Here is a 115,343-nt window from a genome sequence, read left to right on the forward strand (position 1 = left end):
TCACCAAGCGGCGTAGAAATCGCAGCAATCGTATCAAATTCATTTGTAATCATTATGTTTCCTCATATTTATCGGTTTTAGCCTATTGAAATTAGAGCATCAACGATAATTAATTAGATAGTAAAAGTAGTATTGTGGCTTAAGAATGCCACTTATAAGCTTCTAGTAAAGTATAGCAGTTTTAATTTAGAAAAGCTAGCGAGGGATAAGTATTAAGAATAATCCTCTTTTTGGATTAAAAAGTCTAAGGAGTTTTCAAAATGTTAATAAAGTTACTAAAGAAGTGTCTGTTTCGTTAGATGATTAGAAAGCAATAGTAAGATAGATTCGTTACTGCTATTAGTTGACATATCTAAAATAGATATGATAACCTAAAGTGAAATGTTTTCAATATAAAGCACACTATTTTATAATCGATGATGAAGAAGTATTATTGAGATATTTTTTTAATCAGAAAACTGTAAGGAGGATATATGTTTTCTATAGTACAAAAGGTAATCAAAGGGATGGTTATTTCTCTTGGTTTTTTACTACCGGGGGTGTCTGGTGGAGCGCTTGCTGCTATTTTAGGTGTCTATGAGCGCCTTATTAGTTTCTTAGCTAATATCAAACTTAATTTTAAGTCAAATGTACTTTTCTTTTTGCCGATAGGAGTTGGGGGACTTTTAGGAATAGCTCTATTTTCTTATCCTATTGAATTCCTTTTGGAACATTACGAAATTCCAACACTATGGGGATTTTCAGGAGGAGTTCTTGGTACAATACCTAGTTTATTGAACGATACTAAACAAAGTGCTCCTAGGAATCGATTAAAGTGGGGATGGATTATTGGCGCTTTTATCATTTCTTTTCTTTTAGTTTATTCTATGAGCCACTTTACAGGTAATATGTCGGTCGGATTTATTAGTTATTTATTAGCAGGAGCTCTCATAGCGCTAGGGGTTCTTCTTCCAGGTCTCAGTCCTTCAAGTATCCTCTTATGTTTAGGAGTATATACTCCTATGTTAAATGGTTTTAAAGCGTTTGATTTGCTAGGAACTTTTTTCCCAATTATGATCGGAGGAGGGGTGACTATGATTTTATTATCCAAAGGAATGAATTATCTTCTCTTGCACTATAGATCATATATTTATTATTGTATTATTGGTAGTGTCCTTTCAAGTACATTATTAATACTTTTACCAAGCGGAAATGCCTATGAGGGAATCTCTTATGCAAATGTTACAGGCATGGAGATAGTAATAACAGCTCTTGTTTTTGTTCTCGGGATTTTATTCGGATTATGGATGGTAAAATTAGAGAAAGACTATAAGGAATAAACGCGAGATTATCTATTTCACTATGACACAAAACACTTAAATCATGATATAATAATCAGTTGGAAATAGGAATTATTGACAATAATACATAAAATGGTGAGGTAGCTATGGAAAAACTCAAAAAATTGGCTGGTGTCACAGCCGCTCAGTACGTCAAAGATGGTATGGTTGTCGGACTTGGAACAGGCTCAACAGCATACTTTTTTGTTGAAGAAATTGGTCGCCGCATGAAAGAAGAAGGACTCAAAGTTGTCGGCGTAACAACTTCAAGCCAAACAACTGCACAGGCAGAAGGTCTTGGGATTCCTTTGAAAGCTGTTGATGACATTGATGTTATCGATGTTACCGTTGATGGTGCAGATGAAGTTGACACTAACTTCAACGGTATCAAAGGCGGTGGCGGCGCCCTTCTTATGGAAAAAATCGTTGCCACACCCACCAAAGAATATATCTGGGTTGTTGACGAATCAAAAATGGTCGATAAACTCGGTGCCTTCAAATTGCCAGTCGAAGTGGTCCAATATGGTGCAGACCGTATTTTCCGTGAGTTCGAGAAAAAAGGTTACAAACCATCATATCGCATGGCAAACGGCGAACGCTTTGTGACTGATATGAAAAATTATATCATCGACCTTGACCTTGGTGTTATTGAAAATCCTGTCGAACTTGGCAAAGAATTGAAAGCCATGGTCGGCGTTGTTGAACACGGTCTCTTCAACGGTATGGTTAATAAAGTTATCGTTGCAAGTAAAGACGGTGTCAACATTTTAGAAGCTAAATAATGATTTCAGCAGGAGGAAATTAACAGTTACCATAACTGAATCTTCTCCTGTTTACTATGTTATATTGATTAATTATTATTTCTAATCACTTGACTTATTAGGATATTAAGAGATTAGGAGGTTTTGGGTGCCAACCGTAACCACCCTAGATTAGGAAAAAATTATGTCAACATTTAATCGTATTCACCTTGTAGTTTTAGATTCTGTCGGAATTGGTGCGGCACCAGATGCTAACAATTTTGTCAATGCTGGTGTGCCAGACGGTGCTTCAGATACCCTTGGTCATATTTCAAAAACAGTCGGATTAACTGTTCCAAATATGGCGAAAATTGGTCTTGGAAATATTCCTCGTGAAACACCTCTAAAAACAGTACCAGCAGAAGTGCAACCAAGTGGCTATGCGACAAAATTAGAAGAAGTATCACGTGGAAAAGATACCATGACAGGTCACTGGGAAATCATGGGGCTTAACATTACAGAGCCTTTTGATACTTTCTTTGAAGGATTCCCAGAAGAAATTTTAACAAAAATCGAAGAATTTTCAGGACGTAAAATCATTCGTGAAGCCAACAAACCTTACTCAGGAACACAAGTTATCGCTGACTTTGGTGAACGTCAAATGAAGACAGGTGAATTGATTGTTTACACTTCAGCCGATCCAGTGCTTCAAATTGCAGCACACGAAGATATTATTCCACTTGACGAACTTTATAAAATCTGTGAATTTGCTCGTTCCATTACATTAGAACGTCCAAGTTTGCTTGGTCGAATCATTGCTCGTCCATATGTTGGTGAACCTGGTAATTTCACACGTACAGCTAACCGTCGTGACTATGCTTTATCACCATTTGCACCAACAGTGCTTAATAAATTAGCTGACGCAGGTATTCCGACGTACGGTGTCGGAAAAATCAATGATATTTTCAATGGTTCAGGTATCACAAACGACATGGGGCACAATAAATCAAATATGCACGGTGTTGATACCTTGATTAAGACCGTGCAATTGCCAGAATTTACAAAAGGATTATCATTTACAAACCTTGTTGATTTTGATGCCATGTATGGTCACCGTCGTAATGCCGCAGGTTACCGTGATTGTCTAGAAGAATTTGACAATCGTTTGCCTGAAATCATGGAAAATATGAAATTAGATGACCTTCTTTTAATCACAGCAGACCACGGTAATGACCCAACTTACACAGGAACAGACCACACACGTGAATACATTCCATTATTGGCTTACAGCCCATCATTTAAAGGAAATGGTGTCTTACCAGTCGGACATTTTGCTGATATTTCAGCAACAATCGCTGAAAACTTTGGTGTTGAGACAGCCATGATTGGTCAATCTTTCCTAGAAAAATTAGTATAAGAGGTGCATATGACAACAATTATCGAAAAAATTGAAGAAGCTCGTCAGTTCTTGGTATCACAAAGTTGTGACGCCCCTGAATTTGGCTTGATTTTAGGGTCAGGTCTTGGCGAACTTGCCGAAGAAATTGAAAATGCTGTTGTAATTCCCTATGAAAAAATTCCTAATTGGGGAAAATCAACAGTAGCAGGACACGCTGGACAATTGGTTTATGGTGACCTTGGTGGACACAAAGTCATTGCTCTTCAAGGACGTTTTCATTTTTACGAAGGAAATCCAATGGAATTAGTGACTTTCCCAGTTCGTGTCATGAAAGCTCTTGGTTGTAAAGGGCTTATCGTGACAAATGCAGCTGGCGGAATTGGCTTTGGTCCAGGAACATTAATGGCAATTTCAGACCATATTAATATGACAGGGCAAAACCCATTGATTGGTGCGAATCTTGATGACTTTGGACCACGTTTCCCAGATATGTCAGATGCTTATACGGCTGAGTATCGTGATACTGCTCACAAAGTCGCTGAAAAAATTGGTATCAAACTTGATGAAGGTGTTTATCTTGGGGTTTCTGGACCATGTTACGAAACACCTGCCGAAATTCGTGCCTTCCAAACTCTTGGAGCTGATGCGGTTGGTATGTCAACGGTTCCAGAAGTCATCGTTGCCGCTCATTCAGGTTTGAAAGTTTTAGGAATTTCAGCCATCACAAACCATGCCGCAGGTTTCCAAAGTTCACTTAATCATGAAGAAGTTGTTGCTGTTACACAACAAATCAAAGAGGATTTTAAAACTCTAGTTAAGGCTGTCTTGGCAGAATTGTAAGTCAATACTAAGAGAGTGAGACAGAAATCGGTAATTTCTTGTTCCTGACCTAAAACGGTCTATTCCCAGACCGTTTTTGATACTTACTTCGTAAGTTTTATTTCCCGATTATAAAGGTTCCCCGAACCTTTATAACTCACCCCCGCATGGCTCAAAAGTTTTGGGGAACCTTTTGAGGTTGGAAATGAAGTCAAGCGCAGCTTGATGTCAAAAAGGGTTGTAAAAGCTGATTTATCGGTGTATTGGAACCCACTCAACTACTGCATCTTGTAAATAATAACTATATAAACAGAGAAATTGGGATACTTTTGTCTCAGCCTCAGAAAGAGATGTATTATGCGAATTCATTTTATTGTTCACGAAGCTTTTGAAGCACCGGGTGCTTACTATGATTGGGCTATTAAACGTGGTCATGATGTGACAATGACAAAACTTTACCAAGGCGAAAAATTGCCAAAAAATAGTTCTGGTATCGACCTACTAATTGTTATGGGTGGACCACAAAGCCCACGAACAACAGTAGCAGAATGTCCTCATTTTGATGCACAGGCTGAAATCTCGCTTATCAAAGAAGCTATTTCACAAGATGAACGAGTTCTTGGTATTTGTTTAGGAGCTCAATTGCTAGGTGAAGCTTACGGAGCATCTGTTGAAAGAAGCCCAGAAAAAGAAATTGGAAATTATCCAATCACATTAACAGAAGCTGGTTTAGCAAATTGTAATCTTTCGCATATTGGAACATCTGCAATTGTTGGGCACTGGCATGGCGATATGCCTGGTTTGATACCACAAGCCAAAATTCTTGCAACTAGTCAAGGTTGCCCACGACAAATTGTCAAATACAGTGATAAACACTATGCTTTCCAATGCCATTTAGAGTTTTCAAAACCATTGATTGAAGGACTTTTGGCAGAAGAAGTTGATTATGATGAACAAGTTAAGATACACTCATACTTTCAAGCAGCAAATGAAATGCTATCTTATGATTATTCAGAAATGAATCATATTTTAGAGCAATTTTTAGATGCTTTCACAAAATAAAAGATTTAACTCTAAAGCTTATTGCTTACGCTTTAGTGCTACCCTGCTTTTGACTAGTCTAGTAGCAGGAGTAGGCGGCATTTTACTTCATGACTTATTAGAATTGGTTGAATGGATGATTTTTGGTCATGGGGAAAGTACAGGCGCGCTACCTGTCACAAACCTACAATTTATTATCATCTTATTAGCTGGTATTATTTCAGCGTTTATTTGGTTTGTTTTGCAAGATAAAAATCGTCAAATCATTTCAATCAAATCCCCTTAACTTTTTTGCTTCTCGCAAGCTGTTCTCTTTATTTTCCAGAGATTTTGGGAAATGGCGGAGCTTTGGCACAAGCTGTTTTTGATGGGCTGGGTGTGTGGTATGCCTTAGCTTCTGTGGTTATTAAAGCCGTACTTGTTTTGCTGACGCTGAAAAATGGTGCCTACGGAGGCACTCTGACACCGTCGTTTTCAATAGGAGCTGTCCTAGGATTCTTGGTAGCAGTGCTGTGTCAATTGGTAGTCCCAGAATTATCACTAACTTCGGCTATGTTAATTGGCTCAAGTATCTTTTTAGCCATTACGATGAATGCTCCGTTAACGGCTGTTGGTTTAGTTGTGTCGTTTACGGGACAATCTTTCACAGCTCTTCCAATTTTGCTTCTTGCGGTCATCGTAGCCTTTGCTACAAAAACTATTATTGAACACATTGAAAGGAAATATTATGTCAATCCATATCGAAGCCAAACAAGGCGAAATCGCAGATAAAATTTTACTTCCAGGAGACCCACTCCGTGCTAAATTTATCGCAGAAAACTTTTTAGAAGATGCCGTATGTTTTAACAATGTTCGTGGCATGCTTGGTTTTACAGGAACTTATAAAGGCGAACGTGTCAGCGTTATGGGAACTGGTATGGGAATGCCATCAATCTCTATCTACGCGACTGAATTAATCCAATCTTACGGCGTTAAAAAATTAATCCGTGTCGGAACAGCTGGCTCACTTAATAAAAATGTTCACGTTCGCGAACTTGTTTTGGCACAAGCAGCAGCAACAACATCAAGCATGATTAAAAATGAATGGCCACAATATGATTTTCCACAAATTGCTGATTTCACCTTGCTTGACAAAGCCTACCATATTGCGCAAGACCTTGGAATGACAACTCACGTTGGCAGCGTGTTATCTGTTGACGCTTTTTATTCAGATTTTGCTGAAAATAATGTTAAACTCGGGCAACTTGGTGTGAAAGCTGTTGAGATGGAAGCCGCTGCACTTTACTATCTTGCAGCAAAACACGGCGTTCAAGCACTCGGTATCATGACGATTTCTGATAGCCTTGTTGCTGACGAAGACACAACCGCTCAAGAACGCCAAACGACATTCACAGACATGATGAAAGTCGGTCTTGAAACTCTTATTGCAGATTAATGCAAGAAATATATGAAACAATAGACATCCTTTTAGATGTCTATGCTTATAATCACGCTTGGAAAATAGCAAAGCAGCACAGTGATTTTCCAGCGCAAAGCCGTTATCTTTTAGAAATGTTAAAAGAGCGTAGGGAACTTAACGTTGACTTTGCTTTTTCACATCCAGCAGAAAATCAAGCAATTTTAGCCAATTATGGCGTTTCACTCATTACCAATGCGTATGAAGAAGAACAATTAGCAAATTATATTATGGATTTGGAAGCTAAGGTGAAAAATGGCAATATCATTGATTTTGTCCGCTCTGTTAGTCCAATTATATATAGGCTCTTTCAACGTCTTGCCAAACGCGAAATTTCAAATTTGGAAAACTATATCCACGATGCTAAAAACGACCAGTATGATACTTGGCTGTTTACAAAAATGAAGCAGAGCGACCATGCTATTTTTCATAGATACCTTGAGATTCGTCGTGATGGCAAAGTGACTTCAAAAGCTTTGGCAGAACTCTTACAATACGGACAACTTCCTCAGGAAATTAAACAGTTAATCAGCAAACTTCGTAATTTTGAAAAATCCGTTCGGAATCCCCTAGCCCACCTCATCAAGCCTTTTGACGAAGAAGAACTACACCGAACAACAAATTTCTCATCCCAAGCCTTTCTAGATAAAATCATTGCCCTTGCTACCTATGCAGGTGTCAAATATAACAAAGAAAAATTCTATTTCGACCAAGTTAATGACATTATCAAAAGTGAGTTGAATACAAACGATCACTTAACTTTATAAGCTGCAATATATGTAAAACTATGGCATAATTAGTTAGGTAGTATATTTATAAGGGAGGTAGTATAATGGCAACAAAAAGCTTTACGACAGATTTGAAATTTGATAGAAAATCTGCGGATAATCTCATTCAAGCCTTAGCAGGTCATAGTAAAGTAAAACGTCATGCTCCTGCCAAAGTTGAGATAGTAAAAGACTCGGATTTGATAAAGAAGATGTTTATGAAGGGATAAGTTTAGGTATCTGTTAGAGTTGTTTTATTGGATGATACGTTAGATAGTCTTGATATTGGTTTGGTTAAGGAAGTTTTAAAAAGTTTTCGTAGTATCTAGACTTCTGGTGAGCCACATGATGTTGAACAATTTTTTCATAGAAAAGCAATTGATTTTCAGAAAACAGCTTTAACCTCGACTTATTTAGTCTTTGATACAGAAACCAGTATTTTACTTGGTTTCTTTTCTCTTGCTAATAAACCACTTACTATGAGTAAGAAAATTTTGATTCTTTAAGTAATACTCAAAAAAGAAAGTTAAAGCAATCTGGTCGTACAATTGGAAGTAAGTTTCAAGTTAATAGTTATTTAATAGGGCAACTTGGGAAAAATTATCCCAAAGAAGCTCAGGAAAGTGCAACTACTCATATTTCGGGCACAGAACTATTAACATTAGCCTATGATCAAGTAGTCGCTGCTTCACGACTTATTAAAGGTAAGTATGTTTGGATTGAATGTGAAGATATAGATTATTTAAAGACTTTCTACCAAGATTTTGGATTCCGATTAATACCTGATTATGAATTAGAAAATGGCTTGAAAGTCATACTTATGAAATTACAGAAAAAATAGGTTATTTTAAAACAGCTAAAAGAAAATTCAGCTGTTTTTTTTAATTATCAAATTTAACTTCTTCAAGGAGATACTCAATAAATCGTTCGCCCATTTTTGAAAGGTTAGCCTTTTCGTGACGAATATAGACAATGTCAATTATATCTTCAACATCAAGTGGAATAGAAACAATATTATCACCATTTAGATTACTATTTAAAATACCTGTAGCGATTGTATAACCGTCGAGCCCAATCAAGAGATTGAAAAGTGTCGCGCGGTCACTAACGACAATCGATTTCTTATGGCGAATTTGTGAAAAAATTTCTTCAGAGAAGTAGAAGGAATTATGAATCCCTTGATCGTAGCTAAGGTAAGGAAATTCTTCCAAATCTTCCATCGTTACCAGTTTTTTGCTTGCAAGAGGATTGGTTTTGCTGACAAAGATATGCGGACGTGTTCTAAAAAGATTCGTATAGGTCAGATGATTGTCATCGAACATTTTGGTCAAAACATCGTGGTTATAACTATTCAAAAATAAAACGCCAATTTCTGAACGGAAATTCTTAACATCATCAATAATTTCATATGTTCGTGTTTCGCGAAGGAAAAGCTCATAACGTGACATATCTGTTCCTTCTAAAAGCGAAACAAAAGCATTGACAACGAAAGCATAGTGCTGTGAAGATACGCTAAACAGTTCTCGGTTTGTATTTTTGCTCTTATAACGTTCCTCTAAAAGAGCTGTTTGTTCTAAAATTTGGCGAGCATAAGAAAGAAACTCAACGCCATCCTTAGTCAAGGTAATGCCTTTTGGGTTACGAATAAAAATTTCAATTCCCATTTCACGCTCCAAATCTCGTACAGCATTTGAAAGGCTTGGTTGAGTGATAAAAAGCTGCTTAGCAGCCTCGTTCATGCTCCCTGTTTCTACTATTTTAACGATATAGTGTAATTGTTGTATTCTCATAGGCTTAGTTTAGCCTAAAAATGAAATTCCCGCAAGTAGACAATATCTTCTTATGACGGGAGTGCTTTAAAAACGAATGTTTACATTACAACAACAAAATTACAAAAAGATAACTAAAACGTAACAATTTAGCGATTGATTTACTTTTCTTAAAATAAAACGCTTATTTTTTTAAATAATACTTTAGGAAGCGCATACAGTCGTAAAAATTCAGAAAATTACAAAATTGCAAAAAACTTACAAAAGTGCTAAAATAGGAACGTTAATATCCTTATAGGAATCGGAGATTTAAAATGTCTAAACATTCACGTCATAGAAGACATCATAAGAGTTCACGTTCATACTCTCGTTTTGATACGAAGACGATAGTGAATAGTGTTTTATTAGTGTTGTTTGCTTTGTTAGCGGGGATTGCAACTTATCTCATGTATGCCAATAATATTCTAGCTTTTCGTCATCTGAATATTATCTACACCGTTTTACTAGTTGCTGTCTTCCTCATATCTTTGGTTTTGATAATTCGGAAAAAAGGGAAAATCGTTGTGACGGTTCTCTTGGTTATTTTCTCGATTGTTGCAGCTATTTCGCTATTTGCCTTTAAATCATTGGTTGATGTGGCTAATGATATGAATAAATCAGCCTCATATTCAGAAATTGAGATGAGTGTTGTGGTGCCAGCGGATAGCTCAATCTCAGATGTGACAGAATTATCAAGCGTTCAAGCACCAACAAATGCTGATGGTAGCAATATCGATACTTTGCTTTCTCAAATTAAGTCAGATAAAGGTATTGATTTAGCGACAGAAACAGTAGATTCTTATGAAGCCGCTTATGAAAATTTGATTAATGGGTCAAGTCAAGCAATGGTTTTGAACAGTGCTTATTCAAGCTTGCTTGAATTATCATATAATGATTACGAATCAAATTTAAAGACCATTTATACCTATAAAATTAAGAAGAGTGTTTCAAGCGAAGCAAAATCATCTGATGCTAATGTCTTTAACATTTATATTAGTGGTATTGATACCTACGGATCTATTTCAACCGTTTCACGTTCAGATGTTAATATCATCTTGACAGTTAATATGAATACACATAAGATTTTGATGACAACAACACCACGTGACTCATATGTTCAAATTCCAGACGGAGGTGCAGATCAATACGATAAACTGACACACGCTGGTATCTATGGTGTTGAAACATCTGAAAAGACACTAGAAAATCTTTATGGTATTGATATTGATTATTACGCTCGTATCAACTTCACATCATTTATGAATCTGATTGATGCTATTGGTGGTGTGACAGTTTATAATGATCAGGCATTTACAAGTCTCCATGGTAATTATAATTTTGAAGTTGGAAATGTTAACTTAAGCTCAGGTGAAGAAGCACTTGCTTTTGTTCGTGAACGCTATAGTCTTAATAATGGCGACTACGATCGTGGTAATAATCAAATCAAAGTTATTCAAGCTATTGTTAATAAATTAACATCGTTAAGTTCAATTTCAAATTACTCAACAATTATTTCTACCTTGCAGGATTCTATTCAAACCGATATGTCATTAGATACAATGATGAGCCTTGCTAATGCTCAGCTTGATTCAGGTAAGAAATTTACCATTACATCACAAGAAGTAACTGGTACAGGTTCAACAGGAGAATTGACTTCTTATGCCATGCCAACTGCAAGTCTTTATATGATTCAGTTGGATGATGCTAGTGTAGCAAGTGCATCACAAGCCATTAAAGATGTTATGGAAGGTAAGTAGATGATTGATATTCATTCTCATATTGTTTTTGATGTAGATGACGGACCAACTACTATTGAAGAAAGTTTAGCTTTGGTTGGGGAAAGTTATCGTCAGGGCGTGCGTACGATTGTCTCAACGTCACATCGCCGCAAAGGAATGTTTGAAACACCAGAAGATAAGATTTTTGCTAATTTTAGTCAAGTCAAAGAAGCTGCTGAAGCCAAATATGAAGGCTTAGAAATCTTATATGGTGGCGAACTCTACTATAGTAGCGATATTCTGGAAAGACTGGAACAACGCCAAGTTCCAAGAATGAACGACACACGTTTTGCATTGATTGAGTTTAGTATGACAACACCATGGAAAGAGATTCATACAGCACTTAGCAATGTGATTATGCTTGGAATTACACCAGTTGTTGCTCATATCGAACGTTATAATGCGCTTGAATTTAATGAAGAACGTGTTAAAGAATTGATTAACATGGGGGGTTACACACAAATTAATAGCTCACATGTTCTCAAACCAAAATTATTTGGTGATAAATACCATCAATTCAAAAAACGAGCACGTTATTTCTTGGAAAAAAATCTTGTTCATTGTGTCGCAAGCGATATGCATAACCTTGGACCAAGACCGCCATTTATGGATAAAGCTAGGGAAATCGTTACAAAAGATTTTGGACCAAATAGGGCATATGCTCTTTTCGAGGAAAATCCTCAAACCTTATTAGAAAATAAAGATTTATAGGAGTTAATATGAATTCAAATGATAATGCAAGTATCGAGATTGATGTACTCTACTTGCTAAGAAAACTTTGGAGTAGAAAATTTTTCATTATTTTCATTGCTCTAGTTGTTGGGACAGTAGCTTTGCTTGGTAGTGTTTTCTTCCTCAAACCTAAGTACACATCAACAACTCGTATTTATGTTGTGAGCCGAAGTAGTGATGGCAGCTTAACTAATCAAGATTTGCAAGCAGGTTCTTATCTTGTTAATGACTATAAAGAAGTCATTACGTCAAATGAAGTTTTGTCATCTGTCATTAGTCAAGAAAATCTCTCACTTTCAACAAGTGAATTGTCAAATATGATTTCTGTAAATATTCCAACAGATACACGTGTTATTTCAATCTCTGTTGAAGATACAGATGCGAAAGAAGCTTCTGATATTGCTAACACTATCCGTGAAGTTGCTGCAGAAAAAATCAAATCTGTAACCAAGGTAGATGATGTGACAACTTTGGAAGCTGCCGAAGTCGCTAGCAAACCATCATCACCAAATATTAAACGCAATGCTGCTTTAGGTGTACTTGTTGGTGGTTTCTTGGCTATTGTTGGTATTCTTGTGCTTGAAGTACTTGATGACCGTGTTCGTCGTCCAGAAGACGTCGAAGAAGTGCTTGGTATGACACTTTTAGGAGTTGTACCAGATATTGATAAATTATAAGGAGAAAAATTGTAATGCCACAGTTAGAATTAGTGAGAGCTAAAGCTCAAATGGTTAAATCTATGGAGGAATATTACAATTCTATCCGTACCAATATTCAATTTAGTGGACGTGATTTAAAAGTCATTACGTTGACTTCGGCTCAATCTGGCGAAGGAAAATCAACAACGTCTGTTAATCTTGCAATTTCTTTTGCGCGTGCAGGTTTCCGTACACTTTTGATTGATGCGGATACACGTAACTCAGTCATGTCAGGAACGTTTAAATCTAAGGAACGTTATCAGGGGTTGACAAGTTTCTTGTCTGGAAATGCAGAGTTGTCAGATGTTATTTGTGACACAAATATTGATAATTTGATGATTATTCCTGCTGGGCAAGTCCCACCAAACCCCACATCATTGATTCAAAACGATAACTTCAAAGCGATGATTGAAATTGTTCGTGGACTTTACGACTATGTTATCATTGATACACCACCGCTTGGCTTGGTTATTGATGCAGCTATCTTAGCGCATTACTCAGACGCTAGCTTGCTTGTAGTAAAAGCGGGGGCTGATAAACGTCGTACAGTTACAAAACTAAAGGAACAATTGGAACAAAGTGGTTCAGCTTTCCTTGGCGTTATTCTGAATAAATATGATATTCACTTAGATAAGTATGGTTCATATGGTAGTTACGGTGGGTATGGTAGTTATGGCAATTACGGAAAAAGTGAAGAAAAAACAAAAATTGGTAGAGGTAAACGAAAAAAATAGCTGATACTTTTACCTTAGAATAGGGAACAGGGAGTTACATGTATAGCGAAGATTCGAAAAAGAAAGTTTATTACCTTTTGTCGGATATTATAGCCTTAGTGATAAGTTACCTCATCTTAGCACAATTTTATCCTTATCATTTTTTTGATAGTAAATTCTTTGCAGTTGTTTTTGGGATTCTGATTGTGATTGTTAGTGTTTTGAGTGATGAATACTCTTCAATTAAAAATCGTGGTTATTTAAAAGAATTAAAAGCATCTGTGATTTATGGTATGAAAGTTTTAGTTTTATTTACTTTTGTACTGATACTTGGAAAAATTCGTTTTATCCATGACATTTCACAGATGTCTTATTTCTTATTGGGGCAAATTTTTATTTTAGTAAGCCTTTTTGTCTTCATTGGACGTATTTTAGTTAAGAATCTTTTCAGAAGTCATGCAACGGATATTAAACAGGTAGTGTTTGTCACGGATTTTACGAATGGTAAGGAAGTCATTAAAGAGCTTAGCAATTCCAATTACCATATCGCTGCTTATATCAGTCGTCGTGATAATCCTGATATTTCACAGCCTATCTTAAAAAGTACTAAAGAAATTAGGGATTTTGTGGCAAATCACCAAGTTGACGAGATATTTGTTGCCAAAAATCACCAAGATGATTTTATTGAATTTGCTCATTGCTTAAAATTGTTAGGAATTCCAACGACAGTAGCTGTTGGGAATTATTCGGACTTCTATGTTGGAAATAGTGTTCTAAAAAAAGTAGGTGATACGACCTTCATAACGACAGCGTTCAATATTGTAAAATTCCGTCAGATTGCTTTAAAACGTCTTATGGATATTGCAATAGCTTTAGTTGGCTTAGTGATTACTGGTATTGTAGCCATTATTATCACACCGATAATCAAGAAACAATCACCAGGACCTCTAATCTTCAAACAAAAACGTGTTGGTAAAAACGGTAAAGTTTTTGAAATTTACAAATTTAGAAGCATGTACACCGATGCCGAAGAACGCAAAAAAGAATTACTAACACAAAATGATTTGGATACTGACTTAATGTTTAAGATGGATGATGACCCTCGTATCTTCCCATTTGGACATAAGTTACGTGATTGGTCACTTGATGAATTACCACAATTTATTAATGTCCTAAAAGGTGAAATGTCTGTTGTGGGCACACGTCCACCAACGCTTGACGAATATCATCACTATGAGTTACATCATTTCAAACGATTGACAACCAAACCAGGAATTACTGGTTTATGGCAAGTTAGCGGTCGTAGTGACATTACCGACTTTGAAGAAGTCGTAGCACTTGATATGAAGTATATCCAAAACTGGAGCATCAGTGAAGATATTAAAATTATTGCCAAAACATTTGGAGTCGTACTAAAAAGAGAGGGAAGTAGGTAGAGTTGATAGTAGAAAAAAATAGGAAAAGAAGCTCCGTAAAATTAAACATAGTTATGAATTTTATTCTGACTATGTCAAATTTTATTTTCCCATTGATAACTTTTCCATATGTATCACGTGTTCTTTTGCCTGTCGGAACAGGCAAAGTTGCTTTTGCAACGTCAATAGTTTCATATTTTTCAATGGTTGGTATGTTAGGAATTCCAACCTATGGTATTAGAGCATGCGCAAAAGTTAGAAATGACAGAGACAAATTATCAAAAACTGTTCAAGAAATTATGGTGATAAATTCTGTTGCGATGGGATTATCACTGCTTGTCTATATTATTGCCATAATCTTAGTACCTCGTATGGCACAAGATAGGGTTCTGTTTATGATTAATATTGCTACTCTATTCTTTAATTTGATTGGCTGTGAGTGGCTGTATAAAGCATTGGAACAGTATTCTTATATCACTATCAGATCAATTCTTTTGAAATTAGTATCACTTGTTTTAATGTTCTTGATGGTACATCAAAAAAGTGACTATGTCATTTATGGTGCAATTACTATTTTAGCAAGTGTCGGATCTAACTTCTTTAACTTTATTAACTTACGACGTTTTCTTAATCTAAAATGGTATCCTAATATGAATCTTAGTCAACACATAAAACCTATTTTTAGTTTTTTTATGATGACTATTGCAACTACTGTATATACTAATCTTGATTCAGTAATGCTTGGATTTATGAAAGGTGATGAAGCAGTAGGATATTATAATGCTGCTGTAAAAATAAAAACAATACTTGTTAGTTTAGTAACGTCTATGGGGGCGGTTCTTCTTCCTAGATTATCTTTTTATATTAAGGAAGGAAAGACTAAAGAATTTAAAGAATTAACTGTTCGTTCTTTACAATTTGTATGTTTTGTATCAATTCCTCTATGGATCTATTTTACAGTTTTTGCTAAAGAAGGTATTTATTTCTTGTCAGGGGATGCTTATACAGGTTCAATACTTCCTATGCAAATTATCATGCCTACGCTTTTCTTAGTAGGAATTTCAAATTTATTAGGCATTCAGATATTAGTTCCAATGGATAGAGAAAATGATGTTTTAAAGTCGGTTTCTCTTGGTGCAATTGTCAATCTAATAATAAATGCTATTTTTATCCCTAGATTTGGAGCTTCAGGTGCGGCATTTGGTACCTTAGTTGCTGAATTTTTTGTCACAAGTTATCAAATCTATGTATTACGTGATTTTTTGAAAGAAATTGTGGCTAATGTTAAATTGTATAAAAATATCATATCTACTTTGTTAGCTACTATTCTTGTTTTAATAGCAAATACATTATTTATTAGTAATATTTCTTCACTCTTTATAGTATTAGTTATTTCGGCTATTATTTTTGGGCTGATTTACGGCTTAGTAGGGTTGTTATTAAAAGAAGAATTTACTATGTACTTACTACGTTATATGAAAAAATAGGAGATTTTATGTCAAATTATGATTATTTAGTTGTCGGTTCAGGGTTATTCGGTGCAATTTTTGCGCACGAAGCTGCTAAAAAAGGAAAAAAAGTTAAAGTTATTGAAAAACGCAATCATATTGCAGGGAATATCTATACTAAAGAAGTAGAAGGTATTCAAGTGCATGAATATGGTGCACATATTTTCCATACTTCGAATAAAGAAATTTGGAACTACATTAATCAATTTGCAGAATTTAATCGTTATACAAATTCTCCGATTGCTAATTACAAAGGTGAAATTTATAACCTTCCTTTCAATATGAATACGTTCAATAAACTTTGGGGAGTTGTAACACCAGCAGAAGCACAAGCTAAAATTGATGAACAACGTGCCATTCTTAATGGAAAAGAACCTGAAAATCTAGAAGAACAAGCTATTTCACTCGTGGGAACAGATATTTACGAAAAGCTTGTCAAAGATTATACTGAGAAACAATGGGGTAAAGCTTGTACAGAATTGCCAGCCTTTATCATTCGCCGTTTGCCAGTTCGTTTGACTTATGATAATAACTACTTCAACGATACTTACCAAGGTATTCCAATCGGTGGTTATACACAAATCATTGAAAAAATGCTAGCGCATGACAATATTGATGTTGAGACTGGTGTAGATTTCTTTGATAACAAAGATGAATATTTGAAAGAATACCCTAAAATTGTCTTTACAGGAATGATTGATCAATTCTTTGATTACCAACTTGGTGAATTAGAGTATCGTAGCCTTCGTTTTGAAACAGAAACTCTTGATGTGGAAAACTATCAAGGAAATGCTGTTGTCAACTATACGGACTCTGAAACACCTTACACACGTATCATCGAGCATAAACACTTCGAATTTGGGACACAACCAAAAACCATCATTACCAAAGAGCACTCTAAAACATGGGCTAAAGGTGATGAGCCCTATTACCCAGTTAACAACGACCGTAATAACCACCTCTACAAAGAGTATAAGAAATTGGCTGAAGAACAAGGAAATGTTATCTTTGGTGGTCGTCTCGGCCAATACCGTTATTATGACATGCACCAAGTCATTGCAGCAGCTTTGCAATGTGTGCGTGAAGAAGTGAATGAAGGATAATTGAGTGAAAATGAAAAGTGTCTATATTATAGGTTCAAAAGGAATACCAGCAAATTATGGTGGGTTTGAAACCTTTGTAGAAAAACTAACTGAAAATCAAAAAGATAAAAATATCAAATATTATGTGGCATGTATGCGAGAAAACTCAGCTAAATCAAATATCACAGATGATATTTTTGAACATAATGGAGCAACTTGTTTTAATATTGATGTGCCAAATATTGGTCCTGCACGAGCAATTGCCTATGACATCGCTGCTCTAAACAGGTCGATTGAAATCGCAAAAGAAAATGGTGATGTTAATCCAATTTTTTATGTTTTAGCTTGTCGCATCGGACCATTCATTAATCATTTTAAAAAGCAAATCTACGCTCTTGGTGGTCAATTATTTGTTAATCCAGACGGACATGAATGGATGCGTCAAAAATGGAGTGCCCCTGTTCGTCGTTATTGGAAAGTTTCTGAGTCATTGATGGTAAAACATGCTGATTTATTGGTATGTGATAGTAAGAATATTGAAAAATATATCCAAGATGACTATAAAAAATATTCACCAAAGACAACTTACATCGCTTATGGAACAGAGCTTGAAAAATCTAGCCTTTCTTCAAAAGACCGTGTCGTACGTGAATGGTTTTCAGAAAAGGGAGTTTCAGAAAATAATTATTACCTTGTTGTTGGACGCTTCGTTCCAGAAAATAACTATGAGGCAATGCTTCGTGAGTTTATGAAGTCAAATACAAAAAAAGATTTTGTGTTGGTTACTAATGTTGAACAAAATGCCTTTTACGAAAAATTGAAGAAAGAAACAGGTTTTGACAAAGACTCTCGCATCAAATTTGTAGGAACTGTTTATGACCAAGAATTGCTCAAGTACATTCGTGAGAATGCCTTTGCTTATTTCCATGGTCATGAGGTTGGCGGAACCAATCCTTCACTTCTTGAGGCACTTGAGTCAACTAAGCTCAATCTCTTGTTGGATGTTGGCTTTAACCGTGAAGTCGGTGAAGATGGTGCTCTCTATTGGAAAAAAGAGCAATTGGCAAGTGTCATTAATCAAGCTGAGCAATTGGATGAACAAGCTATAGAAGATCTCAATCAAAAATCAAGTAAACGTATCGAAGAAGCCTTTACTTGGGGAAAAATTGTTACAGACTACGAGAAAGTATTTAAAGGATAGAAATGCAGAAAATTTTATATCTTCACGCTGGTGCCGAAATGTATGGTGCTGATAAGGTTTTGTTGGCGCTTATTAAAGGACTGGATAAAGAAGCCTTTGAGGCTCATGTCATCTTGCCCAACGATGGCGTCTTAGTGGGTGCATTGGAAAAGGTTGGTGCTAAGGTAAAAGTTATCGATTATCCAATCTTGCGCCGGAAGTATTTTAATCCTAAGGGGATTCTTGAGTATTTTGGCTCTTATAATCGTTTTTCAAAGCAAATTGCTAAATATGCTAAGGAAAATGGCATTACTCTTATTCACAATAATACGACTGCGGTACTTGAGGGAATTTATCTCAAACGTAAGTTGAAACTTCCTTTGATTTGGCATGTTCACGAGATTATCGTCAAACCAAAAGCAATCTCTGATTTCATCAACTTTTTGATGGGACGTTATGCTGATACGATTGTGACAGTTTCAAATGCTGTGGCCAACCACGTCAAGCAGTCTCGCTTTGTAAAAAATGACCAAGTTCAAGTCATCTATAATGGTGTTGATAATGCCGTCTATCATGAAATGGATGCTAGTACAGTCCGTGATCAGTTTGGTATCGCACAGGATGCTTTGGTTATCGGAATGGTTGGTCGAGTGAATGCATGGAAAGGTCAAGGCGACTTCTTAGAAGCCGTGACTCCAATCTTAAAAGCTAATCCAAAAGCAGTAGCCTTTCTGGCAGGTAGTGCTTTTGAAGGTGAAGAATGGCGAGTTGATGAGTTGGAAAAGGCAATATCAGACTCACCAGTAGCTGGACAAATCAAGCGTATCGATTATTATAGTAAGACAACAGAGCTCTATAATATGTTTGATATCTTTGTTTTGCCAAGTACCAATCCAGATCCTCTACCAACTGTAGTTCTCGAATCAATGGCTTGTGGCAAACCTGTAGTCGGCTACCGTCATGGTGGTGTCTGTGAAATGGTTAAAGAAGGCGAAAACGGCCTTCTTGCCACACCAAATCACCCTGCAGAATTGTCTAAAGTTATTCAAGAATTGGCTGATAACACCGAGAAGAGAGAGCAATTTGGCAAGGCATCAGTCAAACGTCAAAAGGAACTCTTCTCATTACAAAGTTATATTCGGAATTTTTCGGAGTTGTATAGGAAATAATAAAGTTATTTATTATTTTATGAATAAAAAATAAAGAGGAAGTGATATGAATTTTCCAATAGATTTTGTTGTAACCTGGGTTGATGGTAGTGATCCTAATTGGAGAGCCAGAAAGAGAAAATATGACTCTACTTTTGCAACATCAGAAAATAATATGAACTCCGATAAAGCGTACCGTGAATGGGGGACGTTTAAGTATTGGTTTAGAGGTGTTGAGAAGTTTGCACCATGGGTGAATAAGGTTTATTTAGTAACTGATAATCAGATACCAGATTGGTTAGATGTAGATAATAGTAAATTAGACGTTATTGATCATAAAGAAATCATCAACAATGACTATCTACCAGTGTTTTCATCTAATGCCATTGAATGTAATATTCATAAAATACCAAATTTGTCTGAACATTTTGTTTGTTTTAACGACGATATGTATTTAACGGCACCAGTTTCACCAAGTGATTTTTTCTCTGAGGATGGCTTACCTAAGTATAATACTGCCTTATCTCCTATTATTCCTGAGCGATTTGGTACAGGAAACTTTCAAATTAATAATATGGAGATAATAACAAGTTATTTCAGCAAAGCAGAAATCTTGAAAAATGGGAAGTTCTTTTCTCCAAATCAGGGCTTAAAGCAGGTAATAAAATCTTTACTTTATAAAAATAGTAAATTTATTTGTGGCTTCTGGGAAAGTCATCTTCCATATCCTCTTTTAAAATCAACATTTAATGTTTTATGGGAGAAGGAGAAGGAAATCTTAGAAAAAACATCAGCTAGTCGATTTAGAAATCCGGCAGATATAAATATTTGGCTTTTTAAATATTGGCAAATTGCGAGTGGACAATATGTTATTGGTGATTCAAAAATTGGTGGACTATTTTCTTTGGATGACGTCAATTCAGATTTCTGGAAACTTTTAGTTTCGAAGAAATATAAAATTATGTGTATTAATGATGGCTTTAACATTCAGAATGAAAATAAGGTAATGAAGGAATTCATTGCAACATTTGATGGGTTTCTACCTGAAAAGAGTACTTTTGAATTATAAAATATAGGTAATTAGAGAGATTATGGAAAAAAATCACTAAAAGATAGAATAAAACCTATGACATTTGTTAAGGAATCAAAATATCTCAAAGACTTTGATAATGCCTATCCCCTGGCTCTTTTAGATGATATCGAATTGTATTTCTTACATTATGCAGATGAGGAAGAAGCAACTCAAAAATGGAACCGTCGTTTAGAAAGAATTCATTGGGATAATTTGTATTTTAAGTTCAATGATATTGATGTCTGTACTTATGAATTGATGAAAGAGTTTGAAGAGCTTCCTAAATTATTATTAAAAAAATGAACAAAATTACTTTGTGTTAATAATGATTTGGGGATGACTGAAGATGATTTAAAGAAATTTTCTAAGATATTGTCTGAACGTTATCCAGAAAAGTCTCAATTTGAATTATAACTTTACTGAGTAGTTATTGGAGTAAATAGATGAAACCTAAAATTTTACAAATAGGAGCAGAAAATTTTGGAGCAGGTGGTAGATCTGTAATAGCATATAATATGACTCGCCCCTTGACGAATGACTTTCAAGTTGATTTTTTAGCAATTGGAAAATTGAAGAATCCTGGTTTTCATCAAATAATTGAAGAAAACGGGGGACATGTTTATCATGTCAAGGGAGTATCAAGTAAAATAAAAAGACTAAGAAGTATCTACTCGATTTTAAAAAAAGAAAAGTACGATATTGTTCATATTAATGCAGATGATGCAATCGAGGGATTGTTTAATATCATTCTGTCAAAGTTATCGGGTGCTAAGATAGTGGTTCATGCTCATAATACTTCATCATTTTGTGGTGACGGATTTGTCGGAAGAGTTAAGTTATTATTGGCGAGAAATATTGTCAATCGTTTGGCAGATTGTAAGTTGTCCTGCTCTATCGAAGCAGCAAGATATCTGTATGGTAAGATTAATTTCACTAATGTAGAAGTTTTGAACAATGGAATTATAATCAATGATTTTTTATATAATGAAAAGTTAAGACATATTGTACGAGGTAAATTGAACCTTCCAAAAGAGGCTATTGTTTTAGGCACTATTGGAAGGTTGTCATATCAAAAAAATCCTGAGTTTATAGTTAACCTAATACAAACTCTTTTTCCAAAGACACCTAATTTTTATTTTATTTGGATTGGTGATGGTGAGGAACGAACTAATATAGAAACGATGTTAGGCGAAGAAATAAAATCAGGAAGGGTTCTATTACTTGGAAAACAGGAGCAACCGGCACAATATTTACAAGCAATGGATGTTTTTTTGTTACCTTCTCTTTATGAAGGATTTGGAATTGTGAATATTGAAGCACAAGCATCTGGATTGCCTTGTGTGGTGAGCTCTGCAGTTCCAGAGTCAGCTTCGGTTAATTCGAATTTTTATAGATTATCATTATCTGATGGTGTTGAAAAGTGGACGGATTTTATCATCTCTATGAGTTATAAACGTCTTCCATATGGCTCTGCAGAGAAAATAAAAGAAGCTGGATTTGATATAGAGGATAGCGCTAGAAAGTTACGAACAATCTATCAGAAATTGGCGAAGTAATACAAAGGAGATTCTATGTACTCATTAATTATTACTGATTACAAATCAATGAGTGATACAGTAGATTATATAAAAAAGTTTATTGATATATATGTAGGGAATGATGTCCATTATATTATCGTAGACAACAGTGCGGAAGAATTAGGAAAACAATTCTTACAAGATTCTAAAGTTGAATTCATTTCCTCTACTTTTAATGGAAAAAAAGTCTATTCTTTTGAAATATCACAAAGGAATATTTATATAATTGATTCCGATGAAAATGGCGGATATTCTAAAGGTAATAATTTAGGTGCTAAATTTGCAATTCAGAATTTTGATACACCTTATCTAATTTTTTCAAACAATGATTTAGAGTTTCCTAATGGTTTGCAGTTGAAAGAATGTAAAACTATCATTGAAACGAGTGATAATCCAGTAGGTATAGTTGGTCCCAAGATTCTCACACCTCAAGGAGATATTCAAAGTCCTCGTAAGCGAATGAATTTCTTAGAAGAGATGATACTTCAGGATTATAATAGACAGTGGTTTGATAGTAAGATACAAAAATGGATTGATATTGACTATACTGCTCCTGAGGGTGAGACAGGATGGGTTAGTGGTAGCTTTATGTTTGTTTCTAGAAAAGCTTTTGAAGCCGTATCAGGATTTGATGAAAATGTTTTTCTTTATTGTGAAGAGATGATATTAAGTGAAAGAATGAGAAATAAGGGATATATGACGTATTACTATCCTGAATGGACGATTTATCATTATCATAGAGGAGCGCATAATCCTGAGTCAGAGAAGATTGGCCGCGTATCAAAAAAATACTATTATAGAGAATATAGAGGAACCTCTGAACTTTCTTTAAAAATATCTGATATGTCTTACTTTTTATGTAAAAAGATATATCGATTGAAAAAAATATTGGATGGTACGTATTTCAGGGAGAAAAAGCATTGAAATTTAATAAATATCTTTTTCTATTTTTACTATTCTTTTTAGTTGAATTTAGAGGCTTTTATCTAGTAAGTTGGCCGAGTTTACTAGGAGGAGCTGCTAGTAACAAATTGGGTATTGCATTTTATGCCATACTATTATTTTTGGTATATTTTATCAAAAATAAAGGAAAACTTAAAGTAGGTATTTTTGGAAATTATATCCTGGTTTTTTATCTAATTCTGATTTTAAGTTCACTTGTGTCCATGTATTTATTTGGCTATTCAATTACGCAAGTATTGTGGGATATCCTGCCTTTTTCAATCTTACTTCTCTATTTTCCTCTTTGTGAGGTATTTCAAAAAGATAGTAACTATGCACTTTTTGTTAAAATAGGTCAAATAACAATTTCAATAGTATCAATACTGTTTATTATACAAGTATATAAATATCAAGGTTTACCAACAGTATTTTTGAAAATTGAAGATATCATACCTTTAAGCTATATTTATAATTTGACTGTACCGTTACGTATTTATAGTGTTTTTGAGGGGCTTGTTCGGATTTTTGTCATTTTAGTTGCATGGAAAATTATTGCAAAACAATTTAGAAGATCTTTTTGGGACATCATTAGTTTATTATTGATGTTAGGTGCTATTTTTTATGTCGATCAGTCTAGATATTATTTAGTAACAGTGCTAGTAGCCATCCTATCAATGTACTTGATTTATAATAGGAAGAATTTAACAGTATCATCATTGTTAGGTACTCTGATTTTTAGTACGGCGGGTCTCCTCATTATTTTTAATAGATTTGGTTCAATTTCTGATAGTATTTCAGATAATACTGGTTCCTCGTTTGCTCGGACAGGTGCCATTGAATATTATTTAGATAAGATTTTCACTTATCCATTTGGGTTGGGGTTACATACTCCTGATAAAGGAACTTCTTTGTATTATTTGATTAAAGGACCCGACGGATATTTTAATTATGATGATATCGGGTTATTTGGAACACTAGGTTCCTTGGGACTCCCTGGATTTATTTGGTATATCTTTTTGACTATAAAATTAGTTATGACATGGATAAAGAGAATCAGTTCTAACGCATTAATATCAGGACTATTGATTAGTTTTTTGATGAGTCTTACTATCATGTCTTATCTTGATAGGCAACGGATTATTGCGCTAATGTTGACATTGGTTATTGTCAATAAAGAATCTTTAAAATTAAATAGAGATGGAGATTTAATAAATGACTAAAAAGATGGGAGTAAATGCTGCTTTAAATTTATTTAAAACTGCACTTTCAATTATATTCCCTTTAATCACCTATCCCTATATCAGTAGGATATTAGGAGTAGAGAACCTTGGGAAAATTAATTATACAGCTTCTATTGTAGGTTACTTTTCTTTAATTGCTGCCCTTGGAATTTCTACTTATGCTATTAGGGAAGGAGGTCGTATTAGATCTAATTCTGAGAAGCTAAGTCATTTAGGTAATCAAATTTTTACTATAAATATTTTATCGACGGTAGTCTCCTATCTGTTGTTATTATTAGTTGTCTGGTTATTTATTCCAAATAGAGAATATCAAATTCTGATTTGTATTCAAAGTCTAACAATTGTTTTTGCAACATTGGGAGTGGATTGGATAAACGTTCTTTTTGAGGATTTCCTTTATATTACGATTAGAAGTATTATTATACAAATCTTATCGTTGATATTGATGTTTGTCCTTGTTAAAACAGCTAACGATTTATACCTATATACATTTATCTCGGTAATTGGTTCAGGGATATCTTGTATTTTAAATTTAATCTATTGTAGAAAGTATTTGAAACTCTCTCTAGTTTGGAAACTTGATTTAGCAAAGCATTTTAAGCCAATTATGGTCTTGTTTTCTGGTGGTCTAGTGATTAGTATCTATGCTAATTCTGATATGCTAATGTTAGAGTGGTTCAAAGGCGCATATTACGTTGGATTATATGCTGTTGCGGCTAGAGTGTACACAATCTTAAAAAATTTATTGGCTTCCATCTATTCCGTTACAATACCTAGATTGTCACATTTGTTTGGTGAACAAAAAATTGACGAATTTAAAAAAAGTTATACCCAAATACTTTCAGTTGTAACTCTAATCTTAATTCCAATGAGTGCAGGACTTATTGTTTTGTCTCGGGAGATTATCTTATTTTTAGGTGGAATTAAATTTATTGATGCTACTTTAACATTACAATTATTAGCTATTAGCTTAATCGGAGCTATATTTGGTGGAATATTAACCTATGGTCTTAATATTCCTATTGGACGTGAGTCTGTAAACCTAACAGGAGCGCTATATGGAATTATTGTGAATATCGGAATTAGTCTTCTTTTAATTCCCGTATTTAAACAGAATGGTGCAGCAGTAGCAACAATCGCTTCAGAGTTTTTTATTGTTTTATATAACTTTCTGGTTGTAAGAGAAAGTGGAAAATACATTGATTTTGTAATATGGAGAAAGAACTTAATTCAAGCTTTGCTAGGTTTCTTTTCTATAATAATCATTGGTTTTGGGGTTAAGTTATTCGTAACTAATTCACTTCTTTTAATTTTTAGCATTACTTTAGTTGGCATAATCGTCTATTTATTAGAGCTCAAACTTTTAAAAAATCCATTGTTAGATCATATTTTAGATATGGTTAAACATAAATTTAGGAGGGGTTAGTTTGAAGATTGTAATTCCAAGAATTATTCATAACAAAGAACAACTGACCTGGGATTGGTCGGGGACAATAACTAATATAAAAAAATATTTAGGAAAATACGAGATTGTTGAGGAACAGAATATTTTCTATACTTTTAGAATGAATGTGCACAAAATGCTTGTTCGTTTAGGTATTAGAAAATCCGATATGAACATGATGTATATAAAATATGCTGAAAATCAAGTTCATCTCTCTCCAAAGGATGTTTGTCTTACATTTGATGAGTTCCCTTTATCTTTTCCTGATAATCCAGTTTATATCTATCAAGACTTGAATCTTCATTATTTGATAGAGAGTTCTCAAAACAACAGTCAATCGTTCAAATATAGTGGTTTTCAAAATGTCTCGGCAGAAATTCTAGATAGTCGAATGAGAAAACAGGAAAGATTTTATAATCAAGCCACTGGAATATTTACTATGAGTAAATGGTTTTCAGATTACTTAATAGCTCAACAAGGGCTTCCAGCTGAGAAAGTTCATTATGTGGGAGCGGGAACAAATATGGATAATCTATTATTTGAGGGCTCACATAAGGGACGTAATAAATTTTTATTTATTGGCAAAGATTTTTTGCGTAAGGGTGGAGATCTTGTTTATAATGCTTTTGTTTATTTGCAAAGTAATCTCATGCCAGAGGCAGAGTTGTACATTATAGGCCCTTCAGATGCTCCAATGGAATTTAACAATCCGAATGTTTATTTTTTAGGGAATCTACCAGCAGATAATGTTCAATATTATTATAATCTTTGTGATGTATTTGTTTTACCTTCTCGATTTGAAGCATTTGGAATTGTATTTGTTGAAGCTCTTAGCTATGGTTTACCATGTATAGGACGTAATTTAATGGAAATGCCAAATTTAATTCAAAATAATGAAACAGGATTATTAATACCTGCTGAAGAGGAAAATCCACAGGTTCTAGCTGATAAAATGTATAATCTAATAAAAGATGAAAGTTTCTTTAGAAATGTTCAGATGAAACAAGATTATTATAAAGCAGAATTTTCGTGGGACACAGTTGCAAAAAGAATGATTTCAGTGATGAAACAAGATTTAGATAAGATGTAGTTATCTCGTATACATAGTTACTGATTCGAATTAAATTTAATCTGTATTTTTATGGCTCTTTGTCAACTGTAGTGGGTGACGAAAAGCTAACATCTATAGAGGATGAACTTCGTCCTCTCTTTCTTTATCTCTTTCTTGTTTTTAGGAGATAAGCTGAAAAGGGCTCTCCCCAGCCCTTTTCACTGTTCTATGCAATCAGAATCCGTTTTTTAAAGTTTTCAAAGTTCCTGAAACCAAAGGCATTTCTCTTAATGACTTCGATGATCTTATTGGTAGCTTCCAGTTTAGCGTTGGAATAAGGCAATTCCATGGCGTTTAAAACCTTGTCTTTATCCTTTAAAAATGTCTTCAATACCGTCTGGAAAATAGGATTAACAGTGGCTATTTACTGTTCGATGAGACTGAAGAAATGATCTGAGTTCTTCTCTTGGAAATGAAATAAGAGAAGCTGATAGAGTTCACAATGTTGTCGTAGTTCCTCGGAGTAGGATAGGAGTTTTTCGAGTATTTCCTTGTTAGTCAAATGCATTCGAAACATAGGGCGATAAAATCGTTTATCGCTGAGTTTACGGCTATCTTGTTGTATCAATTTCCAGTAACGTTTCAAGGCTCGGTATTCCTGCGATTTTCTGTCGAATTGATTCATAATTTGAATACGGACACGGTTCATATCACGACTAAGGTGTTGCACGATATGAAAGCGATTGAGTACAATTTTTGCATTCGGAAAAAGCTGTTTAGCAAGTTGATAATAGGGACTAAACATATCCATGGTAATCACTTTGACCCGATTTCTAACCTTTCTAGGATAGCGTAGAAAGTGGTTTCGGATGGTTGCTTGAGTTCTTCCGTCGAGAATGGCGATGACATTTAGGGAGTCGAAATCTTGAGCGATGAAGCTCATTTTCCCCTTCTTGAAGGCATACTCGTCCCAACTCATCACCTCAGGTAGGGTATTCCAATCCGTTTCAAACTTGAACTCATTGAGCTTTCTCATAACTGACGATGTTGAGATAGATAGCCTGTGTGCAATATGTTGCATTGCTTGATTTTCGATGAGTAATTGAGCGATTTTCTGGTTAACAGCGACAGAGATTTGGTGGTTTTTCTTGACAAGAGGGGTTTCAGCGACCGCCATTTTTCCGCAATCTTTACACTTGAACCGACGCTTTCGAAGACGGATAAGTAAGGGATAACCAGCTGTTTCTAGGTAGGGGATCTTAGAGGCTTTCTGGAAATCATAATTAGCCATTAGTCCCTTACAAGAAGGACATTTAGGGGCTGTGTAATCCAAGTGACCGTGGAGTTCTAAGTGAGTCCCCATATCATATTCATCAGTGATAGTGATATTTTTGTCTTTAATTCTGAGAAAATTTGTGATAAGATTTAGTTGTTCCATATGAACCCTTTCTAATGTGAGTTTCGTCGCTTTTCATTATAGGTCATATGGGACTTTTTTTCTACACTAAAAAAGGCTCCATAATCTCTACAGTGGATTTACCCACTACAGAAATTATAGAGCCTGTTGTTCTCGCTTTTTTGATGTTCAAAGCGAGGTAAATGCGTTTTTTAAAGTTGTCAAAGTTCCTATAACCAAAAGCGTTGCGTTTAATATCTTTGATGAGTTTAGTAGTTGCTTCAAGTTTAGCGTTAGAATAGGGAAGTTCAATGGCATTGGTAATGTATTTCTTATACCAAACGAAAGTTGTTAGAGTTGTTTTTAATGAGTGATTGAGTTGATGTAAAACTTCCTGAATTAATCCAAAAAATTATTCGGTATGCTGTTCTTGTAAGTGAAAAAGAAGTAATTGATAAAGGTTGTAGTATTTTTAAGTTGGGGAACGTGTTTAAAAATCTTGTCTAAACACTCTTTAGGTGTTAGCGTTTCCCTGAAAGTCCTCGAATAAAAGGCATTAGGCGATAGTTTTCGACGATACTTTTGATGAGTTAGAACGCTGTAATGGATATTTGGATGTTTTAGAACATGTGCTTGATGTAGCTTCTTTTTGATATAAGGTCGAAAAAAGAATTGTTAAAGCTTGGAATAGTAAGCATCTTTGTTAAATTTTTAGAATTATTTCTAGGAATTTCTGCTCCTTACTGCTTTTTCTGAAAAAATAGTGTAAAATAGTAGGGAATGATTTAAAAGGTTTACAGGCCTTTAGATATTAAAAAAACGAGGAGTGCTAAAATGATTTTAGTTACAGGTGCCAATGGGCAATTAGGAACAGAATTACGTTATCTTTTGGATGAACGTGGTGAGGAGTACGTAGCGGTTGACGTTGCAGAAATGGACATCACTAATGCTGAAAAAGTTGATGAAGTATTTGCACAAGTAAAACCAACACTTGTTTACCACTGTGCGGCTTACACTGCGGTTGATGCGGCTGAAGATGAAGGTAAAGAACTTGATTATGCGATCAACGTGACAGGTACTGAAATCGTAGCTAAAGCTGCAGCAAAATATGGTGCAACTCTTGTTTACATTTCAACTGACTACGTTTTTGATGGTAAAAAACCAGTTGGTCAAGAATGGGAAGTTGATGATACTCCAGATCCTCAAACTGAATACGGTCGTACAAAACGTTTGGGTGAAGAAGCGGTTGAAAAATACGCTAAAAACTTCTACATCATCCGTACTGCTTGGGTATTTGGTAACTACGGTAAAAACTTTGTCTTCACAATGCAAAATCTTGCCAAAACTCATGACACATTGACTGTTGTTAATGACCAACACGGTCGTCCAACTTGGACTCGTACTTTGGCAGAATTCATGACTTACTTGACAGAAAACCAAAAAGAATTTGGTTACTACCACTTGTCAAATGATGCTGACGAAGATACAACTTGGTATGACTTCGCGGTTGAAATCTTGAAAGATACTGATGTTGTCGTTAAACCAGTTGATTCAAGTCAATTCCCAGCAAAAGCAAAACGCCCATTCAACTCAACAATGAGTCTTAAAAAAGCAAAAGCTACAGGCTTTGTCATTCCAACATGGCAAGAAGCTTTGAAAGAATTTTACAAACAAGACGTTAAAAAATAATCTTGATAAATAGAAGAAACTGAGTTACGACTCGGTTTCTTTTTCTTTTTTTGTCTAAATATATCGTTCGGTTTTTCTTTTTATTTTCAGGCTTCTTATCTTTTTTCATTGTCCTTTTACCTATTATGTGATATATTAGTAGTAACGTACTGTAATAGAAATGTAATATAAGTTATAAGGTGAGTGTGGTGGTAGCGATGAAAGATACAAATTCAAATGGGCATCGTTTATTAATTCAAAAATTACTTGTCAGCATTCATTACCTAACACTTTTCAGAGATGAAATTGTTTTGGTTGAGAAGACCCCATCTTTATTGGGGGCTTCTTTTTCGCCAAATATTGTGCAATCAGAGTTAGGTGAAATTTTGGCAGCAGTGGATGCGCTTTCTAAGCAAAAAAAGTTGATTAAGTCAACTTTCTGGTATGATGAAGCGTCATTCAGATTGATGAATCACTCTTTGGATATTGTCGGTACTTGGATTCGTGGGATTGATAACGTCTTGGAAATTTGTGAGTCTAAGTCTGTTTTCCATGCGATTTTGGGTGATAATCGTCAACGCGTTTTTGGTGTTTTGATTGATGTCTTTACCTCTCTTCGTGTAACAAATTTATCAATCAAAGAAGAATCTGAATACCCTCTTTTGGTTGATCCGCTAAAAGTTGTGGAATACAAGAAAAGAGAAGTCAAAAAAGCAGAGCTAATGGCTAAGATTGATGCCTTGACGCCAAGAAAATCTGAAGAAGTTTATGATGACAGTAAAGACGAAAAAGTTGAGTCTATCCCAGAATTAGTAGAAAAAGAATTAGCTAAAGAAAAAGCAGCTAAGTCCGAAAAAGTTCTTGGACCAGATGAATTAAAAGAAGTTCTTAAAGGAAATGACGAAGTAGCCGACAACAAAGAAGACGCTGAGGAAGTCCTTGAACCTGTCGTTGCTGACGAAGCAGAAACTGTTGAAACTACTGATGCTGAAGAAGATGCTCCTCAAACTGAAGTAAGCCCAGAAGAAGTAAGTAAGTCAGTTGATGAAGAACCAGCTGTTGAGGTAGAGGTGGAAAATTCTGACGAGGAGAATGAAGAGCAAGTTCAAGAAGAAACTAGTCAATCTTTTGAAGAAGATGTTGAACAAGAAGCTATAGAAGAATCTGAGCTTGAGGAAGTTTCTGATGAAAATGAAGAAATTGAAGAAACTGCAGAACTAGAAGTTGAAGACGACCTTGTCGAGGCAGAAGAGCCTGAGACAGTTGAGTTGGAAGAACCAGCTGATGAAGTTGCCACGAGCGATGAAAAACAAGTTAGCGATAACGAAGTGGTTGAGGAAGTCCTTCTTGACGAAGAATCTGAGAAAGAAGAAGTCAAAGAGTCTGATTTTCCAGTAATCAGTCGTGATGAGGCTGTTAAGCAGTTCCGTCACTTCCTTTTCGACCATAAAGGCTTGGTATGTGTCTTGGATGCTGGAGATGATTTGAAGCGCGAGATTAACTTCTACAATGCGTTTGATCGTTTTTATGGTGCAGTAGATAATATCTTAGATTGCTTGGTTATCCTTGAAAATGTTTTAGATGAATTACGTCGCCGCAAGAAAGAAGTCTTTGATGCAGAAGGAAACTTGATTAGCGAACCGACTGAACCAATCAATCTATTGATTTATGGTCAAAATATCTTGCTAAAAGATAGTCGCTTTGAAACCTTGATGTCAGAAATCGCCCCATTTACCGGACGCTCTGATTTAAACATCTATTCTTATGCAGCATATCTAGATTAAAAAAACAGTCCAGTGGACTGTTTTTTCATGAGCCTGAAAACAGAAAAGTGAATAAGTCCAGTGGACAGGTTTTTCATGAGCCTGAAAATAAGAAAGCGAGTTAAGTCCAGTGGACTGTTTTTTCATGAGCCTGAAAACAGAAAAGCAAATAAGTCCAGTGGACAGGTTTTTCACAAGCCTAGAAATAGAAGAGCGAGCTGAGTCCATCAGAAACTTACAAAAATAATTGACAAGCAAATGAAAACGCGTTATAATAATAAAAATTTGAAAACCTTTAATTAAGTCCAGAGAGACTTTCAAGGTTACTGTAAAAAAGAGTTTTAACTCTAATAAAAGGTATGAGTTTGCTTTGGTGTACTCTGCTTATTTTGCTGTAACCTTGCCTTCTGGCGAGGTTTTTTTTGTGTGAAAGGAATATTATGAATCCAAGTTGTAAAAACAAAGCTTTGGTGTTGAAAGAAGATTTACTTATTGTTAGTCAAAGAGAGATTGCTCCACGTATTTTTGAGATGACATTATCAGGAGAGATGGTCTTGGATATGGCTCCTGGTCAATTTTTACATCTGCGTGTGCCTGACCCAAGTAAATTATTACGTCGTCCAATTTCGATTTGTCAGATTGATAAAGTTAATAAAGTGGCAACGATTGTGTATCGTGTGGAGCGTGCAGGAACAGCGATTTTATCGCAAATGAAGGCTGGTGACCGTGTTGACACAATGGGGCCTCAAGGGAATGGATTCGATTTGTCGGTGGTGACATCAGGTCAAAAAGCGTTGCTAATTGGTGGTGGAATTGGTGTACCTCCTTTGGTTGAGACAGCTAAACAACTCGCTGTTAAGGGTGTTGACGTCACTTCTATTCTTGGTTTTGCCAATAAAGAGGCTGTGATTTTGGAAGAAGAATTGTCAGCTTATGGCAAAGTTTATGTCACAACAGATGACGGCTCTTATGGTATCAAAGGCTATGTCTCAACAGTCGTTGATGACTTGGTGCAAAACGAAACGTATGATGCGATTTATTCATGTGGTGCGCCAGGCATGTTAAAATACGTTGACCAAAAGTTTGAAAATCATCCGCATGCCTACCTGTCAATGGAATCGCGTATGGCGTGTGGTATGGGAGCTTGCTATGCTTGTGTTGTTCATTTAAAAAATGCACAAGAAGCGGCTAATAAACGTGTGTGCGAAGACGGACCGGTTTTTGAAACTGGTAAAATTATCCTATAAGGAGGTCTTATGTCAGAAAATCGTTTAGCGGTCAGTCTCCCAGGGCTTGACTTGAAAAATCCAATTATCCCAGCGTCAGGTTGTTTTGGCTTCGGTCAAGAATATGCTAAATATTACGATTTAGATAAGCTTGGTTCAATCATGATTAAAGCGACAACCAAAGATGCTCGTTTTGGAAATCCAACACCGCGTGTGGCTGAAACGCCGTCAGGAATGTTAAATGCTATTGGTTTACAAAATCCAGGTGTAGATGTTATCTTGGCTAAAAAGCTACCGTGGTTAGCGCAGCATTATCCAGAATTGCCGATTATTGCCAATGTTGCGGGCTTTTCAAATGATGAGTATGCTTATGTGTCTGAAAAGATTTCAAAAGCTCCAAATGTTAAAGCTATCGAGCTTAATATTTCTTGTCCTAACGTTGACCATGGTAATCATGGCTTGTTGATTGGACAAGTGCCAGAATTGGCTTATGCAGCAGTAAAAGCGAGTGTTGAGCATTCTGATGTGCCAGTTTATGTTAAATTAACACCGAGCGTGGCTGATATCACAACAGTTGCTAAGGCTGTTGAAGAAGCTGGTGCAACAGGATTTACTATGATTAATACTTTGGTTGGTATGCGATTTGATTTGAAAACTCGTAAGCCAATCATTGCTAACGGTACTGGTGGCATGAGCGGTCCAGCGATTTTTCCAGTAGCTCTAAAACTCATCCGTCAAGTGGCGCAAAGTACGGATTTGCCAATCATCGGTATGGGTGGTGTGGATTCGGCAGAAGCTGCTATTGAAATGATGATTGCTGGTGCGTCAGCGATTGGCGTTGGAACAGCTAATTTTGCAGATCCATATGCTTGTCCAAATATTATTGACCGTTTACCAGAAGTTATGGATAAATACGGCATTGAAAATCTTGAAACCTTACGACGTGAGGTTAGGCAAGAATTACGTGGAAAATAAGCTCTGCTATTTTTCCGAAAAGTCAAGTAAGTTTTTGACTTTACCAGTAAAAAAAGATATAATATTAACAACTGAATAACCTTTAATTGAGTCCAGAGAGGCGAGAAAGGTTCGTGAAAAAAAGAAGATAAAAAGTCTTTGAATAATGGGTGTTTGCTACCCTGCTTTTCGTGTAACCTCGCCCTTTGGCGAGGTTTTCTTTGTAGAAAAAGGAGAAAAAATGCACGAAAGTCGTCCGATTATTGCTCTTGATTTTCCGTCATTTGATGATGTGAAATCATTTCTTGCTTTGTTCCCTGCTGATGAAAAACTTTATGTTAAGATTGGTATGGAGCTATACTATGCAGCAGGACCAGAAATTGTCCGTTATGTTAAATCGCTTGGACATTCTGTTTTTCTAGATTTAAAATTACATGACATTCCAAATACAGTCAAATCAGCTATGCGTGTGTTATCAAATCTTGGTGTCGATATGACTAATGTTCATGCTGCTGGTGGCGTTGAAATGATGAAAGCAGCGCGTGAAGGTCTTGGACAAGGTCCGAAACTAATCGCGGTAACACAGTTAACGTCAACGTCAGACGAACAGATGAAAGCTGATCAAAATATCCAGACAAGCTTAGTGGAATCTGTTTTGCATTATGCTAAGAAAGCAAACGAAGCTGGTCTTGACGGTGTGGTTTGTTCAGCACGTGAGGTTGCAGTTATTAAAGACGAAACTTCTGAAGATTTCGTTTGCTTGACACCAGGTATTCGTCCTGCGGGAGTTGCTGTCGGCGATCAAAAACGTGTAATGACCCCAAGTCAAGCTAGTGCCATTGGCTCAACCTTCATTGTTGTTGGACGCCCAATTACAAAAGCGGATGATCCTGTTGCGGCTTACAAAGCCATTTACGATGAATGGAATACTTAGTATTGGAATACTAAAATTGTTTTAGAGTTGGTATGGAGTTAACAATGAGGCAATCTTACACAGCGGTTATTGATAGACCAATCGGTTATCAAGATAGATACGAGAATAACTATCCAATCAATTATGGTTACATTCCAAATCTGATTGGAGGTGACGGTGAGTGGCAAGATGTCTATATTATTTCAGAGAATGTCTCAGCTCCCCTAGAAGTATTCGAAGGGGAATTAGTAGCCATTATTCATCGTGCTGATGATGTGGAGACTAAATGGATTTTAACAACCGCTGGTGAAATAGTTACTTATGACCAAATAAAACAAGCAACCCATTTTTTAGAACAATATTTTACATCAACCATTGAGTTATTATAGAAAAGAGGAATATTATGACTTTAGCATCACAAATTGCATCAGATTTGCTTGATATTCGAGCTGTTTACTTGAAACCAAACGATCCATTCACTTGGGCATCTGGTATTAAATCACCAATTTACACAGATAATCGTGTGACGCTTTCATATCCTGAAACGCGTACATTGATTGAAAATGGTTTTGTTGAAAAAATCAAAGAAGAATTTCCTGAAGTAGAAGTGATTGCGGGGACAGCAACAGCAGGAATCCCTCACGGTGCGATTATTGCTGACAAGATGAATCTTCCATTTGCTTACATTCGTAGCAAACCAAAAGATCACGGAGCTGGTAATCAAATCGAAGGTCGTGTGACAAAAGGTCAAAAAATGGTCGTCGTTGAAGACCTTATTTCAACTGGTGGCTCTGTACTAGAAGCTGTTGCAGCAGCAGAACGTGAAGGTGCTGATGTCATCGGAGTTGTGGCTATCTTTACTTATGAATTGCCTAAAGCAACTGAAAACTTTGAAAAAGCAGGTGTTAAATTGGTGACACTTTCTAACTATACTGAATTAATCAAAGTTGCTAAGGTGCAAGGTTATATCACAGCTGACGACCTTCAATTACTACATAAATTTAAAGAAAATCAAGAAACTTGGCGTGATTAATCAAGTTTAGTATTTGGCTACTAAAGTAAAATTGCTTTAGTGGCTTTCTTGGTTTAAAGGATGAAAGGAGTAAAAAGATGAAACTTTCTTGTACATTTGAAGATAATATTTTGCCAGACGCTTATGCTAAGAAAGCAAAGGTACAAGTAAAGGGAAATGCAGTGATTTCTTTTCCATTTACGATTGAAGATGTTCCTGAAAAGACGAAAAGTTTTGCATGGATATTTGTTGATTATGATTCTATTCCTGTCTGCGGTTTTGCTTATATTCATTGGGTTGTTGCCAATGTTTCAGCTGATGTAACAGTGATTTCAGAAGATTTTTCACGTCTAGACAACAAGCATGCACATGGCAAGAATAGCTTAGTTAGTAAATTACTAAATGAGGATTACTCAGACATTGACGAAGGGTATATGGGACCATATCCACCTGATAAAGACCATATCTATACCCTTACAGTTTATGCACTAGATTGTGAATTACCATTGGCAAATGGTTTCTACATGAATGAGCTATTGCATGCTATGGAAGGACATGTGTTAGCAAAAGAAAAACTAGATTTAGTAGGGAAATACTAAGACAAAAAGGAGTAAACATGCAACATTCAACTTGGCATGAGTTAATCAAAAAAGAATTGCCAGAGCATTATTTTGGCAAGGTAAATCAATTTATGGATTATGTTTATCAGCAGGAGTTGATTTACCCACCACGTGAGAAAGTTTTTAATGCCATTCAGACCACTCCGCTAGAGGACGTTAAGGTGGTGATTATTGGTCAAGATCCTTATCATGGACCTAATCAGGCACAGGGATTGTCATTTTCTGTCCCAGAGAATATTCCTGCACCACCGTCTCTTCAAAATATTCTTAAAGAATTATCAGATGATTTAGGACAACGTGACCATCATGATTTGACACCATGGGCACAGCAAGGGGTGTTGCTTCTAAATGCGTGTTTGACGGTTCCTGCAGGACGTGCTAATGGTCATGCAGGACAGATTTGGGAGCCTTTTACAGATGCTATCATTAAAGTAGTCAATCAAAAGGAAACGCCAGTTGTCTTTATTCTTTGGGGTGGATATGCTCGTAAGAAAAAGATGTTGATTACTAATCCAATTCATCATGTCATTGAAAGTGCACACCCAAGTCCACTTTCGGCATATCGTGGTTTCTTTGGTAGCCACCCTTTTTCGCGAGCAAATGCTTATTTAACTCAAGACGGGCTTGAAGCAATCGATTGGTTAAAATAATAGGAAAAACAGATGATTTATTTTTTAGCAAGTAATCCCATCATTTATGAAAAAAGACGTCTTAATCCCGCAAATGCTTTTGTTAATCTTTTGAAAGAACACCTGCCTAGCAAGTTTAGCGCTCTTTTTGTATGTTCGGATCCGAACGATAACACGTTTACAGATCAATATGCTGCTGATGTAAAAACGGCTTTTGAAGCCGAAGGCATGACATTTGAAAAATATGCGGTGCTGGATAATCGAACGGTAAATCAAGCTTCCAGCTTGGTAGCTGAGGCGGACTTGATTTTTTTATCGGGTGGGCATGTGCCTACACAGAATGCTTTTCTGAATTCAGTTGGTATGCGTGAACTGTTGCAAAGCAGCGATAAACTTGTCATCGGCTCAAGTGCAGGTTCTATGAATGCGGCGGAGCTTGTTTATGCACAACCAGAAGAAGCAGGCGAAGCGATTTCAAAAGATTATCAGCGTTTTTTAGATGGTCTTGGAATTACCCAAGTCCAGTTAATTCCACACTATCAAGAAACAAAGCATCACATGCTTGATGGGCTTCGTGTTTTCGAAGATATTACTTATCCAGATAGTAATGGTCGCTGTTTTTATGCCATTTGTGACGGTAGTTTTCTGTATGGGAATGGAACTGTTGAAATGATTTACGGTGAAGCTTACCGTATCAAAAATGGCGCATTGTCGCAGATAAATGCTGAAAATGAAACTTATCAATTTAGAAAGTGAGTTTAGTATGTTATTAATTAAAAATGGTCGTGTTGTTGATCCAAAATCTGGCTTTGATCAGGTTGCAGATGTTCTTGTTGACGGCAAAAAAATTATTAAAATTGCTGATTCGATTGAAGAAGCTAGCACTGAAATCATTGATGCGACAGGGCTTGTTGTCGCACCTGGTTTGGTTGATATTCATGTGCATTTTCGTGAACCAGGGCAAACACACAAAGAGGATATTCACACAGGTGCTCTTGCAGCTGCAGCTGGTGGTTTCACTTCTGTTGTTATGATGGCAAATACCAATCCAACGATTTCAGATGTAAAAACGCTAAAAGAGGTTTTAGCGAGTGCTGCTAAGGAAGATGTGCATGTTTACACAAATGCAACTGTAACGAAAAACTTTGACGGTCAACACTTGACTGATTTTAAAGCCCTTCTTGAAAATGGTGCACTCAGTTTTTCAGATGACGGTATTCCGCTTCAAAGCACGAAAGTATTGAAAGAAGCGCTAGATTTGGCGAAAGCGAACAATACTTTTGTTGCCGTTCACGAAGAAGACCCTGAATTGAATGGTATTCTTGGATTTAATGAGCATATTGCACGTGATAAATTCCATTTTTGTGGGGCAACAGGTGTGGCAGAATACAGCATGATTGCGCGTGATGTCATGATTGCTTACGACCGTGGCGCGCATTTGCATATCCAACATTTATCAAAAGCAGAATCTGTTAAGGTGGTCGAATTCGCTCAACAACTTGGTGCCAATGTTACTGCTGAAGCAGCGCCACAGCATTTCTCAAAAACAGAAGATTTGCTGTTAATTAAGGGCTCTGCAGCTAAGATGAATCCACCACTTCGTACCGAAAAAGACCGTTTAGCTGTTATCGAAGGTTTGAAATCTGGTGTCATTTCAGTGATTGCTACTGACCATGCACCACATCACGCAGATGAGAAAAATGATGATGACATCACAAAAGCCCCATCAGGTATGACAGGACTTGAAACATCATTGTCACTTGGTTTGACGAATTTAGTAGCGACAGGTGATTTAACTTTGTCTGAATTATTGGCTAAAATGACGATTAATCCATCATCAATGTACGATTTCGATGCAGGGTATTTGGCGGAAAATGGTCCTGCGGATATCGTTATTTTCGCAGATAAGGAAGAACGTATTGTATCAGACCATTTTGCTTCGAAAGCATCAAATTCACCATTTATCGGTGAAAAATTACAAGGTGTTGTTAAATATACCATCTGTGACGGTAAAATTGTTTACCAAGCGTCATAAAAAAAGCGGACTAGTTTTTCTAGTCCACTTTTTGTTTGCTTAAATTTAATCCCCAAGGAACAAGGTTTTCTTCATGTTTTCGAATGCGTGTGATATTGTCTTTGTGTCTAATAATGATAATACTTGCGATTAACACGATAATTAGCGTAAAGAGCAAATCGTAGTGTGGTAACAAAAAACCAAATGCTGGAAAGATAAGGACACTAACAACAGCCACAGCAGCAGCGACAACACTTGATAAGGAAATCATGCTAAAGAGATACAATGTTCCAACAAATATAATCAATAAATAAAGTAGGAACATTGGTGCAAATCCCAAAAGCACACCAGCACTAGTCGCCACAGCTTTACCACCTTTAAATTTGGCAAAAATCGGAAACGTATGTCCGATAATAGCAAAAAGTCCGATCAATATCGGAGATACTGCCGTAACACCGAGAATATGTGGAAGTAATGTGGCTACCGTTCCTTTTAACATATCAATGATAAACGTCACCGTACCAGCTTTTGGCCCTAGGACACGAAAAGTATTAGTTGTTCCTGTATTACCACTGCCGTGTTCTCTTAAATTGACGTGGTAAAAGAATTTTCCAATCCATAATCCTGTTGGAATAGATCCTAATAAATATGCAATCACAATCAAAACTAAAATTTTCATGTTTTCATTATATCATATTCAAGTTGGGATAGAAGAAAAATTTGAAAAATAAATAACTTGATTATTCAAAGTAAAACAATGGTAGCGTTTTAAAAATTTACAGTAAAATGAGTGAGAAAAGGCAAAATGACGTGCAAAATCGTCAGAATTTTTGATTTTTTTTTGCAAAAATCAGAAAAAACTTGTAATATAAAAAAGATGAACTATTTGGAGGTCACTTTTGGCTAAAAAAGAAATTAATGTAAATAATTATAATGACGATGCGATTCAGGTCTTGGAAGGATTGGATGCTGTTCGTAAACGTCCAGGGATGTATATCGGTTCAACAGATGCGACTGGTCTTCATCACTTAGTTTGGGAAATTGTCGATAATGCTGTCGATGAGGCACTTTCTGGTTTTGGTAATCAGATTGACGTGATTATCAATTCTGACGGTAGTGCGACAGTTAGTGACCAAGGACGTGGAATGCCTACTGGTAAGCACGCTATAGGGATTCCAACAGTTGAGGTTATCTTTACCGTTCTCCACGCAGGTGGTAAATTCGGCCAAGGTGGCTATAAGACATCTGGAGGTCTGCATGGAGTGGGTTCTTCGGTTGTTAATGCGCTTTCTCGCTGGCTTGAAGTTGAAATCACACGTGACGGTGCCGTTTACAAGCAACGTTTTGAAAATGGTGGGAAACCAGTTACTACGCTAAAAAAAATCGGTACAGCACCAAAATCAAAATCAGGGACAAAAGTCACTTTTATGCCTGATGACACAATTTTCTCGACAATTGATTTTAAGTTCAACACGATTGCTGAGCGCTTGAAAGAATCTGCTTTCTTGCTTAAAGATGTGACATTGACTTTAACAGATAATCGTCCAGAAGAAGCAGAATATTTGGAATTTCATTATGAAAATGGGGTGCAAGATTTTGTTGAATACCTCAATGAAGATAAGGAAACGTTGACACCAGTTATTTCAGTTACAGGTGAAGACCAAAATTTCCAAGTTGAAGTCGCTCTCCAATATAACGACGGTTTTTCTGATAATATCCTTTCTTTTGTTAACAATGTTCGTACAAAAGACGGTGGTACGCATGAAACTGGTCTAAAATCAGCTATTACTAAGGCAATGAATGATTATGCTCGTAAGTCTGGTTTGCTGAAAGAAAAAGATAAGAATTTAGAAGGTTCTGATTACCGTGAAGGCTTGTCAGCGGTGCTTTCAATTCTTGTGCCAGAAGAACATTTACAATTTGAAGGGCAAACCAAAGACAAACTTGGAAGCCCATTAGCACGTCCAATTGTTGACGGAATCGTTTCTGAAAAATTAACGTATTTCCTTTTAGAAAACGGCGAAATTGCTTCAAACCTTGTTCGCAAAGCAATTAAAGCGCGTGATGCCAGAGAAGCAGCTCGCAAGGCGCGTGACGAATCACGTAACGGTAAGAAAAATAAAAAGGATAAGGGCTTGCTTTCTGGTAAATTAACGCCAGCACAGTCTAAGAATCCTAAGAAAAACGAATTATATCTGGTCGAAGGGGATTCTGCCGGTGGTTCAGCTAAACAAGGTCGTGACCGCAAATTCCAAGCGATTCTACCATTGCGTGGTAAGGTGTTGAATACGGCAAAAGCCAAGATGTCTGACATTGTAAAAAACGAAGAAATCAATACCATGATTTACACAATTGGTGCGGGGGTTGGTGCAGAATTTAACGTTGAAAATTCTAACTACGATAAGATTATTATCATGACCGATGCCGATACCGACGGTGCTCACATTCAAACGCTTTTATTAACGTTCTTTTATCGTTATATGCGTCCGCTAATTGAGACTGGACACGTCTATATTGCCCTTCCACCTCTTTATAAAATGTCAAAAGGGAAAGGCAAGAAAGAGCAAGTGGAATATGCATGGACAGATGGCGAGTTAGAAGAATTACGTCAAAAATTTGGTAAAGGTGCTCAGCTACAACGTTACAAAGGTCTTGGGGAAATGAATGCTGACCAACTTTGGGAAACAACCATGAATCCAGAAACACGCACCTTAATTCGTGTAACAATTGAAGACTTAGCACGTGCCGAACGCCGTGTCAATGTCCTCATGGGCGACAAAGTTGAACCACGCCGTAAATGGATTGAGGACAACGTCAAATTCACTCTAGAAGAAAATACGGTGTTTTAATCAGTCGTTGAAAGTGACCAGTAACGCTCTATTATCTGTTTAAAATGATGGGCTTAAATTATAATTTTTGATGTAAGATAAAAAGGATAATAAACATGTCAAATGTACAAAATATGTCTCTTGAAGACATTATGGGAGATCGTTTTGGGCGATATTCCAAATATATTATTCAAGAGCGGGCTTTGCCAGACATTCGTGATGGCTTGAAACCTGTTCAACGCCGTATCCTTTATTCAATGAATAAAGACGGCAATACCTTTGATAAAGGTTTCCGTAAATCGGCGAAATCCGTCGGTAACGTTATGGGTAATTTCCACCCACACGGTGACTCTTCAATTTACGACGCCATGGTGCGTATGAGTCAAGATTGGAAGAATCGTGCAACTTTAATTGAAATGCACGGTAACAACGGTTCTATGGATGGTGACCCACCAGCTGCCATGCGTTATACCGAAGCACGCTTGTCAGAAATTGCGGGTTATTTACTCCATGATATTGACAAAGATACGGTTCCTTTTGCTTGGAACTTTGATGATACTGAGAAAGAGCCAACGGTTTTACCTGCGGCCTTTCCAAACCTTTTGGTAAATGGTGCGACAGGGATTTCAGCAGGTTATGCAACGGATATTCCGCCACATAATTTAGCAGAAGTGATTGATGCGGTTGTTTACCTCATTGATCATCCTAATGCTAAATTGGATAAATTAATGGAATTCTTGCCTGGACCAGATTTTCCTACTGGTGCGATTATTCAAGGTAAAGATGGCATTCGTAAAGCTTATGAGACTGGTAAAGGTCGTGTTGTGGTTCGCTCACGCACAGACATTGAAAGCCTCAAAGGTGGTAAAAAACAGATTGTCGTTACAGAAATTCCTTATGAAGTTAATAAAGCGGTACTTGTTAAGAAAATCGATGATGTTCGTGTGAATAATAAAGTGCCTGGTATCGCGGAAGTTCGTGATGAATCCGACCGTGATGGTCTGCGTATTGCTATTGAGCTTAAAAAAGACGCTGACGAACAAACTGTTCTCAACTATCTTTTGAAATACACAGATTTGCAGGTGAATTACAATTTCAACATGGTTGCCATTGATAACTACACACCACGTCAGGTTGGTATCGTTCCAATGTTGACAAGTTACATTGCGCACCGTAAAGAAATTATCGTTGCTCGTTCGAAATTTGATAAAGAAAAAGCTGAAAAGCGCCTTCATATCGTGGAAGGTTTGATTCGTGTGATTTCGATTCTTGACGACGTTATTGCTCTTATTCGTGCGTCTGAAAATAAAGCTGACGCTAAAGCAAATTTGAAAGCTAGCTATGAATTCTCGGAAGAACAAGCCGAAGCAATCGTCACATTGCAATTGTACCGTTTGACAAATACTGATATTGTAACGCTTGAAAAGGAAGAAGCAGAGCTTCGTGAACGTATTACAATGCTTAAAGCCATTATCGGTGATGAACGTACCATGTACAATGTCATGAAACGTGAATTGCGCGAAGTTAAGAAAAAATTTGCTACACCACGTTTGACAGAATTGCAAGCTGAAGCTGAAACGATTGAAATTGATGTGGCAAGCTTGATTGTTGAGGAAGATACCTTTGTTAGCGTAACGAAAGGCGGTTATATCAAACGTACCAGTCCACGTTCTTACAACGCTTCGACAGTTGAAGAAATTGGAAAACGTGATGATGATGAGTTGATTTTCGTAGCACATGCTAAGACAACACAGCACTTGCTGATTTTCACAAATCTTGGTAATGTCATTTACCGTCCAATCAATGAATTGACTGATATTCGTTGGAAAGATATCGGTGAACACTTGTCACAAACCATTACCAACTTTGCGACTGATGAATACGTTTTGTATGCTGAAATTGTTGATGATTTCGGTTCACAAACCTACTTTGCTGCAACAAAACTTGGACAAATCAAACGCTTTGAACGCAAGGAATTCACACCTTGGCGCACTTACAAATCAAAATCAGTTAAATACGCTAAGTTAAAAAATATTGATGATAGTGTTGTTACCATCTCACCAATTGCGTTAGACGACGTAATGATTATGACACACAACGGTTATGCACTGCATTTTAATATCGAAGAAGTGCCAGTCGTTAGCGCAAAAGCAGCAGGGGTCAAGGCAATCAACCTTAAAGACGATGATTTCGTAGCCTCAGCCTTTGTTGCCAATACAGATAGTTTCTTTATCTTAACACAACGTGGTAGCCTTAAACGTATGGCGACAGAGGTTATTCCAGCTACAAGCCGTGCTAATCGTGGTTTGCAAGTCTTACGCGAACTCAAATCAAAACCACATCGTGTCTTTATGGCTGGACCAGTTCATGCTTCTGATGATGTTGAAACATTAGAAGTCCGTTCAAATAAAGGAGCTGTTTACCAAGCTATTTTAGAAGATTTAAACCTTTCTGAACGTACAAGTAACGGTTCATTTATCTCGGATAAAATTTCTGATGAAGGTGTATTTAGCGCACGAATCAAATAAATTCATAAGTCGGGGAAAAGTCCCCGATTTATTTTCAAAATAAATTTTCAGAATTTTATGAAAAACCACTTGAAAAAAGATTTAAAAAGCGTACAATAAGATAAAAATAAAGAAAGAGGATTTAACATGACAGTAGATTTAGACTGGGAAAACCTAGGATTTTCCTATCATAGATTACCATTTCGCTATATTTCATATTACAAAGACGGTAAATGGGATGACGGACAATTAACAGAAGATGCAACACTTCATATTTCAGAATCGTCTCCAGCTTTGCATTATGGTCAACAAGCGTTTGAAGGCTTGAAAGCTTATCGCACAAAAGATGGCTCTGTTCAATTATTCCGTCCAAATATGAATGCAGAACGTTTACAACGCACAGCAGACCGCCTTCTTATGCCACAAGTGCCAACCGAAAAATTCATTGATGCCGCTAAGCAAGTTGTGCGCGCCAATGAAGAATTCGTCCCACCATATGGTACAGGTGCAACTCTTTATCTACGTCCTCTTTTGATTGGTGTTGGTGATATTATTGGTGTTCACCCAGCTGATGAATATATTTTCACTATTTTTGCCATGCCAGTTGGAAATTACTTCAAAGGTGGCTTGGCGCCAACAAACTTCTTGATTCAAGATAAATATGACCGTGCTGCACCGAATGGAACAGGTGCTGCAAAAGTTGGTGGTAACTACGCAGCAAGCCTTCTTCCAGGGAAAGTAGCACACGACCGCAAATTCTCTGACGTTATTTATCTTGACCCAACTACTCATACCAAAATTGAAGAAGTCGGTTCAGCAAACTTCTTCGGTATTACAGCGGATAATGAATTTATCACACCGCTTAGCCCATCTATTTTGCCATCCATCACAAAATATTCGCTTCTTTACTTGGCAGAGCACCGCTTTGGTATGAAAGCTATCCAAGGTGAGGTAAAACTTGATGAATTGGACAAATTCGTTGAAGCTGGTGCTTGTGGTACAGCAGCCGTTATTTCACCAATCGGTGGTGTTCAACACGGAGATGACTTCCATGTCTTTTATAGCGAAACAGAAGTAGGTCCTGTAACCCGTAAACTTTATGACGAGCTTGTTGGTATCCAGTTTGGTGATATTGAAGCTCCAGAAGGTTGGATTTACAAAGTTAACTAAAAAACGAAAGCTTGCTCTTGCAAGCTTTTTCGTTTTCATGTAAAATGGGTAAAGTGAGGTGAAAGAATGAGCAAAAAAGATAAGAAAATCGAAATTCAACTAGCTGATGCTAAGGTTGAAATCAATAATGCAAAAGTCGAAGGCTATACTTTAACAGCTGGTAAAAAAATCATTGGTGAAATTGCTGAACTAGACGGTAAATTTGCAATTGTCAAGAATGGAGAAGTCGAAGCATTCTTCAAGACATTAGAACAAACGATTGAAAGTATTATTGAAAATTACAATCTTAATCGCTAAAAAAAGCCGAAAAGTACTTGCAAGAGAACAAAAACTATGCTAGAATAGTTTTTGTTGTAACGGAAGGGTAGCGAAGAGGCTAAACGCGGCGGACTGTAAATCCGCTCCTTCGGGTTCGGGGGTTCGAATCCCTCCCCTTCCATTCTAAGAGAAGTCTTAGAATGTACATTTTTTTTGGGGTATAGCCAAGCGGTAAGGCAAGGGACTTTGACTCCCTCATGCGTTGGTTCGAATCCAGCTACCCCAGTCAAAGGTATCAAGTTTTGGCTTGACACCGTCAAAGATAAAAGTTGTTGTCGTTGCGGGTTACCTTGAGAAATATTATTGTTGTCAAAAGTTAGCATTACCTAGCTTTTGTTGGAGGATTTTTTAGAATGAATGAATTTGAAGATTTGCTAAACAGTGTTAGCGAAGTAAAACCTGGTGATGTAGTCACTGCGGAAGTTTTAACTCTTGATAATGATCAAGCAAACGTTGTCATCGAAGGAACAGGTGTTGAAGGTGTCCTTACACTTCGTGAATTGACTAACGAACGTGATGCTGACATCAATGACTTTGTTAAAACTGGCGACACAGTTGAAGTTCTTGTTCTTCGTCAAGTTGTAGGTAAAGATACTGATACAGTTACTTTCCTTGTCTCTAAAAAACGCTTGGAAGCTCGCAAAGCTTGGGAAAAACTTGTTGGTCGTAAAGATGAAGTTGTTACTGTTAAAGGTACACGTGCTGTTAAAGGTGGTCTTTCAGTTGAATTTGAAGGAGTTCGCGGATTCATCCCAGCCTCAATGATCGACACTCGTTTTGTACGTAACACTGAAAAATTTGTTGGTCAAGAGTTTGAAGGTAAAATTAAAGAAGTTGTTCCAGCTGAAAACCGCTTCATTCTTTCACGTCGTGAAGTTATTGAAGAAAAAGCTGCTGCAGCTCGTAAAGAAGTCTTCTCTAAGCTTGAAGAAGGTGCAATTGTTAAAGGTAAAGTTGCTCGTTTGACAAGCTTTGGTGCTTTCATCGACCTTGGTGGTGTTGACGGACTTGTTCACGTGACTGAATTGTCTCACGAACATAACGTATCACCTAAATCAGTTGTTTCTGTTGGTGAAGAAGTTGAAGTTAAAGTTCTTTCAATTGACGAAGAAGCAGGTCGTGTATCACTTTCGCTTAAAGCTACAACACCTGGGCCTTGGGATGGCGTAGAACAAAAACTTGCTACTGGTGATGTTGTTGAAGGTAAAGTTAAACGTTTAACTGACTTTGGTGCTTTCGTTGAAGTATTACCTGGTATCGATGGACTTGTTCACATCTCACAAATTTCACACAAACGTGTTGAAAATCCAAAAGATGTCCTTTCAGTAGGTCAAGAAGTTAACGTTAAAGTTCTTGATGTTAACGCTGCTGCAGAACGTGTATCACTTTCTATCAAAGCTCTTGAAGAACGTCCCGCACAAGCTGAAAATGAAGAAAAACGTCAATCTCGTCCACGTCGTCCAAAACGTGAAGCTAAACGTGATTACGAACTTCCAGAAACTCAAACTGGATTCTCAATGGCTGACTTGTTTGGCGATATTGAATTATAATAAAAAGAAAAGACCTGTTAAACAGGTCTTTTCTTTTTACTTTGATATGGTATAATATAATAAGTTGCCACTCTTAGTGTAATGGATATCACGCAAGATTCCGGTTCTTGAAATAGGGGTTCGATTCCCTTAGGGTGGAGAGTTATAATCTACCTAAAAAGCCTTGAAATCAAGGCTTTTTGAAGTATAAGAATGTATTCATTTTGAAGAGCTTTAGAGTCACTTAAGGACATTTCCAAATAAAAAAACAAGGTATTTGCAGATCTTTTTTACCTAAATATCTAAGATAATGTTTGTATTTGGTACAGTACCTTAAAAAACTATTAGAGTACGGATGATATAACTTAAAAAGTTTGTTATGTTTTGAATTAACTTGACTCATAATTTTTGGGAAAGAAAATTAGGGGAATCTTCCTTAGAAAGATTGAATTGTTGCTGCAGTTTTTATGCATGAATTGGCTAGGATTTTTGAGTAGCTATTGTTTTCTTGCTAAGATTTATAGCTTGAATTTCTACATAGTAAAAAAGTCTGAGATGATTTCTCAGACTTGGTTCTTATACTAGTGTTATTTCAGAATAATTTGAGCAACAATTGGGCTAATAATAACATATACGATTCCTGTTACGCCAATGGCGAGACCAGCCATTGCGCCTTCGACATAACCATATTTTAAGGCTGTACCTGTTCCGATAGCGTGTCCTGTACCACCAAGACTTAATCCAATCGCTACTGGATCATCAATTATTAAAAGTTTTAGAAAAACTGGACCAAGAACGCTAGTTAAAATTCCAGTGATGACAACAACGACAAGGGTAACTGTTGTAATTCCGCCCATTTTGTCGGTGATTCCAACTGCCATAGCAGTTGTTACAGATTTGGGAAATAAAGAAATAGCTAAGAGGTATTTAATTCCAAAAATTTTAGCGATAAGTGCTGTGAATGTAGTGTTAACGATACAAGCGATAAAAATACCTGACAGAATGCTTCTGATGTGATGTTTCATTAGGTGAAATGAGCGATAAAGCGGTATTCCAAGTGCGACAGTCGAAGGAACGATAAGCATGTTTAGGTAGCTTCCTCCAACGTAATAGTCGGAATACGAAATGTTACTTATTTTTAGAAAGGCGATAATAAAACAAGTTGCTAGAAGTAATGGTGTTGTAATGGGATGCGGAAAACGTCTAAAAATTAACATTCCCATTAAATAAGCAAGAATTGACACCATTATACCAAAGATTGGATTTGTGATAACCTCATTCATGACGGACTCCTTTATCGACGTAATCTCCTTCAAAACGTTTTTTGATAAATTGCACAACAAAACCGATAACGGCAATATTTAGGAAGATCGCGCCTAAAATAATGATAGTAATAGGAAGCAAGTAGTCCTTAATATCGTTAAATTTTTCCATAATCCCAACAGCTGCAGGCAAAAAAAGAATGGTCATATTATTCAATAAAAAATTTCCGACAACGTCAATGTGTCTAAGGCGGATAATTTTAAATTCGAGCGCAAGAAAAAGTAGCACTAGCCCAATAATGCTACCAGGAATAGGTAAATGCAACAAATTCGAAATTGCCTCTCCAATAAATGAAAAGACCAGAATAATCATAAATTGAACGTATAACTTCATTAGTAAACTCCTTCGTTATAAGTCTACTACTATGTAGGGATTTTTCAAGGTTATTGAAACGTTTACATGAAAATTTCATGTAAATATGGTGAGTTTCATCATGTCAGTAGAAGTAATACGAAGATGATTTAGAAATAAAAATAGGGTAAATCAAATTACCCTAACCTTTAATTTAATGCAAAATCATTTTGATAAGGTCGCCACCAAAAATCCAAATATAGCTATATGAAATAATGGAAATCGGTTTTGCGAGCATGATAATTAGAATAAAACGTCTTAGAGAAATACGTGTCAGTCCAGTAATCATCACCAATACATCAGCAGGAGATATCGGTGACAACATACAAAGGATAAAAAATATCTCAAATCCCTTTGTTTCAAGTCTTGCTTCGTATTTATAAAAATTTTTTTCATTTGCAAATAGCAAAATAAATTTTCTTCCATAGATACGGACGAGCAAGAAGAGGATAATACTTCCAATGATAATTCCAAGATAATTGTACAAAAAACCAAGCCAAGGACCGAAAATAAGGAAGCCAGCTATGGTTGTTACACCACCAGGGATAACTGGGAAAACAATTTGAAAAATTTGAACCAAAACAAAAATTAATGGTCCCCAGAATTGGTGACGTTGGACAAAATCTTTCAAGGCGTTGCTATCATTCAAGATTCCTAATCGGTAAAACCAAACCACTAAAGTTAAAGTACCAATCAAGGCTAAAATTCCTAAAAACTGGATTAGTCGCTGAAAAAAAACATAGCGCTTAGATATTTTCGTTTTCATAATGTTATCATATCATAAGTGATTTTTTTTTGCTATTTTTAACTTTATCTGTTATAATACTCATAGTGGTTTTCCATTTTTATAATATCTGGGGTCGTTACGGATTCGACAGGCATTATGCGGTACATTTTGCAACTCATCGGCAGATGTAAAATTGCCAGTTAAATATAACTGCAAAAAATACAAATTCTTACGCTGTAGCTGCCTAAAAAACAGCTCGCGTGATCTCTACAGAATTGCTTGTGTTTTGCTAGAGGTTTCATTGATTAACAAGCTACGTTTGGTTATTGTCTAGCTGACCAAAAAGAGATTAATAGACTCGCTTCATCTAGGTTTGAGTTATGTATCGAGATTAAGTTAAACTAAAAACATAACCTATGGTTGTAGACAAATGTATTGGCAGGTGTCTGGACGTGGGTTCGACTCCCACCGGCTCCATCAAAGCTTTTCATAGTTTAGTAAAGTTTTTCAAAACGTTGATATATCAGCGTTTTTTATTTTTATGTTTTGTCTAGTTTGTGTTTCTGAGAGTCTTGTTTTAGGTTTCTTGATTGAAAGAACTATGTGATTTGAAACGGATTGTTGTACAATAGAAAAAGCATCAGCTTGGCTGATGTCTCTATTGAATATTTAGCTTGTTTTTTAATAGATAGTTAGTTGCAAAGTAAAATACAATCCCCTCAATAAGACATTCAATCCCAAAATAAGTAAAAAGATTAATATTAATATCAAATGTGTCTCTTGTGAGTTGACTACTAATCGTTTCAGATAAAATAATGACGATGGTAGCAATAGCGAAGCAAGCAACAAAGCCCATGAGCGCGCGTCTATCCGTAAACAATTGTCCAACAGCAATAGCAAGATAAATCATTAAAATACCTGAAAGACTTGATAGAATGAAACAAATGAAAAGAATTAACCATTCAGTTGGTGTAAAGAGGGATGCAAAGTAAGGAAGAGCCATTAAAAATCTTCCGACACCAGAAATTGGTAAGACAAGAAGAGTAATTCCGATTACTAGGACAATAGCATTGAAAACAGTCCATATAAATGAAGCAATAAGTTTAGAGAGAATTAGTTGGTGAGAGGAGACAGGCAGTGTTAATGTTAAATAACCTTCGCACCCAAAGACATTTTTATAAAATCGACGAATAATAATCACCAAAGTTGCAATCCAAGCACCAGCAACTAACACACCAAAAATTAAAGCTAAGATAATTGGAATAAACTGAGCGAAGTGTGCAGAGTTGATTCCAGACTGATTTTGGGCATATGCTTCAAGAGATCTTATACTAAAGCCAAGGAAAAATGAAATGGCAATAACAGAAGCATTGAGAGCAAAATACCACTTGCCAACGGATTTTAGTTCGTATTTTAAAAGTTTTGAAAACATAATTCCTCCTAAGCTTTATATTTTTCACGAAAGAGTAAGTCAATTGATTTACCATACTCTTCACGAATATCATCGGTATTTCCTTGTAAGATCACTTTTCCTTCTTTAAGAAAGACGATTTCATCAAGAATGGGTTCAATTTCAGCGATTAAATGTGTTGAAATAACAACTGAAGCATCTTCACAGTAATTATTAATAATTGTGCGTAGAATGTATTCTCGTGCTGCTGGATCAACACCGCCAATCGGTTCGTCAAGAATGTATAGCTTAGCTTGGCGGCTCATGACTAGAATGAGTTGGACTTTTTCTTTATTTCCTTTAGATAAATTTTTGAGTTGCTCATCAGGATTGAGATCTAAGTCTTCTAAAAGATGCTCAGCTTTTTCACGTGAGAAATCATTATAGAAGTCCTCGAATAATGTCAAAGCATCCTTGATTTTCATATTTTCTCGCAAGTAAGACGTGTCAGGTAGATATGAAACGATTTTCTTTGTTTCCACAGAAGGGCGATAACCGTCAATGACAATATCGCCAGTGGTTGGGTGAAGAAGTCCATTCATTAATTTTATGAGTGTTGTTTTACCACTGCCGTTTGGACCGAGTAAACCAATAATTTTACCAGCAGGAAGGCTGAGTGTAACATCATCGATAGCCACATGCTTTTTGTATTTTTTGGTAACGTGATGCAGTTGGAGCAGTTGTGTCATCCTAATTTTTCTCCTTGATATAAGATTCTAATACAGAAACGATGTTATCGATTTGGAACCCCATCTTTTGCATATTGTTAACAAATGATTGGAGTTCAGCTTCGGCAACTTCGCGACGTTTTTGCATGATAAGATCGGTATCTTCTGTTACAAAACGCCCAGATGTTCGTTGAGAGTAAACCATACCTTCACGTTCTAATTCTGAAAAGGCACGTTGCACGGTGTTGGGATTAACACCAGCTTCTTCGGCAAGTTCACGGACAGTTGGGAGTTGGTCACCGATTTTAATTTCTTGACTGATAATCTGCATTTTGATATGCTGTACGATTTGAACGTAAATGGGTGATTTTTCATCAAATTTCCAGGACATACGATACCCCTTTCTATTTAATTTTCAAAGAAGTCTTGTACTACATAAATGGTACAGAAATAAGTTTGAAAAGTCAAGGAAACTGTCGTCTTTATTTCCTATTTATATTAAAAACTAAATTTAATACTATTTTAGTGTATAATAGAACTAAGTATTTTAACGAAAGGAGCATTTTTTATGTTTGCCCAGTTAGACACGAAAACTGTCTATTCTTTTATGGATAGCTTGATTGACTTAGAAGGGTATGTTAAAGCAGCTAAATCTTTAGGTTATCAAACAATTGGAATTATGGACAAGGATAATCTTTACGCAGCCTTTCATTTTATTGAAGAGGCTAAAAAACAATCCTTGCAGCCTGTTGTTGGGTTAGAGTTATCTTTTGCCGTTGAGGAGACACTATCGTTAAAACTCTACCTACTTGCGCAAGATACAACCGGTTATAAAAATTTGATGAAGATTTCGAGTAAACAGATGTCTTCAGACATTCAGTTAGACGAACTCTCTGATTATTTGACTGGTGTAGCCATAGTAGTGCCTTATTTCGAGGAATTAGAGACATTGTCGCTTCCTTTTGATTACTACATTGGGGTTGATGTTAATTCTCCTCAAAAAGCATATGAAAAGCCGATTTTTCCGCTTTATACGGTTCGTTATTTTGAAACTAATGAGGTGGAAACTCTTCACATGCTACACGCTATTCGTGATAATATTAGCTTAAAAGATGCTCCGCCTGCATCTCAAGGACAAAATCTGTTAGCTTGTGATATTTTGACACAAGCGTTTAGAGAGACATTTCCGCAAGCGTTAGAAAATCAGGAAAAGCTCATATCAAACATTCATTATGAGTTTGACACAGATTTAAAATTGCCAAGATTTAATCGTCAAAAGCCAGCACAGGAAGAATTGATTGAACGAATAGAAGCGGGATTGCGAGCTAAAAATTTGTGGCTGCCAGCTTATCAAGAGCGTTTAAAAAAAGAACTATCAGTTATCCATAAAATGGGCTTTGATGATTATTTCTTAATTGTCTGGGACTTGTTACGTTTTGGTCGAAGTCGCGGTTATTATATGGGAATGGGACGTGGTTCAGCTGCGGGAAGCTTGGTTTCTTATGCCCTTGATATTACAGGAATTGACCCAGTTAAAAATAACCTACTTTTTGAACGTTTCTTGAATGAAGAACGTTACAGCATGCCAGATATTGATATTGACCTGCCAGATGTGTATCGTAGCGAGTTTCTTCATTATGTGCGTAATCGTTACGGGAGTTTGCATTCAGCGCAGATTGTAACGTTTTCAACCTTTGGAGCAAAACAAGCCATTCGTGATGTTTTTAAACGATTTGGGGCTCCTGAGCATGAATTGACAAATATCACGAAAAAAATCAGTTTCAGAGATACTTTAACGTCGGTTTATGAGAAAAATCTTTCTTTCCGTCAGATTATTAATTCTAAAATTGAATATCAAAAAGCATTTGCGATTGCAAAACGTATTGAAGGCAATCCACGTCAGACCTCTATCCACGCGGCAGGGGTTGTTATGAGCGATGATAATTTAACAGAATATATTCCGTTAAAAGCTGGCGAAGACATGATGATTACGCAGTATGATGCTCAAGCAGTTGAGGCAAATGGTCTTTTGAAAATGGACTTTCTTGGCTTACGTAATTTGACATTTGTCCAACGTATGCAAGAAAAAGTTGCTAAAGATTATGGGGTCACTATTGATATTAAATCAATAGATTTAGAGGATAAAAAGACATTAGAATTATTTGCGGCTGGCAAGACCAAGGGAATCTTCCAGTTTGAACAAGCTGGAGCAATTAATCTTTTGAAACGTATTCAACCACGTCAATTTGAAGATATTGTTGCAACGACTAGCTTAAACCGACCAGGTGCTAGTGATTACACTGAAAACTTCATCAAACGTCGTTTTGGGCAAGAAGAAGTGGATTTAATTGACCCATTGGTAGCACCGATTTTAGAGCCAACTTATGGCATCATGCTTTACCAAGAACAGGTTATGCAAATCGCTCAAATTTATGCTGGCTTCACTCTTGGAAAAGCGGATTTGTTACGTCGTGCCATGTCTAAGAAAAAGGCTGATGATATGCAAAAAATGGAAAGTGATTTCTTAGAAGGAGCGCAACGATTAGGACGTCCACTTGAAACGGCAAAGGATTTATTTAGTCGTATGGCAAAATTTGCTGGGTATGGTTTTAATAGAAGCCACGCTTTTGCTTATTCAGCTTTGGCTTTCCAACTGGCTTATTTTAAAGCGCATTATCCTGCTGTTTTTTACGACGTTATGTTGAATTATTCTAGCGCTGATTATATTACAGACGCTCTAGATTCACAATTTAAAGTTAAGAAAATCGATATCAATACCGTTCCATACAGCGATAAAATTTCAGATGGACAGATTTACCTTGGCTTAAAAAATCTAAGAGGTGTTCCACGCGATTTATGCTACTGGATTATTGAAAATCGTCCATTTAGCTGTGTTGAGGATTTCTTAACACGATTGCCAGAGAATTATCAAAAGAGAGAGATGATTACACCTCTTGTAGAAGTTGGTGCTTTTGATCAATTTGATAAAAATCGTCGAAAAATCATTGAAAACCTTGACCCCCTCTTTATCTTTGTCAATGAGCTCGGGAGTCTATTTGCGGATACGTCTTATAGTTGGATTGAGACAGAAGATTATCCAAATGCTGAAAAATACCGCTTAGAGCAGAGTTTGTTAGGCGTAGGAATTAGCCCACATCCGCTTTTAGAAATCGCAAGGCAATCCACAAAAGATTTTACAGCGCTAGCAGATTTGCAAGAAAATACCGAAGCAACTATTTTGGTAGAACTTAATCAGATTCGTGTCATCAGGACAAAAACGAAAGGTGAGCAAATGGCATTTTTGAGTGTTACAGATACTCAGAAAAAATTCGATGTTACCTTGTTCCCAGAAACCTTTGCGCGTTTCAAAGATGAGCTTCAAGAAGGAAGATTTTATTACCTTACTGGAAAAATTCAGAATCGAAACAACCGCTTGCAGATGATTTTAAATCATATTCAAGAAGCAAGTAGTGAACGATTATGGCTCTTACTTCCAAATCATCTCCACGATAATGAAATTTCTAAGATATTATCACAATATCCAGGAAACATTCCAGTGATTTTACACTATCAAGATAGTAATCAAACATTGCAAAGCCAAAGACATTTGGTTCAAAGGACAACTGAGCTTATTGAAGCGCTATCAAGTTATACTCTGAAAACGATTTATCAATAAAAAATTAAGTAAAAATCAAATAAAGTGAAGCTTTTTACAAAGTAATGTGCTATAATAAGGACGTTAGATTAATAAAAGGAGTATTAGCAAAATGAAACGTATTGCTGTTTTGACTAGTGGCGGCGACGCTCCTGGTATGAATGCTGCTGTTCGTGCAGTTGTTCGTAAAGCAATTAAAGAAGGAATAGAAGTTTTCGGAATCAACCGTGGCTATGCTGGTATGGTTGAAGGCGATATCTTCCCATTGGATGCTCAAAGTGTGTCAAATATTTTGTCACATGGTGGTACATTCCTTCAATCTGCTCGTTATCCTGAGTTTGCAACTCTTGAAGGACAATTAGCAGGTATCGAACAACTTAAAAAACACGGTATTGAAGCTGTCGTTGTTATCGGTGGTGATGGTTCTTATCATGGTGCTATGCGCTTAACTGAACATGGTTTCCCAGCTGTCGGTATTCCAGGTACGATTGATAACGATATCGCTGGTACAGATTATACTATTGGGTTTGATACAGCTGTTAACACAGCTATGGAAGCTCTTGATAAAATCCGTGATACATCATTCAGTCACAAACGTACTTTCGTTGTCGAAGTAATGGGACGTAACGCTGGGGATATCGCTCTTTGGTCTGGTATTGCTGCAGGTGCTGACCAAATCATCATCCCTGAAGAAGAATACGACATCAAAGACGTTGTTGCAAAAGTTAAAGATGGTTATGAAAACAGAGGTAAAGAACGTCACCTAATCGTTCTTGCTGAAGGTGTTATGCATGCTGAAAAATTTGCTGAATTGATGAAAGAAGCTGGAGATACTAGCGACCTTCGTGCTACAAACCTTGGTCACATCCTTCGTGGTGGTGCTCCATCACCTCGTGATCGTGTTCTTGCTTCTTGGATGGGTGCACACGCCGTTGAACTTCTTCTTGAAGGACGTGGTGGACTTGCTGTTGGTATCCACAACGAAGAATTGGTAGAAAGCCCAATCCTTGGAACAAAAGAAGAAGGTGCATTGTTCTCATTGGCAGAAGAGGGAAACATTATTGTTAACATGCCTCACAAAGCACGCCTTGACTTTGCTAAATTAAACCGTGACCTTGCTCACTTATAGTATTGTATTTATAGATTAAAAATTATTATTGTTATTAAAAGTCGTTAAATCGACGAAAAATAAAGGGAGTTTCATATTATCATGAATAAACGCGTAAAAATCGTTGCAACACTTGGTCCTGCGGTAGAAATCCGCGGTGGTAAAAAATTCGGTGAAGATGGATATTGGGGTGAAAACCTTGATGTTGAAGCATCAGCTCAAAAAATCGCTGAATTGATTAAAGAAGGTGCGAACGTCTTCCGTTTCAACTTCTCACACGGTGACCACGCAGAACAAGGTGAACGTATGGCAACTGTACGTCGTGCAGAAGAAATTGCTGGTCAAAAAGTTGGTTTCCTTCTTGACACTAAAGGTCCAGAAATCCGTACTGAACTTTTTGAAGGTGACGCTAAAGAATATTCATACAAAACTGGTGAAAAAATCCGTGTTGCCACTAAACAAGGTATCAAATCAACTCGTGAAGTTATCGCATTGAACGTTGCTGGCAATCTTGACATCTACGATGATGTTGAAGTTGGTAAACAAATTCTTGTTGATGATGGTAAACTTGGTCTTCGTGTTATTGCTAAGGATGATGCAACTCGTGAATTCGAAGTTGAAGTTGAAAACGATGGTATCATTGCTAAACAAAAAGGTGTAAATATTCCTTACACTAAAATCCCATTCCCAGCTCTTGCTGATCGTGACAACGCTGATATCCGTTTCGGTCTTGAACAAGGTCTTAACTTTATCGCTATCTCATTCGTACGTACTGCAAAAGACGTTAACGAAGTTCGTGCTATCTGTGAAGAAACTGGCAACGGACACGTTCGTTTATTTGCTAAAATCGAAAACCAACAAGGTATTGACAACATTGATGAAATCATCGAAGCTGCTGACGGTATCATGATTGCTCGTGGTGACATGGGTATTGAAGTACCATTCGAAATGGTTCCAGTTTACCAAAAAATGATTATCACTAAAGTTAATGCAGCTGGTAAAGCAGTTATCACAGCAACTAACATGCTTGAATCAATGACTGAAAAACCACGTGCTACTCGTTCTGAAGTATCTGACGTATTCAACGCTGTTATCGATGGTACTGATGCAACTATGCTTTCAGGTGAATCTGCAAATGGTAAATACCCAGTTGAATCTGTTCGTGCAATGGCTACAATTGGTAAAAACGCTCAAACTCTTCTTAACGAATACGGACGTCTTAATCCATCATCATTCGCTCGTACTTCTAAAACAGAAGTTGTGGCTTCAGCAGTTAAAGATGCAACAAGCTCAATGGATATCAAACTTGTCGTAGCTCTTACCGAATCTGGTAACACTGCTCGTCTTATCTCTAAATACCGTCCAGATGCTGACATCTTGGCTATAACATTTGACGAAAAAACTCAAAAATCACTTATGATTAACTGGGGTGTTATTCCAGTTGTAACTGAACAACCTGCATCAACTGATGACATGTTTGAAGTTGCTGAAAAAACTGCCCTTGAATCAGGATTGGTTCAATCAGGTGATAACATCGTTATCGTCGCTGGTGTTCCAGTTGGTTCAGGTAATACAAACACAATGCGTATCCGCACTGTAAAATAGCCTAAATAATAAAAAGCCTATCATATCAAGCTTTACGGCCTGTGTGATAGGGCTTTTTTATATTGTGGGGCATTTTGGGGCAAACTAAAGTGGTAATTCATTAATCGTGTCCACAACTTTATCTTTCATTTTATTTGTAGAGAGCAAAATATTTCTTTGTATCGAAGTCTGCTTGATTTTTTGAAAGTAAGTATCCGTATCTTTCCAATCTAATCTAAAAATTTTTCTTTATTCTAAATTATTTCACTTACTCTATATAGGCTGTTATGTTTACGTGTTAGAGGCTTTTTCTTGATTTTGGGGTTAAATGATCTACTTTTTTTATACAATGAAAAATGATATAATAGAACAAAGAATAGGAGAAATTATGGTAAAGCGCGATTTTATTCGAAATATTATTATAGCTTTGATAGCTATTTTGGCGATATTCTTGTTGAGGATTTTTGTTTTTTCAACATTTAAAGTTCATGAAGATGCGGCTAATTCGTATTTGTCGAATGGGGATATTGTAGTTGTCAATCGTAATCGGACTCCTCAATATAAGGATTTTATTGTTTATGAAGTTGATGGTACTTTTTATATTAGTCGTGTTATTGCGACTGCTGGTGAAAGTGCGACAGTTATGGATGATATCCTATATATTGACAACGAAGTTCAAAAAGAACCATACATTAGCCAAATTAAGTCTGAATATCTATCGACATCGGATAATCAACAAGCCTTTACATCTGATTTTTCTGTTAATACTATCACGAATGATAAATATAGCGATGTGCCAAAGGGAAGTTATCTGGTATTAAACGATGACCGTCAGAATACAAATGATAGTCGTACATTTGGTCTGATTAAAGAAAGTCAGATACGTGGTGTCGTCACGTTTAAACTATTACCACTAAGTAAATTTGGCTTCATCACAACAGAGTAGCAGTAGCTGCTCTGTTTTTTTATTAGATATACCAATCGATAATTGGTATATCTAAAATTATACCAATTTAATTGTTGACAATATAAAAATAAAGTTATAAACTGATTTTGTTAGGTTTTAGGAAGTCTTTATTAGACTATACCAATTTAAAAAATGAGAAAGAATTAGCAAGTAAAGTCTTGCTAAAGGTGAAAATTATGTGTGGTATTGTTGGTGTTGTAGGAAATAAAAATGCAACAGACATTTTGATGCAAGGTCTTGAAAAGCTCGAATATCGTGGTTATGATTCTGCTGGAATTTACGTGACTAATGGTACAGATCAAGGACGTTTGATTAAATCTGTTGGACGTATTTCAGATCTTCGTGCTAAAATCGGTATTGATGTGGCAGGATACACAGGAATTGGTCACACACGTTGGGCAACTCATGGTCAAGCAACAGAGGCAAATGCTCACCCACATACATCAGAAACAGGACGTTTTGTCTTGGTTCACAATGGTGTCATTGAAAACTATTTGCAAATTAAAGAAACATATCTTTCAGAACATCATTTGAAGGGTGAAACAGATACAGAAATTGCTGTTCAATTAGTTGGACAATTCGTTTCAGAAGGTTTATCAGTTCTTGAAGCTTTCAAGAAAGCTTTGACTATCATCGAAGGTTCATACTCTTTTGCCCTTATTGATGCAGAAGATGCAGATACGATTTATGTTGCTAAAAATAAATCACCACTTTTGATTGGTTTAGGTGATGGTTACAACATGGTATGTTCAGATGCGATGGCAATGATTCGTGAAACAAGTGAATTTATGGAAATTCATGATAAAGAATTGGTTATCTTGACTAAAGATTCTGCGACAGTTACTGATTACGAAGGCAATGAAATTGAACGCGAATCATACACAGCTGAGCTTGATTTGTCAGATATTGGTAAAGGAACTTACCCTTACTATATGTTGAAAGAAATCGACGAACAACCAACTGTTATGCGTAAATTGATTAATACATACTCAGACAGCGAAGGAAATATGGTTGTTGATCCTGATATTGTTAAAACAGTACAAGAGGCTGACCGCATTTATATCTTGGCAGCAGGGACTTCTTATAATGCAGGTCTTGCATCAAAAGCAATGCTTGAAAAATTGACAGACACGCCAGTTGAGCTTGGAATTGCTTCAGAATGGGGCTACAATATGCCACTTTTGAGCAAGAAACCAATGTTTATCTTGCTTAGCCAATCAGGTGAAACGGCTGACAGTCGTCAAGTTTTGGTAAAAGCCAATCAAATGGGGATTCCAAGTTTGACAGTTACTAATGTTCCTGGCTCAACGTTATCACGTGAAGCAACTTATACAATGCTTTTACACGCTGGGCCTGAAATTGCCGTTGCATCAACTAAAGCTTACACAGCACAAATTGCTACTTTAGCCTTTTTGGCTAAGGCTGTCGGTGAAGCAAACGGCAAAAAAGAAGCGCTTGAGTTTGACTTGGTACATGAACTATCTATCGTTGCACAATCTATCGAAGCAACGTTGTCAGAAAAAGATGTGATTGCTGAAAAAGTGGAATCATTGCTTAAAACAACTCGCAATGCTTTCTATATTGGTCGTGGCAATGATTACTATGTTGCGATGGAAGCAAGTTTGAAATTAAAAGAAATTTCTTACATTCAATGTGAAGGATTTGCTGCAGGAGAATTGAAACACGGTACAATTTCATTGATTGAAGATGGTACACCAGTTCTTGGTTTGATTTCATCAAGCGAAGCAATTGCTAGTCACACACGTGGTAATATTCAAGAGGTTTCTGCGCGTGGTGCAAATGTGTTGACAGTCGTTGAAGAAGAATTAGCTAAACCAGGAGATGATATTGTTGTTAACCAAGTTCATCCATATTTAACAAGCATTTCAATGGTAATTCCAACACAACTCATTGCTTACTTTGCTTCTCTACAACGTGGTCTTGACGTTGATAGACCACGTAATTTGGCAAAAGCGGTTACTGTTGAATAATAAGATTTATAGAAAATATGACTACCAAACATATGTTTGGTAGTTTTTTTATTTGCAAAAATACTGATTGGTTTGAAAAAAGTTTAAAGTTGTTTTTAAATTACCATACAACTAAGAAAAATTTTGCTTAAAAGGTTGGGAGTCATGGTTGAGTTTTGTAACTCTGTGAGAAAGCGATTACAATATATTTAGATATAATTTCTAAAAGTTATTACCATTTTGTGATGAAAAATTTTTTAACAAGAATTCTGATAATTCATTCACTACAACAAAAACTTGCAAGTCGTTTTACCATCACGTAATTCTAAATAACATTCCTAAATGATTTCAGGAGTAGGTTTTAGTGCATCTATTTTACAGGTGAAACTTGGAAAATATCGTCACTCATTTATACGAGTGCTTTTTATTTTTGTACAGGATATCAAGTATCTAACCATTTGTCACAAATTTTGTGACAAAGCTTGAGTGTAAAACGCTTATATCAAAGATTATAATGGACTCAAGAATAAAGAGGAATCTCTGATGGAAAATAAAAGTTCATTGAAAGTGAGAGTTCAAAAGTTAGGGACTGCACTTTCCAACATGGTTATGCCCAATATCGGAGCATTTATAGCTTGGGGGATTATGGCGACTTTGTTCATTGATACAGGGTAGATTCCAAATTCTACGCTGAATGTCATGGTATCACCAATCTTAACGTATTTGTTACCTTAGCTGATTGGATACACGGCTGGTTATAACGTTTATGGTCAACGTGGTGCTGTCATTGCTGCAATAGCGACATTTGGTGTCATTGCGGTTCATCAGTAACAATATTTATTGGTGCCATGGTAATGAGACCATTAGGAGCTTGGTGCATTAAGAAATTTGATGAAAGATTCCAAGAAAAAATTCGTCCTGGTTTTGAAATGCTGGTTAATAATTTTTCAGCTGGAATTATCGGATTTATTCTTATCATCTTGGCATTCTTAGCTGTCGGACCAGTGGTTTCTAGTTTGACTGATGCTATTGGTGTTGGAGTTCAGGCTGTCATCAATGCTAAATCAATGCTAAATTACTGCCAATCGCTAATATCCTTATCGAACCTGCGAAAGTGCTTTTCCTTAACAATGCACTTAACCACGGTATTTTCACACCTTTGGGAACTGAACAAGTAGCCGAAACTGGAAAATCTATTTTGTTCTTGCTAGAAACAAACCCAGGTCCAGGGCTTGGTATCTTGCTTGCTTATTCTATCTTTGGTAAAGGTTCAGCAAAATCTTCAACACTTGGAGCAATTATCATTCATTTCTTGGGTGATATTCATGAAATTTACTTCCCATACGTCATGATGAAACCAATGTTGTTCTTTGCAGCAATTGCTGGTGGTGTGACAGGAACATTTACTTTCCAACTTCTTGGAGCAGGTTTATCGGCAGCAGCTTCTCCAGGGTCTATCATCGCTATTTTGGCAATGACACCTCGTGGTGGTTACCTTCCAGTTCTTGCAGGTGTCTTAATGGCAACGATTGGTCATTCCTTGTAGCTGCCATTATCCTTAGAACAGATAAATCAGAAGGTGATTCTCTTAAATCTGCTCAAGCTGCTACACAAGCTGCAAAAGCTGAATCAAAAGGTCAAGAAACTTCAACATCGGATGATGTTAAAGCTGTCACTTCAGAAGAAGTTCAACAAATTATCTTTGCTTGTGACGCTAGTATGGGAAGTTCGGCTATGGAAGCTTCAATCTTACGTGACAAAGTTAAAAAAGCTGGACTTGATATTCCAGTATCTAACAAAGCCATTTCAAATCTAACTGATACTCCAAATACTTTAATTGTCACTCAAGAAGAATTAGCTGAACGTGCAGCGTAAAAAACACCAAGTGCAGTTCATATGAGTGTTGATAATTTCTTAGCTACTCCAAAATATGATGAAATTGTTTCTGCGCTAAGTGGCGAATCTGCTGGTGTTCAACCTGTTAATCAAGAATCTGCTGACGCTGCCAATACTGAAAGTAATGAAATTGACCTTAATCAAATTGACGAAGTTATCTTTGCTTACGGCAAAGCAAGAGGCTCAGTAACAATGGGTGAAGCAACCTTAAAAGCAATCTTTAAAAATAAATCAATCAGTATTCCAGTTGCAAAAGAAGCAAATGACCAACTCGGAAAATTCAATGCGAAGAACATTCTTATCGTGTCAACGATTGCAAATCAAACAGAAGTACAAAAATATGCGCAAAATGCACAACTTTTGATAGTAGATAGTTTGGTAACAACTCCCGAATACGACAAAATGGTTGCTCAAATGTATAAATAATGATGAAAGTAGTCTTTAGTACATTATGCTATTAACAAAACAAGAAGAACAGTTGTTGAAAGCTTTCTTAGAATTTGGAAAGCTTTCAATTGATAATATTTCAGATATTTTAAAGGTGTCAAAACGTACGGTTTATCGTACAATTGTTGACTTAACAGATAGTCTAGCGACACTAGATGTTGACATTGTCAAAGAAGAGAACAAGTATCAATTATTGGGAAATTTGGAAAATCTTTCTGACTTTACAACGCAAGTTGTCTATACACGCAATGAACGTCTTAATTTGATTACTTATCGGCTTTTGATTAGTGATGAAGAAGTCACAAATGATGATTTACAAGAACAATTTGCGGTTAGCAATGTCACGATTATCCAAGATATTGCAGATATTGAAAAACGCCTAAAAGATTTTGATTTAATCTTAGAGAGAAAAAAAGGCTATTTTTTGAGTAGTCCAACTCACAATAAGTGGAGAGTTTTGGCAATATTGCTAACGAATAATATCAGTCTGCCAAATTTTTAGAAACATGACTACAATCACTTTACCATTGTTACTTCTGAACAATTGAAACAAGCGACTGAAGTTTTTCAACGTTATCAAAAAGAACTTCCTGAATTTGATGCGAAGTTGACTCAATTTTTTATTATTTTACTAGCTTTGACAAATTGGGGGCAAGTTGAGTTGAGGTCAACACCTGTTACGAAAGTATCACTTGAATTCTCGCAGAAAGTTTTTGCTGATTTTTCACACATGAGTGGGCAATTTTATAGCTTAAAAGAAATTCTTTACTATGCTGAGATGGTGGATGAGTTAGCAGTCAAACGTCAAGAAACACCTCTATTTAACGAAAATTTTGACAGTGAATTCTTCTATAATGTCTCAAATCTCATTGATAAAGTTGCTCGTTATACTAAAATCAATTTTGCTAAAGATCAGGTTTTATTTAAATTTCTATTTAACCATATTCGTTTAAATTTAGCTGTTCCGCTGATTTTTGAGGAATCAAATAGTACTTTAATTGCTCACCAGACGCTTCATAGCAACGAGTACCTTCATCGCGTAGTGAGCCTATTAGTTAAAGAAATTTTTCCAGCTTACCTACAAAGTGAGCGAGAGTACGAGTTAATCACTTTGCATTTTGTTTCTAGTTTACATCGTAGCCCAGATATTTGGCTCTTTGTCAACTGTAGTGGGTAGATGAAAAGCTAACACCTAGAGAGGACGAACTTCGCTCTCTCTTTCTTTATGCTCAAAGCAATCAAAATCCGTTTTTTAAAGTTTTCAAAGTTCCTGAAACCAAAGGCATTTCTCTTAATGACTTTGATGAGATTATTGGTAGCTTCCAGTTTGGCGTTGGAATAAGGCAATTCCATGGCGTTTAAAACCTTGTCCTTATCCTTTAAAAATGTCTTAAATACCGTCTGGAAAATAGGATTAACAGTGGCTATTTCCTGTTCGATGAGGTCAAAGAAATGATCTGAGTTTTTCTCTTGGAAATGAAATAAGAGAAGCTGATAGAGTTCATAGTGTTGTCGTAGTTCCTCGGAGAAAGACAGGAGTTTTTCTAGGATTTCCTTGTTAGTCAAATGCAATCGAAACATAGGACGATAAAATCGTTTATCGCTGAGTTTACGGCTATCTTGTTGTATCAATTTCCAGTAACGTTTCAAGGCTCGGTATTCCTGCGATTTTCTGTCGAATTGATTCATAATTTGAATACGGACACGGTTCATAGCACGACTAAGGTGTTGCACGATATGAAAGCGATCGAGTACAATTTTTGCATTGGGGAGTGAAACAGTCTGGGAATAGACTGTTTCAGCCTGAGCTCAGAAATAGAAGAGCGAAGGGGCTAGCCAATTTGTAGTATGGACTAAACATATCCATGGTAATCACTTTGACCCGATTTCTAACCTTTCTAGGATAGCGTAGAAAGTGGTTTCGGATGGTTGCTTGGGTTCTTCCGTCGAGAATGGCGATGACATTTAGGGAGTCGAAATCTTGAGCGATGAAGCTCATTTTCCCCTTCTTGAAGGCATACTCGTCCCAGCTCATCACCTCAGGTAGGATATTCCAATCCGTTTCAAACTTGAACTCATTGAGCTTTCTCATAACTGACGATGTTGAAATTGATAGCCTGTGTGCAATATGTTTCATTGCTTGATTCTCAATGAGTAATTGGGCGATTTTCTGGTTAACAGCGACAGAGATTTGATGATTCTTCTTGACTAGGGAAGTTTCTGTGACAGCTATTTTCCTGCAATTCTGACAGCGGAAACGACGTTTCCTTAACCGAATCAATGTCTTATATCCAGCACATTCTAGATAAGGGATTTTAGATTCTTTCTGGAGGTAATATTTAGCCATCTGACCATGACAGCTGTGGCATTTAGGAGCTGGATAATCCAGTTTAGCGAAGACTTCTTCATGTGTTCCAGCGTCTACATAATCCAAGATAGTGATATTAGGGTCTTTAATTCTGAGAAAATTTGTGATAAGATTTAGTTGTTCCATATGAGTCTTTCTAATGATGGTTTCGTCGCTTTTCATTATAGGTCATATGGGACTTTTTGTATATACTCAAAAAGGCTCCATAATTTCCACAGTGGAGTTACCCACTACAGAAATTATAGAGCCCTTTATTAGAAGGTTGTAGATTGGAACTGACGGTAGGCAGTATTCTTTGTGAATTTGAGAAAAATTGATAGAATTAGGTATTTGATATAAAGATAGACTATAACAGGTCTTTAAAAATATCTATTTGAACGGTTATGGGTTTTCTGTTATGATAGAACGGTAGTAATATAAGGAGGAAGAATGTCAAATAACTTACTTGTTTTACAATCAGATTTTGGATTAGTTGATGGTGCGGTATCAGCTATGATTGGTGTAGCACTTCAAGAATCAAGAGATCTTGTTGTTCACAATCTGACGCACTATATTACCCCCTACAATATTTTTGAGGGCTCATATCGTCTCTTCCAGACAGTGGAATACTGGCCGGAGGGAACAACTTTTGTTTCGGTTGTTGATCCAGGTGTGGGCTCCAAGAGAAAAAGCGTTGTTGCCCTAACTAATAAAAATCAGTATATTGTCACACCAGATAATGGAACCCTATCTTTTATTAAGAAACATGTTGGGATAAAAGCTGTTAGGGAAATCTCAGAAGTCGCTAATCGTCGTGCGAATACCGAGCATTCTTATACGTTCCATGGACGAGATGTTTATGCTTATACGGGTGCGAAATTAGCGTCAGGGCATATTAGTTTTGAAGAAGTTGGACCAGAACTTAGTGTGGAACATATTGTCGAGATCCCAACTGTAGAAACAGAAGTCGGCTCTGATTTTGTCAAAGGTGCTATTGATATTCTTGATGTTAGATTTGGATCTCTTTGGACATCAGTCACTCGTGAAGAGTTTTATACTCTTTTACCAGAATTTGGAGATCGCTTCGAGGTAACGATTTACAATAATGATATGCTTGTCTACCAGAATCAGGTAACATATGGAAAATCATTTGCGGATGTGCGCATAGGTCAACCCTTGCTCTATATCAACTCACTTTATCGTGTTGGACTTGCAATTAATCAAGGATCGTTCGCCAAAGCTTATAATGTAGGTGTCGGTCAGAACTGGCATATTGAAATTAGACGTCTTGTCAATTGATTACTTTATTTTACAAGGAGACTTATAATGAAAAATAATTCGATTAAAACTGTTGTTGCAACTGGTATTGGTGCTGCTCTTTTTGTTGTAATTGGCTTGGTAATCAATATTCCAACCTTTGTACCAAATACGAGCATCCAGCTTCAATATGCTGTTCAGGCTCTTCTATCCATTCTTTTTGGTCCTGTTGTTGGATTCTTTGTTGGATTTATTGGTCATGCTCTTAAAGACTCTATTCAGTACGGTCCATGGTGGTCTTGGATTTTAGCTTCAGGTATATTTGGGCTTGTTGTGGGTGTAGCAAAAAGTCGTCTTCGTATCCAAGAAGGAATTTTTGAAGGCAAAGACATCCTTGTGTTCAATGTCTTCCAGATTGTGGCAAACATTGTTTCTTGGGGTATCATTGCTCCAGTACTAGACATCGTTATTTATAGCGAACCTGCTAATAAAGTTTTTGTACAAGGTTTAGTTGCGGGCATTGCAAATAGTGTTACTGTTGCTATTGCAGGTACGATTTTATTGATTGTGTATGCGAGAACACAAGTAAAATCTGGTAGCCTATCAAAAGACTAATAAAATAGGATGAGCTGTTACAAAACAGTTCATTTTTTCGTTGTGAAATATCAATATAGTTTTTTGTTGTATCAAAACAGGTTTCAGTTCAGATTTTTGTAATATTGACTGGTACACGATATAATCTTAGAGAGTCATTTATTAGAAATGACAGAGTTTTATCATCTATTGCAAAGATTGAGAAGGAGAAATTATGTCAAAAGACATTCGTGTATTACTTTATTATAAATATGTCCCAATTGAAAATGCGGAAGCCTATGCTGCTGAGCATCTGGCTTTCTGTAAGTCTATCGGACTCAAAGGACGTATCTTGATTGCCGATGAGGGAATCAACGGTGCTGTTTCTGGTGATTATGAAACAACACAAAAATACATGGACTACGTTCATGCAAACCCATTGTTCAGCGATTTGTGGTTTAAGATTGACGAAGAAAATGAGCAAGCTTTCAAGAAAATGTTTGTTCGTTATAAAAAAGAAATTGTTCACCTTGGTTTGGAAGACAACGGCTTTGACAACGATATAGATCCACTTGTAACAACAGGTGCCTACTTGTCACCAAAAGAGTTCAAAGAAGCTCTCTTGGATGAAGATACAGTTGTTTTGGATACGCGTAATGACTACGAGTACGACCTTGGGCATTTCCGTGGTGCGATCCGCCCAGACATCCGCAACTTCCGTGAATTGCCACAATGGGTCCGTGATAACAAAGAGAAATTCATGGATAAGCGCGTAGTTGTATACTGTACTGGTGGTGTTCGCTGTGAGAAATTCTCGGGCTGGATGGTTCGTGAAGGGTACAAGAATGTCGGTCAGCTTCACGGTGGTATCGCAACTTATGGTAAAGACCCAGAAGTTCGTGGCGAATTGTGGGATGGTAAGATGTACGTCTTTGACGAGCGTATCGCGGTCGATGTTAACCATGTTAACCCAGTTGTCGCTGGTAAGGACTGGTTCGATGGCACACCATGTGAGCGCTATGTTAACTGTGGCAATCCATTCTGTAACCGTCGTATTTTGACATCGGAAGAGAATGAACACAAGTATGTTCGTGGCTGTTCAGCTGAATGTCGTGCTCATGAGCGTAACCGCTACATTGTTGAAAATGGTTTGACACGACAGGAATGGGCAGAACGATTGGAAGCAATCGGGGAGAGTTTGGCGCCTGTAAATGCTTAAAAAATAAATTGCATTGAGAAATCAGTGCAATTTTTATTATAAATGACATTTCTGATTGAGAAATATTGACAGAACATCTTCACAAAGGTGGAATCTAGTGATTCTTCCTTTTTTTTTAAAGCCAATTTACGTTATAATGGTTCTATGAAAAAAATCATTGAATTTAAAGATTTTACATTTAAATATCAGGAACAGCAGGAGCCAACTTTAAAGGATATTCGACTATCCATTTATCAAGGGGAGAAAGTCTTAATCATTGGACCTTCTGGCTCCGGAAAGTCAACGTTAGGGCAGTGTCTCAATGGCATTATTCCCAACATTTATAAGGGAGAACACAGTGGGAGCCTGATTTTGGATGGTCAGGAGGCTTTTGATTTATCAGTTTATGATAAATCTTTACTAGTATCAACAGTACTTCAAGATACAGATGGACAGTTTGTTGGTTTGTCGGTTGCAGAAGATCTTGCCTTTGCCCTAGAAAATGATATGGAAAGTCAACAGATCATGCATCAAAAAATAGGGGAGTGGGCAGAAAAATTGTCACTTACAGACTTATTGGCCCATCGGCCACAAGATTTATCTGGAGGTCAAAAGCAATGTGTCAGTTTAGCTGGAGTGTTAATAGATGAGAGCCCTATTTTATTGTTTGATGAACCACTTGCTAATTTGGATCCTAAATCAGGTCAGGATACGATTGATTTGATTGACCGACTGCATCGACAAGAAGGCACCACAACGATTATTATTGAACATCGTTTAGAAGATGTCTTGTACTGTCATGTGGATCGGGTGGTATTGATAAATGATGGTCAAATTTTATTTAACGGAAACCCAGATCAATTATTGAAGACTTCCTTGTTACAAGAAAATGGGATACGTGAACCTCTCTATATTTCTACTCTTCGAGCGTTGGGTTATCCAATTGAAGACGCAGAGCATCTTGCTTCAGTATGGGAGGTTGATGTAGCATCCTTGACTGTTGGTCAACTACCAGCTTTGCATTTTGAAAGTGAGTCAGAGGAAGTATTATTAGAAACAAACCATCTACATTTTTCCTATCCAGAGAAGCAGGTGTTAAAAGATATTAACCTTACCATTCATAAGGGTGAGCGGTTGGCAATTGTCGGAAAGAATGGTGCTGGCAAATCTACCTTAGCCAAGGCACTCTGTGGCTTTATTCGGCCAGAGGGAGAACTTCTTTGGAAAGGTCGATCTATTCAGGATGATTCTATTAAAGAGCGTGCGGAGCGTATTGGATATGTTCTTCAAAATCCTAACCAGATGATAAGTCAAAATATGATTTTTGATGAGGTGGCACTTGGCCTCCGTTTGCGAGGAGTAGATGAGGAAGTAGTTGAACAGCGCGTTCTCAATATATTAGAAGTTTGTGGCTTATACCCTTTCCGTAAATGGCCTATATCGGCACTTTCCTATGGTCAGAAAAAAAGGGTGACGATTGCTTCTATCTTGGTTCTCAATCCGGAAATCATTCTACTGGATGAGCCGACAGCCGGGCAGGATCAGCGACATTATCGAGAAATGATGGATTTTTTGGATCAATTAAATGCTAAAGGGCATACCATTGTCATGATTACCCATGATATGCAACTCATGCTGGATTATTCAGATAGAGCAGTTGTAGTGGTGGATGGGCAGATTATTGAAGATGCTAGTCCGGCAGAAATATTATCAGATGTTGCTGTGATAGAACAGGCCAGTTTGAAAGAAACCTCTATATTCCATTTGGCAGAACGTCTTAGAGTGAATCCTTTAGAGTTGACGATGTGTTATATGCAAGAAGAGAGGAGGAACTGATGAATCGCCAGTCATTAATTGGTTATCGTAATGGACAAGGTTTTATCTACAGTCTTTCAGCAGTCAGTAAATTATTGTTCTTTCTAGCTTTTTCCGTCGTTGCGATGGTTACCTACGATACTCGTCTTATTTTATGCATTGCCGTGTTTTCCGTCAGCCTGTTTAAATTATCGGGCATTCGTTATCGGGATGTTTCCTTTGTTCTCTTGTTTACAACAGTATTTGCCTTGCTGAACGCATTGATGGTGTATCTATTTGCCCCAACTTATGGTGTGACTTTATATGGAGCAGAGACCGTTTTGTGGTCGGGGATTGGGACTTATTCTATTACGAGCCAACAACTATTTTATCTGCTCAATTTGTTATTGAAATATTTTTGTACTGTTCCTGTTGCCTTGATTTTTTTAATGACCACTCATCCCAGTCAGTTTGCATCAAGTTTGAATAAAATTGGGGTTTCATATAAAGTCGCTTATGCAGTAAATCTGACTATGCGGTATATTCCAGATATCCAAGAAGAATTTTATACGATTCGGATGTCACAAGAGGCACGGGGTCTAGAGTTGTCTAAAAAAGGGAGATTAGTGGGTCGGATAAAAGGGAATTTATCACTTGTAATCCCATTGATTTTCAGTTCTTTGGAACGAATTGATACCATATCAACTGCGATGGAATTACGGCGCTTTGGAAAAAATAAAAAGAGAACCTGGTACACCTACCAGCCTCTGAAACAAATGGATTACATCGTCTTAATTATCATTTTCTTCCTCATAGGCATTACCATTACCCTCTTTATTGCAAATCAGGGGAGATTTTATAATCCGTGGAAGTGAAATGATGAAGTTTATCAAATAATCAACTTTTATTGTTGACAAATGATGATTATCCTGTTAAAATAGACAATGTAAATAAGTTTAGAGTTTAAGTATCAGTTTCATCTTTTGTTTTTCCTCTTGATTCGTTTTACAAATAAATAAAAAGAGGTAACAAAAATGGTACAAGGTACAGTCAAATGGTTTAATGCAGAAAAAGGATTTGGTTTTATTTCACAAGAAAGTGGACCAGATGTATTTGCACACTTTTCTGAAATTCAGTCTAATGGTTTCAAATCTTTGGAAGATGGTCAAAAAGTGAATTTTGAAGTGGAGCAAGGCCAACGTGGTCTTCAAGCAACCAATATTACAAAAGTTGGATAATAAAAGAGCGGGTTTCTTAGTAAAACTCGCTTTTCTTATGGGCTCTTTGTCAACTGTAGTGGGTTGATGAAAAGTCATAACCTGGAGAGGACTAAGTTGGTTCTCTCCATTTTTATATTCAAAGCGATGAGAATTCTTAATTTAAAGTTTTCAAAGTTGCGAAAACCAAAGGCATTGCGTTTAATGACTTTGATGAGGTTGTTGGTAGCTTCCAGTTTGGCGTTAGAATAAGGTAAATCCATGGCGTTTACAACCTTGTCTTTATCCTTTAGAAATGTCTTCAATACCGTCTGGAAAATAGGATTAACGATGGCTATTTCCTGTTCGATGAGGTCAAAGAAATGGTCTGAGTTCTTCTCTTGGAAATGAAATAAGAGAAGCTGATAGAGTTCATAGTGTTGTCGTAGCTCCTCGGAGAAAGACAGGAGTTTTTCGAGTATTTCCTTGTTAGTCAAATGCATTCGAAACATAGGGCGATAAAATCGTTTATCGCTGAGTTTACGGCTATCTTGTTGTATCAATTTCCAGTAACGTTTCAAGGCTCGGTATTCCTGCGATTTTCTGTCGAATTGATTCATAATTTGAATACGGACACGGTTCATAGCACGACTAAGGTGTTGGACGATATGAAAGCGATCGAGGACGATTTTAGCGTTTGGGAATAGCTTTTTAGCGATATCGTAGTAGGGGCTAAACATGTCCATAGTGATGACTTTGACGCGGTTTCTAACCTGTCTGGAATAGCGGAGGAAGTGATTACGAATGGTTGCTTGAGTCCGTCCATCTAGAATAGCTAAGATAGTAAGCGAGTCAAAATCCTGAGCGATGAAGCTCATTTTTCCCTTCTTGAAGCTATATTCATCCCAGCTCATATTGGTTGGAAGACAGTTCAGGTCTGTCTTGAACAGAAATTCTTTTAGTTTACGAATGACCGTAGAGGTGGATACTGCTAAGCTTTCCGCAATGGTTGTCATAGATAGCTTCTCAATCAGTTTTTGGGCAATTTTGTGGTTGACAATAGCTGGTATTTGATGATTCTTCTTGACAAGAGGAGTTTCAGCTACCGCCATTTTTCCGCAATCTTTACACTTGAAACGACGCTTTCGAAGACGGATAAGCAAAGGGTAGCCAGCAGTTTCTAGGTAGGGGATTTTAGAAGTTTTCTGGTAGTCGTACTTAGCCATTTGTCCCTTGCATTTTGGGCATTTAGGGGCTGTGTAGTCCAAGTGACCGTGGAGTTCTAAGTGAGTCCCCATATTATATTCATCAGTGATAGTGATATTTTTGTCTTTAATTCTGAGAAAATTTGTGATAAGATTTAGTTGTTCCATATGAACCCTTTCTAATATGAGTTTAGTCGCTTTTCATTATAGGTCATATGGGACTTTTTTTCTACACTAAAAAAGGCTCCATAATCTCTACAGTGGATTTACCCACTACAGAAATTATAGAGCCAGATATTTTCCCTATTTCGCTGTTGTTGTTAACTGATGAACGCCCATTAGCTACGGAATTGTTAGTGACAAGGATGAAGACCATTGCGCCTTTTGTTGAAACAATTCAAGTCAAAGCAAGTTCTCAGTATGATGCTAAGGACAAGGAATACTACGACAGCGTTTTATCAACCAAGGTTTTACACAATGATGACATCAAGATGATTTCAATTTATCCAGATGCAAAAGAATTATTACCGTTACAAGAATACCTTCAAAATGTGCAGGTACATCGAGAAGTGAGAGTTCGTGAACAAATCATTCGGACACCGCAGTATGATTTTCAAAAATATTTGCTTGCCAGTCAAATGCTTCTCAGTCGTTTTGCCTATCAGAATATCGATAATCCAAAATTATTTGTCGAAACTGTGCCGACATTGATTGATTATCATGAAATTATTATCAGTCGGTTTGAAAATCCTTTTATCGTTGATGATGTTAATAGAATAGACAGAACACCAATTCTCAAACTTGGTTATGATGAAGGCTTTATTCGTCCAATTCGTGAATTAAAAGAACGTCAGTTATCTTATCAAAATCTCCTTAAGACAATTGCTTTTGTTTTTAATTACAACGATTCAAACGATGAACAAAGTGTTCAATTGCAAGAATTTTTGGCGACAAAACCATTACCAGAAGTGGTTGCTGATGTGACAGGTTTAACAGACCAAGACTTGATTTCAGAGATTGTTGATAGCACCGAAAATCTATAACGACGATTTTAGAGGATAAATTTTTGTTTGGAGGCATTTTGCCTCCTTTTTATATCGATTTCTAACCTCGCAAAGTCGGTTACTGTTGAATAATCTCTTGTCCAATAGCGATTTCTAGGGTAAAATGGGTTATGTAACTTTTTGAAATCGAAAATAAAAGTTATAGCTATTTTTGATAAGGAGAAATGATGTCTTTACCAAATTGTCCACAATGTAACTCTGAGTATGTTTACGAAGATGGTTTATTACTAGTTTGCCCAGAGTGCGCTTATGAATGGAATCCAAGCGATTCAGTTGAAGAAGGTTTGGTTGTTCTTGATAGCAACGGTACACGTCTTGCTGACGGAGATAGTGTTACTATCGTGAAAAATCTAAAAGTAAAAGGTGCACCAAAAGACCTTAAACAAGGAACTCGTGTGAAAAACATTCGTCTTGTTGAAGGTGACCACAACATTGATTGTAAAATTGATGGTTTTGGCGCAATGAAATTAAAATCAGAGTTTGTTAAAAAATTGTAATGATTGAAAGCTAGGCGAGATGTCTAGTTTTTTAGTTTGATGACGATTTTTGGAAAAATTTTTAAGCAGAAACTAGTCAGCAAATGTCTGTTATTTTTATACTTTTTATGTAAAAATATTCTCAGATATATTCAAACCGTCTGAAATTTTGGTATAATAGAAGCAAATTCTATTTAGGAGATCACATGTCATATATTTTACAAGTTCTGCCAAGCTTGTTAGATGGCGCTAAGGTAACTTTGCAGGTTTTCTGTATTGTTATTGTTTTGTCAATACCGTTTGGTGCTGTCTTGGCTTTTTTGATGCAGATTAAATTCAAACCATTACAATGGTTGTTGACGTTATATGTTTGGATTATGCGTGGAACACCATTGCTATTACAATTAATTTTCTTCTACTACGTGTTGCCGAGTGTTGGTGTTGTAATGGATCGCTTGCCAGCAGCTATTTTAGCGTTCACGTTGAATTACGCAGCTTATTTTGCAGAAATTTTCCGCGGAGGTATTGCAGCCATTCCTAAAGGGCAATACGAAGCAGCTAAGGTTTTAAAACTAAATCAACTTCAAACGATTCATTATATTATCTTACCGCAAGTGTTCAAGATTGTTTTACCAAGTGTTTTCAATGAAATTATTAATCTTGTTAAAGATTCATCATTGGTTTACGTTCTTGGTGTGGGTGATTTGTTGCTTGCAAGTAAAACTGCAGCCAATCGTGACGCCACATTAGCACCGATGTTTGTTGCTGGAGCAATTTACCTATTAATGATTGGTGTGGTGACACTGATTTCAAAACAAACTGAGAAAAAATTTAATTACTATAAATAAGAGGTGACCAGATGTTAGAATTAAAAAATATTTCCAAACAATTTGGTCAAAAGAAGATTTTTGATCATTTTAATTTGACGATTGAAGATGGCAAAATTTTATCTCTCGTTGGTCCTTCAGGTGGCGGAAAGACAACCTTGCTACGTATGCTTGCAGGACTTGAAAAAATTGATTCTGGGGAAATCATTTACAATGGCGAAGTTGTTCCTATAGACCATTTAGAGACGCTTAATTTACTTGGTTTTGTTTTCCAAGATTTTCAACTTTTCCCTCATTTATCTGTTTTAGATAATTTGACCTTATCACCTGTAAAAACAATGGGCATGACAAAAGAATCCGCTAAAGAAAAAGCGGTTACCTTGCTTCAGCGCCTTGGTCTTGGTGAACACGCTGACGCTTATCCGTATTCGTTGTCAGGTGGTCAAAAACAACGTGTGGCTTTGGCGCGTGCTATGATGATTGATCCACAAATTATTGGTTATGATGAGCCAACATCAGCACTTGACCCAGAATTACGTCAAGAAGTTGAAAAGTTGATTTTACAAAATCGCGAAGCTGGCATGACTCAAATCGTTGTTACCCACGATTTACAGTTTGCAGAAAGCATTTCAGATCATATTTTAAAAATTAATCCAAAATAAAGAAAGTCTTACTAGGTGAGTTTATGAAATTCAAAAAAGTTCTTGTGGGCGCTTTGGCGCTTGTATCAACACTAACTTTGGCAGCTTGTAGTTCTTCATCATCTAAAAAAGCTACTAGCGCTGACCAATGGGACACTTACGTTAAAAATGGTGAAATTATTATCGGCTTTGACAATACATTTGTTCCTATGGGGTACGAGGATGAGGACGGAAGCAATGTCGGTTTTGATATTGATTTGGCAAATGCCGTCTTTAAAGAATATGGTATTACCGTCAAATGGCAATCAATTAACTGGGATATGAAAGAAACCGAGTTGAATAACGGAACCATTGATTTGATTTGGAACGGTTATTCAATCACAGATGAGCGTGCAGAAAAAGTCCTCTTCACAAAACCATACATGGTTAACGAGCAAGTCTTGGTAACTAAAAAATCATCAGGCATTACAAGCTTTGCTGATATGAAAGATAAAGTGCTTGGTGCACAGTCAGGGTCATCTGGTTACGATGCGTTCACATCAAATCCAGAAGTGTTGAAGGACATTGTTTCTGGTGGCGATGCAACACAATACGAAACTTTCACACAAGCACTTATCGATTTGAAAAATGACCGTATTGACGGTTTGTTGATTGATAAAGTTTATGCTAATTACTACCTTGAACAAGAAGGCGAACTTGATAACTACAATATCATTTCAAGTGAATTTGACGGTGAAGACTTTGCCGTTGGTGCTCGTAAAGCCGATAAAACACTTGTTAAGAAAATCAATCAAGCTTTTAAGAAATTGTATCAAGATGGTACATTCCAAGAAATTTCAAACAAATGGTTTGGTGAAGATGTCGCAACAGACGACGTTAAAAACTAAACGAAAATAGTAAAACTCTGAGGTTAGCCTCAGAGTTTTTGTTTATTATGATTTTGATAGATTTCTTGTTTAGTCTTTTGCTTCAATATTAGAGTTATCGCTAATTGGGGTAATCTGGTGGAAAATAAGATGCCATTCTTCTTTACGACGCCAAATGCTAGTGTGTGATTTATGACCAAGAGTGTAAGTGATGAGTTTTGTTTTTTGGCTGATTGATGTCATTTGAAAATTATCAAAATTGCTCATGTAATGTTTTTTACGGGAAATCATTTCCTCTTTTGAATAAGTTTTTCCGTCATCATCAATAAGTGTAAAATTATCAGCTAGTAGGTCTTCGTAGTCTGGAATTTTAGAAAGAATGATTTTTTCGTCTCTATAAAGTTTTTTATAAACATTTTCCCAAATTTCATCTTCGGGAATAGCAGCAGGTTCAACGTGAACGTCGGTATCGTACACCGAAAATTCCTGACTGAGCAATGTTTCAATCTGTTCGGTAATCTCATGACTTTCATAAACAGAAAGGTCTGGATTCATTTCGACGACAATATCAAGGTAAATATTGCTTCCATATGAACGCCCACGTTGAGATTTAACAGCAGTTACTTTAGGAATTTTTAAAATGGTTTCCTTGTATTTTTTAAGCTCTTTTTCATCAAATCCATCTGATAAGCTAAAGGCGCTTTCCATAAAAATGTCATAAGCTGTTTTCAAGATAAAATAGGTAATGATAATAGCAGCAAGTCTATCAATGATAACAAGATTGAAAGAAGCGGCAACAATAGCAACAGACGTACCAATAGAAGTGACCGCATCAGAATAATTATCCTTTGCCGCAGCAACCAGAGCACTTGATTTCACTTTTTGCGATAGACGTTTATTGTGAACATAAACACCATACATAATAATGGCTGAAATAACACCGACGATAGCTCCCTCTGGGTCAATGGCTGTGCGGCTTCCAGAAATAATTTTCTGAATTGTTTGAGACAGCACTTGGAAACCAACGATAAACATGATAAAGGATGTAATCAAACTCGCTAAATCTTCAATTTTCCAATGCCCAAAACGGTGTTCGGCATCCGCTGGCTTACTGGCTAAATGAAGCCCGATTAGCAGAGCGACATTTCCCAAAATATCAGACAAGTTGTTAAAACCATCGGCAATAAGTGATGATGAATTAAGCGTGTAACCTGCAATTAGCTTGGCGGCTGAAATCGTAAGATAGGCAATGATGCTTACTATTGGACCACGCTTAGCTAACCGAAGATTCTCAGCTGGTGTTGGCATAAGCAATAACTCCTTTGAAAACGATAGTTATATCATAAAATCAATAATCGTTAAAATAAATATTACTCTCTATTATACCATTAGTTTAAGCTTGGCGCTAAATTTCAAGTCCAAGTTAGCCAGTTTGTAAAAACTCTTTAGGAGATTTGTAATCTAGAATTTTCTTTGGATAGTTATTAATCCAATTTTCAATGACTGCGACTTGTTGTGGAGTCGCATTTTTTCTTCCTTTCGGTAACCAACGACGAATCAGCCTGTTATGGTTCTCATTGCTTCCTGTTTCCCAAGAAGAATAGGGATGAGCATAATAAATATGTTTAGGGTCAAAGACATCCGCTAAGCGACTGAATTCTGTCCCGTTATCTGCTGTGATAGAGTTAATCTGATAGTTTTTTAGAATAGCTTTCAAGGCCTGATTAACTAAAGTAGACGACTTGTCAGGAATAAGCCGAATGATTTGATAGCGACTCTTCCTGTCAGTCAGAGTCAATAAGCACTCGTTTTTAGCCCGTGTTTGAATAACAGTATCAATCTCAAAATCCCCTAGCTTCTTACGATTATTAATACTCTCTGGTCGCTCCTCAATAGACTTTCCAGCAAGTTCAAAATTGGGGCTGACTTGTTTTTTCTTAGGGGGCGCCTTACGAGGATAAAGCATATCTGCTCTGGTTAGGCCTAGTTGTCCATGATGAATCCAATAATAAATGGTTGAGATAGAGACATTAATACCCTTTGTTTTGACTATCATTTCAGGAGAGTATTTCTGTTTGATGTAGTGGACAATATTTTCTCTGAGCTCTTTAGTTAGAGAAAACCGCTTCACAGAACGTTTACGATTATTATCATAAGTATCTTGTGCAAAGTCAGCTGAGTAACTCACTTCAAATTTTCCTTTACGAACTGGTTGTCTGACTTGACCACGCTTGACTTCGTTGTGAATGGTTTGAGAAGCTTTGGCTAATCTTCTAGCGATTTCAAGATGTGAGAGTCCTTCATGAAGCCAACGTTCTATATTTCTACGGTCAGCTAGTGTTAAATGTTTCCCTTTTGGTGTATAATAGTTTTGCATCTCGGAGGCTTTCTAATTGTTGTTGTGGTGATTACAATTATATCTCTCTGAGATGTTTTTTGATACGCTCAAGTGGCTAGCTTCATTTTAGAACTTTCAGTTTAAGCTTATCACAAAGAAAATATGATAAAATCAACCCTTTAGCGACGATAGCAAATTAAAAATCTGGAATTCATTCCAGATTTTTAATCAATGATTATCAAAATAATGTTTTGTTTCTTTAATAATAATTGGTGAAAGTGCTAGTAAGGCAATCAAGTTTGGAATTGCCATAAGCCCGTTAACAATATCTGCGATAACCCAAATTATTTCTAGACTGATGTAGCCACCCAAAGCAACCATAGCAATAAAGACAATACGATAAACCGGGATAGCTTTAACACCAAATAAGAACTCAAAACAACGTTCCCCATAGTAGCACCAACCAAGAATCGTTGTGAAGGCAAATAAGATCAAGCTAATAGTTAAGGTATAAACACCGAAGTTTCCAAAGACAGATGAAAATGCTGATTGCGTGAGCGTTGCCCCATTCAAATTGCTTGACCAGTCACCAGTAACGATAATAGAAAGACCTGTTAAAGTACAAATAATAATGGTATCAATAAATGTTCCTGTCATAGAGACAAGCCCTTGTTCAACAGGCTCTTCCGTTTTAGCAGCAGCGGCGGCAATAGGTGCAGAACCAAGTCCAGATTCATTAGAGAAGATACCACGTGCAATCCCTGCTTGAACAGCTGTGACAACTGTTGCACCAGCAAAACCACCCGTAGCGGCTTTTCCAGTAAATGCTGAATGTAAAACTAATCCTAAACCTGGAATAATATAGTCAAAATGGAAGGCTAGGATTGTAAGGGTTGCTAAGATGTAAATAATTGCCATGAAAGGAACAATTTTTTCAGCTACCTTAGAGATAGATTGAATACCACCAAAGATGATAATACTAACTAGCACAGCTAAAACAAGACTGATTACTTTAGGTGACCAACCAACGGTATTGTTAAGAGAATCTGTAATAGAATTAACTTGTGTAAATGTCCCAGAACCAAAAAGTGCCACCATAACACCAAAGATAGAAAAAGCAATAGCGAGTGGTTTCCAATGTTTGCCCATTCCGTTTACGATGTAGTGCATTGGTCCGCCTGCGATGTCTCCGTTGGCATCTCTGGTACGGTATTTAATGGCAAGAACACCTTCGGCATATTTGGTTGCCATACCGAAGAAAGCAGCCATCCACATCCAAAATAACGCACCAGGTCCACCTAACTTAATGGCAGTTGCGACTCCTACGATATTCCCAGTTCCGATGGTTGCTGCGAGAGCTGTTGCAAGAGCCGCAAAGCTTGAAATGTCTCCTTGACCTTTAGCCTCAGCTGAAAAGATGAGTTTCAAGGCTTTTGGAAGTCGGAAAACCTGCAACAGACCTAAACGAGTAGAAAGGTAAATCCCCGTTCCGACAAGAAGAACAAGGAGTGGCGGTCCCCAGACAAGGCTGTCCAAAGACGATAGAAAATCATACATAAGTAAAAACTCCTAATAATCATAGCACTTAAATCACTGGTTAAAAGATAAAACTAATTTTTTAACTATTAACCACTAAATGAGTACTAGTCTTTATCTATTTTTCGTATTTTCAGAAAAAATAGAATAATTTCAACTTATTTATTATATAGAGAGAAATGCCGTTTGTCAAATTGTCATCTGAAAAGTCTATATCAATAAAGGATAGAAAAGGCTTGGTTAAGGGATTTTACAAATCTTTATCAGAACATAATCATCAAAAAGTTGAACAAATGAAAAAGACTTCCTATTTACCCAATAAATTCAGTTATCATAGGCTAAAAGTACATTTTTTTAGTGAATTATCGCAATAATAGTGGTATAGTATCATATTTCATGAACATAGTAATAGAAAACGCCTATATTTCTGGTTATAATACAAGAGTAAATCAATGTATGAGGTGACTATATATGACAAAACAATTTCCAGAAGGATTTTTGTGGGGCGGTGCAACAGCTGCCAATCAATTTGAAGGCGCTTGGAATGTTGACAGACGTGGTCCAGCGACATCGGATACAGCGCGTGCCGTTGCTCCAGAAGAACGCAAATCAATGGGAAGTGAATTTAATTCACCAATGACTCGTGCTAAATTGGATGCAGCTTTGAATGATAAAGAAGGGCTTTATCCAAAAACGTTGGGGCTCTGATTTTTATCATCGTTATAAAGAAGATATTGCCCTTTATGCCGAAATGGGCTTCAAGACTTTTCGTCTTTCTATTGCATGGTCACGTATTTTTCCAAATGGTGATGATGCGATACCGAATGAAGCTGGGTTAGCTTTTTATGATATGGTTTTTGATGAGCTTAATAAATACGGCATCGAGCCACTGGTTACTTTATCTCACTATGAATTTCCAATCCACTTGGTAACAGAATACGGTGGCTGGAAAAATCGTAAAGTGATTGATTTTTTTGTTCGTTATGCTGAAACTGTCTTTAATCGTTACAATAAGGTCAAATATTGGTTGACATTTAATGAAATCAATATTATTGGTATGACTGGTTACTTACCAGGTGGGCTCTTGTTTGATGATGGCAAATTAGACCTACAAGATATGTATCAAGCAGCTCATAATCAGTTTATAGCATCAAGTTTGGCAACAAGAATCGGTCACGAGATTAATCCTGATTTCAAGATTGGGTGTATGTTAGCGCGTATGCAAGCCTATCCTGCGACCTGCAATCCAGAAGACGTCATGGAAGAAATCAAAAAAACCATGAAAATCTATTCTTCTCTGATGTTCAAGTTCGCGGAAAATACCCAGCATATTCCAAACGTTTCTTTAAAGAAAATAATATCGAATTAGAAATCGTAGACGGTGACCTTGAAATTCTTGAAAAATATCCTGTTGACTTCATGTCATTCTCATATTATATGAGTTCAATTGCTCGTAAGCAAAAAACTGGTGACCAGATAGCAGGAAATCTTATCCTAAGTGAACCAAATCCATATCTTGAAGCTTCTGACTGGGGTTGGCAAATTGACCCTGTAGGACTCCGCATTACGCTTAACAATCTTTATGACCGTTACCAAGTACCACTTATGGTTGTTGAAAATGGTCTAGGTGCTCTTGATACAGTAGAAGAAGACGGTTCGATTCACGACCAATACCGTATTGATTATCTCCAATCACACGTCAAACAAATGTATGAAGCCATTGAGGACGGTGTTGATTTGATGGGATACACTTGGTGGGGTTGTACAGACCTTGTTTCAGCGTCAACTTCTGAAATGTCAAAACGCTATGGTTTTGTTTACGTTGATGCTGACGGCCAAGGAAACGGTAGCTTTGACCGCTCACGTAAAGATTCATTTTTCTTTTATAAAGATTTGATTGCAACACGTGGTGCTAATATTTTAAACGATTAATGATAATAAACTCAGTTGGGCTTTTTCAGCTGAGTTTATTTGCTAGGAAGGAAAATGATATAAATGGCAACAAAATTGTATTTGATGCGCCATGGCGAGACTTTATTTAATACACAAGGGCGGGTGCTGGGAGCTTGCGATTCGCCTCTAACAGTTTTAGGTATTCAGCAAGCTCTTCTTGCCAAAGATTATTTTAATGAAAATAGCATTTGGTTTGATAGTGTTTATTCTTCAACGTAAGAACGAGCGACAGATACTGCTAAATTAGCATCTGGTCAATCACAAATCACCCAATTAAAAGGCATCAAAGAGATGAACCTTGGTGAGTTTGAAGCTCAGCCTGAATTTTTTTTTGCCTAAATTTAGAACAAGTGCTAATTCGTTTGAAGATTTGTTGGTGCCTTTTGGTGGCGAAGACATTGTAACTGTTGGTAAGTGGGCTTTGGACAGTATTCTTGAAGTGCTGGCAAACGATGATCATGCTGATAATATTTTAATGGTTAGCCATGGATCAACGATGTGGGGTATTTGTCTGCAGCTCGGTATTCAATTTCCAGAGGAAGTTGGCTTTTCAAATTGTGCTATTTGTGAGTTCCAATATTATCAAGAACAGTTAGAGTTGCAAAAACTGATTTTACCAACCAAGGCATTTAAGACATATTCATTTGAAAGGGATTAAAAATGGTTAAAACTTTTTATGTAATGCGACATGGTCAAACGCGCTTTAATCTTCAAGGACGTATCCAAGGAGCTTGTGATTCTCCCTTGACTGAACTGGGAATTGAGCAAGCAAAGTCTGCTAGACAACATTTTAAAGAAGAGGGCATTACGTTTACACGTGTCTATTCTTCGACGCAGGAACGTGCTTGTGATACTGCTGAATTAGCAACGGAGCGCACGAATTATATTCGTTTGAAAGGACTAAAAGAAATGGATTTTGGTTCTTACGAAGCACACCAAGAATACCTCAACCCGCCATTACACCGTGAAGATGGTTTAGGTTACCGTGATTATTTTATGGATTATGGTGGTGAATCCAATGTTCAAGTTTATGAACGAATAGCTAAAACCATTCGTGAGGTTTTAGAGCAAAGTAGTGATGAAGACCAGCTCTTATTTGTCAGTCATGGTGCGGCCATAACCCAGTTTTACCGCCATGCTACGCTGAATCCGCTAGTTCCTAAGAAACGTCTGGCAAACTGTGCCATTTTCAAAATGACTTATGACGGTAAGGATATTATGGTGCAATCAATCTATAATCCAATAGAAAAAGAGTATATTTTTGAAAGGAAAGAGAATGAGTAAGACACTCTACTTAATGCGTCATGGAGAAACCTTGTTTAATCAACTTGGGTTAATTCAAGGCTGGTGTGATTCTCCCTTGACGACAAATGGCAAGCAGAAAGCTCAAGCAGCGCGTAATTATTTTCATACTCATCACATTACTTTTGATGAGCTTTATTGTTCGACAACAGAACGTTGTTCTGATACTTTAGAAATTGTGAGCGGACGTGCAGATTATACACGGCTCAAAGGTTTGAAAGAATTTAATTTTGGTCGAATGGAAGGAAAGCCAGAGTATTTACACCCGAATCGTGAACCCAATCAAAAGGGGCATGGTGATTTCTACCTAAAATATGACGGTGAAAGTGAAACGCAGGTAAGAGAACGGGTTAGTGATACTGTTTTTCGTCTAGTGTCGCAATCAGACGATGACGCAACGATTTTAGCAGTTAGCCATTCAGGTGCAATTATGAGCTTTTTTAGTGCTTTAAAATTAGAAAATCACCCTGAATTGCATTTTTCATTACAGTATCACGGATGACACTTATGATTTAATTAGAATCATTGACCCCATTAGTGGGCAAATTTATGATAAATGGTATTGTTAGCGAGGAATAGCAAAAAGCAGGTTAAAAGAAGTAGATATTTCGTTTTTTCGATAAATTTTGATATGATATAATGAAAGCAACTGAAAATTAGGAGCTGTTATGAAATTCGAGAAAAAACAAGTCTATTATGTTGTACTTGCCTTTGTCCTTTGTTATGCTATCCAAGCTTATTGGAGTAATGGTGCATCAATTGTCGGAACGATTTATAAGGCAAGCTTCCCCTTTTTAATTGGTGCTGGAATTGCCTATATTGTCAACATTGTCATGAGCTTATATGAGATGCTCTACACGCGCGTTATTAAAAATAGAATACTCTTGAAAGCCAAACGTGCGATTTCGATGATTTTGGCATACTTGACCTTTATTTTATTGATTAGCTGGCTTTTTTCGATTGTCCTGCCTGATTTGATTTCAAGTATCAATTCTTTGCTGAAGATTGATACGACCGGCGTTGCTAATTTTATTAAAGAAGTTAGTGATAATAAGGCTATCAAAGAATTACTTGATTATTTTGGAAATTCATCTGATATTAACTCAACCTTTTCAAAGTATAGTCAGCAAATTTTAAACCAAGTGCTGTCCGTTTTAACAGGGGTTTTGACGTCGGTTAGTACGATTGCTTCAACTGTTTTAAATGTCTTTGTTAGCTTGGTCTTTTCAATTTATGTTTTGGCAAGCAAAGAACAATTGGGGCGTCAGTTTAATCTTTTGATTGATACCTATCTTGGCAAATACGCCGAAAAAGTTCACTATGTCCTAGATATTTTGCACCAACGTTTTCACGGTTTCTTTGTTGGTCAAACGCTAGAAGCGATGATTTTGGGGAGCTTGACAGCAGCAGGAATGTTTCTGTTTAGTTTCCCCTATGCGGCAACAATAGGTATTTTGGTTGCATTTACGGCATTAATTCCTGTTATTGGTGCTTATATCGGAGCGACCATTGGTTTTATCTTAATTGCTACACAATCTGTTTCACAAGCGTTTCTCTTTTTAGCTTACTTGATTGTTTTACAACAATTTGAAGGGAATGTCATTTATCCGCGTGTCGTTGGTGGTTCAATTGGATTATCAGGTATGTGGGTCTTAATGGCAATCACAATCGGTGGTGCTTTATGGGGTATCCTTGGAATGTTAGTAGCTGTACCTTTGGCAGCAAGTCTTTATCAAATCATTAAAGACAACGTTGCTAAGCGCCAACAAGCAAACTTAGATAACTGAGGTAATATGGATACAATCAATTTACTCTTTTCAATCGATGATGGCTATGTTTCGCAATTTATGGTCACGCTATATTCGATTTATCAAAATAGTAGCAATCATAACCTAGCAGTTTATGTTTTACAAAAGCAATTGTTAAAAAAGAATGATGACATTTCGGAATTCTGTCAAAAACTAGGTGTCCGTTATACGCCTGTTGTGATTGGTGAGGAAGTATTTGAAGATGCTCCGACGACAAATCGTTACCCTGAGACCATTTATTATCGCCTTTTGGCTCATGAATATTTGCCAAAGGAATTGGACAAGATTTTATACGTTGATGCGGATATTTTGTGTTTGAATGATGTTGTTCCCTTATATAAGCTGAATTTAGGGGATAAACTATATGCCGCTGCTAGCCATACGTCAGATGGCAATATTTCAGAACTCGTTAATAAACTGCGTTTACGGAATTTTGAGGCAGAAGGGTATTTTAATTCTGGTGTCCTTTTGATGAACTTGGATGCCATTCGCCAGTCGGTGCACCGACAAGACATTTTAGATTATATTGAGCAAAATAATTATCTCTTGTTGTTGCCAGACCAAGACATCTTGAATGCCTTATATGGTCATCAAACCTTGCAAATTCCTGACCAGATTTATAATTACGATGTGCGATATAATGTTCTTTATTATAGTAGAAGTTCTGGCAAATGGAATTTAAATTGGGTTATTGAACATACGGTTTTCTTGCATTTTTGCGGACGAAATAAGCCATGGAAAAAAGATTACCGCGGACGTTACAGTGCTCTTTATAAACACTATCAGCACCGCGCATTACTTTTAAAAAATAAGAAAAATCATTAAAAAAGTATCTCGACTTACGAATAAATAAGTGGAGGTACTTTTTATTATGTATGCAATTGAAATGAAAGCAGATGCTATGTTGCCACGAGAACGCTTGAGAGATTTGGGGGCAGAGCACCTTAGCAATCAGGAACTATTATCTATTTTATTACGAACAGGAACAAAAACAACCCCAGTTTTGGAAGTTGCCAATCAAATCTTGAAAAATTTAGATAGCTTAGCTGATTTTCCACACCTATCCCTGCAAGAATTGCAACAAATCAATGGTATTGGCTATGTTAAATCAATTGAAATCAAAGCAATGATTGAACTAGCAAAGCGCATTAGCAAGGCTGAATATATCCAAAAAGAACGCATTATGAGCAGCGAACGCCTAGCACGTAAAATGATGTTAGAATTGAGCGACCAAAAACAAGAGCACTTGGTAGCTATTTATCTGGATACGCAAAATCGAATTATTGAACAACGAACGATTTTTATCGGTTCTGTTCGCCGTTCGATTGCTGAACCACGTGAAATTCTCTATTATGCATGCAAAAACATGGCAACATCAGTTATTATTGTCCATAATCATCCGTCGGGCTCCCCAGAGCCAAGCGAGAACGACCTGCAATTTACCCAAAAAATGAAACGCGCTTGTGAAGATATTGGTATTATTTGTCTTGACCATATCGTCATTGGAAAATACCAATATTACAGCTTCCGAGAAGAAACAGATGTTTTGTAATGTCGTTCACTTTGAATTGCTAATGAGAAAGCAGCAGAAGAAAGTCATTCATAAAATATAAATGGTAAGCAACAAAAAGATACTTTCACTTAGTGGAAAGTATCAAGAATGTTGTTTTTGAAGCTAACTTGATAGCCTATTTATTTTGATTGGATTGATTCATGAAATATAGTAAGGTTTGCAACTCACTTGTTAAATCAACGTATTGAACGATGATACCTTTTGGAACATTGAGGTGAACAGGAGAGAAGCTCAAAATACCATGAATACCAGCATCAACCAAGACATCCGTAACTTCTTGAGCTTTTGAACTTGGAACAGTTAAAATAGCTGTTTCAATGCCAGCTTCTTGCGCATGTTTTTTTAGTGATGAGATACCATAGATTGGAATGCCATCTGATGTTTCATGTCCCACCATCTCATTATCGTCAGTATCAAAAGCCATAGCAATTTGCATTTTATTACGATCGTGGAAACGATAGTGAAGCAAAGCTCGTCCAATATTTCCGCAACCAACAAGAAGAACATTTGTCGTTGAATGGTCATTTAAAATATCAGCAAAGAAATTCATCAATTTTTTGACATCATAGCCGAATCCTCGACGTCCTAGTTCGCCGAAATATGAAAAATCTCGACGTACGGTTGCAGAATCGATTCCCATAGCATCTGCAATTTGTTTAGAACTCACTTTTTCGACATTATCTGTATTAAATCGCTTGAAAATACGATAATAAAGTGAGAGTCGTTTAGCTGTTGCTTTAGGAATAGATTTCTCAGTAATCACAATACCATCTCCCTTTTAATTGTTAACACTATTGTATCAAAAAGTTTGTGAAAATAGAAACAAATTTAACGAAATAAGCTAAAAAAACGACTTAAACTAACAAAAAATGTTAGATATTAAGTCGTTTTTAGCGCTTAAAAGGTTATTAAATACGTTTTTTTGTGAAAATATCACGTTCCACAAGACTATCCATTAAGAAATAAAATTTTTCTTGAAGGATTTTATTGTCCTCAGATTTGAAGATATTGACAAAACGCAGACCAGATTTATCAGTAATGCTGAGTTTAAAACCTGTCAAATCTTTGTTAATCGTAATTTTCAATGGAAAACCATCACCAGAATTAGGCACTTTTTCCAACAAGCGTGTTAATTCGTAGTTTCCGATACGATTTTGTGAAAATGTGGTATCACGAAGCGTGTATTTTTTGATGTTATCGCTAATAGCATAGCTATAGAGACAATTTTCTAAAGTAATTTCTTTTTCAAATGCCATCTGATTTTCCTAGAATTTCTATTAATTTTTTAGCGAGTTGTTGGACTTCGCTGATTGTATTAAGCTCTGAAAAGCTAATGCGAATAGATTCTGTTAAACGTGGAGAATCGTCACCATAAATGCTAGACAAAACATGACTTGGATCGACTGTTCCAGCAGTACAAGCAGAACCTGTTGAAACGGCAAAACCTGCTAAATCAAGTTGCGCTAAAAGAATGCCGTTGTTTTGATTTGGAAAACCGATGTTAAGAACGTGAGGCATTTTATGTTGGCTCCCATTGATATAATAATCCAAACTAGAAATGCCATCAAGGAACGCTTGACGAAGTTCTTGAACGTGTTGATAATTTTCATCTTTATGAGCAACGGCGTCAGACAAAGCTTGTGTCAAACCAGTAATACCAATCATATTTTCCGTACTAGCACGGCGTTTCTCTTCTTGCTCGCCACCATGAAGCAAGTTATCAAAATGCTGTGGTGTTGAGTAGAGAATACCGACACCTTTTGGTCCATGGAATTTATGAGCAGAAGCTGAAAGAAAATCAGCTTTGATTTCTTCAGGAAAGACATCAATTTTTCCGACGGCTTGAACGGCATCGACATGGAATGCGGCTTTATGGTCTTGAAGAAGTTCTCCAATTTCTTTAACAGGAAGAAGATCACCAGTTTCGTTATTGGCAAACATGATGCTGACCAAAATAGTATCATCACGTAAAGCATCCGCAACTTGTTGCGCAGAAATATGACCATTTTCAGGCTTTAGATAGGTCACTTCAAAACCAAAGCGTTTTTCCAAGTATGCCATGGTGTGAAGCACGGAATGATGCTCGATAGCAGTAGTGATGAGGTGTTTTCCTTTAGCTTGATTAGCAAGGGCGTAACCTTTGATAGCAGTATTGTTGCTTTCGGTTGCACCAGATGTAAAGATAATGCGGCGTGGGTCAGTCTTTAAGGCTGAGGCAATCATTTGGCGGTTCGAGCGTAGGCGCTGGTTGGCTTGACGTCCAATGCCATGAATACTTGAGGGGTTACCAAAATCATTGACCATGATTTCTGTCATTGCGTCAATAACAGAAGGTGTGAGAGGGGTAGTAGCAGCATTATCGAGATATATCATATATTAGTTAGTCCTTTGTAGCGTTATATGAGAATAATGGGCTGAGTGGTGATTTTTCGTGGATACGAATAATCGCGTCAGCAATTAATTTGCTTGCTGAAAGATATTTAATATTTTTTGGCAAGCGTTCTTTAGTAGCGACAGAGTCAGTTACTAAAATTTCTTTAATAGGAGCTGTATCAAGGCTTTCGGCAGCAGCGCCAGCAAACAAACCGTGACTTGCTACGGCATAGATTTCTGTTGCGCCATCGCGTTCTACGATTTTAGCAGCTTCAGCAAATGTTTTACCTGTGTTCAAAATGTCATCGATAAGGATAGCTTTTTTACCAGCAACTTCACCGATGATATAACCTTCTTCGCGGTGAGAATCATCTTCTGCATAGTCGATGATTGCGATTGGTGAATCAAGGTATTGCGCTAAGCTACGAGCACGTTTGATACCAGAGTTTTTAGGGCTAACAACGACAACGTCTTCACCTTTTAGTCCTAATTCATAGTAGTATTTAGCAAAAAGTGGAACAGTAAAGAGGTTATCAACTGGAACATCAAAGAATCCTTGAACTTGAACAGCGTGAAGGTCAAGAGTCAATAGACGATCCACGCCAGCTTTAACTAACATGTTAGCAACAAGTTTTGCAGTAATTGGTTCACGTGATGCAGCGATACGGTCTTGACGTGAGTAACCAAAATAAGGGATAACCACGTTAACTGTGCTTGCACTAGCACGTTTACAAGCATCAACCATAATCAAAAGTTCCCAAAGGTTGTCATTAACAGGGTAGCTAGTAGATTGGATGATGTAAATATCATCTCCACGAACTGTTTCTTCGATGTTAATCATGATTTCGCCGTCTGAAAACTTACGTGTTGACGCTTTTCTAAGTGGGACACCAACTGTGTCCGCAATCTTTTGTGCAATCTCTACGTTAGAAGAAAGAGAAAAAAGCTTGAATTGTTTGTCGGCGTAATGTTCTGCCATGATATAAATAAACTCCTTTAAAATTAATACTTATATTCTATCAAAAAAAATGAAATAATTCAGCACTTTCTCATGGAAAAGCGCCTTAAATTCGTTTTAGAGTCGCGCTGAATCGAGCAACTTTACTTTTAGCGTACTTGAAATCGATAGCGTGTTCGGCTAAGAAGTTGTCAAAATCTTTCTTGCCTTGTTCGGCATTTTCAACTTCTAATTCAAGTTCGTAGTCTTTAATACCGGCGTATTGGTTGCTATCAAGTGCCATTAAACCAATTTTAGTCATGGTTTCACGGCGTGTTGTTGTAAGGCTGCCAAAGTTTTTAAGACTTGAGAGTTTAACCCCGTTTTCTTCGATAAGGTTTAGAAAATCAACATCTGGAAATTCTCCAGATTTGATGATTTCTTTAGCATCTGCAACACTCAAATTATAGTTATATTCTAAGTTGCCAACTTCTTTTGGAATTTTTAGTGTTATTTCTGCACGGTTGGGCAAGGTTCTAATACGTAATGACATACGGTTAGCCTTCATATCAAAGTTTTCTGAGTCGAAGTAGTAGTTTGTCTGTGTGACTGGTGCTACGTGTGAAAACTGATTATTGAGACGATTAAATTCGTCTTTAGTGAGTAAGGTTTTGTACTCAATTTCAAGGTGTGTCATAAATAAATTTCCTTTTTTTCACCATTAGATTTATGGTATAATTAGTTTATTATATTAATTTTATACAAAAGTCAATTTTTTGACAAGGATTGGTCATGTCTTTCGTGACAGGTCCATTAGGAAGGAAATATGATGGACTGGGAAAAATTTTTAGATCCTTACATACAGACAGTTGGGGAGTTGAAAATTAAACTACGTGGTATTCGTAAGCAGTTTCGTAAGCAAAATCGCCATTCTCCGATTGAATTTGTAACTGGTCGTGTAAAATCAGTTGAAAGTATCAAGGAAAAAATGGAACTTCGGGGAATTAAACCTGAAAATATTGCACAGGATTTGCAAGATATTGCAGGTGTTCGTGTCATGGTTCAATTCGTAGATGACGTTGATGAAGTTCTAGCTCTTTTGCGTGGCCGTCACGACATGACAATTGTTCAAGAACGTGACTATATCAATAACATGAAAGCAAGTGGCTATCGTTCTTATCATGTTATTGTAGAGTATCCAGTAGAGACGATAGATGGTCAAAAGACGGTCTTGGCTGAGATTCAAATTCGAACGTTAGCCATGAATTTCTGGGCGACAATTGAGCATTCATTGAATTATAAGTACAAGGGTGAATTTCCAGATGAAATCAAGAAACGCCTTGAAACGACAGCGAAAATTGCGCTTGAATTGGATGAAGAAATGAGAAAGATTCGTGAGGATATTAGAGAGGCACAGCTTTTATTTGATCCCGCAAGTCGAAAATTAAGTGATGGTGTAGGAAATAGCGATGACACAGACGAATATTACAGATAAAGTGACACGAGTAGCTATCGTGGCAAACGGAAAATACCAAAGTAGGCGAGTTGCTTCAAAACTTTTTACGACCTTCAAGGAGGACAAGCGATTTTATCTATCTAAGAAAGATCCTGATATTGTCATTTCTATCGGTGGTGATGGTATGTTGTTATCAGCGTTTCACATGTATGAAAAAAATCTTGATAAAGCGCGCTTTGTCGGAATCCATACAGGACACCTTGGTTTCTATACGGATTATCGTGATTTTGAAGTTGAAAAATTGATCGAAAATTTGCATGCTGATAAGGGACGTAAGGTTTCTTATCCTATTTTGAGGACAAAAATTACCTTGGACGATGGGCGTGTGGTTAAAGCGCGTGCGTTGAATGAAGTGGCCATTAAACGTATTGAAAAAACGATGGTTGCGGATGTTGTTATTGATAAAGTGAAACTAGAACGTTTCCGTGGTGACGGTCTTTCTGTATCGACACCAACAGGAAGTACAGGTTATAATAAATCATTAGGTGGTGCGATTTTGCATCCGACAATAGAAGCCTTGCAGCTGGCGGAAATTTCTAGTTTGAATAATCGTGTCTATCGCACGCTAGGGTCTTCAGTTATTGTTCCTAAAAAAGATAAAATTGAAATTATTCCTAAACGTCAAGGCGTTTACACGATTTCAATCGATAATAAAACGATGCATTACAAAAATGTGTCTAAAATTGAATATTGCATTGACAATAAAAAAATTAGTTTTGTGGCGACACCGTTCCATACAAGTTTCTGGGAACGCGTAACAGATGCCTTTATAGGAGAGTTGGAGTCGTGAGATTTGATTTTGTTGCTGACCGACAGACAAAAGTAAAAACATTTTTAAAAGGTCACGATGTTTCAAAAGGATTATTATCCAAAGTTAAGTTCAAAGGCGGGAATATATGGGTAAATGGTGTTGAACAAAATGCCATTTACTTATTGAACGTTGGTGATGTTGTTTCCATTGAAATTCCTGACGAAGAAGAACATGAGACATTAATTCCTGTCAAACATGATCTTAATATTGCTTACGAAGATGAACATTTTTTGATTATAAATAAACCGCATGGCTATGCTAGTATTCCAAGTGTTTTGCATTCTAATACGATTGCTAATTTTGTGAAACATTATTATCTAGAGCAAAATTATCCCAATAAACAGGTGCATATTGTGACACGTTTGGATAAGGATACGAGTGGATTGATGCTGTTTGCCAAACATGGTTATGCACATGCTAGATTAGATAAGCAACTGCAAAATAAAACCATTGAAAAACGGTATTATGCTTTGGTTTCTGGCAAAGGTGAATTAGCAGATAAAGGTGAGATTATTGCACCAATTGCTCGTTCAGATGATAGTATCATCACACGTTGTGTGCATCCGTCTGGCAAATACGCCCACACGAGCTATGAAGTTGTGGCGCGTTTTGGTGAGGTAGCTTTGGTAGATATTCGTCTCCATACGGGACGTACCCACCAGATTCGTGTGCATTTTTCGCATCTTGGCTTTCCATTGCTGGGAGATGATATGTATGGCGGAAGCATGGATTATGGCATTACACGTCAAGCCTTACATTGCCATTGCCTTCGCTTTGTAAACCCATACACAAACGAAGAGATAATTCAGACCACAAACTTGACAGATGATTTTGATAGCGTTATCATGGAACTACAACAAAATTAGATAGAAGGTTAAAAATATGGGAATTCGATCTTTATTTGGTAGCTTACGGGAAAAAATTATTGGTAAAAACCTCAAAATTGTTTTTCCTGAAGGAAATGACGAACGCGTGCTTCGAGCAGCCGCTCGTTTGAAATTCGAGGGATTAATTGAGCCGATTATTTTAGGAGACGCTAAAGAAGTTCGATCTTTGCTTGCGAAATTTGGCTTCGCTGATCAAAATTATGTCATTATCAACCCAGCAGAATACGATCAATTTGATGAAATGAAAGAAGCATTTCTTGAAATTCGTAAGGGAAAAGTAACACCAGAAGATGCTGAGCGTTTGTTGCAAGATGTCAATTATTTTGGTGTGATGCTTGTCAAACTTGGCTTGGCTGACGGAATGGTTTCTGGTGCCATTCATTCAACCGCTGATACGGTTCGCCCAGCACTTCAAATCATTAAAACGAAACCTGGCATTTCACGCACCTCAGGAGTGTTCTTGATGAATCGTGAAAAAACAAAACAACGTCTTGTGTTTGCTGACTGTGCGATTAATATCGACCCTACCGCTCAAGAGTTGGCTGAAATTGCTGTGAATACTGCGGATACGGCTAAAATTTTTGACATTGAACCAAAAATTGCAATGTTGAGTTTTTCAACGAAAGGAAGTGCTAAGGCGCCACAAGTTGAAAAAGTACAAACAGCAACTAAGATTGCTAAAGAAACACGTCCTGACATTCTTTTGGATGGTGAATTGCAATTTGATGCGGCATTTGTTCCAGGGACAGCGGCTGTAAAAGCACCAGATAGTGATATTGCAGGACAAGCAAATGTCTTTATCTTCCCAGACCTTCAATCAGGAAATATTAGTTACAAAATTGCTCAACGCTTAGGGATGTTTGAAGCTATTGGTCCAATCCTTCAAGGACTCAACAAGCCTGTGAATGATTTGTCACGTGGTTCAAGTGCTGAGGATATTTACAAATTAGCTATCATCACAGCTGCTCAAGCTATTGATGGTAACGATAATTAATAAAAATTAACAAAGCTCAGTTGGTTTTTCCGACTGACTTTCTTGTCTTAATAAGAAAAGAGGAAATATGTCAAAAATTGCTTTAGTTACGGGAGCTTCTGCTGGATTTGGTAAAGCTATCGCTGAAAAATTAGTATCTGACGGTTATCGTGTCATTGCTAGTGCCCGCCGTTTGGAAAAATTGCAGAGCTTACAAGCAGCACTAGGTCAACAGAATGTTTACCCTCTTCAAATGGATATCTCACAAACACAAGCTATCGACGAAGCTTTGGCTTCTTTGCCTAAAGAGTGGCGAGAAATTGACATTCTGGTTAACAATGCAGGCTTAGCGCTTGGTTTGGATAAGGCATACGAAGCAGATTTTTCAGATTGGCTGACAATGATTAATACGAATATCGTTGGTTTGACTTATTTAACTCGCCAAATTTTGCCAGATATGGTTAAACGTAATACTGGTATGATTATCAATCTTGGGTCAACTGCTGGTACAGTTCCTTATCCTGGGGCTAATGTTTACGGAGCTTCAAAAGCTTTCGTGAAACAATTTTCATTGAACTTGCGTGCGGACCTTGCAGGCACTAAGATTCGTGTTACCAATATTGAACCAGGTCTTTGTGAGGGAACAGAATTTTCAAATGTTCGTTTCAAAGGCGACGATGAACGCGCTGAAAAACTCTACGATGGCGCACATGCTATTAAACCAGAAGATATTGCTAACACCGTTTCTTGGGTGGCAAGCCAACCTTCTCATGTCAATATCAACCGCATTGAAATAATGCCTGTTTCCCAATCTTTTGGACCACAACCCGTTTACCGAGAATAAAAAGAGCCATATGGCTCTTTTTATTATTCCTATAAATCATTACCAATAGAAGGTCCTGATGTGGTATCAGACCAAGCAACGATAGCTTGACCAGTTTCTTTTAGATAACTAGACAGAAGTGGTTTTAAGTCTTGAATGTAAGTTATGACACCAAGTGATTGACCAGAAGTATCTAAAATCAACTGATAAGTTTGCATTAAGATGACATCAAAACTATCTGTCGGTATTTGCAAATGTAGGCTTTTTTCTAGAGATTGATGTAGACTTTGCCAAATCCATTCAGGAAGTTTCTCGCTTTCATTTTCTGGGAAAAATGAACCATCAGAGCAATTATTGCTATAAATGAGCTTTAAATTGTTATCATAAAAACTAGCTCGGTAGGGAAGATGAGCCAGTAATGCTTCAATATTTTTCATGTTATCAATCATAACGATTTTATCAGAAAAGCACAAGTAAACTGTTTGTAAATTGCTATGAGGGAACTTGCATATGCATTGTCTTGATAATTCAGAGGATAATATCAGAAAACGCTAACATCATACTATCTTCTTGCTAACAAACTGTTTATAATAGATAACAAAGATAGGTTGGAGGAAAACGATGAGTAAGATTATTTTTTTAGACGTCGATGGAACATTAGTGGATTATCATAATCGCGTGCCAGAGTCTGCTGTCAAAGCAATTCAACAAGCGCGTCAAAATGGACATTATGTCTTTGTTTGCACGGGACGTAGTCGTGCAGAAATGCAGCCTGAGCTATGGGATATTGGTCTTGACGGCATGATTGGTGGCAACGGTTCTTATGTTGAACATAACGGTCAGGTGATCATGCACCAGTTGATTTCAAAAGAGGATGCCAAAGCTATTGTTGACTGGCTACACGAACATGGGTTGGAATTTTACTTAGAATCAAATAATGGTCTGTTTGCTTCGAAAAATTTCAAAGAAGTTGCCCGCCCAGTAATGCGCCAATATGCGCTTTCTAAAGGTAGAACTGCGGCAAAAGTTGAACATATGGAAGTAGAAGATGCCCTTCATGGCTTGATTTATGGCGGTGAATTGTATCGTGATGATTTGAATAAGGTCAGCTTTATTCTTAATTCTTACCAAGACCATTTGGATTCAGCCAAAACTTTTCCACATTTAAAAACTGGAACATGGGGTGGTCGTGGAGAAACGGCGTTGTTTGGTGACCTTGGTGTTAAGGATATTACCAAAGCACACGCAATTGATGTTCTTTTGGAGCACTTGCAAGCTGATAAAAAGGATACCATTGCTTTTGGTGATGCCAAGGTTGATATTCCCATGCTAGAATATTGTGAATTGGTGTCTCAATGGGAAATGGCGGTTCAGAAATCCTTGCTATGGCAGACATGGTAACCGATGACGTTGAAGAAGACGGACTTTATAATGTCTTTGAAAAATTGGGATTAATTTAACAGATATTGCTTAGATAGAAAGATCGTATTTGAACATAAATCGGTCTTTTTAGTTTGGTCGACTTGACATTTGCTAATTAGATTTACAAAATAATATACAATAGGTTGTATAATTAAGGAGAGAAAATGACTGCTATTGATTTTACGATTGAAAGGCTAGTTTTAAAAGCAGGCAATGTTTTAAAAAACATTCGGATTGGTGATTTGGAGAAAAGTCGCCTAACACCAGCTCAGTCAGAAACCATATTATTTTATGCTGATAATGGCGGAAAGAGCATTAAAGACCTTGCGATCCATTTGAAAGTTTCCCACCAAGCAGCTCGGAAATTAGTTGATAAATTGAAAGATAAAACGATTTTAGAGTCGGTTATTTCTAAGAAAGATAGACGTTCAACGAGTATTTCTTTGACGAGTTATGGGCAAGAGATTTGTACCACCTTAAAACAACGTGGTACCACGGTAGGTGAGACAATTCTTAGTGATTATTCTGATGATGAAAAGAAGTTGTTGTTAGAGTTTCTTCGTAGAATTGAAAAAATATTGATGATTGTTAGCAGTTGAGAGAGTTTTTCTCTCTTTCTCTTTGGATAATATACAACTTCTTTGATAATTTCATAATTTTTGAGGATAAATTGAAAAACAAATGTTATCGTTACTTTTTATTTTTTCTTGGCTTATTGTGTAATGGATTTGGCGTCACTTTTATTAGAAAAGCAGCCTTGGGAACAACGCCGATTGCCACACTCTCGCTGATATTTTCTAAAATCACACTTGGCAAGTTTACCATTATGGTTAGTATGATTTTGATTTTGGCATAAGTTCTTATTCTAAGAAAGCAAAGCCATTTTGTGGATACTGTGCTGCAAATTCCGATTAGTTTTCTTTTTGGCTACGTCATTGATTTTTCGACGTGGTTACTGACTTTTTTTAACCCCGAAAACTATGGTGTGAAATTAATTTCGCTGCTGATTGGCTGTCTTATTATTGCATTTGGGGCTTATTTTGAAGTGGTGGTTAATGTTGCCGTACTTCCTGCTGACGGTTTTAGTCGAGCAATTGCTGTTGTGACCAAGAAAGAATTTGGCGCGATAAAATTGCTAACAGATTTCTCACAAGCCATTTTTTCTCTGGTTATCGGCTTTCTTTGTTTGCATGAATTTGCTGGCATTCGCGAGGGAACAATCATTGGCGCTTTGTTGATTGGAAATATCATTAAGCTGATTGGCAAAACGTGGCAATTGGAGCGTGTCTTTTCATCTTTGTAATATTTTTGCCTATTAAAAGTAATTAATCGTATGATAGTACAAGGAATGCGTTTTATATCATTAGTTTTTGTTTGATTTTAACGATATAATATTATTGAAAAATCATTAGTGAGGAGATTTTTATGTTACACAAAAATTTAAAACCATTTCCAGAACATTTTTTGTGGGGAGCTTCAACGTCAGCTTATCAAGTTGAAGGGGCTGCTTTAGAGGACGGCAAAGGTCCGTCATGCCAAGACGTGAAAGAAATTCCTGAAGGAACAGCTGATTTGTCAGTTTCAGTTGACCATTATCATCATTATAAAGAAGATATTGCCCTAATGGCAGAAATGGGTTTCAAATCATATCGCTTCTCCATTTCTTGGACACGTGTTTAGCCGAATGGAACAGGCGAGGTTAATCCAAAAGGGATTGAATTCTACAATAATTTGATTGACGAATGTTTGAAATATGACATTGAACCAATCGTCACAATGTTCCACTTTGATATGCCAGCGGCGCTTGATGAACGTGGTTCTTGGTCAACACATGATTCTGTTGATTGGTTCGCTGAATATGCGCGTGTCTTGTTTGAAAATTTCGGTGACCGTGTTAAATATTGGCTAACAATCAATGAACAAAATATGCTAACATTGGTTGGTCCAGTTATCGGTACGCTTCATGTGCCAGAAGGAACAACTAATCTCACTAAAGAGATTTACCAACAAAATCATCACCAACTGGTTGCGCAAGCTAAAGCAATGCAATTTTGCCATGAAATACTTCCTGATGCTAAAATTGGTCCAGCACCAAATATTTCTTTGGTTTACCCAGCGTCATCAAAACCAGAAGATGTTATTGCTGCTCAAAACTTCAATGCGCTTCGTAATTGGCTTTATTTAGATGCTTATGTTTTCGGTGAATATAATAACCTAGCTTGGGCATATTTAGAAGAAAATGATGCTTTGCCAACAATTACTGATGAGGACCGTGCTATCATGAAAGCAGCTAAGCCTGATTTTATTGGCTTTAACTATTACAATACAACGACTGTTGAAGCTTCTGACGGTAGTGAAGTCGCAGGCGCTAATGGCGACCAACAATCAAATCAAACTTTCCCAGGCTTTGCGAAGAGCGTTGACAATCCAAATCTTGTGAAAACAGAATTTGGTTGGGAAATTGACCCTGTTGGTTTTCGTGCAACTGTTCGCGAAATGTACAGCCGTTACCGTTTACCACTTTTAGTCACTGAAAATGGTCTTGGAGCCTATGATACTTTGACAGAAGACGGCAAAATTCACGATAACTACCGTATCGAATACCTTCGCCAACACATTGCACAAATCCAATTGGCTATTTCTGACGGTGTTGATATGCTTGGTTACAATCCATGGTCAGCAATCGACCTCATCTCAACACACGAAGGTATCCGTAAATGTTATGGCTTTATTTACGTTGATCGTACAGATGAAGAAGTAGGTAGTCTCAAACGTTACCGCAAAGATTCCTTCTTCTGGTACAAGAAAGTCATTGCCACAAATGGACAAGATTTGTCAGATTGATAAATTTTACGATAATGAAAATGCACTCAGCAAAGAAGTTGAGTGCATTCTGTTATTATTTTTAAACCTCTGTAAATTGTTTTTTCTTGAGTTCAAACGTGACGTCTGTTTCTTGAGCGACAGCTGTTTCGTGAGTGACGATAATAATGGTTTTATTTTGCTTACGTGCAATATCTTTGAAGATATTGACAATGTCTTATGTTGTTTCTTCGTCTAAGTTTCCTGTCGGTTCGTCAGCGATAATTAAATCATGTTCCGTTGCTAAAGCACGAACGATAGCAACACGCTGTTGTTGCCCACCAGAAAGTTGAAGAACTGGCTTGTCAATCATTTCTTTAGGAATACCAACGAGTTCAAAAAGTTCTTCGATTTTGGCATTGTCCACGGGTTTGTTAGAGATTTCTAGCGCCGTTTGAACTTTTTGACGAGTAGTAATGTAGGTCATTAAATTATAAGCTTGGAAAATCGTTGAAACAGAGTGTTTACGATAATTGGTCAAACCAGATTTATTGATATCATTATCTTCCAAATAAATTTTACCAGCTTTGGGGCTATCTAAGCCAGCTAGTAGAGAAAGGAAAGTTGTTTTTCCGATTCCTGACTGACCAAGAATAGAGTAAACTTTCCCTTTTTCAAAGGTTAGATTAACGTTCTTAAAAAGATAATCGTCAGGATTGTTGGTGTAGCAATAACCGATATTATGTGTTCGTAAAGGCATTTCTTAGTCCTTTCTAGTTAGATGATAAGATATCCTTAGGTTTCATGCGGATAATGCCAATACTTGCAAGAATTGTTGAAACAAATGAAATCAGAAGTGCAATTCCACCAAGTTTTGCGACATCAGTTCCTGTTAATTTGATATCAAGGTTATCGATTTCTTGAGTTGAAGAGGTTGCCATTGATACCATATTACCCATGCCGCCACCAGGGGCACCAGATTTTTGACCAGAATCACTATTGTTGCTGTCAGAAGAATTAGTATCTTGACCAGGACCTCTGCCATTTTGTCCTGAAGTTTGGGTCGTTTGTTCGGTAGAAGTTGATGATGACAAGAGCTGATTACCGAGCGCATTTTCCACAAAATTATCAGCAAATGAAGCAATAATAAGTGATACTACCGTTACCATGAAGAGTTCCATAAAGAATTGACCGATAATCTTAACGCGATTTTCACCGAGGCTCATCAGAACACCAATTTCATAACGACGTTCGCGAATGCTAAGGATAACAATAAGTGTCAAGATAACAGCGCCAGCGATTGCTACCAAGATAACGATGTTTTGAGCGATTGATGAAATATTGTTAAGTGGTGAAAGCATTTGTTCGTAGATTTCATCACTTGAAGTGACAGAGTAAGAATCAGTATCGATTTCAGATTCTACTTCGTCAACGAAATCGTCCATATCTTCTGGATTTGAGAGAGTATAAACAGCTGAATCAAGTGTGTCTGTTTCACCCTTCATTGTATCTGCTGTTGTTAGATTGGTGTAGATATTGTTCTGAGGATTTGAAGCATTAGACATCATTTAAGCTGTAGTAGCTGTTGATGAATTCTCATAGATACCAACGACAGTCAATGCATAACTTGTTTCAGTATCGTCTACGGTTGTTGTTACGGTAAAGGTATCTCCGACACTAAGGTCATTAGCGTCAGCTAAATCTGAAGAAATCACCGCAGAATTATCCGCAGTATCAGACGTGATACCAACACCGTCAGTGATTTCACTTGTGCCCGATGTAAAGTCACTCACGTAATCAGTGCTGTTGACACCTGTAATGGTAAAGTCACCAGATGTCATTTCCATACCGCCACGACCAGAGGGTTGATCGCTATCAGATGAATCATCGCTGCTTGAATCTGAATCATCTGAAGAAGTTAAAGATGATGTCGAAATAGCAGAAATATCATCACCAGCTGTTGCTGTCGTTGTTGTGGTAAAGAGATAAGAAGCTACGCCGTCTTTTTCAGCGATAGACTCGGCTGTCGCAAGGTCAACAGAAGTAGTTGCTGAACCATCGTCACTAGAATCATCAGAACTGCTGTCGCTGTCAGGATTGAAAGCTTTCATCATCGCTTCCCGATTAACAGATAAGGTGACTGTTGCGTCAGCTTCACTTTTGGCTGATTCGACAGCTGAATCGGCAGCATTTTTAATGGTCAATCCAGCTAAAACGAAAATTAAAATAGCACTAGTTACTAAAATTAGTAGTGCTGTACGTCCTTTCTTTGCTTTTGTCGCAAGCCAAGCTCGCTTAATAAAGTTTATATAAAACTCTCCTTTGAAATTTTGATATGAAAGAAGCATAGACAACTTGTCTTAATTTCAACTAAAAGAAAACTGAAACAAAACTTAAATCATTTTGTCACGCTTTAAATATAAAAAAACATATGTTAAAAACGAACATTTTTAAAAATAAAAAATAAAATAATTGACATAAAACGAACGGTAGTGTAAAATAATAATGGAAAGGTAAGTTTTTACCTAGCGATGCTTTGCTATTTTCAGACGTAGGAGAGTTATAGGAAGGTCATTTTTTAATGAAAGAGTTTCTAACTATTAGGCAAACCCTACTATCAAAAAGTAACTTTCTTTTTTAGTTAAGACATTTTTGACAAATTGGAGTTGCGGTAGCAGAAACTATGGAGAAGCTGATATGTATAACGAAATGCCTGTCTTTGATTACGAAGATATCCAACTGATTCCAAACAAATGTATCATCAGTAGTCGTTCGGAAGCTGACACGCAAGTGACACTTGGCGATTATACCTTTAAATTGCCTGTTATTCCTGCCAATATGCAGACCATTATTGATGAAAACATTGCAGAATATTTGGCTAAGAATGGGTATTTTTACATTATGCACCGTTTTGATGAAGAGGCTCGTAAACCATTTGTTGAGCGTATGCACGAGCAAGGGTTAATTGCGTCTATTTCAGTAGGTGTTAAAGACTATGAGTACGATTTCGTCACAAGTTTAAAAGATGATGCGCCTGAATTTATCACAATTGACATTGCCCATGGACATTCTGATAGTGTGATTAACATGATTCAACACATCAAAAAAGAATTGCCTAAAACCTTTGTTATTGCTGGTAATGTTGGAACGCCAGAGGCTGTTCGTGAGTTGGAAAATGCTGGCGCTGATGCTACGAAAGTTGGGATTGGTCCAGGGAAAGTCTGTATCACTAAAGTAAAAACTGGCTTTGGGACGGGTGGGTGGCAATTAGCTGCGCTTCGTTGGTGTGCCAAAGCTGCTCGTAAGCCGATTATTGCTGACGGTGGAATTCGTACGCACGGCGATATTGCCAAGTCAATCCGCTTTGGTGCAACAATGGTTATGATTGGTTCATTATTTGCAGGGCATTTGGAAAGCCCAGGAAAATTGGTAGAAGTAGATGGTGAGCAGTATAAAGAATATTACGGTTCAGCTTCTGAATACCAAAAAGGTGAACATAAAAACATCGAAGGAAAGAAAATTTTATTACCAGTTAAAGGGCATTTGAAAGATACTCTGGTTGAAATGCAAGAAGACCTTCAAAGTGCGATTTCCTACGCTGGTGGACGTGATTTACACAGCTTAACACGTGTTGATTACGTCATCGTTAAAAATTCCATTTGGAATGGTGATTCGATTTAAGTTTGAAATATATAAAAGCCGCTCTTTTTTTGAGTGGCTTTCTTTGTATGTTAATGAGGCTCTTTGTCAACTGTAGTGGGTAGATGAAAAGCTAACACCTAGAGAGGACGAACTTCGCTCTCTCTTTCTTTATGTTCAAAGCAATCAAAATCCGTTTTTTAAAGTTTTCAAAGTTCCTGAAACCAAAGGCATTTCTCTTAATGACTTTGATGAGATTATTGGTAGCTTCCAGTTTGGCGTTGGAATAAGGCAATTCCATGGCGTTTAAAACCTTGTCCTTATCCTTTAAAAATGTCTTAAATACCGTCTGGAAAATAGGATTAACAGTGGCTATTTCCTGTTCGATGAGGTCAAAGAAATGATCTGAGTTTTTCTCTTGGAAATGATATAAGAGAAGCTGATAGAGTTCATAGTGCTGTCGTAGTTCATCTGAGTAGGATAGGAGTTTTTCTAGGATTTCCTTGTTAGTCAAATGCATTCGAAACATAGGACGATAAAATCGTTTATCGCTGAGTTTACGGCTATCTTGTTGTATCAATTTCCAGTAACGTTTCAAGGCTCGGTATTCCTGGGATTTTCTGTCGAATTGATTCATAATTTGAATACGGACACGGTTCATAGCACGACTAAGGTGTTGCACGATATGAAAGCGATCGAGTACAATTTTTGCATTCGGAAAAAGCTGTTTAGCAAGTTGATAATAGGGACTAAACATATCCATGGTAATCACTTTGACCCGATTTCTAACCTTTCTAGGATAGCGTAGAAAGTGGTTTCGGATGGTTGCTTGGGTTCTTCCGTCGAGAATGGCGATGACATTTAGGGAGTCGAAATCTTGAGCGATGAAGCTCATTTTCCCCTTCTTGAAGGCATACTCGTCCCAGCTCATCACCTCGGGTAGGGTATTCCAATCCGTTTCAAACTTGAACTCATTGAGCTTTCTCATAACTGACGATGTTGAGATAGATAGCCTGTGTGCAATCTGTTGCATTGCTTGATTTTCGATGAGTAATTGAGCGATCTTCTGGTTAACAGCGACAGAGATTTGGTGGTTTTTCTTGACAAGAGGAGTTTCAGCTACCGCCATTTTTCCGCAATCTTTACACTTGAAACGACGCTTTCGAAGACGGATAAGCAAAGGGTAGCCAGCAGTTTCTAGGTAGGGGATTTTAGAAGTTTTCTGGTAGTCGTACTTAGCCATTTGTCCCTTGCATTTTGGGCATTTAGGGGCTGTGTAGTCCAAGTGACCGTGGAGTTCTAAGTGAGTCCCCATATTATATTCATCAGTGATAGTGATATTTTTGTCTTTAATTCTGAGAAAATTTGTGATAAGATTTAGTTGTTCCATATGAACCCTTTCTAATATGAGTTTAGTCGCTTTTCATTATAGGTCATATGGGACTTTTTTTCTACACTAAAAAAGGCTCCATAATCTCTACAGTGGATTTACCCACTACAGAAATTATAGAGCCGTTAATGATAAAACTCTGAGAATGCTTTATTTAAAGTGGCATCTGTCTCGGCTAGTATCTCTTCCTTAGAACGAACAGCAGTTCCTTGAGCTCTGACAAGGTGGCAAGCTTACATTGCTTACATATCATCGTTTACCTTGTTATTAGGTGTTTGGTATAATCATCATAATTTATTTAAATCAATTGAAGTGATTGACCGCAGGGTCTTTTGGGTTAATGGTGTGTGGTTATTGATTCAGTCATTTATCCCATTTCTAGCTTCATGGATTGGTGATTATCCTGATCACGCCCAACCTTTGGTGACCTTTATTGTACTGAGCATATTGTGGACCATGTCTTATCGATTACTTTATCATTTCTTGAGTGAGATTAATGACCAAATGCACCTTATCCTTATCGTGTAACGCTAAATATCATAACAGTTTATATTGTCTTGATTGTAATAGCGCTTATTCAACCGCTTTTAGGATTATTAGCCTTAGCTTCTTATAATATTTATGGTGTTTTTCGCCCAGCAGCATTTTAATGACTGTGTCTTCAGAAAATTACATCTTTTAATAATAGGACCAATGTCATCTTGCCATATAACCATTGAAAATGATACAATAGACGTGTCATTAGTTAGTGATGGTTAAAATTTAATAAAACTTATTTATGCTACGAATGGGCGTAGCGTCTCTACAAGACACCGTAATGTCTAACAATAAGTCTTTGCTCAATGAAGTTGAGATGTTTTTGCATATAGTTGTGAAAATATGACCGAGTAACAAGAGGTGTTTACCATATGTGTAAACATCTCTTGTTTGTTTTTATATGTGTCCTTATGCCTAATCACGTTTCATCATAAGTTATTATTTTTAGCCAATTCAATTTTAAAAATTTTCAGAAGGAGAATCCATGAAATTATTGGAAAATCGCATCTTAAATGATGGGAATGTGTTAGGTGAGGACATCTTAAAAGTAGATAGTTTTCTAACTCACCAAGTTGACTATGAATTAATGCAGGAAATCGGCAAAGTTTTTGCTGATGCCTACAAAGATGCTGGTATTACTAAGGTTGTTACTATCGAAGCATCAGGTATTGCTCCAGCCCTCTATACAGCGCAAGCGATGAACATTCCGATGATTTTTGCTAAAAAAGCGAAAAATATCACGATGACTGAAGGTATTTTAACCGCAGAAGTTTATTCGTTTACAAAACGTGTGACTAGCACCGTGTCAATCGCAAGTAAATTCTTGTCAGAGGACGATACAGTTCTCATTGTTGATGATTTCTTGGCAAATGGTCAAGCTGCTAAAGGGCTTTTGGAAATCATTGGTCAAGCAGGAGCGAAAGTTGCTGGCATTGGGATTGTCATTGAAAAATCATTCCAAACTGGTCGCCAATTATTAGAAGAAACTGGTGTCCCTGTAACATCGTTAGCACGTATTAAAGAATTTAAAGATGGACAAGTTGTCTTTATGGAGGCAGATGCGTAAAATGGAAATGAACGAACAAAAACATTCACAAGCAGCCATTCTTGGTTTGCAACACTTGCTTGCTATGTATGCTGGGTCAATTTTAGTACCAATTATGATTGCTGGTGCGCTTAATTATTCAGCTGAACAGTTGACTTACCTTATCTCAACAGACATTTTCATGTGTGGAGTTGCAACATTCTTACAACTTCAAATGCGTAAGCACTTTGGTGTTGGGCTTCCAGTTGTTCTTGGCTGTGCCTTCCAATCAGTTGCTCCACTTTCAATCATTGGTGCTAAACAAGGTTCAGGTTATATGTTCGGTGCTTTGATTGTGTCAGGAATTTACGTTATTTTGATTTCTGGGATTTTTTCAAAAATTGCCGATTTCTTTCCACCAGTTGTGACAGGGTCAGTTATCACAACAATCGGTTTAACATTGATTCCTGTTGCGATTGGAAACATGGGAGACAATGCTGATTCTCCAACGGCTCAATCAATGATTTTAGCATTGATAACAATTGCTATCGTGCTTGCGGTTAATGTTTTTGCAAAAGGCTTTATCAAATCCATTGCGATTTTGATTGGCTTGATTGGAGGGACAATTATTGCAGCTTTCATGGGCTTGGTTGACACGTCAGTTGTTACTGAAGCACCGCTTGTTCACATTCCACAACCATTCTACTTTGGTGCACCAAAGTTTGAAATCACCTCAATTGTGATGATGTGTATCATCGCAACTGTTTCAATGGTTGAATCAACTGGTGTTTACCTTGCGCTTTCAGATTTGACTGGCGAAAAACTTGACAGTAAACGACTTCGCAACGGTTACCGTGCAGAAGGTGCTGCTGTTTTACTCGGTGGTATTTTCAATACATTCCCATATACAGGATTCTCACAAAACGTTGGTTTGGTTCGTATTTCTGGTATCAAAACACGCCGTCCAATCTACTACACAGCCTTGTTCCTTGTTATCCTTGGACTTCTTCCAAAATTCGGTGCTATGGCACAAATGATTCCTAGTCCAGTTCTTGGTGGCGCTATGATTGTTCTTTTCGGTATGGTAGCTCTTCAAGGGATGCAAATGCTCAATCAAGTCGATTTTCAACATAACGAACACAATTTTATCATTGCAGCGGTGTCAATTGCTTGCGGTGTTGGTTTTGACGGAACAAATCTTTTTGATAGACTACCAAGCACACTTCAAATGTTTTTGACAAATGGTATTGTTATCGCAACTTTGTTTGCTGTTGTTCTTAACTTGATTTTAAACGGTAAAACAAAAACAGAAGAAACAAAATAAACTAAAAAAGCATTTCTAAGGAATAACCTTGGAAATGTTTTTTGTATCTTATGAATAGAGTAATTGAAAATCTTGTTTAAGACCGCTGGTGACTGCAAAGCGATTATCTTTGGTAATGATAATTCCTTCGATATTTGGAGTGCTTTGAATAGTCTCAAAAGCTTGCTTAATCGGCAGACCAAACAGACGTGTTGTCCATATTTCACAATTAACAGATAAGTCTGAAACAATGGTTAAACTCGCCATGTCAGTCTCAATAGGATAACCCGTATGTCGGTCAAAAATATGATGATAATCCTTATCGCCAACTTGTAGATAGCGTTCATAAATGCCTGAAGTCACAACGGATTTGTCTTTGAGTGTTAAAATGCCGAGATTGTTGCCACGCTGTTTTTGGGGATGTTGGATACCAATATGCCAAATACCATTTTCACGCTTGGGATTATCACCATAAACGAGGACATTGCCACCAAGATTAATCATAGCAGAGCTGACATTTTTAGTTTTCAGATAATCCATAATTTTATCGGCAATGTACCCCTTGGCTAACGCACCAAGATCAATTTTCATGCCCTTGCGATTAAGAAATACACTTTTTTCAGCTGCATTTAAAATGATGTGTTCTGGGTTTGCGAGTGCAATAGCTTTCTGAATGTTTTCCTTGTCAGGAACCTTGGCATCTTCGAAACCAATGCGCCAGCTTTGCACCAAAGGACCAATAGCAATATCAAGATTGCTAGGTTGTAAAAGACTATGCGTCTTACCAAGTTCGATAAGCTCAAACAAATCTGGATGAACAGTGACAGGAGCGATACCAGCATTATGATTAATAATCATTAGCTCAGAATCGTTATCGTTGGCGCTAAAGCGATTCTTATAAACGGTTAGAAGATGACAGACTTCCTTGATGTGCTGATGGGGAGTGTCAGAATCAATGCCAATATCAATAATCGTTCCCATCATCTTCACGCTATGACTCAGTTGCAAAACGTCACCTCCAAAATCATTTTATGAAGTTAGGATAACGCTTTCTATCGTGAAAATCAAGCTCAAAAGTAAAAAAACTTTCCTAATCGAGATGACTAAGAAAGCAGTAAGTGTTTTAAAATTAACAAAACTTAGTTTTTCTTTTTCATTTCGCCATGTGGGTAGTAAGTTCCTTCTGGCATATCATTGATGAAAACGTGGATAGCTTCTTTTGGAGCTTTAGCAACATGTGAAACAACCTCAGTTACTTCGCGAGCAAGCTCAATTTTTTGTTCTTCAGTACGACCTTCGAATAAATCGATTTTTACGAATGGCATAACAATCTCCTTTTATAATTTATCTAACACAAACATTGTAGCATATTTTGCGAGAAAATTCAGTAAATTTCAGGAAAGAGAAGAAGCATTTTCAAAGGTAAATGTTATTTAAAAAGTTTCAGAATGTCAGAAAGACTAAATGTCGTTTTATGGTAAACATTATTGTAGGCTGCTTTTTTAGGATTTTTGAGGTAACCTGTTCCTTTTATACCATAGCCAGGGATGACGGCTTTTTTAGTTTGCCTTTTCCACTTTGCCGTTGTTCGAGCTTTCAAACTCTTTTTGAAACTTGGTTTTCGAAAACCAAGTTTCATAATCGTAACCTCCACTAGTTAACTAAATAGTAGTTATATATGGTATAAGATACCGTATCATCCTTGTTTAGTCAATACAATTTCTATCGGTTTAATCCCGAAAAATCAACTTTAAAAACAATTTTGTAACAGAATAGTGATTTTTTTAACAATGTGTCATTGAATCAACATGATTGTCTATGTTATAATAATGGCGAGCATTAACAACTTAACAGCACATAGGAGCGGCAAATTTTGTCGCTCCTATGTGCTGTTTTTGTTTTATTAGTAGTAATGAATGATGAGTTAGGAAACGGTGGTTTTTTAGCTTTTTTGCTGTAACCAAGTTTTCTCGTCCGTTGTAGCAATTAGCTTCGTCTATTTAAAGATTTGTAAGGTCCATTATGCTAAATGCTAGTTTCTCTTATTTAACCCTAGGCAATTTTATGGTAGAATAGAAGAATATTAGTAGAAGGTAGGATTGTCACTTTTGGCTCAACTCTATTATAAATATGGAACCATGAATTCTGGAAAGACCATTGAAATTTTAAAAGTTGCTCATAACTATGAAGAACAAGGCAAACCAGTTGTCATTATGACTTCGGCACTTGATACGCGTGATGGTTATGGTGTTGTTTCAAGTCGTATTGGTATGCGTCGCAAGGCGATTGCTATTACGGAAGAAATGGATATTTTTGCCTTTATTCAAGAATTACCAGAAAAACCATACTGCGTTTTAATTGATGAATGTCAATTTTTAACGAAAAAGCATGTCTATGATTTGGCGCGTGTTGTTGATGATTTGGACGTTCCTGTGATGGCTTTTGGGTTAAAAAATGATTTTCAAAACGAATTGTTCGAAGGATCCAAATATCTACTGTTATTAGCAGATAAAATTGACGAAATTAAAACCATTTGTCAATTTTGTTCTAAAAAAGCAACCATGGTCTTGCGAACTGAAAATGGCAAGCCTGTTTACGAAGGAAACCAAATTCAAATCGGTGGCAACGAAACCTATATCCCCGTTTGCCGTAAACATTATTTTAACCCAATGATTTCCAAAGAAAAATAAGAAAATGAATTTGCAAAAGAGAGGTTAATCGAAAACAAATGAATATTTATGATCAGCTACAAGCGGTTGAGGACCGTTACGAAGAATTAGGCGAATTGCTATCTGACCCTGATGTCGTTAGCGATACAAAACGCTTTATGGCTTTGTCTAAGGAAGAAGCGAGCACACGTGAAACCGTAACTGTTTACCGCGAATACAAACAAATTCTTCAAAACATCGAAGATGCCGAAGAAATGATTAAAGACGCTGGTGGCGATCCTGAACTTGAAGAAATGGCGAAAGAGGAACTCAAAGACTCAAAAGCAGCCAAAGAAGAATACGAAGAAAAACTTAAAATTCTTCTTTTACCAAAAGATCCAAACGATGACAAAAACATCATCTTGGAAATTCGTGGTGCTGCTGGTGGTGACGAAGCTGCGCTCTTTGCTGGTGACCTTCTTCAAATGTATCAAAAATATGCTGAAAGCCAAGGTTGGAAATTCGATGTCATGGAAGCTTCTTACAACGGTGTCGGTGGCATCAAAGAAGTTATTGTCATGGTATCTGGCCAATCTGTTTACTCTAAGTTGAAATACGAATCAGGTGCTCACCGTGTTCAACGTGTCCCTGTCACAGAGAGCCAAGGTCGTGTTCATACCTCAACAGCAACTGTCCTTGTCATGCCAGAAGTTGAAGAAGTCGAATACGAAATCGATCCAAAAGACTTGCGTGTGGATATTTACCACGCATCAGGTGCTGGTGGACAAAACGTCAACAAAGTTGCGACAGCTGTTCGTATGGTTCACATTCCAACTGGTATTAAAGTTGAAATGCAAGAAGAACGTACGCAACAGAAAAACCGTGACAAAGCCATGAAAATTATTCGTGCGCGTGTTGCTGACCACTTTGCCCAAATTGCTCAAAATGAACAAGATGCTGAACGTAAATCAACAATCGGTACAGGTGACCGTTCAGAACGTATCCGTACTTATAATTTCCCACAAAACCGTGTCACAGACCACCGTATTGGTTTAACATTGCAAAAATTAGATACGATTTTGTCAGGAAAACTAGACGAAGTTATCGATGCCCTTATTCTTTTTGACCAAACTAAGAAATTAGAAGAGTTAAATCAATAATGAATTACGCTGAAACAATCAGCCAACTAGAAAAACAATTACAAGCAATCGGCGAGGACCCAGAAAATCTCTCTTACGTTTTCCGTGAATTAAAAGGTTGGACCTTGCTTGATTTCATCTTACATCAGAACCAAGCTATCACCGAAAAAGACCAAATGTTACTTGAGCAAATCATGGCTCAGTTGACAGAACATCGCTCTCCTCAGTACATCACTGGGAAAGCCTATTTTCGCGATTTAGAGCTTTCAGTTGACGAGCGTGTTTTGATTCCACGACCTGAAACTGAGGAGCTGGTTGATTTGGTTTTAAAGGAAAATAGCAGAGATGACTTGCGAGTTTTAGATATTGGTACAGGAAGCGGTGCGATTGCTATTTCGCTCAAGGTTGCGCGACCAAATTGGCAAGTAACTGCCTCTGACATTTCAGCAGACGCCCTACAATTAGCGAAAGAAAACACCCTCAAAAATCAAGTAGAGCTCACCTTGATTCAATCTGATGTTTTTAGCCAAATTACAGAAAGATTTGATATGATTATTTCAAATCCGCCCTATATTGCTTATGAAGATGAGAATGAAGTTGGCATTAATGTGCTCGCTTCAGAACCGCATTTAGCACTTTTTGCAGATGAAGGTGGCTTTGCCATTTATCGTCAGATTATTGAGAATGCTAGTGAGCATTTGACCGAAAACGGAAAACTTTATTTTGAAATTGGTTATAAACAAGGAGAAAATTTGCGTGCTTTGTTGAGCAAGCATTTTCCTGCTAAACGCGTTCGTGTCATCAAAGATATGTTCGGTAAAAATAGAAAGGTCGTGATGGATAATGACTGATTTAGAAACAATTTTGCAAAATGGTGGAGCGGTGATTTTACCGACAGAAACCGTTTATGGGCTTTTTGCCAAAGCGATGAATGAGAAAGCCGTTGAGAATGTTTACCAACTTAAACGTCGTCCTAAAGACAAGGCGATGAATCTCAATGTAGCTGATTTTGAGACAATTTTAGCTTTTTCAAAACAGCAACCAAGTTATCTCAAAAAGCTTTATGATGCATTTTTACCTGGTCCATTAACCATTATTTTACAAGCTAATGACCGCGTGCCAGCTTGGATCAATTCTGGCTTATCAACAATTGGTTTTAGACTTCCCAATCACCCACAAACCTTGAAATTGATTAAGAAAGCTGGCCCCTTAATTGGTCCGTCAGCTAACATTTCTGGACAAGAAAGTGGGAAAGTTTTCAAGGAAATTCAAAAACAGTTCGGTGGTACTGTGATTGGTTTTGCTGACGATGCTGCCCTAACAGGGGTTGACTCGACAATTTTGGATTTATCTGGAAAAACTGCTCGTATTTTACGTCAAGGTGCGATTACCAAAAACGACTTATTAGCAGTTGTGCCCGACTTAACATTTACGAAAGAGTGATTTTTGGGAAATTCTTCTCATACTATTTCGGCTTTTACATCATCTTGGAGCTTCTAAGCTTTTAAGTAATGTGATATGGTCTTATCAAAAAGGAGATAAGGATATGATTTTTGACAAGGAAAACTATGAAGCATTTGACAAAGAACTCTGGGAAGCAGTGCATGCTGAAGAAGTTCGTCAACAAAATAATATAGAACTCATTGCCTCTGAAAACGTTGTTTCAAAAGCTGTCATGGCAGCTCAAGGCACATTGTTAACCAATAAATACGCTGAAGGCTACCCTGGCAAACGTTATTATGGCGGAACAGATTGTGTGGATATCGTTGAGAATTTAGCGATTGACCGTGCAAAAGAATTGTTCGGAGCTAAATTTGCGAATGTCCAACCTCACTCAGGAAGTCAAGCTAATGCCGCAGCTTATATGGCTTTGATTCAACCTGACGATACAGTCCTTGGAATGGATTTGGCTGCTGGCGGACATTTGACACACGGTGCTCCTGCTAGTTTTTCAGGGAAAACATATCACTTTATTTCTTACACGGTTGACCCTGTGACAGAACGCATTGATTATGATAAATTAGCCGAGCTAGCAGAAGAAGTGAAACCAAAATTGATTGTTGCGGGAGCATCAGCTTACTCACGTATTATTGATTTTAAACGTTTTCGTGCCATAGCAGATAGTGTCGGTGCTTATCTTATGGTGGATATGGCGCACATTGCAGGTCTTGTGGCATCAGGTCATCATCCAAGCCCAGTTCCTTATGCGCATATTACAACCACAACGACGCATAAGACGCTTCGAGGTCCTCGTGGTGGTTTGATTTTGACAAATGACGAAGCTCTCGCTAAAAAAATCAATTCTGCTGTTTTCCCTGGATTACAAGGTGGACCATTGATGCATGTCATTGCAGGTAAAGCTGTCGCGCTCAAAGAAGCCTTGGACCCTGCTTTCAAAGAATATGGCGAAAATGTAATTAAAAATGCTGCCGCTATGGCTGATGTCTTTAATCAACACCCAAATTTTTGTGTGATTTCAGGCGGCACAGATAATCATGTCTTTCTTGTCGACGTGACAAAAGTCGTTGAAAATGGGAAAATGGCGCAAAATATCCTTGAGTCTGTTAACGTCACGCTCAATAAGAATTCAATTCCATTTGAAACCTTATCACCGTTTAAAACATCAGGTATTCGTATCGGTTCACCAGCCATTACAAGCCGTGGTATGGGAGAAAAAGAATCGCGTGCTATTGCTGAATTAATTGTTAAGGCACTTGAAAATTATCAAAACGAAACTATTTTAGAGGAGGTTCGTCGCGAGGTTAAAGCATTGACAGATGCCTTCCCCCTTTATTAACGAACAGTTGAATACTATTTGGGTATTCAATCACAAAACTAACCATGATTGATTTATATATTAAACGCATTGTTATTCATCAATTTACGCCCAACGATACTGAGCTGATTTTGTCAGACGAATTGTTGACAATCACGCCACGTATTGATGAATATTTTCGTAAAAAACTAAGCAAAGTTTTCTCAGATGAAGCTAAACGTGGAATGTTTGCAGAAGATAATGTCTTTCTTAGCTATTTAAGTGATGATTTGATGGAGTCATCTGTTAAGATTACCCAACTTTGGAAAGAAGAATTTGTCATCTCGGAAAATCAAAAAACAAATGATTTGGTTTTTATTCAATTTGACAAAGACGGTGTTGAACATTTTGCCTTTCTTCGTATTGCTTTGAAGGAAAATTTCACCCATATTTCTAGTGATAGTGAAAGTCCGATTAAGGTGACACAAAATAATCTGCCGTCAGCTGCACAAACACCAGATGAAGCTTTGGTGATTAATCGATCTAATCATCATTATTATTTGATTGAGAAGCGTATCAAGCATAATGGTAGCTTTGCTAATTATTTTTCAGAAAATCTCTTGCAAGTCCAACCAGAGCAATCGGTGAAAAAATCGATAAAAATGGTTGAACAAACAGCGCAGAAAATTGCTAAAAATTTCCAACAAGATGATTTTGCTTTCCAATCCAAAATGAAAGCTGCTATCCATAAAAATCTGGAAGAAGAGCAAGAATTATCACCAGAAAA

At 37.0% G+C, this 115,343-nt stretch carries 99 protein-coding genes, 3 tRNA genes, 1 other RNA gene, 15 pseudogenes and 1 riboswitch (2 of these 119 cut by a window edge); of the genes and pseudogenes, 90 read left to right on the top strand and 28 right to left on the bottom strand.

All coding sequences use genetic code 11. The features are described 5' to 3' along the window. Positions 1-53, bottom strand: partial view of a tRNA uridine-5-carboxymethylaminomethyl(34) synthesis GTPase MnmE gene (gene mnmE, locus SMA_RS04305; protein ID WP_014294399.1) — the beginning only. Its footprint begins 1,321 nt before the window's first position; the window shows 53 of its 1,374 coding nt (coding positions 1-53); the start codon lies at positions 51-53; its stop codon lies off the left edge, out of view. 420 nt (positions 54-473) lie between these two features. Between mnmE and SMA_RS04310 the strand changes: the two genes are divergently transcribed. The 10 genes from SMA_RS04310 (at position 474) to SMA_RS11575 (ending at position 7,771) form a co-directional block, all read left to right on the top strand. After that, entirely contained in the window at positions 474-1,319 is an 846-nt protein-coding gene (locus SMA_RS04310) for a DUF368 domain-containing protein (protein WP_014294400.1), read from the top strand. A gap of 107 nt (positions 1,320-1,426) precedes the next feature. Beyond that, a complete protein-coding gene (rpiA, locus tag SMA_RS04315) occupies positions 1,427-2,101 on the top strand; it encodes a ribose-5-phosphate isomerase RpiA (RefSeq protein WP_014294401.1) in 675 nt (224 codons plus the stop codon). 163 nt (positions 2,102-2,264) lie between these two features. Beyond that, positions 2,265-3,476 carry a phosphopentomutase gene (locus SMA_RS04320; protein ID WP_014294402.1) on the top strand — a complete coding sequence of 404 codons (1,212 nt, stop codon included), beginning with the start codon at positions 2,265-2,267 and terminating at the stop codon, positions 3,474-3,476. 9 nt (positions 3,477-3,485) lie between these two features. Continuing rightward, positions 3,486-4,298: a purine-nucleoside phosphorylase gene (locus SMA_RS04325; RefSeq protein WP_003064461.1), complete on the top strand. Its 813-nt coding sequence runs from the start codon at positions 3,486-3,488 to the stop codon at positions 4,296-4,298. 336 nt (positions 4,299-4,634) lie between these two features. Further along, positions 4,635-5,339, top strand: coding sequence for a type 1 glutamine amidotransferase (locus tag SMA_RS04330; protein ID WP_014294403.1), 705 nt, complete (start codon positions 4,635-4,637; stop codon positions 5,337-5,339). Next, positions 5,323-5,604: a hypothetical protein gene (locus SMA_RS12010; protein WP_014294404.1), complete on the top strand. Its 282-nt coding sequence runs from the start codon at positions 5,323-5,325 to the stop codon at positions 5,602-5,604. The genes SMA_RS04330 and SMA_RS12010 overlap by 17 nt, the downstream gene beginning before the upstream one ends. Positions 5,605-5,648: 44 nt before the next feature. Next, positions 5,649-6,089, top strand: a complete 441-nt coding sequence (locus SMA_RS12015) for a chloride channel protein (RefSeq protein WP_014294405.1) — start codon at positions 5,649-5,651, stop codon at positions 6,087-6,089. After that, on the top strand, positions 6,046-6,753 hold the full coding sequence (gene deoD / locus SMA_RS04345) for a purine-nucleoside phosphorylase (RefSeq protein WP_014294406.1): 708 nt from the start codon (positions 6,046-6,048) through the stop codon (positions 6,751-6,753). The genes SMA_RS12015 and deoD overlap by 44 nt, the downstream gene beginning before the upstream one ends. Beyond that, on the top strand, positions 6,753-7,541 hold the full coding sequence (locus SMA_RS04350) for a Gbs1250 family HEPN protein (protein ID WP_014294407.1): 789 nt from the start codon (positions 6,753-6,755) through the stop codon (positions 7,539-7,541). Before deoD ends, SMA_RS04350 begins: the two co-directional genes overlap by 1 nt. Before the next feature lie 65 nt (positions 7,542-7,606). Further along, positions 7,607-7,771 carry a hypothetical protein gene (locus SMA_RS11575; RefSeq protein WP_014294408.1) on the top strand — a complete coding sequence of 55 codons (165 nt, stop codon included), beginning with the start codon at positions 7,607-7,609 and terminating at the stop codon, positions 7,769-7,771. A 651-nt stretch (positions 7,772-8,422) separates the two neighbouring features. Here the strand turns inward: SMA_RS11575 and SMA_RS04355 are convergent. Then, positions 8,423-9,331 carry a LysR family transcriptional regulator gene (locus SMA_RS04355; protein ID WP_014294409.1) on the bottom strand — a complete coding sequence of 303 codons (909 nt, stop codon included), beginning with the start codon at positions 9,329-9,331 and terminating at the stop codon, positions 8,423-8,425. Positions 9,332-9,624: 293 nt separating this feature from the next. On the opposite strand from SMA_RS04355, the gene cpsA reads away from it, so the two are divergent. From cpsA to SMA_RS04435, 16 genes are all read left to right on the top strand, one after another. After that, positions 9,625-11,106 carry an LCP family glycopolymer transferase CpsA gene (gene cpsA, locus SMA_RS04360; protein ID WP_014294410.1) on the top strand — a complete coding sequence of 494 codons (1,482 nt, stop codon included), beginning with the start codon at positions 9,625-9,627 and terminating at the stop codon, positions 11,104-11,106. Then, positions 11,107-11,838, top strand: coding sequence for a capsular polysaccharide biosynthesis protein Cps4B (gene cps4B, locus SMA_RS04365; protein WP_014294411.1), 732 nt, complete (start codon positions 11,107-11,109; stop codon positions 11,836-11,838). Positions 11,839-11,846: 8 nt separating this feature from the next. Beyond that, positions 11,847-12,536 carry a CspC family polysaccharide chain length determinant protein gene (locus SMA_RS04370; protein WP_014294412.1) on the top strand — a complete coding sequence of 230 codons (690 nt, stop codon included), beginning with the start codon at positions 11,847-11,849 and terminating at the stop codon, positions 12,534-12,536. A gap of 14 nt (positions 12,537-12,550) precedes the next feature. Further along, the gene (locus SMA_RS04375) at positions 12,551-13,291 is read left to right on the top strand and encodes a tyrosine-protein kinase (protein ID WP_014294413.1); all 741 of its coding nucleotides are present in this window, start codon (positions 12,551-12,553) and stop codon (positions 13,289-13,291) included. Between the two features lie 38 nt (positions 13,292-13,329). Continuing rightward, positions 13,330-14,706: a sugar transferase gene (locus SMA_RS04380; RefSeq protein ID WP_014294414.1), complete on the top strand. Its 1,377-nt coding sequence runs from the start codon at positions 13,330-13,332 to the stop codon at positions 14,704-14,706. Between the two features lie 53 nt (positions 14,707-14,759). Further along, positions 14,760-16,172: a flippase gene (locus tag SMA_RS04385; protein ID WP_044563226.1), complete on the top strand. Its 1,413-nt coding sequence runs from the start codon at positions 14,760-14,762 to the stop codon at positions 16,170-16,172. 8 nt (positions 16,173-16,180) lie between these two features. Continuing rightward, positions 16,181-17,296 carry a UDP-galactopyranose mutase gene (gene glf, locus SMA_RS04390; protein WP_014294416.1) on the top strand — a complete coding sequence of 372 codons (1,116 nt, stop codon included), beginning with the start codon at positions 16,181-16,183 and terminating at the stop codon, positions 17,294-17,296. A 10-nt stretch (positions 17,297-17,306) separates the two neighbouring features. Further along, complete coding sequence (gene cps2T / locus SMA_RS04395; protein WP_014294417.1) at positions 17,307-18,476, top strand: beta 1-4 rhamnosyltransferase Cps2T; 1,170 nt, start codon at positions 17,307-17,309, stop codon at positions 18,474-18,476. Between the two features lie 2 nt (positions 18,477-18,478). Beyond that, positions 18,479-19,624 carry a glycosyltransferase family 4 protein gene (locus SMA_RS04400; protein ID WP_014294418.1) on the top strand — a complete coding sequence of 382 codons (1,146 nt, stop codon included), beginning with the start codon at positions 18,479-18,481 and terminating at the stop codon, positions 19,622-19,624. A 46-nt stretch (positions 19,625-19,670) separates the two neighbouring features. Continuing rightward, on the top strand, positions 19,671-20,672 hold the full coding sequence (locus SMA_RS04405) for a stealth family protein (RefSeq protein ID WP_014294419.1): 1,002 nt from the start codon (positions 19,671-19,673) through the stop codon (positions 20,670-20,672). 57 nt (positions 20,673-20,729) lie between these two features. Then, positions 20,730-20,978 carry a DUF1919 domain-containing protein gene (locus SMA_RS04410; protein ID WP_268721352.1) on the top strand — a complete coding sequence of 83 codons (249 nt, stop codon included), beginning with the start codon at positions 20,730-20,732 and terminating at the stop codon, positions 20,976-20,978. A 140-nt stretch (positions 20,979-21,118) separates the two neighbouring features. Continuing rightward, positions 21,119-22,231, top strand: a complete 1,113-nt coding sequence (locus SMA_RS04415) for a glycosyltransferase (RefSeq protein ID WP_014294420.1) — start codon at positions 21,119-21,121, stop codon at positions 22,229-22,231. A gap of 15 nt (positions 22,232-22,246) precedes the next feature. Then, positions 22,247-23,176, top strand: coding sequence for a glycosyltransferase family protein (locus SMA_RS04420; RefSeq protein ID WP_014294421.1), 930 nt, complete (start codon positions 22,247-22,249; stop codon positions 23,174-23,176). After that, entirely contained in the window at positions 23,173-24,414 is a 1,242-nt protein-coding gene (locus SMA_RS04425) for an O-antigen ligase family protein (protein WP_014294422.1), read from the top strand. Before SMA_RS04420 ends, SMA_RS04425 begins: the two co-directional genes overlap by 4 nt. Next, entirely contained in the window at positions 24,407-25,861 is a 1,455-nt protein-coding gene (locus tag SMA_RS04430; RefSeq protein ID WP_014294423.1) for a flippase, read from the top strand. Before SMA_RS04425 ends, SMA_RS04430 begins: the two co-directional genes overlap by 8 nt. A gap of 1 nt (position 25,862) precedes the next feature. Continuing rightward, on the top strand, positions 25,863-26,969 hold the full coding sequence (locus SMA_RS04435; protein ID WP_014294424.1) for a glycosyltransferase family 4 protein: 1,107 nt from the start codon (positions 25,863-25,865) through the stop codon (positions 26,967-26,969). A gap of 187 nt (positions 26,970-27,156) precedes the next feature. Here SMA_RS04435 and SMA_RS04440 read toward each other — a convergent pair. Next, a pseudogene (locus SMA_RS04440) lies at positions 27,157-28,368 on the bottom strand (ISL3 family transposase). Positions 28,369-28,429: 61 nt separating this feature from the next. Next, a pseudogene (locus SMA_RS10890) lies at positions 28,430-28,908 on the bottom strand (transposase); the annotation flags it as partial. A gap of 252 nt (positions 28,909-29,160) precedes the next feature. Between SMA_RS10890 and rfbD the strand changes: the two are divergent. The 11 genes and pseudogenes from rfbD to SMA_RS04495 all read left to right on the top strand — a co-directional run bounded on the left by rfbD (position 29,161) and on the right by SMA_RS04495 (position 39,146). Continuing rightward, positions 29,161-30,015 (top strand): dTDP-4-dehydrorhamnose reductase, encoded by an 855-nt coding sequence (gene rfbD / locus SMA_RS04445; RefSeq protein WP_014294427.1) that lies wholly within the window; start codon positions 29,161-29,163, stop codon positions 30,013-30,015. Positions 30,016-30,212: 197 nt separating this feature from the next. Beyond that, positions 30,213-30,818 (top strand): annotated as a pseudogene (locus tag SMA_RS12375) (hypothetical protein); the annotation flags it as partial. A gap of 1,379 nt (positions 30,819-32,197) precedes the next feature. Beyond that, the gene (locus SMA_RS04455) at positions 32,198-33,004 is read left to right on the top strand and encodes a dihydroorotate dehydrogenase electron transfer subunit (protein ID WP_014294430.1); all 807 of its coding nucleotides are present in this window, start codon (positions 32,198-32,200) and stop codon (positions 33,002-33,004) included. Positions 33,005-33,013: 9 nt separating this feature from the next. Further along, the gene (locus SMA_RS04460) at positions 33,014-33,958 is read left to right on the top strand and encodes a dihydroorotate dehydrogenase (protein WP_014294431.1); all 945 of its coding nucleotides are present in this window, start codon (positions 33,014-33,016) and stop codon (positions 33,956-33,958) included. A gap of 220 nt (positions 33,959-34,178) precedes the next feature. Beyond that, positions 34,179-34,871, top strand: a complete 693-nt coding sequence (gene pyrF, locus SMA_RS04465) for an orotidine-5'-phosphate decarboxylase (protein ID WP_014294432.1) — start codon at positions 34,179-34,181, stop codon at positions 34,869-34,871. Between the two features lie 44 nt (positions 34,872-34,915). Next, positions 34,916-35,239, top strand: a complete 324-nt coding sequence (locus SMA_RS04470) for an inorganic diphosphatase (protein WP_014294433.1) — start codon at positions 34,916-34,918, stop codon at positions 35,237-35,239. Positions 35,240-35,253: 14 nt separating this feature from the next. Further along, positions 35,254-35,883: an orotate phosphoribosyltransferase gene (gene pyrE / locus SMA_RS04475; protein WP_003064536.1), complete on the top strand. Its 630-nt coding sequence runs from the start codon at positions 35,254-35,256 to the stop codon at positions 35,881-35,883. 77 nt (positions 35,884-35,960) lie between these two features. Next, positions 35,961-36,461 (top strand): YbhB/YbcL family Raf kinase inhibitor-like protein, encoded by a 501-nt coding sequence (locus tag SMA_RS04480; RefSeq protein ID WP_014294434.1) that lies wholly within the window; start codon positions 35,961-35,963, stop codon positions 36,459-36,461. Between the two features lie 17 nt (positions 36,462-36,478). Then, positions 36,479-37,132 (top strand): uracil-DNA glycosylase, encoded by a 654-nt coding sequence (locus tag SMA_RS04485; protein WP_014294435.1) that lies wholly within the window; start codon positions 36,479-36,481, stop codon positions 37,130-37,132. A gap of 12 nt (positions 37,133-37,144) precedes the next feature. Continuing rightward, on the top strand, positions 37,145-37,867 hold the full coding sequence (locus SMA_RS04490) for a Type 1 glutamine amidotransferase-like domain-containing protein (RefSeq protein WP_014294436.1): 723 nt from the start codon (positions 37,145-37,147) through the stop codon (positions 37,865-37,867). Between the two features lie 7 nt (positions 37,868-37,874). Continuing rightward, entirely contained in the window at positions 37,875-39,146 is a 1,272-nt protein-coding gene (locus tag SMA_RS04495; RefSeq protein WP_044563229.1) for a dihydroorotase, read from the top strand. A gap of 19 nt (positions 39,147-39,165) precedes the next feature. On the opposite strand, the gene plsY is transcribed toward SMA_RS04495, so the two are convergent. Then, on the bottom strand, positions 39,166-39,804 hold the full coding sequence (gene plsY, locus SMA_RS04500) for a glycerol-3-phosphate 1-O-acyltransferase PlsY (protein WP_009854078.1): 639 nt from the start codon (positions 39,802-39,804) through the stop codon (positions 39,166-39,168). A 220-nt stretch (positions 39,805-40,024) separates the two neighbouring features. Here plsY and parE point away from each other — a divergent pair, with 220 nt between their 5' ends. The 8 genes from parE (at position 40,025) to SMA_RS04540 (ending at position 47,637) form a co-directional block, all read left to right on the top strand. After that, positions 40,025-41,974: a DNA topoisomerase IV subunit B gene (gene parE / locus SMA_RS04505; protein ID WP_014294439.1), complete on the top strand. Its 1,950-nt coding sequence runs from the start codon at positions 40,025-40,027 to the stop codon at positions 41,972-41,974. Positions 41,975-42,069: 95 nt separating this feature from the next. Next, complete coding sequence (gene parC / locus SMA_RS04510; protein WP_014294440.1) at positions 42,070-44,481, top strand: DNA topoisomerase IV subunit A; 2,412 nt, start codon at positions 42,070-42,072, stop codon at positions 44,479-44,481. Positions 44,482-44,607: 126 nt separating this feature from the next. Continuing rightward, entirely contained in the window at positions 44,608-45,630 is a 1,023-nt protein-coding gene (locus SMA_RS04515) for a branched-chain amino acid aminotransferase (RefSeq protein ID WP_014294441.1), read from the top strand. Between the two features lie 66 nt (positions 45,631-45,696). Beyond that, positions 45,697-45,927 (top strand): DUF2969 domain-containing protein, encoded by a 231-nt coding sequence (locus SMA_RS04520; protein WP_012961904.1) that lies wholly within the window; start codon positions 45,697-45,699, stop codon positions 45,925-45,927. Between the two features lie 61 nt (positions 45,928-45,988). After that, positions 45,989-46,069, top strand: a tRNA-Tyr gene (locus SMA_RS04525). A gap of 33 nt (positions 46,070-46,102) precedes the next feature. Next, positions 46,103-46,174 (top strand) — tRNA-Gln (locus tag SMA_RS04530). 127 nt (positions 46,175-46,301) lie between these two features. Then, the gene (gene rpsA, locus SMA_RS04535; RefSeq protein ID WP_014294442.1) at positions 46,302-47,498 is read left to right on the top strand and encodes a 30S ribosomal protein S1; all 1,197 of its coding nucleotides are present in this window, start codon (positions 46,302-46,304) and stop codon (positions 47,496-47,498) included. A 67-nt stretch (positions 47,499-47,565) separates the two neighbouring features. Then, positions 47,566-47,637: transfer RNA gene (locus SMA_RS04540), tRNA-Arg, on the top strand. A gap of 427 nt (positions 47,638-48,064) precedes the next feature. Here SMA_RS04540 and SMA_RS04545 read toward each other — a convergent pair. The 3 genes from SMA_RS04545 to SMA_RS04555 form a co-directional block, all read right to left on the bottom strand. Then, positions 48,065-48,760: an LrgB family protein gene (locus tag SMA_RS04545; protein WP_014294443.1), complete on the bottom strand. Its 696-nt coding sequence runs from the start codon at positions 48,758-48,760 to the stop codon at positions 48,065-48,067. Next, positions 48,753-49,133, bottom strand: a complete 381-nt coding sequence (locus SMA_RS04550) for a CidA/LrgA family protein (RefSeq protein WP_014294444.1) — start codon at positions 49,131-49,133, stop codon at positions 48,753-48,755. Before SMA_RS04550 ends, SMA_RS04545 begins: the two co-directional genes overlap by 8 nt. Before the next feature lie 172 nt (positions 49,134-49,305). Next, positions 49,306-49,917 carry a TVP38/TMEM64 family protein gene (locus SMA_RS04555; RefSeq protein ID WP_014294445.1) on the bottom strand — a complete coding sequence of 204 codons (612 nt, stop codon included), beginning with the start codon at positions 49,915-49,917 and terminating at the stop codon, positions 49,306-49,308. A gap of 90 nt (positions 49,918-50,007) precedes the next feature. Here SMA_RS04555 and ssrA point away from each other — a divergent pair. Further along, positions 50,008-50,358, top strand: a transfer-messenger RNA (tmRNA) gene (gene ssrA, locus SMA_RS10895). Between the two features lie 178 nt (positions 50,359-50,536). Here ssrA and SMA_RS04560 read toward each other — a convergent pair. Genes SMA_RS04560 through SMA_RS04570 form a run of 3 tightly spaced genes read right to left on the bottom strand, consistent with a single transcriptional unit; the run spans position 50,537 to position 52,387 of the window. Further along, positions 50,537-51,310: a hypothetical protein gene (locus SMA_RS04560; protein ID WP_014294446.1), complete on the bottom strand. Its 774-nt coding sequence runs from the start codon at positions 51,308-51,310 to the stop codon at positions 50,537-50,539. Positions 51,311-51,318: 8 nt separating this feature from the next. Next, positions 51,319-52,017: an ABC transporter ATP-binding protein gene (locus tag SMA_RS04565; protein WP_014294447.1), complete on the bottom strand. Its 699-nt coding sequence runs from the start codon at positions 52,015-52,017 to the stop codon at positions 51,319-51,321. 1 nt (position 52,018) lies between these two features. Continuing rightward, complete coding sequence (locus tag SMA_RS04570; protein WP_014294448.1) at positions 52,019-52,387, bottom strand: GntR family transcriptional regulator; 369 nt, start codon at positions 52,385-52,387, stop codon at positions 52,019-52,021. Between the two features lie 177 nt (positions 52,388-52,564). On the opposite strand from SMA_RS04570, the gene SMA_RS04575 reads away from it, so the two are divergent. The 7 genes and pseudogenes from SMA_RS04575 to SMA_RS04605 all read left to right on the top strand — a co-directional run. Further along, on the top strand, positions 52,565-55,672 hold the full coding sequence (locus SMA_RS04575) for a DNA polymerase III subunit alpha (RefSeq protein WP_014294449.1): 3,108 nt from the start codon (positions 52,565-52,567) through the stop codon (positions 55,670-55,672). Between the two features lie 91 nt (positions 55,673-55,763). Further along, positions 55,764-56,780 carry a 6-phosphofructokinase gene (pfkA, locus tag SMA_RS04580; RefSeq protein ID WP_014294450.1) on the top strand — a complete coding sequence of 339 codons (1,017 nt, stop codon included), beginning with the start codon at positions 55,764-55,766 and terminating at the stop codon, positions 56,778-56,780. Between the two features lie 81 nt (positions 56,781-56,861). Next, a complete protein-coding gene (gene pyk, locus SMA_RS04585; protein ID WP_014294451.1) occupies positions 56,862-58,364 on the top strand; it encodes a pyruvate kinase in 1,503 nt (500 codons plus the stop codon). A gap of 367 nt (positions 58,365-58,731) precedes the next feature. Further along, a complete protein-coding gene (gene lepB, locus SMA_RS04590) occupies positions 58,732-59,289 on the top strand; it encodes a signal peptidase I (protein ID WP_014294452.1) in 558 nt (185 codons plus the stop codon). A gap of 197 nt (positions 59,290-59,486) precedes the next feature. Continuing rightward, the gene (gene glmS, locus SMA_RS04595; RefSeq protein WP_014294453.1) at positions 59,487-61,301 is read left to right on the top strand and encodes a glutamine--fructose-6-phosphate transaminase (isomerizing); all 1,815 of its coding nucleotides are present in this window, start codon (positions 59,487-59,489) and stop codon (positions 61,299-61,301) included. A 522-nt stretch (positions 61,302-61,823) separates the two neighbouring features. Then, a pseudogene (locus SMA_RS04600) lies at positions 61,824-63,602 on the top strand (PTS mannitol transporter subunit IIBC). Between the two features lie 25 nt (positions 63,603-63,627). Then, positions 63,628-64,776: pseudogene (locus SMA_RS04605) on the top strand (HTH domain-containing protein); the annotation flags it as partial. Positions 64,777-64,808: 32 nt separating this feature from the next. Here SMA_RS04605 and SMA_RS10900 read toward each other — a convergent pair. Beyond that, positions 64,809-66,117 (bottom strand): annotated as a pseudogene (locus SMA_RS10900) (transposase). A 303-nt stretch (positions 66,118-66,420) separates the two neighbouring features. Between SMA_RS10900 and SMA_RS04620 the strand changes: the two are divergent. The 6 genes from SMA_RS04620 to SMA_RS04645 all read left to right on the top strand — a co-directional run bounded on the left by SMA_RS04620 (position 66,421) and on the right by SMA_RS04645 (position 72,030). Next, positions 66,421-67,269 carry an SAM hydrolase/SAM-dependent halogenase family protein gene (locus SMA_RS04620; RefSeq protein WP_014294456.1) on the top strand — a complete coding sequence of 283 codons (849 nt, stop codon included), beginning with the start codon at positions 66,421-66,423 and terminating at the stop codon, positions 67,267-67,269. 27 nt (positions 67,270-67,296) lie between these two features. Beyond that, positions 67,297-67,842 (top strand): ECF-type riboflavin transporter substrate-binding protein, encoded by a 546-nt coding sequence (locus SMA_RS04625; protein WP_014294457.1) that lies wholly within the window; start codon positions 67,297-67,299, stop codon positions 67,840-67,842. Positions 67,843-68,035: 193 nt separating this feature from the next. Continuing rightward, entirely contained in the window at positions 68,036-69,019 is a 984-nt protein-coding gene (gene trhO, locus SMA_RS04630; protein ID WP_014294458.1) for an oxygen-dependent tRNA uridine(34) hydroxylase TrhO, read from the top strand. A gap of 144 nt (positions 69,020-69,163) precedes the next feature. Beyond that, positions 69,164-70,834, top strand: coding sequence for an ABC transporter ATP-binding protein (locus SMA_RS04635; RefSeq protein ID WP_014294459.1), 1,671 nt, complete (start codon positions 69,164-69,166; stop codon positions 70,832-70,834). Further along, positions 70,834-71,667, top strand: a complete 834-nt coding sequence (locus SMA_RS04640) for an energy-coupling factor transporter transmembrane component T family protein (RefSeq protein ID WP_014294460.1) — start codon at positions 70,834-70,836, stop codon at positions 71,665-71,667. Before SMA_RS04635 ends, SMA_RS04640 begins: the two co-directional genes overlap by 1 nt. A 159-nt stretch (positions 71,668-71,826) precedes the next feature. Next, positions 71,827-72,030: a cold-shock protein gene (locus tag SMA_RS04645; RefSeq protein WP_014294461.1), complete on the top strand. Its 204-nt coding sequence runs from the start codon at positions 71,827-71,829 to the stop codon at positions 72,028-72,030. A gap of 74 nt (positions 72,031-72,104) precedes the next feature. On the opposite strand, the gene SMA_RS04650 is transcribed toward SMA_RS04645, so the two are convergent. Next, on the bottom strand, positions 72,105-73,361 hold the full coding sequence (locus SMA_RS04650) for an ISL3 family transposase (protein WP_014294462.1): 1,257 nt from the start codon (positions 73,359-73,361) through the stop codon (positions 72,105-72,107). Between the two features lie 539 nt (positions 73,362-73,900). On the opposite strand from SMA_RS04650, the pseudogene SMA_RS11665 reads away from it, so the two are divergent. From SMA_RS11665 to SMA_RS04675, 5 genes and pseudogenes are all read left to right on the top strand, one after another. Beyond that, positions 73,901-74,236, top strand: a pseudogene (locus SMA_RS11665) (mannitol dehydrogenase family protein); the annotation flags it as partial. 188 nt (positions 74,237-74,424) lie between these two features. Then, on the top strand, positions 74,425-74,754 hold the full coding sequence (locus SMA_RS04660) for a zinc ribbon domain-containing protein YjdM (RefSeq protein ID WP_014294464.1): 330 nt from the start codon (positions 74,425-74,427) through the stop codon (positions 74,752-74,754). A 185-nt stretch (positions 74,755-74,939) separates the two neighbouring features. Beyond that, positions 74,940-75,581 (top strand): amino acid ABC transporter permease, encoded by a 642-nt coding sequence (locus tag SMA_RS04665; RefSeq protein ID WP_009854101.1) that lies wholly within the window; start codon positions 74,940-74,942, stop codon positions 75,579-75,581. An 11-nt stretch (positions 75,582-75,592) separates the two neighbouring features. Next, on the top strand, positions 75,593-76,222 hold the full coding sequence (locus SMA_RS04670) for an amino acid ABC transporter ATP-binding protein (RefSeq protein WP_014294465.1): 630 nt from the start codon (positions 75,593-75,595) through the stop codon (positions 76,220-76,222). Positions 76,223-76,245: 23 nt separating this feature from the next. Next, positions 76,246-77,088, top strand: coding sequence for an amino acid ABC transporter substrate-binding protein (locus tag SMA_RS04675; RefSeq protein WP_014294466.1), 843 nt, complete (start codon positions 76,246-76,248; stop codon positions 77,086-77,088). Positions 77,089-77,157: 69 nt separating this feature from the next. Here the strand turns inward: SMA_RS04675 and SMA_RS04680 are convergent, their stop codons facing one another. The 3 genes from SMA_RS04680 to SMA_RS04690 form a co-directional block, all read right to left on the bottom strand. Further along, positions 77,158-78,375, bottom strand: coding sequence for a cation diffusion facilitator family transporter (locus tag SMA_RS04680; RefSeq protein ID WP_014294467.1), 1,218 nt, complete (start codon positions 78,373-78,375; stop codon positions 77,158-77,160). 115 nt (positions 78,376-78,490) lie between these two features. Further along, positions 78,491-79,444 (bottom strand): IS30 family transposase, encoded by a 954-nt coding sequence (locus tag SMA_RS04685; RefSeq protein ID WP_014294468.1) that lies wholly within the window; start codon positions 79,442-79,444, stop codon positions 78,491-78,493. 189 nt (positions 79,445-79,633) lie between these two features. Further along, the gene (locus SMA_RS04690; protein WP_014294469.1) at positions 79,634-80,962 is read right to left on the bottom strand and encodes an alanine/glycine:cation symporter family protein; all 1,329 of its coding nucleotides are present in this window, start codon (positions 80,960-80,962) and stop codon (positions 79,634-79,636) included. Between the two features lie 450 nt (positions 80,963-81,412). On the opposite strand from SMA_RS04690, the pseudogene SMA_RS04695 reads away from it, so the two are divergent. The 7 genes and pseudogenes from SMA_RS04695 to radC all read left to right on the top strand — a co-directional run bounded on the left by SMA_RS04695 (position 81,413) and on the right by radC (position 87,556). Continuing rightward, positions 81,413-82,873, top strand: a pseudogene (locus tag SMA_RS04695) (glycoside hydrolase family 1 protein). Positions 82,874-82,936: 63 nt separating this feature from the next. Next, positions 82,937-83,552, top strand: a pseudogene (locus SMA_RS04700) (histidine phosphatase family protein). Between the two features lie 2 nt (positions 83,553-83,554). Next, complete coding sequence (locus tag SMA_RS04705) at positions 83,555-84,178, top strand: histidine phosphatase family protein (protein ID WP_014294472.1); 624 nt, start codon at positions 83,555-83,557, stop codon at positions 84,176-84,178. Further along, positions 84,171-84,765: pseudogene (locus SMA_RS04710) on the top strand (histidine phosphatase family protein). The gene SMA_RS04705 and the pseudogene SMA_RS04710 overlap by 8 nt, the downstream one beginning before the upstream one ends. A gap of 99 nt (positions 84,766-84,864) precedes the next feature. Next, the gene (locus SMA_RS04715; protein WP_014294474.1) at positions 84,865-85,983 is read left to right on the top strand and encodes an AI-2E family transporter; all 1,119 of its coding nucleotides are present in this window, start codon (positions 84,865-84,867) and stop codon (positions 85,981-85,983) included. A gap of 6 nt (positions 85,984-85,989) precedes the next feature. Beyond that, on the top strand, positions 85,990-86,829 hold the full coding sequence (locus SMA_RS04720) for a glycosyltransferase family 8 protein (protein ID WP_014294475.1): 840 nt from the start codon (positions 85,990-85,992) through the stop codon (positions 86,827-86,829). A 46-nt stretch (positions 86,830-86,875) separates the two neighbouring features. Beyond that, on the top strand, positions 86,876-87,556 hold the full coding sequence (radC, locus tag SMA_RS04725; protein ID WP_014294476.1) for a RadC family protein: 681 nt from the start codon (positions 86,876-86,878) through the stop codon (positions 87,554-87,556). 136 nt (positions 87,557-87,692) lie between these two features. On the opposite strand, the gene SMA_RS04730 is transcribed toward radC, so the two are convergent. From SMA_RS04730 to SMA_RS04750, 5 genes are all read right to left on the bottom strand, one after another. Further along, the gene (locus tag SMA_RS04730; RefSeq protein ID WP_014294477.1) at positions 87,693-88,340 is read right to left on the bottom strand and encodes a redox-sensing transcriptional repressor Rex; all 648 of its coding nucleotides are present in this window, start codon (positions 88,338-88,340) and stop codon (positions 87,693-87,695) included. 145 nt (positions 88,341-88,485) lie between these two features. Then, positions 88,486-88,833: a DUF1831 domain-containing protein gene (locus SMA_RS04735; RefSeq protein WP_014294478.1), complete on the bottom strand. Its 348-nt coding sequence runs from the start codon at positions 88,831-88,833 to the stop codon at positions 88,486-88,488. Next, positions 88,823-89,950 (bottom strand): cysteine desulfurase family protein, encoded by a 1,128-nt coding sequence (locus tag SMA_RS04740; protein WP_014294479.1) that lies wholly within the window; start codon positions 89,948-89,950, stop codon positions 88,823-88,825. The genes SMA_RS04735 and SMA_RS04740 overlap by 11 nt, the downstream gene beginning before the upstream one ends. A gap of 7 nt (positions 89,951-89,957) precedes the next feature. Further along, positions 89,958-90,929, bottom strand: a complete 972-nt coding sequence (locus SMA_RS04745; RefSeq protein ID WP_014294480.1) for a ribose-phosphate diphosphokinase — start codon at positions 90,927-90,929, stop codon at positions 89,958-89,960. Positions 90,930-91,014: 85 nt separating this feature from the next. Next, positions 91,015-91,584, bottom strand: coding sequence for a CYTH domain-containing protein (locus tag SMA_RS04750; RefSeq protein WP_014294481.1), 570 nt, complete (start codon positions 91,582-91,584; stop codon positions 91,015-91,017). A gap of 132 nt (positions 91,585-91,716) precedes the next feature. Between SMA_RS04750 and yjbM the strand changes: the two genes are divergently transcribed. The 5 genes from yjbM to SMA_RS04775 all read left to right on the top strand — a co-directional run bounded on the left by yjbM (position 91,717) and on the right by SMA_RS04775 (position 95,918). Further along, entirely contained in the window at positions 91,717-92,382 is a 666-nt protein-coding gene (gene yjbM / locus SMA_RS04755; RefSeq protein WP_039670822.1) for a GTP diphosphokinase, read from the top strand. Then, the gene (locus tag SMA_RS04760) at positions 92,357-93,193 is read left to right on the top strand and encodes an NAD kinase (protein WP_014294483.1); all 837 of its coding nucleotides are present in this window, start codon (positions 92,357-92,359) and stop codon (positions 93,191-93,193) included. The genes yjbM and SMA_RS04760 overlap by 26 nt, the downstream gene beginning before the upstream one ends. Then, positions 93,190-94,080, top strand: coding sequence for an RluA family pseudouridine synthase (locus SMA_RS04765; RefSeq protein WP_014294484.1), 891 nt, complete (start codon positions 93,190-93,192; stop codon positions 94,078-94,080). The genes SMA_RS04760 and SMA_RS04765 overlap by 4 nt, the downstream gene beginning before the upstream one ends. 16 nt (positions 94,081-94,096) lie before the next feature. Further along, positions 94,097-95,095 (top strand): phosphate acetyltransferase, encoded by a 999-nt coding sequence (pta, locus tag SMA_RS04770; RefSeq protein ID WP_014294485.1) that lies wholly within the window; start codon positions 94,097-94,099, stop codon positions 95,093-95,095. A gap of 67 nt (positions 95,096-95,162) precedes the next feature. Continuing rightward, positions 95,163-95,918, top strand: a complete 756-nt coding sequence (locus tag SMA_RS04775; protein ID WP_014294486.1) for an SDR family oxidoreductase — start codon at positions 95,163-95,165, stop codon at positions 95,916-95,918. A 29-nt stretch (positions 95,919-95,947) separates the two neighbouring features. On the opposite strand, the gene SMA_RS04780 is transcribed toward SMA_RS04775, so the two are convergent. Further along, positions 95,948-96,346: a sodium transporter gene (locus SMA_RS04780; RefSeq protein WP_014294487.1), complete on the bottom strand. Its 399-nt coding sequence runs from the start codon at positions 96,344-96,346 to the stop codon at positions 95,948-95,950. Between the two features lie 172 nt (positions 96,347-96,518). Here SMA_RS04780 and SMA_RS04785 point away from each other — a divergent pair. The 4 genes and pseudogenes from SMA_RS04785 to SMA_RS04800 all read left to right on the top strand — a co-directional run bounded on the left by SMA_RS04785 (position 96,519) and on the right by SMA_RS04800 (position 100,163). Next, positions 96,519-97,357, top strand: a pseudogene (locus SMA_RS04785) (Cof-type HAD-IIB family hydrolase). A 126-nt stretch (positions 97,358-97,483) separates the two neighbouring features. Beyond that, positions 97,484-97,918, top strand: coding sequence for a MarR family winged helix-turn-helix transcriptional regulator (locus SMA_RS04790; protein ID WP_014294488.1), 435 nt, complete (start codon positions 97,484-97,486; stop codon positions 97,916-97,918). Between the two features lie 71 nt (positions 97,919-97,989). Then, positions 97,990-98,622, top strand: a pseudogene (locus SMA_RS04795) (DUF6198 family protein). Positions 98,623-98,744: 122 nt separating this feature from the next. Beyond that, positions 98,745-100,163 (top strand): annotated as a pseudogene (locus tag SMA_RS04800) (glycoside hydrolase family 1 protein). Positions 100,164-100,224: 61 nt separating this feature from the next. Here SMA_RS04800 and SMA_RS04805 read toward each other — a convergent pair. After that, a pseudogene (locus tag SMA_RS04805) lies at positions 100,225-100,881 on the bottom strand (ABC transporter ATP-binding protein). Between the two features lie 13 nt (positions 100,882-100,894). After that, positions 100,895-102,430, bottom strand: a pseudogene (locus SMA_RS04810) (ABC transporter permease). A 388-nt stretch (positions 102,431-102,818) separates the two neighbouring features. Between SMA_RS04810 and guaC the strand changes: the two are divergent. Then, a complete protein-coding gene (guaC, locus tag SMA_RS04815) occupies positions 102,819-103,802 on the top strand; it encodes a GMP reductase (RefSeq protein ID WP_014294490.1) in 984 nt (327 codons plus the stop codon). Positions 103,803-103,893: 91 nt separating this feature from the next. On the opposite strand, the gene SMA_RS04820 is transcribed toward guaC, so the two are convergent. Continuing rightward, the gene (locus SMA_RS04820; RefSeq protein WP_014294295.1) at positions 103,894-105,150 is read right to left on the bottom strand and encodes an ISL3 family transposase; all 1,257 of its coding nucleotides are present in this window, start codon (positions 105,148-105,150) and stop codon (positions 103,894-103,896) included. A 261-nt stretch (positions 105,151-105,411) separates the two neighbouring features. On the opposite strand from SMA_RS04820, the gene SMA_RS12020 reads away from it, so the two are divergent. The 3 genes from SMA_RS12020 to SMA_RS04830 all read left to right on the top strand — a co-directional run bounded on the left by SMA_RS12020 (position 105,412) and on the right by SMA_RS04830 (position 108,035). After that, on the top strand, positions 105,412-105,678 hold the full coding sequence (locus SMA_RS12020; protein WP_230937604.1) for a TMEM175 family protein: 267 nt from the start codon (positions 105,412-105,414) through the stop codon (positions 105,676-105,678). A gap of 224 nt (positions 105,679-105,902) precedes the next feature. Then, positions 105,903-105,998: riboswitch (purine riboswitch) on the top strand. A gap of 173 nt (positions 105,999-106,171) precedes the next feature. Beyond that, a complete protein-coding gene (locus tag SMA_RS04825; RefSeq protein ID WP_014294492.1) occupies positions 106,172-106,753 on the top strand; it encodes a xanthine phosphoribosyltransferase in 582 nt (193 codons plus the stop codon). Further along, positions 106,746-108,035 (top strand): nucleobase:cation symporter-2 family protein, encoded by a 1,290-nt coding sequence (locus SMA_RS04830; RefSeq protein WP_014294493.1) that lies wholly within the window; start codon positions 106,746-106,748, stop codon positions 108,033-108,035. The genes SMA_RS04825 and SMA_RS04830 overlap by 8 nt, the downstream gene beginning before the upstream one ends. Positions 108,036-108,083: 48 nt before the next feature. On the opposite strand, the gene SMA_RS04835 is transcribed toward SMA_RS04830, so the two are convergent. The 3 genes from SMA_RS04835 to SMA_RS04845 all read right to left on the bottom strand — a co-directional run bounded on the left by SMA_RS04835 (position 108,084) and on the right by SMA_RS04845 (position 109,653). Beyond that, complete coding sequence (locus SMA_RS04835) at positions 108,084-109,022, bottom strand: FAD:protein FMN transferase (protein ID WP_014294494.1); 939 nt, start codon at positions 109,020-109,022, stop codon at positions 108,084-108,086. 131 nt (positions 109,023-109,153) lie between these two features. Beyond that, positions 109,154-109,339, bottom strand: a complete 186-nt coding sequence (locus SMA_RS04840; protein WP_014294495.1) for a 4-oxalocrotonate tautomerase — start codon at positions 109,337-109,339, stop codon at positions 109,154-109,156. 104 nt (positions 109,340-109,443) lie between these two features. After that, positions 109,444-109,653 (bottom strand): hypothetical protein, encoded by a 210-nt coding sequence (locus SMA_RS04845; RefSeq protein WP_014294496.1) that lies wholly within the window; start codon positions 109,651-109,653, stop codon positions 109,444-109,446. 469 nt (positions 109,654-110,122) lie between these two features. Between SMA_RS04845 and SMA_RS04850 the strand changes: the two genes are divergently transcribed. From SMA_RS04850 to SMA_RS04875, 6 genes are all read left to right on the top strand, one after another. Next, complete coding sequence (locus tag SMA_RS04850) at positions 110,123-110,704, top strand: thymidine kinase (RefSeq protein ID WP_012961935.1); 582 nt, start codon at positions 110,123-110,125, stop codon at positions 110,702-110,704. A gap of 38 nt (positions 110,705-110,742) precedes the next feature. Further along, positions 110,743-111,822: a peptide chain release factor 1 gene (gene prfA / locus SMA_RS04855; RefSeq protein WP_014294497.1), complete on the top strand. Its 1,080-nt coding sequence runs from the start codon at positions 110,743-110,745 to the stop codon at positions 111,820-111,822. Further along, positions 111,822-112,652 carry a peptide chain release factor N(5)-glutamine methyltransferase gene (gene prmC / locus SMA_RS04860; protein WP_014294498.1) on the top strand — a complete coding sequence of 277 codons (831 nt, stop codon included), beginning with the start codon at positions 111,822-111,824 and terminating at the stop codon, positions 112,650-112,652. The genes prfA and prmC overlap by 1 nt, the downstream gene beginning before the upstream one ends. Further along, positions 112,645-113,244, top strand: a complete 600-nt coding sequence (locus SMA_RS04865) for an L-threonylcarbamoyladenylate synthase (RefSeq protein WP_014294499.1) — start codon at positions 112,645-112,647, stop codon at positions 113,242-113,244. The genes prmC and SMA_RS04865 overlap by 8 nt, the downstream gene beginning before the upstream one ends. A gap of 103 nt (positions 113,245-113,347) precedes the next feature. Further along, positions 113,348-114,598 carry a serine hydroxymethyltransferase gene (glyA, locus tag SMA_RS04870; protein ID WP_014294500.1) on the top strand — a complete coding sequence of 417 codons (1,251 nt, stop codon included), beginning with the start codon at positions 113,348-113,350 and terminating at the stop codon, positions 114,596-114,598. 44 nt (positions 114,599-114,642) lie between these two features. After that, a protein-coding gene (locus SMA_RS04875) for a nucleoid-associated protein (RefSeq protein ID WP_014294501.1) crosses the window boundary here: on the top strand, positions 114,643-115,343 show its 5' portion. Its footprint extends 277 nt past the window's final position; 701 of the gene's 978 nt are visible here — the first part of the coding sequence; the start codon lies at positions 114,643-114,645; its stop codon lies beyond the right edge, outside the window.

It is taken from the genome of Streptococcus macedonicus ACA-DC 198, from assembly GCA_000283635.1.
In the GTDB taxonomy this organism is placed as follows: domain Bacteria; phylum Bacillota; class Bacilli; order Lactobacillales; family Streptococcaceae; genus Streptococcus; species Streptococcus macedonicus.

What these genes read in the sequence shown, in the direction of transcription:
- SMA_RS04310 (WP_014294400.1), top strand. Translation starts at nt 474, where the DNA reads ATGTTTTCTATAGTACAAAAGGTAATCAAAGGGATGGTTATTTCTCTT.
- rpiA (WP_014294401.1), top strand. Translation starts at nt 1,427, where the DNA reads ATGGAAAAACTCAAAAAATTGGCTGGTGTCACAGCCGCTCAGTACGTC.
- SMA_RS04320 (WP_014294402.1), top strand. Translation starts at nt 2,265, where the DNA reads ATGTCAACATTTAATCGTATTCACCTTGTAGTTTTAGATTCTGTCGGA.
- SMA_RS04325 (WP_003064461.1), top strand. Translation starts at nt 3,486, where the DNA reads ATGACAACAATTATCGAAAAAATTGAAGAAGCTCGTCAGTTCTTGGTA.
- SMA_RS04330 (WP_014294403.1), top strand. Translation starts at nt 4,635, where the DNA reads ATGCGAATTCATTTTATTGTTCACGAAGCTTTTGAAGCACCGGGTGCT.
- SMA_RS12010 (WP_014294404.1), top strand. Translation starts at nt 5,323, where the DNA reads ATGCTTTCACAAAATAAAAGATTTAACTCTAAAGCTTATTGCTTACGC.
- deoD (WP_014294406.1), top strand. Translation starts at nt 6,046, where the DNA reads ATGTCAATCCATATCGAAGCCAAACAAGGCGAAATCGCAGATAAAATT.
- SMA_RS04350 (WP_014294407.1), top strand. Translation starts at nt 6,753, where the DNA reads ATGCAAGAAATATATGAAACAATAGACATCCTTTTAGATGTCTATGCT.
- SMA_RS11575 (WP_014294408.1), top strand. Translation starts at nt 7,607, where the DNA reads ATGGCAACAAAAAGCTTTACGACAGATTTGAAATTTGATAGAAAATCT.
- SMA_RS04355 (WP_014294409.1), bottom strand. Translation starts at nt 9,331, where the DNA reads ATGAGAATACAACAATTACACTATATCGTTAAAATAGTAGAAACAGGG.
- cpsA (WP_014294410.1), top strand. Translation starts at nt 9,625, where the DNA reads ATGTCTAAACATTCACGTCATAGAAGACATCATAAGAGTTCACGTTCA.
- cps4B (WP_014294411.1), top strand. Translation starts at nt 11,107, where the DNA reads ATGATTGATATTCATTCTCATATTGTTTTTGATGTAGATGACGGACCA.
- SMA_RS04370 (WP_014294412.1), top strand. Translation starts at nt 11,847, where the DNA reads ATGAATTCAAATGATAATGCAAGTATCGAGATTGATGTACTCTACTTG.
- SMA_RS04375 (WP_014294413.1), top strand. Translation starts at nt 12,551, where the DNA reads ATGCCACAGTTAGAATTAGTGAGAGCTAAAGCTCAAATGGTTAAATCT.
- SMA_RS04380 (WP_014294414.1), top strand. Translation starts at nt 13,330, where the DNA reads ATGTATAGCGAAGATTCGAAAAAGAAAGTTTATTACCTTTTGTCGGAT.
- SMA_RS04385 (WP_044563226.1), top strand. Translation starts at nt 14,760, where the DNA reads ATGAATTTTATTCTGACTATGTCAAATTTTATTTTCCCATTGATAACT.
- glf (WP_014294416.1), top strand. Translation starts at nt 16,181, where the DNA reads ATGTCAAATTATGATTATTTAGTTGTCGGTTCAGGGTTATTCGGTGCA.
- cps2T (WP_014294417.1), top strand. Translation starts at nt 17,307, where the DNA reads ATGAAAAGTGTCTATATTATAGGTTCAAAAGGAATACCAGCAAATTAT.
- SMA_RS04400 (WP_014294418.1), top strand. Translation starts at nt 18,479, where the DNA reads ATGCAGAAAATTTTATATCTTCACGCTGGTGCCGAAATGTATGGTGCT.
- SMA_RS04405 (WP_014294419.1), top strand. Translation starts at nt 19,671, where the DNA reads ATGAATTTTCCAATAGATTTTGTTGTAACCTGGGTTGATGGTAGTGAT.
- SMA_RS04410 (WP_268721352.1), top strand. Translation starts at nt 20,730, where the DNA reads ATGACATTTGTTAAGGAATCAAAATATCTCAAAGACTTTGATAATGCC.
- SMA_RS04415 (WP_014294420.1), top strand. Translation starts at nt 21,119, where the DNA reads ATGAAACCTAAAATTTTACAAATAGGAGCAGAAAATTTTGGAGCAGGT.
- SMA_RS04420 (WP_014294421.1), top strand. Translation starts at nt 22,247, where the DNA reads ATGTACTCATTAATTATTACTGATTACAAATCAATGAGTGATACAGTA.
- SMA_RS04430 (WP_014294423.1), top strand. Translation starts at nt 24,407, where the DNA reads ATGACTAAAAAGATGGGAGTAAATGCTGCTTTAAATTTATTTAAAACT.
- rfbD (WP_014294427.1), top strand. Translation starts at nt 29,161, where the DNA reads ATGATTTTAGTTACAGGTGCCAATGGGCAATTAGGAACAGAATTACGT.
- SMA_RS04455 (WP_014294430.1), top strand. Translation starts at nt 32,198, where the DNA reads ATGAATCCAAGTTGTAAAAACAAAGCTTTGGTGTTGAAAGAAGATTTA.
- SMA_RS04460 (WP_014294431.1), top strand. Translation starts at nt 33,014, where the DNA reads ATGTCAGAAAATCGTTTAGCGGTCAGTCTCCCAGGGCTTGACTTGAAA.
- pyrF (WP_014294432.1), top strand. Translation starts at nt 34,179, where the DNA reads ATGCACGAAAGTCGTCCGATTATTGCTCTTGATTTTCCGTCATTTGAT.
- SMA_RS04470 (WP_014294433.1), top strand. Translation starts at nt 34,916, where the DNA reads ATGAGGCAATCTTACACAGCGGTTATTGATAGACCAATCGGTTATCAA.
- pyrE (WP_003064536.1), top strand. Translation starts at nt 35,254, where the DNA reads ATGACTTTAGCATCACAAATTGCATCAGATTTGCTTGATATTCGAGCT.
- SMA_RS04480 (WP_014294434.1), top strand. Translation starts at nt 35,961, where the DNA reads ATGAAACTTTCTTGTACATTTGAAGATAATATTTTGCCAGACGCTTAT.
- SMA_RS04485 (WP_014294435.1), top strand. Translation starts at nt 36,479, where the DNA reads ATGCAACATTCAACTTGGCATGAGTTAATCAAAAAAGAATTGCCAGAG.
- SMA_RS04490 (WP_014294436.1), top strand. Translation starts at nt 37,145, where the DNA reads ATGATTTATTTTTTAGCAAGTAATCCCATCATTTATGAAAAAAGACGT.
- SMA_RS04495 (WP_044563229.1), top strand. Translation starts at nt 37,875, where the DNA reads ATGTTATTAATTAAAAATGGTCGTGTTGTTGATCCAAAATCTGGCTTT.
- plsY (WP_009854078.1), bottom strand. Translation starts at nt 39,804, where the DNA reads ATGAAAATTTTAGTTTTGATTGTGATTGCATATTTATTAGGATCTATT.
- parC (WP_014294440.1), top strand. Translation starts at nt 42,070, where the DNA reads ATGTCAAATGTACAAAATATGTCTCTTGAAGACATTATGGGAGATCGT.
- SMA_RS04515 (WP_014294441.1), top strand. Translation starts at nt 44,608, where the DNA reads ATGACAGTAGATTTAGACTGGGAAAACCTAGGATTTTCCTATCATAGA.
- SMA_RS04520 (WP_012961904.1), top strand. Translation starts at nt 45,697, where the DNA reads ATGAGCAAAAAAGATAAGAAAATCGAAATTCAACTAGCTGATGCTAAG.
- rpsA (WP_014294442.1), top strand. Translation starts at nt 46,302, where the DNA reads ATGAATGAATTTGAAGATTTGCTAAACAGTGTTAGCGAAGTAAAACCT.
- SMA_RS04545 (WP_014294443.1), bottom strand. Translation starts at nt 48,760, where the DNA reads ATGAATGAGGTTATCACAAATCCAATCTTTGGTATAATGGTGTCAATT.
- SMA_RS04550 (WP_014294444.1), bottom strand. Translation starts at nt 49,133, where the DNA reads ATGAAGTTATACGTTCAATTTATGATTATTCTGGTCTTTTCATTTATT.
- SMA_RS04555 (WP_014294445.1), bottom strand. Translation starts at nt 49,917, where the DNA reads ATGAAAACGAAAATATCTAAGCGCTATGTTTTTTTTCAGCGACTAATC.
- SMA_RS04560 (WP_014294446.1), bottom strand. Translation starts at nt 51,310, where the DNA reads ATGTTTTCAAAACTTTTAAAATACGAACTAAAATCCGTTGGCAAGTGG.
- SMA_RS04565 (WP_014294447.1), bottom strand. Translation starts at nt 52,017, where the DNA reads ATGACACAACTGCTCCAACTGCATCACGTTACCAAAAAATACAAAAAG.
- SMA_RS04570 (WP_014294448.1), bottom strand. Translation starts at nt 52,387, where the DNA reads ATGTCCTGGAAATTTGATGAAAAATCACCCATTTACGTTCAAATCGTA.
- SMA_RS04575 (WP_014294449.1), top strand. Translation starts at nt 52,565, where the DNA reads ATGTTTGCCCAGTTAGACACGAAAACTGTCTATTCTTTTATGGATAGC.
- pfkA (WP_014294450.1), top strand. Translation starts at nt 55,764, where the DNA reads ATGAAACGTATTGCTGTTTTGACTAGTGGCGGCGACGCTCCTGGTATG.
- pyk (WP_014294451.1), top strand. Translation starts at nt 56,862, where the DNA reads ATGAATAAACGCGTAAAAATCGTTGCAACACTTGGTCCTGCGGTAGAA.
- lepB (WP_014294452.1), top strand. Translation starts at nt 58,732, where the DNA reads ATGGTAAAGCGCGATTTTATTCGAAATATTATTATAGCTTTGATAGCT.
- glmS (WP_014294453.1), top strand. Translation starts at nt 59,487, where the DNA reads ATGTGTGGTATTGTTGGTGTTGTAGGAAATAAAAATGCAACAGACATT.
- SMA_RS04620 (WP_014294456.1), top strand. Translation starts at nt 66,421, where the DNA reads ATGTCAAATAACTTACTTGTTTTACAATCAGATTTTGGATTAGTTGAT.
- SMA_RS04625 (WP_014294457.1), top strand. Translation starts at nt 67,297, where the DNA reads ATGAAAAATAATTCGATTAAAACTGTTGTTGCAACTGGTATTGGTGCT.
- trhO (WP_014294458.1), top strand. Translation starts at nt 68,036, where the DNA reads ATGTCAAAAGACATTCGTGTATTACTTTATTATAAATATGTCCCAATT.
- SMA_RS04635 (WP_014294459.1), top strand. Translation starts at nt 69,164, where the DNA reads ATGAAAAAAATCATTGAATTTAAAGATTTTACATTTAAATATCAGGAA.
- SMA_RS04640 (WP_014294460.1), top strand. Translation starts at nt 70,834, where the DNA reads ATGAATCGCCAGTCATTAATTGGTTATCGTAATGGACAAGGTTTTATC.
- SMA_RS04645 (WP_014294461.1), top strand. Translation starts at nt 71,827, where the DNA reads ATGGTACAAGGTACAGTCAAATGGTTTAATGCAGAAAAAGGATTTGGT.
- SMA_RS04650 (WP_014294462.1), bottom strand. Translation starts at nt 73,361, where the DNA reads ATGGAACAACTAAATCTTATCACAAATTTTCTCAGAATTAAAGACAAA.
- SMA_RS04660 (WP_014294464.1), top strand. Translation starts at nt 74,425, where the DNA reads ATGTCTTTACCAAATTGTCCACAATGTAACTCTGAGTATGTTTACGAA.
- SMA_RS04665 (WP_009854101.1), top strand. Translation starts at nt 74,940, where the DNA reads ATGTCATATATTTTACAAGTTCTGCCAAGCTTGTTAGATGGCGCTAAG.
- SMA_RS04670 (WP_014294465.1), top strand. Translation starts at nt 75,593, where the DNA reads ATGTTAGAATTAAAAAATATTTCCAAACAATTTGGTCAAAAGAAGATT.
- SMA_RS04675 (WP_014294466.1), top strand. Translation starts at nt 76,246, where the DNA reads ATGAAATTCAAAAAAGTTCTTGTGGGCGCTTTGGCGCTTGTATCAACA.
- SMA_RS04680 (WP_014294467.1), bottom strand. Translation starts at nt 78,375, where the DNA reads ATGCCAACACCAGCTGAGAATCTTCGGTTAGCTAAGCGTGGTCCAATA.
- SMA_RS04685 (WP_014294468.1), bottom strand. Translation starts at nt 79,444, where the DNA reads ATGCAAAACTATTATACACCAAAAGGGAAACATTTAACACTAGCTGAC.
- SMA_RS04690 (WP_014294469.1), bottom strand. Translation starts at nt 80,962, where the DNA reads ATGTATGATTTTCTATCGTCTTTGGACAGCCTTGTCTGGGGACCGCCA.
- SMA_RS04705 (WP_014294472.1), top strand. Translation starts at nt 83,555, where the DNA reads ATGGTTAAAACTTTTTATGTAATGCGACATGGTCAAACGCGCTTTAAT.
- SMA_RS04715 (WP_014294474.1), top strand. Translation starts at nt 84,865, where the DNA reads ATGAAATTCGAGAAAAAACAAGTCTATTATGTTGTACTTGCCTTTGTC.
- SMA_RS04720 (WP_014294475.1), top strand. Translation starts at nt 85,990, where the DNA reads ATGGATACAATCAATTTACTCTTTTCAATCGATGATGGCTATGTTTCG.
- radC (WP_014294476.1), top strand. Translation starts at nt 86,876, where the DNA reads ATGTATGCAATTGAAATGAAAGCAGATGCTATGTTGCCACGAGAACGC.
- SMA_RS04735 (WP_014294478.1), bottom strand. Translation starts at nt 88,833, where the DNA reads ATGGCATTTGAAAAAGAAATTACTTTAGAAAATTGTCTCTATAGCTAT.
- SMA_RS04740 (WP_014294479.1), bottom strand. Translation starts at nt 89,950, where the DNA reads ATGATATATCTCGATAATGCTGCTACTACCCCTCTCACACCTTCTGTT.
- SMA_RS04745 (WP_014294480.1), bottom strand. Translation starts at nt 90,929, where the DNA reads ATGGCAGAACATTACGCCGACAAACAATTCAAGCTTTTTTCTCTTTCT.
- SMA_RS04750 (WP_014294481.1), bottom strand. Translation starts at nt 91,584, where the DNA reads ATGACACACCTTGAAATTGAGTACAAAACCTTACTCACTAAAGACGAA.
- yjbM (WP_039670822.1), top strand. Translation starts at nt 91,717, where the DNA reads ATGGACTGGGAAAAATTTTTAGATCCTTACATACAGACAGTTGGGGAG.
- SMA_RS04760 (WP_014294483.1), top strand. Translation starts at nt 92,357, where the DNA reads ATGACACAGACGAATATTACAGATAAAGTGACACGAGTAGCTATCGTG.
- pta (WP_014294485.1), top strand. Translation starts at nt 94,097, where the DNA reads ATGGGAATTCGATCTTTATTTGGTAGCTTACGGGAAAAAATTATTGGT.
- SMA_RS04775 (WP_014294486.1), top strand. Translation starts at nt 95,163, where the DNA reads ATGTCAAAAATTGCTTTAGTTACGGGAGCTTCTGCTGGATTTGGTAAA.
- SMA_RS04780 (WP_014294487.1), bottom strand. Translation starts at nt 96,346, where the DNA reads ATGATTGATAACATGAAAAATATTGAAGCATTACTGGCTCATCTTCCC.
- SMA_RS04790 (WP_014294488.1), top strand. Translation starts at nt 97,484, where the DNA reads ATGACTGCTATTGATTTTACGATTGAAAGGCTAGTTTTAAAAGCAGGC.
- guaC (WP_014294490.1), top strand. Translation starts at nt 102,819, where the DNA reads ATGTATAACGAAATGCCTGTCTTTGATTACGAAGATATCCAACTGATT.
- SMA_RS04820 (WP_014294295.1), bottom strand. Translation starts at nt 105,150, where the DNA reads ATGGAACAACTAAATCTTATCACAAATTTTCTCAGAATTAAAGACAAA.
- SMA_RS04825 (WP_014294492.1), top strand. Translation starts at nt 106,172, where the DNA reads ATGAAATTATTGGAAAATCGCATCTTAAATGATGGGAATGTGTTAGGT.
- SMA_RS04830 (WP_014294493.1), top strand. Translation starts at nt 106,746, where the DNA reads ATGCGTAAAATGGAAATGAACGAACAAAAACATTCACAAGCAGCCATT.
- SMA_RS04840 (WP_014294495.1), bottom strand. Translation starts at nt 109,339, where the DNA reads ATGCCATTCGTAAAAATCGATTTATTCGAAGGTCGTACTGAAGAACAA.
- SMA_RS04845 (WP_014294496.1), bottom strand. Translation starts at nt 109,653, where the DNA reads ATGAAACTTGGTTTTCGAAAACCAAGTTTCAAAAAGAGTTTGAAAGCT.
- prfA (WP_014294497.1), top strand. Translation starts at nt 110,743, where the DNA reads ATGAATATTTATGATCAGCTACAAGCGGTTGAGGACCGTTACGAAGAA.
- prmC (WP_014294498.1), top strand. Translation starts at nt 111,822, where the DNA reads ATGAATTACGCTGAAACAATCAGCCAACTAGAAAAACAATTACAAGCA.
- SMA_RS04865 (WP_014294499.1), top strand. Translation starts at nt 112,645, where the DNA reads ATGACTGATTTAGAAACAATTTTGCAAAATGGTGGAGCGGTGATTTTA.
- glyA (WP_014294500.1), top strand. Translation starts at nt 113,348, where the DNA reads ATGATTTTTGACAAGGAAAACTATGAAGCATTTGACAAAGAACTCTGG.